The 115,343-nt window shown below is 59.8% G+C and carries 106 protein-coding genes and 9 pseudogenes (1 of these 115 cut by a window edge); 73 read left to right on the forward strand and 42 right to left on the reverse strand.

Annotation, left to right across the window (positions count from 1 at the left end; translation table 11 throughout):
* Positions 1–121: 121 nt before the first annotated feature.
* The 6 genes from NLN62_RS02695 to NLN62_RS02710 all read left to right on the forward strand — a co-directional run bounded on the left by NLN62_RS02695 (position 122) and on the right by NLN62_RS02710 (position 4,379).
* Positions 122–1,846, forward strand: coding sequence for an adenylate/guanylate cyclase domain-containing protein (locus NLN62_RS02695; protein WP_371932897.1), 1,725 nt, complete (start codon positions 122–124; stop codon positions 1,844–1,846).
* A gap of 22 nt (positions 1,847–1,868) precedes the next feature.
* Entirely contained in the window at positions 1,869–2,246 is a 378-nt protein-coding gene (locus NLN62_RS53220) for an adenylate/guanylate cyclase domain-containing protein (protein ID WP_371932898.1), read from the forward strand.
* Between the two features lie 175 nt (positions 2,247–2,421).
* The gene (locus tag NLN62_RS53225) at positions 2,422–2,559 is read left to right on the forward strand and encodes a hypothetical protein (RefSeq protein ID WP_371260590.1); all 138 of its coding nucleotides are present in this window, start codon (positions 2,422–2,424) and stop codon (positions 2,557–2,559) included.
* On the forward strand, positions 2,560–3,102 hold the full coding sequence (locus NLN62_RS53230; RefSeq protein ID WP_371260589.1) for a hypothetical protein: 543 nt from the start codon (positions 2,560–2,562) through the stop codon (positions 3,100–3,102). It begins immediately after the preceding gene.
* A gap of 423 nt (positions 3,103–3,525) precedes the next feature.
* The gene (locus NLN62_RS02705; RefSeq protein ID WP_254107283.1) at positions 3,526–4,038 is read left to right on the forward strand and encodes a hypothetical protein; all 513 of its coding nucleotides are present in this window, start codon (positions 3,526–3,528) and stop codon (positions 4,036–4,038) included.
* 8 nt (positions 4,039–4,046) lie between these two features.
* On the forward strand, positions 4,047–4,379 hold the full coding sequence (locus tag NLN62_RS02710; protein WP_027527787.1) for a hypothetical protein: 333 nt from the start codon (positions 4,047–4,049) through the stop codon (positions 4,377–4,379).
* A gap of 124 nt (positions 4,380–4,503) precedes the next feature.
* On the opposite strand, the gene NLN62_RS02715 is transcribed toward NLN62_RS02710, so the two are convergent.
* Positions 4,504–4,728, reverse strand: a complete 225-nt coding sequence (locus NLN62_RS02715; protein WP_254107285.1) for an alpha/beta fold hydrolase — start codon at positions 4,726–4,728, stop codon at positions 4,504–4,506.
* 327 nt (positions 4,729–5,055) lie between these two features.
* Between NLN62_RS02715 and NLN62_RS02720 the strand changes: the two genes are divergently transcribed.
* Complete coding sequence (locus NLN62_RS02720; RefSeq protein ID WP_254107286.1) at positions 5,056–5,511, forward strand: SRPBCC domain-containing protein; 456 nt, start codon at positions 5,056–5,058, stop codon at positions 5,509–5,511.
* 268 nt (positions 5,512–5,779) lie between these two features.
* Here the strand turns inward: NLN62_RS02720 and NLN62_RS02725 are convergent, their stop codons facing one another.
* A complete protein-coding gene (locus NLN62_RS02725; protein WP_254107287.1) occupies positions 5,780–6,169 on the reverse strand; it encodes a cysteine rich repeat-containing protein in 390 nt (129 codons plus the stop codon).
* A gap of 607 nt (positions 6,170–6,776) precedes the next feature.
* Between NLN62_RS02725 and NLN62_RS02730 the strand changes: the two genes are divergently transcribed.
* Entirely contained in the window at positions 6,777–8,216 is a 1,440-nt protein-coding gene (locus NLN62_RS02730; RefSeq protein WP_254107288.1) for an acetamidase/formamidase family protein, read from the forward strand.
* Between the two features lie 53 nt (positions 8,217–8,269).
* On the opposite strand, the gene NLN62_RS02735 is transcribed toward NLN62_RS02730, so the two are convergent.
* Complete coding sequence (locus NLN62_RS02735) at positions 8,270–8,689, reverse strand: DUF4440 domain-containing protein (RefSeq protein ID WP_254107289.1); 420 nt, start codon at positions 8,687–8,689, stop codon at positions 8,270–8,272.
* A 422-nt stretch (positions 8,690–9,111) separates the two neighbouring features.
* On the opposite strand from NLN62_RS02735, the gene NLN62_RS02740 reads away from it, so the two are divergent.
* The 3 genes from NLN62_RS02740 to NLN62_RS02750 all read left to right on the forward strand — a co-directional run bounded on the left by NLN62_RS02740 (position 9,112) and on the right by NLN62_RS02750 (position 12,430).
* Positions 9,112–10,026 carry an AraC family transcriptional regulator gene (locus NLN62_RS02740; protein ID WP_254113326.1) on the forward strand — a complete coding sequence of 305 codons (915 nt, stop codon included), beginning with the start codon at positions 9,112–9,114 and terminating at the stop codon, positions 10,024–10,026.
* Between the two features lie 132 nt (positions 10,027–10,158).
* On the forward strand, positions 10,159–11,508 hold the full coding sequence (locus NLN62_RS02745; RefSeq protein ID WP_254107290.1) for an NAD(P)/FAD-dependent oxidoreductase: 1,350 nt from the start codon (positions 10,159–10,161) through the stop codon (positions 11,506–11,508).
* 478 nt (positions 11,509–11,986) lie between these two features.
* On the forward strand, positions 11,987–12,430 hold the full coding sequence (locus NLN62_RS02750; protein WP_027527849.1) for a CBS domain-containing protein: 444 nt from the start codon (positions 11,987–11,989) through the stop codon (positions 12,428–12,430).
* A 38-nt stretch (positions 12,431–12,468) separates the two neighbouring features.
* On the opposite strand, the gene NLN62_RS53235 is transcribed toward NLN62_RS02750, so the two are convergent.
* Both NLN62_RS53235 and NLN62_RS02755 read right to left on the reverse strand, forming a co-directional pair.
* Positions 12,469–13,101 carry a group II intron maturase-specific domain-containing protein gene (locus NLN62_RS53235; protein WP_371932899.1) on the reverse strand — a complete coding sequence of 211 codons (633 nt, stop codon included), beginning with the start codon at positions 13,099–13,101 and terminating at the stop codon, positions 12,469–12,471.
* Between the two features lie 16 nt (positions 13,102–13,117).
* Positions 13,118–13,375: a reverse transcriptase domain-containing protein gene (locus NLN62_RS02755; protein WP_254107291.1), complete on the reverse strand. Its 258-nt coding sequence runs from the start codon at positions 13,373–13,375 to the stop codon at positions 13,118–13,120.
* Positions 13,376–14,826: 1,451 nt separating this feature from the next.
* Between NLN62_RS02755 and NLN62_RS02760 the strand changes: the two genes are divergently transcribed.
* Both NLN62_RS02760 and NLN62_RS02765 read left to right on the forward strand, forming a co-directional pair.
* Positions 14,827–15,036, forward strand: coding sequence for a PRC-barrel domain-containing protein (locus NLN62_RS02760; protein WP_027527846.1), 210 nt, complete (start codon positions 14,827–14,829; stop codon positions 15,034–15,036).
* Positions 15,037–15,106: 70 nt separating this feature from the next.
* Positions 15,107–15,274: pseudogene (locus NLN62_RS02765) on the forward strand (amidase); the annotation flags it as partial.
* 3 nt (positions 15,275–15,277) lie between these two features.
* On the opposite strand, the gene NLN62_RS02770 reads toward NLN62_RS02765, so the two are convergent.
* Together NLN62_RS02770 and NLN62_RS02775 are read right to left on the reverse strand one after the other, a co-directional pair.
* Entirely contained in the window at positions 15,278–15,985 is a 708-nt protein-coding gene (locus NLN62_RS02770; protein ID WP_254107292.1) for an ABC transporter ATP-binding protein, read from the reverse strand.
* A complete protein-coding gene (locus NLN62_RS02775; RefSeq protein WP_371932900.1) occupies positions 15,963–16,763 on the reverse strand; it encodes an ATP-binding cassette domain-containing protein in 801 nt (266 codons plus the stop codon). Before NLN62_RS02775 ends, NLN62_RS02770 begins: the two co-directional genes overlap by 23 nt.
* Before the next feature lie 39 nt (positions 16,764–16,802).
* Here NLN62_RS02775 and NLN62_RS02780 point away from each other — a divergent pair, with 39 nt between their 5' ends.
* Genes NLN62_RS02780 through NLN62_RS02790 form a run of 3 tightly spaced genes read left to right on the forward strand, consistent with a single transcriptional unit; the run spans position 16,803 to position 19,946 of the window.
* Positions 16,803–18,038: an ABC transporter substrate-binding protein gene (locus NLN62_RS02780; RefSeq protein ID WP_027527843.1), complete on the forward strand. Its 1,236-nt coding sequence runs from the start codon at positions 16,803–16,805 to the stop codon at positions 18,036–18,038.
* 49 nt (positions 18,039–18,087) lie between these two features.
* Complete coding sequence (locus NLN62_RS02785; RefSeq protein ID WP_254107293.1) at positions 18,088–18,948, forward strand: branched-chain amino acid ABC transporter permease; 861 nt, start codon at positions 18,088–18,090, stop codon at positions 18,946–18,948.
* Positions 18,945–19,946 carry a branched-chain amino acid ABC transporter permease gene (locus NLN62_RS02790; RefSeq protein ID WP_035665002.1) on the forward strand — a complete coding sequence of 334 codons (1,002 nt, stop codon included), beginning with the start codon at positions 18,945–18,947 and terminating at the stop codon, positions 19,944–19,946. Before NLN62_RS02785 ends, NLN62_RS02790 begins: the two co-directional genes overlap by 4 nt.
* A gap of 205 nt (positions 19,947–20,151) precedes the next feature.
* Here NLN62_RS02790 and ltrA read toward each other — a convergent pair whose 3' ends face one another.
* Entirely contained in the window at positions 20,152–21,483 is a 1,332-nt protein-coding gene (gene ltrA / locus NLN62_RS02795; RefSeq protein WP_254107294.1) for a group II intron reverse transcriptase/maturase, read from the reverse strand.
* Between the two features lie 453 nt (positions 21,484–21,936).
* Here ltrA and NLN62_RS02800 point away from each other — a divergent pair, with 453 nt between their 5' ends.
* The 18 genes and pseudogenes from NLN62_RS02800 to NLN62_RS02880 all read left to right on the forward strand — a co-directional run bounded on the left by NLN62_RS02800 (position 21,937) and on the right by NLN62_RS02880 (position 37,958).
* Complete coding sequence (locus NLN62_RS02800) at positions 21,937–22,950, forward strand: IS110 family transposase (protein ID WP_254107295.1); 1,014 nt, start codon at positions 21,937–21,939, stop codon at positions 22,948–22,950.
* Positions 22,951–23,734: 784 nt separating this feature from the next.
* A complete protein-coding gene (locus NLN62_RS02805; RefSeq protein WP_035665171.1) occupies positions 23,735–24,598 on the forward strand; it encodes an aldo/keto reductase in 864 nt (287 codons plus the stop codon).
* A gap of 371 nt (positions 24,599–24,969) precedes the next feature.
* A pseudogene (locus tag NLN62_RS02810) lies at positions 24,970–25,474 on the forward strand (Lrp/AsnC family transcriptional regulator).
* 790 nt (positions 25,475–26,264) lie between these two features.
* Positions 26,265–28,010, forward strand: a complete 1,746-nt coding sequence (locus NLN62_RS02815) for an adenylate/guanylate cyclase domain-containing protein (protein WP_254107297.1) — start codon at positions 26,265–26,267, stop codon at positions 28,008–28,010.
* 581 nt (positions 28,011–28,591) lie between these two features.
* A complete protein-coding gene (locus tag NLN62_RS02820) occupies positions 28,592–28,870 on the forward strand; it encodes a hypothetical protein (RefSeq protein WP_254107299.1) in 279 nt (92 codons plus the stop codon).
* Positions 28,871–29,043: 173 nt separating this feature from the next.
* Positions 29,044–29,253 carry a hypothetical protein gene (locus tag NLN62_RS02825; protein WP_027528039.1) on the forward strand — a complete coding sequence of 70 codons (210 nt, stop codon included), beginning with the start codon at positions 29,044–29,046 and terminating at the stop codon, positions 29,251–29,253.
* A gap of 1,195 nt (positions 29,254–30,448) precedes the next feature.
* Positions 30,449–31,112: pseudogene (locus NLN62_RS02830) on the forward strand (SOS response-associated peptidase).
* Positions 31,109–31,375 (forward strand): hypothetical protein, encoded by a 267-nt coding sequence (locus tag NLN62_RS02835; protein ID WP_254107300.1) that lies wholly within the window; start codon positions 31,109–31,111, stop codon positions 31,373–31,375. Before NLN62_RS02830 ends, NLN62_RS02835 begins: the two are co-directional and overlap by 4 nt.
* 627 nt (positions 31,376–32,002) lie before the next feature.
* Positions 32,003–32,191, forward strand: coding sequence for a hypothetical protein (locus NLN62_RS02840; protein ID WP_254107301.1), 189 nt, complete (start codon positions 32,003–32,005; stop codon positions 32,189–32,191).
* 60 nt (positions 32,192–32,251) lie between these two features.
* Positions 32,252–32,572: a DUF1488 family protein gene (locus tag NLN62_RS02845; protein WP_156944844.1), complete on the forward strand. Its 321-nt coding sequence runs from the start codon at positions 32,252–32,254 to the stop codon at positions 32,570–32,572.
* 34 nt (positions 32,573–32,606) lie between these two features.
* Positions 32,607–32,750, forward strand: coding sequence for an LPXTG cell wall anchor domain-containing protein (locus NLN62_RS02850; RefSeq protein ID WP_156944843.1), 144 nt, complete (start codon positions 32,607–32,609; stop codon positions 32,748–32,750).
* Positions 32,751–32,823: 73 nt separating this feature from the next.
* On the forward strand, positions 32,824–32,946 hold the full coding sequence (locus tag NLN62_RS52875) for a hypothetical protein (protein ID WP_256375339.1): 123 nt from the start codon (positions 32,824–32,826) through the stop codon (positions 32,944–32,946).
* Positions 32,947–33,219: 273 nt separating this feature from the next.
* Positions 33,220–33,492 (forward strand): ribbon-helix-helix domain-containing protein, encoded by a 273-nt coding sequence (locus tag NLN62_RS02855; RefSeq protein ID WP_254107302.1) that lies wholly within the window; start codon positions 33,220–33,222, stop codon positions 33,490–33,492.
* Positions 33,493–33,575: 83 nt separating this feature from the next.
* Entirely contained in the window at positions 33,576–33,818 is a 243-nt protein-coding gene (locus NLN62_RS02860) for a hypothetical protein (protein WP_027527591.1), read from the forward strand.
* 67 nt (positions 33,819–33,885) lie between these two features.
* Entirely contained in the window at positions 33,886–34,032 is a 147-nt protein-coding gene (locus NLN62_RS02865; protein ID WP_198031940.1) for a hypothetical protein, read from the forward strand.
* A 195-nt stretch (positions 34,033–34,227) separates the two neighbouring features.
* The gene (locus NLN62_RS02870) at positions 34,228–35,211 is read left to right on the forward strand and encodes an ABC transporter substrate-binding protein (RefSeq protein WP_027527590.1); all 984 of its coding nucleotides are present in this window, start codon (positions 34,228–34,230) and stop codon (positions 35,209–35,211) included.
* A 307-nt stretch (positions 35,212–35,518) separates the two neighbouring features.
* Entirely contained in the window at positions 35,519–36,661 is a 1,143-nt protein-coding gene (locus NLN62_RS02875) for an SRPBCC family protein (protein WP_254107303.1), read from the forward strand.
* A gap of 292 nt (positions 36,662–36,953) precedes the next feature.
* The gene (locus NLN62_RS02880) at positions 36,954–37,958 is read left to right on the forward strand and encodes an ABC transporter substrate-binding protein (protein WP_254107304.1); all 1,005 of its coding nucleotides are present in this window, start codon (positions 36,954–36,956) and stop codon (positions 37,956–37,958) included.
* A gap of 171 nt (positions 37,959–38,129) precedes the next feature.
* Here NLN62_RS02880 and NLN62_RS02885 read toward each other — a convergent pair whose 3' ends face one another.
* Both NLN62_RS02885 and NLN62_RS02890 read right to left on the reverse strand, forming a co-directional pair.
* Entirely contained in the window at positions 38,130–38,609 is a 480-nt protein-coding gene (locus NLN62_RS02885) for a MaoC/PaaZ C-terminal domain-containing protein (RefSeq protein WP_027527589.1), read from the reverse strand.
* A 623-nt stretch (positions 38,610–39,232) separates the two neighbouring features.
* Positions 39,233–39,424, reverse strand: a complete 192-nt coding sequence (locus NLN62_RS02890) for a hypothetical protein (RefSeq protein ID WP_084801875.1) — start codon at positions 39,422–39,424, stop codon at positions 39,233–39,235.
* Positions 39,425–39,971: 547 nt separating this feature from the next.
* Between NLN62_RS02890 and NLN62_RS02895 the strand changes: the two genes are divergently transcribed.
* Positions 39,972–41,015, forward strand: a complete 1,044-nt coding sequence (locus tag NLN62_RS02895) for an AraC family transcriptional regulator (RefSeq protein ID WP_254107305.1) — start codon at positions 39,972–39,974, stop codon at positions 41,013–41,015.
* 301 nt (positions 41,016–41,316) lie between these two features.
* Positions 41,317–42,669 carry a DUF2254 domain-containing protein gene (locus NLN62_RS02900; RefSeq protein ID WP_254107306.1) on the forward strand — a complete coding sequence of 451 codons (1,353 nt, stop codon included), beginning with the start codon at positions 41,317–41,319 and terminating at the stop codon, positions 42,667–42,669.
* 565 nt (positions 42,670–43,234) lie between these two features.
* On the opposite strand, the gene NLN62_RS02905 is transcribed toward NLN62_RS02900, so the two are convergent.
* The 7 genes from NLN62_RS02905 to NLN62_RS02940 form a co-directional block, all read right to left on the reverse strand.
* Positions 43,235–44,113, reverse strand: a complete 879-nt coding sequence (locus NLN62_RS02905; protein WP_051390204.1) for a L,D-transpeptidase — start codon at positions 44,111–44,113, stop codon at positions 43,235–43,237.
* A gap of 16 nt (positions 44,114–44,129) precedes the next feature.
* A complete protein-coding gene (locus tag NLN62_RS02910) occupies positions 44,130–45,161 on the reverse strand; it encodes an amino acid ABC transporter substrate-binding protein (RefSeq protein WP_254107308.1) in 1,032 nt (343 codons plus the stop codon).
* A 2,469-nt stretch (positions 45,162–47,630) separates the two neighbouring features.
* The gene (locus NLN62_RS02920; RefSeq protein ID WP_254107310.1) at positions 47,631–48,608 is read right to left on the reverse strand and encodes a peptide ABC transporter ATP-binding protein; all 978 of its coding nucleotides are present in this window, start codon (positions 48,606–48,608) and stop codon (positions 47,631–47,633) included.
* Positions 48,605–49,642: an ABC transporter ATP-binding protein gene (locus NLN62_RS02925; protein ID WP_027527584.1), complete on the reverse strand. Its 1,038-nt coding sequence runs from the start codon at positions 49,640–49,642 to the stop codon at positions 48,605–48,607. Before NLN62_RS02925 ends, NLN62_RS02920 begins: the two co-directional genes overlap by 4 nt.
* A 28-nt stretch (positions 49,643–49,670) precedes the next feature.
* Positions 49,671–50,576, reverse strand: a complete 906-nt coding sequence (locus tag NLN62_RS02930; RefSeq protein WP_254107312.1) for an ABC transporter permease subunit — start codon at positions 50,574–50,576, stop codon at positions 49,671–49,673.
* Positions 50,573–51,583 (reverse strand): ABC transporter permease subunit, encoded by a 1,011-nt coding sequence (locus tag NLN62_RS02935; protein WP_027527582.1) that lies wholly within the window; start codon positions 51,581–51,583, stop codon positions 50,573–50,575. The genes NLN62_RS02930 and NLN62_RS02935 overlap by 4 nt, the downstream gene beginning before the upstream one ends.
* A gap of 81 nt (positions 51,584–51,664) precedes the next feature.
* The gene (locus NLN62_RS02940) at positions 51,665–53,266 is read right to left on the reverse strand and encodes an ABC transporter substrate-binding protein (protein ID WP_254107314.1); all 1,602 of its coding nucleotides are present in this window, start codon (positions 53,264–53,266) and stop codon (positions 51,665–51,667) included.
* Positions 53,267–53,407: 141 nt separating this feature from the next.
* Here NLN62_RS02940 and NLN62_RS02945 point away from each other — a divergent pair.
* Both NLN62_RS02945 and NLN62_RS02950 read left to right on the forward strand, forming a co-directional pair.
* Positions 53,408–53,867 (forward strand): annotated as a pseudogene (locus NLN62_RS02945) (DNA polymerase IV); the annotation flags it as partial.
* Positions 53,833–54,465 carry an exonuclease domain-containing protein gene (locus NLN62_RS02950; RefSeq protein ID WP_371932901.1) on the forward strand — a complete coding sequence of 211 codons (633 nt, stop codon included), beginning with the start codon at positions 53,833–53,835 and terminating at the stop codon, positions 54,463–54,465. The pseudogene NLN62_RS02945 and the gene NLN62_RS02950, both read left to right, overlap by 35 nt.
* A gap of 284 nt (positions 54,466–54,749) precedes the next feature.
* On the opposite strand, the gene NLN62_RS53240 is transcribed toward NLN62_RS02950, so the two are convergent.
* The 4 genes from NLN62_RS53240 to NLN62_RS02965 form a co-directional block, all read right to left on the reverse strand.
* Positions 54,750–54,971, reverse strand: coding sequence for a hypothetical protein (locus NLN62_RS53240; protein ID WP_371932902.1), 222 nt, complete (start codon positions 54,969–54,971; stop codon positions 54,750–54,752).
* The gene (locus NLN62_RS02955; RefSeq protein ID WP_254107315.1) at positions 54,968–55,246 is read right to left on the reverse strand and encodes a hypothetical protein; all 279 of its coding nucleotides are present in this window, start codon (positions 55,244–55,246) and stop codon (positions 54,968–54,970) included. Before NLN62_RS02955 ends, NLN62_RS53240 begins: the two co-directional genes overlap by 4 nt.
* A gap of 499 nt (positions 55,247–55,745) precedes the next feature.
* Positions 55,746–55,928, reverse strand: a complete 183-nt coding sequence (locus tag NLN62_RS02960) for a hypothetical protein (protein ID WP_156944770.1) — start codon at positions 55,926–55,928, stop codon at positions 55,746–55,748.
* Between the two features lie 326 nt (positions 55,929–56,254).
* The gene (locus tag NLN62_RS02965) at positions 56,255–56,590 is read right to left on the reverse strand and encodes a hypothetical protein (protein WP_254107316.1); all 336 of its coding nucleotides are present in this window, start codon (positions 56,588–56,590) and stop codon (positions 56,255–56,257) included.
* Between the two features lie 204 nt (positions 56,591–56,794).
* Between NLN62_RS02965 and NLN62_RS02970 the strand changes: the two genes are divergently transcribed.
* Positions 56,795–57,307, forward strand: coding sequence for a hypothetical protein (locus tag NLN62_RS02970; RefSeq protein ID WP_027527162.1), 513 nt, complete (start codon positions 56,795–56,797; stop codon positions 57,305–57,307).
* Between the two features lie 710 nt (positions 57,308–58,017).
* On the opposite strand, the gene NLN62_RS02975 is transcribed toward NLN62_RS02970, so the two are convergent.
* The 9 genes from NLN62_RS02975 to NLN62_RS03015 all read right to left on the reverse strand — a co-directional run bounded on the left by NLN62_RS02975 (position 58,018) and on the right by NLN62_RS03015 (position 66,418).
* Positions 58,018–58,467, reverse strand: coding sequence for a hypothetical protein (locus NLN62_RS02975; RefSeq protein ID WP_245288241.1), 450 nt, complete (start codon positions 58,465–58,467; stop codon positions 58,018–58,020).
* A gap of 15 nt (positions 58,468–58,482) precedes the next feature.
* Positions 58,483–58,683, reverse strand: coding sequence for a hypothetical protein (locus tag NLN62_RS02980; protein ID WP_027527161.1), 201 nt, complete (start codon positions 58,681–58,683; stop codon positions 58,483–58,485).
* A gap of 409 nt (positions 58,684–59,092) precedes the next feature.
* Complete coding sequence (locus NLN62_RS02985; RefSeq protein ID WP_254107317.1) at positions 59,093–59,377, reverse strand: BMC domain-containing protein; 285 nt, start codon at positions 59,375–59,377, stop codon at positions 59,093–59,095.
* A gap of 3 nt (positions 59,378–59,380) precedes the next feature.
* On the reverse strand, positions 59,381–61,876 hold the full coding sequence (locus NLN62_RS02990; RefSeq protein WP_254107318.1) for a pyruvate, phosphate dikinase: 2,496 nt from the start codon (positions 61,874–61,876) through the stop codon (positions 59,381–59,383).
* Positions 61,877–62,440: a hypothetical protein gene (locus NLN62_RS02995; RefSeq protein ID WP_254107319.1), complete on the reverse strand. Its 564-nt coding sequence runs from the start codon at positions 62,438–62,440 to the stop codon at positions 61,877–61,879. It abuts the gene before it with no gap.
* Positions 62,441–62,514: 74 nt separating this feature from the next.
* Positions 62,515–63,924, reverse strand: a complete 1,410-nt coding sequence (locus tag NLN62_RS03000) for a hypothetical protein (RefSeq protein ID WP_027527158.1) — start codon at positions 63,922–63,924, stop codon at positions 62,515–62,517.
* Positions 63,925–63,960: 36 nt separating this feature from the next.
* Positions 63,961–64,377 carry a PEP-utilizing enzyme gene (locus tag NLN62_RS03005; protein WP_027527157.1) on the reverse strand — a complete coding sequence of 139 codons (417 nt, stop codon included), beginning with the start codon at positions 64,375–64,377 and terminating at the stop codon, positions 63,961–63,963.
* A 41-nt stretch (positions 64,378–64,418) separates the two neighbouring features.
* Positions 64,419–65,399, reverse strand: coding sequence for an HAD family hydrolase (locus tag NLN62_RS03010; protein WP_254107320.1), 981 nt, complete (start codon positions 65,397–65,399; stop codon positions 64,419–64,421).
* Positions 65,396–66,418: a hypothetical protein gene (locus tag NLN62_RS03015; RefSeq protein WP_027527155.1), complete on the reverse strand. Its 1,023-nt coding sequence runs from the start codon at positions 66,416–66,418 to the stop codon at positions 65,396–65,398. Before NLN62_RS03015 ends, NLN62_RS03010 begins: the two co-directional genes overlap by 4 nt.
* A 207-nt stretch (positions 66,419–66,625) precedes the next feature.
* Between NLN62_RS03015 and NLN62_RS03020 the strand changes: the two genes are divergently transcribed.
* The 9 genes from NLN62_RS03020 to NLN62_RS03060 all read left to right on the forward strand — a co-directional run bounded on the left by NLN62_RS03020 (position 66,626) and on the right by NLN62_RS03060 (position 75,858).
* The gene (locus NLN62_RS03020; protein WP_027527154.1) at positions 66,626–66,922 is read left to right on the forward strand and encodes a EutN/CcmL family microcompartment protein; all 297 of its coding nucleotides are present in this window, start codon (positions 66,626–66,628) and stop codon (positions 66,920–66,922) included.
* Between the two features lie 55 nt (positions 66,923–66,977).
* A complete protein-coding gene (locus NLN62_RS03025) occupies positions 66,978–67,274 on the forward strand; it encodes a BMC domain-containing protein (protein ID WP_027527153.1) in 297 nt (98 codons plus the stop codon).
* 37 nt (positions 67,275–67,311) lie between these two features.
* Positions 67,312–68,721 carry an aldehyde dehydrogenase family protein gene (locus NLN62_RS03030; protein ID WP_254107322.1) on the forward strand — a complete coding sequence of 470 codons (1,410 nt, stop codon included), beginning with the start codon at positions 67,312–67,314 and terminating at the stop codon, positions 68,719–68,721.
* A gap of 2 nt (positions 68,722–68,723) precedes the next feature.
* Complete coding sequence (gene eutJ, locus NLN62_RS53245; RefSeq protein ID WP_371932903.1) at positions 68,724–69,557, forward strand: ethanolamine utilization protein EutJ; 834 nt, start codon at positions 68,724–68,726, stop codon at positions 69,555–69,557.
* A 4-nt stretch (positions 69,558–69,561) separates the two neighbouring features.
* The gene (locus tag NLN62_RS03040) at positions 69,562–70,179 is read left to right on the forward strand and encodes a BMC domain-containing protein (protein WP_254107326.1); all 618 of its coding nucleotides are present in this window, start codon (positions 69,562–69,564) and stop codon (positions 70,177–70,179) included.
* Positions 70,180–70,469: 290 nt separating this feature from the next.
* Positions 70,470–71,435: a malate dehydrogenase gene (locus NLN62_RS03045; protein WP_051390139.1), complete on the forward strand. Its 966-nt coding sequence runs from the start codon at positions 70,470–70,472 to the stop codon at positions 71,433–71,435.
* 85 nt (positions 71,436–71,520) lie between these two features.
* Entirely contained in the window at positions 71,521–72,480 is a 960-nt protein-coding gene (locus NLN62_RS03050) for an alcohol dehydrogenase catalytic domain-containing protein (protein ID WP_245288239.1), read from the forward strand.
* A 142-nt stretch (positions 72,481–72,622) separates the two neighbouring features.
* Positions 72,623–74,839 (forward strand): GAF domain-containing protein, encoded by a 2,217-nt coding sequence (locus NLN62_RS03055; RefSeq protein WP_156944768.1) that lies wholly within the window; start codon positions 72,623–72,625, stop codon positions 74,837–74,839.
* Positions 74,840–75,663: 824 nt separating this feature from the next.
* Entirely contained in the window at positions 75,664–75,858 is a 195-nt protein-coding gene (locus NLN62_RS03060) for a hypothetical protein (protein ID WP_027527146.1), read from the forward strand.
* 1,128 nt (positions 75,859–76,986) lie between these two features.
* Here the strand turns inward: NLN62_RS03060 and NLN62_RS03065 are convergent.
* Positions 76,987–77,922, reverse strand: a complete 936-nt coding sequence (locus NLN62_RS03065; protein ID WP_256575875.1) for a DUF5996 family protein — start codon at positions 77,920–77,922, stop codon at positions 76,987–76,989.
* A gap of 384 nt (positions 77,923–78,306) precedes the next feature.
* Here NLN62_RS03065 and NLN62_RS03070 point away from each other — a divergent pair, with 384 nt between their 5' ends.
* The 5 genes from NLN62_RS03070 to NLN62_RS03090 all read left to right on the forward strand — a co-directional run bounded on the left by NLN62_RS03070 (position 78,307) and on the right by NLN62_RS03090 (position 85,799).
* Positions 78,307–79,560, forward strand: a complete 1,254-nt coding sequence (locus NLN62_RS03070; protein WP_371932904.1) for an MFS transporter — start codon at positions 78,307–78,309, stop codon at positions 79,558–79,560.
* Positions 79,536–79,916, forward strand: a complete 381-nt coding sequence (locus NLN62_RS03075; RefSeq protein WP_254107329.1) for a hypothetical protein — start codon at positions 79,536–79,538, stop codon at positions 79,914–79,916. The genes NLN62_RS03070 and NLN62_RS03075 overlap by 25 nt, the downstream gene beginning before the upstream one ends.
* Positions 79,917–80,339: 423 nt before the next feature.
* Complete coding sequence (locus NLN62_RS03080) at positions 80,340–81,008, forward strand: DUF2760 domain-containing protein (protein WP_254107330.1); 669 nt, start codon at positions 80,340–80,342, stop codon at positions 81,006–81,008.
* Positions 81,009–81,125: 117 nt separating this feature from the next.
* Entirely contained in the window at positions 81,126–82,958 is a 1,833-nt protein-coding gene (locus tag NLN62_RS03085; RefSeq protein ID WP_027527143.1) for an Hsp70 family protein, read from the forward strand.
* Positions 82,959–82,985: 27 nt separating this feature from the next.
* A complete protein-coding gene (locus NLN62_RS03090; protein WP_254107331.1) occupies positions 82,986–85,799 on the forward strand; it encodes a hsp70 family protein in 2,814 nt (937 codons plus the stop codon).
* A 331-nt stretch (positions 85,800–86,130) separates the two neighbouring features.
* On the opposite strand, the gene NLN62_RS03095 is transcribed toward NLN62_RS03090, so the two are convergent.
* The 3 genes and pseudogenes from NLN62_RS03095 to puuE all read right to left on the reverse strand — a co-directional run.
* The gene (locus tag NLN62_RS03095) at positions 86,131–86,973 is read right to left on the reverse strand and encodes a bifunctional allantoicase/(S)-ureidoglycine aminohydrolase (protein WP_254107332.1); all 843 of its coding nucleotides are present in this window, start codon (positions 86,971–86,973) and stop codon (positions 86,131–86,133) included.
* A gap of 78 nt (positions 86,974–87,051) precedes the next feature.
* Positions 87,052–87,555: an ureidoglycolate lyase gene (locus tag NLN62_RS03100; RefSeq protein WP_027527140.1), complete on the reverse strand. Its 504-nt coding sequence runs from the start codon at positions 87,553–87,555 to the stop codon at positions 87,052–87,054.
* A 42-nt stretch (positions 87,556–87,597) separates the two neighbouring features.
* Positions 87,598–88,608: pseudogene (puuE, locus tag NLN62_RS03105) on the reverse strand (allantoinase PuuE); the annotation flags it as partial.
* 168 nt (positions 88,609–88,776) lie between these two features.
* On the opposite strand from puuE, the gene NLN62_RS03110 reads away from it, so the two are divergent.
* The 13 genes and pseudogenes from NLN62_RS03110 (at position 88,777) to NLN62_RS03175 (ending at position 99,444) form a co-directional block, all read left to right on the forward strand.
* Positions 88,777–89,967 carry an ABC transporter substrate-binding protein gene (locus tag NLN62_RS03110; protein WP_027527139.1) on the forward strand — a complete coding sequence of 397 codons (1,191 nt, stop codon included), beginning with the start codon at positions 88,777–88,779 and terminating at the stop codon, positions 89,965–89,967.
* 123 nt (positions 89,968–90,090) lie between these two features.
* Entirely contained in the window at positions 90,091–90,957 is an 867-nt protein-coding gene (locus NLN62_RS03115) for a branched-chain amino acid ABC transporter permease (protein ID WP_027527138.1), read from the forward strand.
* A gap of 2 nt (positions 90,958–90,959) precedes the next feature.
* Positions 90,960–91,937 (forward strand): branched-chain amino acid ABC transporter permease, encoded by a 978-nt coding sequence (locus NLN62_RS03120; protein WP_027527137.1) that lies wholly within the window; start codon positions 90,960–90,962, stop codon positions 91,935–91,937.
* 3 nt (positions 91,938–91,940) lie between these two features.
* Entirely contained in the window at positions 91,941–92,720 is a 780-nt protein-coding gene (locus NLN62_RS03125) for an ABC transporter ATP-binding protein (protein ID WP_027527136.1), read from the forward strand.
* Positions 92,721–92,723: 3 nt separating this feature from the next.
* Entirely contained in the window at positions 92,724–93,446 is a 723-nt protein-coding gene (locus NLN62_RS03130) for an ABC transporter ATP-binding protein (protein ID WP_027527135.1), read from the forward strand.
* 16 nt (positions 93,447–93,462) lie between these two features.
* Positions 93,463–94,266, forward strand: a complete 804-nt coding sequence (locus tag NLN62_RS03135) for an aspartate/glutamate racemase family protein (protein ID WP_084801759.1) — start codon at positions 93,463–93,465, stop codon at positions 94,264–94,266.
* A 72-nt stretch (positions 94,267–94,338) separates the two neighbouring features.
* Positions 94,339–95,052 (forward strand): GntR family transcriptional regulator, encoded by a 714-nt coding sequence (locus NLN62_RS03140; RefSeq protein WP_035664608.1) that lies wholly within the window; start codon positions 94,339–94,341, stop codon positions 95,050–95,052.
* A gap of 12 nt (positions 95,053–95,064) precedes the next feature.
* Positions 95,065–95,192 (forward strand): annotated as a pseudogene (locus NLN62_RS03145) (SOS response-associated peptidase); the annotation flags it as partial.
* A gap of 231 nt (positions 95,193–95,423) precedes the next feature.
* Positions 95,424–95,618, forward strand: a complete 195-nt coding sequence (locus NLN62_RS03150) for a hypothetical protein (RefSeq protein ID WP_254113329.1) — start codon at positions 95,424–95,426, stop codon at positions 95,616–95,618.
* Between the two features lie 35 nt (positions 95,619–95,653).
* Positions 95,654–96,306, forward strand: a pseudogene (locus NLN62_RS53250) (SOS response-associated peptidase).
* Positions 96,307–97,030: 724 nt separating this feature from the next.
* A complete protein-coding gene (locus NLN62_RS03165; protein WP_254107334.1) occupies positions 97,031–97,228 on the forward strand; it encodes a hypothetical protein in 198 nt (65 codons plus the stop codon).
* A gap of 158 nt (positions 97,229–97,386) precedes the next feature.
* The gene (locus NLN62_RS03170; RefSeq protein ID WP_254107336.1) at positions 97,387–98,556 is read left to right on the forward strand and encodes an IS110 family transposase; all 1,170 of its coding nucleotides are present in this window, start codon (positions 97,387–97,389) and stop codon (positions 98,554–98,556) included.
* 699 nt (positions 98,557–99,255) lie between these two features.
* Positions 99,256–99,444, forward strand: a complete 189-nt coding sequence (locus tag NLN62_RS03175) for a hypothetical protein (protein WP_027527520.1) — start codon at positions 99,256–99,258, stop codon at positions 99,442–99,444.
* Positions 99,445–99,661: 217 nt separating this feature from the next.
* Here NLN62_RS03175 and NLN62_RS03180 read toward each other — a convergent pair.
* A pseudogene (locus NLN62_RS03180) lies at positions 99,662–99,823 on the reverse strand (ABC transporter substrate binding protein); the annotation flags it as partial.
* 92 nt (positions 99,824–99,915) lie between these two features.
* On the opposite strand from NLN62_RS03180, the gene NLN62_RS03185 reads away from it, so the two are divergent.
* Positions 99,916–100,855, forward strand: a protein-coding gene (locus NLN62_RS03185) for an IS630 family transposase (protein ID WP_371932905.1) whose coding sequence is annotated in 2 segments (ribosomal slippage) — positions 99,916–100,251 and positions 100,253–100,855 — 939 coding nt in all. Because the reading frame shifts where the segments join, the coding sequence is not laid out codon by codon here.
* 236 nt (positions 100,856–101,091) lie between these two features.
* On the opposite strand, the gene NLN62_RS53255 is transcribed toward NLN62_RS03185, so the two are convergent.
* Together NLN62_RS53255 and NLN62_RS03190 are read right to left on the reverse strand one after the other, a co-directional pair.
* Positions 101,092–101,319, reverse strand: a complete 228-nt coding sequence (locus NLN62_RS53255; RefSeq protein ID WP_371932906.1) for a helix-turn-helix transcriptional regulator — start codon at positions 101,317–101,319, stop codon at positions 101,092–101,094.
* Positions 101,320–102,044: 725 nt separating this feature from the next.
* On the reverse strand, positions 102,045–102,242 hold the full coding sequence (locus tag NLN62_RS03190) for a hypothetical protein (protein WP_084801853.1): 198 nt from the start codon (positions 102,240–102,242) through the stop codon (positions 102,045–102,047).
* A gap of 401 nt (positions 102,243–102,643) precedes the next feature.
* Between NLN62_RS03190 and NLN62_RS03195 the strand changes: the two genes are divergently transcribed.
* Positions 102,644–103,228 (forward strand): DNA ligase, encoded by a 585-nt coding sequence (locus tag NLN62_RS03195; protein ID WP_254107339.1) that lies wholly within the window; start codon positions 102,644–102,646, stop codon positions 103,226–103,228.
* Between the two features lie 683 nt (positions 103,229–103,911).
* Here NLN62_RS03195 and NLN62_RS03200 read toward each other — a convergent pair.
* Positions 103,912–104,370, reverse strand: a complete 459-nt coding sequence (locus NLN62_RS03200; RefSeq protein ID WP_198031931.1) for a MaoC/PaaZ C-terminal domain-containing protein — start codon at positions 104,368–104,370, stop codon at positions 103,912–103,914.
* Positions 104,371–104,643: 273 nt separating this feature from the next.
* Here NLN62_RS03200 and NLN62_RS03205 point away from each other — a divergent pair.
* Positions 104,644–105,989 (forward strand): annotated as a pseudogene (locus NLN62_RS03205) (transposase).
* A 28-nt stretch (positions 105,990–106,017) separates the two neighbouring features.
* On the opposite strand, the gene NLN62_RS03210 reads toward NLN62_RS03205, so the two are convergent.
* Positions 106,018–106,509 carry a hypothetical protein gene (locus NLN62_RS03210; RefSeq protein ID WP_254107342.1) on the reverse strand — a complete coding sequence of 164 codons (492 nt, stop codon included), beginning with the start codon at positions 106,507–106,509 and terminating at the stop codon, positions 106,018–106,020.
* 160 nt (positions 106,510–106,669) lie between these two features.
* Between NLN62_RS03210 and NLN62_RS03215 the strand changes: the two genes are divergently transcribed.
* The gene (locus tag NLN62_RS03215) at positions 106,670–108,232 is read left to right on the forward strand and encodes an L-fuculokinase (protein ID WP_051390185.1); all 1,563 of its coding nucleotides are present in this window, start codon (positions 106,670–106,672) and stop codon (positions 108,230–108,232) included.
* 9 nt (positions 108,233–108,241) lie between these two features.
* Here NLN62_RS03215 and NLN62_RS03220 read toward each other — a convergent pair whose 3' ends face one another.
* The 3 genes from NLN62_RS03220 to NLN62_RS03230 form a co-directional block, all read right to left on the reverse strand.
* On the reverse strand, positions 108,242–109,264 hold the full coding sequence (locus tag NLN62_RS03220) for a carbohydrate kinase family protein (RefSeq protein ID WP_027527516.1): 1,023 nt from the start codon (positions 109,262–109,264) through the stop codon (positions 108,242–108,244).
* Positions 109,265–110,275 (reverse strand): hypothetical protein, encoded by a 1,011-nt coding sequence (locus NLN62_RS03225; protein WP_254107345.1) that lies wholly within the window; start codon positions 110,273–110,275, stop codon positions 109,265–109,267.
* Positions 110,276–110,355: 80 nt separating this feature from the next.
* Complete coding sequence (locus NLN62_RS03230) at positions 110,356–111,462, reverse strand: ABC transporter ATP-binding protein (RefSeq protein WP_027527514.1); 1,107 nt, start codon at positions 111,460–111,462, stop codon at positions 110,356–110,358.
* 356 nt (positions 111,463–111,818) lie between these two features.
* Here NLN62_RS03230 and NLN62_RS03235 point away from each other — a divergent pair, with 356 nt between their 5' ends.
* The 3 genes from NLN62_RS03235 to NLN62_RS03245 all read left to right on the forward strand — a co-directional run.
* Positions 111,819–113,462, forward strand: a complete 1,644-nt coding sequence (locus NLN62_RS03235) for an ABC transporter substrate-binding protein (RefSeq protein WP_254107348.1) — start codon at positions 111,819–111,821, stop codon at positions 113,460–113,462.
* A gap of 141 nt (positions 113,463–113,603) precedes the next feature.
* Positions 113,604–114,488 carry a carbohydrate ABC transporter permease gene (locus NLN62_RS03240; RefSeq protein WP_254107350.1) on the forward strand — a complete coding sequence of 295 codons (885 nt, stop codon included), beginning with the start codon at positions 113,604–113,606 and terminating at the stop codon, positions 114,486–114,488.
* Positions 114,489–114,520: 32 nt separating this feature from the next.
* Positions 114,521–115,343: the 5' portion of a carbohydrate ABC transporter permease gene (locus tag NLN62_RS03245; protein WP_035664785.1), read on the forward strand. Its footprint extends 32 nt past the window's final position; the window shows 823 of its 855 coding nt (coding positions 1–823); the start codon lies at positions 114,521–114,523; its stop codon lies beyond the right edge, outside the window.

Here is a 115,343-nt window from a genome sequence, read left to right on the forward strand (position 1 = left end):
CGATTGAGACCGCGAGAACACTTGCCTCCGAGTTCCACCTTCGTACAAGATGCGATCAGGAGCGGGCTTTACCATGGAGCCAGCACAACCACCTCGGGTCGGACGTAGGCTGGCGGCAATTGTGGCCGCAGACGTTGCCGGTTACTCGCGGCTCATGGGGCTCGACGAGGTCGGCACCGCCCGAACACTCCTCGAACACCGCAAGGTTACCGATTCCCTCGTGGCGAAGCACGGGGGTCGTCTCGTGAAGACCACGGGGGACGGCGTGCTCCTTGAGTTCCCCTCGGTGGTCGATGCGGTCGAATGCGCCGTGGCGGTGCAAGCCGTGATGGCCGAGCGCAACCAAGGCGTCCCTGAGGACCGGCGTATGCTGCTTCGGATAGGGATCAACCTCGGCGACATTCTGATCGACGGGGAAGACATTCTTGGTGATGGTGTCAACATCGCGGCTCGGCTTGAGGGGATCGCCGAACCGGGCGCTATCTGCATCTCGTCATCCGCTTTTGAACAGGTTCGCGACAAGGTCCCGGTGGATTTCGCCGACCTTGGCGAGCAGGCACTCAAGAACATCGCTCGGCCGATCCGTGCCTATGCGATTGGCCTGAGCGCGAATGCACGTCGGCCCGCCCCGCTGTCGACTTCGGCTCCCCGTCTGTCCATCGTGGTGCTGCCGTTTGCCAACATTGGCGGCGGCCCCGATCAAGATTATTTTGTCGATGGGGTGACGGAGAGCTTGACTACGGACTTGTCGCGCATCAACGGCGCATTCGTAATAGCGCGCAACACCGCGTTCACGTTCAAGGGCAAAGCTGTCAACGTGAAGCAGGTCGGGCGCGAGTTGAACGTTCGCTATGTGCTGGAAGGCTCGGTGCAGCGCGGCCGCGACCGGCTTCGGGTGAACGTGCAACTGATCGACGCCGAAAGCGGCAATCACTTATGGGCCGAGCGTTTCGACAAAACCGTCGTCGATTTGTTCGATATGCAAGACGAAATTGCTGCGCACGTGGCGCGGCAACTCGACACCGCGTTGATTGCCGCTGAGGCCCGCCGCGCCGCGCAATCGACAATACCCGACTCGACAGACCTCTATTTTCAAGGAATGGCGTGGGCAAACAAGGGAATAACTCCTAACCATCTGATGCAAGCCCACGGTTTCTTCGAGCGCGCTCTGGCGCTTGACCCCGATAATGTTGAGGCACTCATCGGTACCGCTGGGGTCGAAATTACCTTGGCGGGCGCGTATACCACCGATGATCGAGCCGCACGCCTTGCGGCGGCCAGTGCAGCTTTGACCAAGGCTCTCTCACTCGCGCCCAATCAAGCGCTGGCGCATCTGTTTTTGGGGCGCCTCCTAATTTTTTCGAACCGCGGACACCAGGCCATCGCCGAATGCGAACGGGCATTGGCTCTGGACAGGAATTTGGCGGCCGCTCACGCTACGATCGGTCTGGCCAAGTTCTTCATCGGTCGCAGCGAGGAAACCGAGGCTCATGTCCGCGAAGCGCTCCGTCTCAGTCCTCGCGACACGTTTGCCTTCAGTTGGATAGCCTCGGCTGGCGTTGCCAAACTCTATCTCGGCGACGACAGGGAGGCGGTCACGTGGCTCCGCCACGCGATCGAAATCAATCGAAATCTTCCCAACGCCTATTTCTATCTCGCCGCCGCCCTATCCAATCTCGGTCAGGTCAATGAAGCGGAAGTCGCGGTGACGAAAGGGCTCGCGATCAACCCTACCTATACAATCAACGGCTTCCGCACTGGCCCGTCGAGCGATAATCCAACGTTTCTTGCTCAGCGCGAACGCATTTACAAGGGTATGCAAATGGCCGGGGTGCCGGAAGGGTGAGGGCTTAGGGATTGGGGCACACATGTCAGACCCTACGAAAGTCAGCCGACGCCTTGTCGCCGTCTTCGCAGCAGATGTGGAAGGCTACAGCCGCCTCATGGGCACCGATGAGGTCGGCACGCTCAAGGGCCTGACCGAACGGCGCGCAATCCTCGACAGGTGCATTGGTGATCACAGGGGCCGCATAGCCAATACGGCTGGCGATAGTGTCCTTGCGGAGTTCGGAAGCGCTGCGGACGTCGTGCACTGCGCGGTAGAGGCGCCGGCTGCCTTGGCCGAAGCGAACTCCAATCTCCCGTTAGACAAGCACATCAACTTTCGCATTGGTATCCACGTCGGTGACGTGATGGTGCGCGCGGGTGATCTGTTCGGAGACGGAGTGACCATCGCGGCGCGGTAGCAGGCTTTGGCGCAGCCGGGTGGCGTTCGCGTTTGTGGGACGACCTATGAGCAGGTCAGGAAGGTTTGCCGGTTGCCTTCACTGACATGGGCCTGCAGCAGGTCAAGAATATCGAGGACCCGATCAGGGCCTACGCCGCTCGCGAGCTCGTAGTGCGCCCGTTGCCGAGGATAGCTTGAGACCACTTCCTCTATCCGACAAGCCTTCCATCGCCGTGCTGCCGTTCGAGAACATGAGCGGCGACCCCGAACAGGAATACTTCGCGGATGGGATGGTTGAGGAGATCATAACGGCGCTGTCGCGGTTCAAATGATTGTTCGTGATCGCTCGAAACTCGAGCTTCACGTTCAAAGGAAAAGCCGTCGATGTGAAGGAGGTCGGACGCAGGCTCGGCGGTCGCTATGTCCTTGAGGGGGCTGTGCGCAAGGCGGCGGGGAAAGTTCGCATCACGGGGCAGTTGATTGATGCGATGACGGGTGTACACATTTGGGCGGATAGGTTCGAGCGTGACCTGACGGACGTTTTCGCTCTTCAGGACGAAGTGACGGTCGCCGTTGTCTCAACCATTCAGCCAAAATTGCTTCAAACAGAAATTGGCATGGCGACGCGGCGGCGTCCAGAAAACCTCACCGCCAACGATTTTTTTCTAAGAGCCATGCAACAGTATCACCTGTCGACGCGCGAAGGGACGATAGTGCTGGCTCATCGAGCTTTGGAGCTGGACCCTCGGTTCGGCTTTGTCGCTGCTCTGGCAGGCGTCTGTCACATGCAAAACGTCCTTTGGGGCTATGCTGTCGATCCTCAATTCCACACGCGAGAACACTCGCGACGCAAAGAAGTTTCCAATCGTATTTAGCTAGAACATCAATTACGGCTTTCACCGCAATCTACTCGGGCTGCGTCTCCCCGGCTTCTACTTGAACGCTTTGACCCTTCTATTTTGCCTCGCAGTGCTATGGTTTCGCTTCCATATCGACCTGACTCGATCAGGCCCTCGCCACTGTCGTCGACATCGCAGTCCTGCATGGGCCTTATCTCGCCTTTTTCGTCAACGAGCAGAACGTATTCCAAGCAGCGCGCCTCTATGCGCGCCAGCTCTTACTCAGCATTGACAAGCTAAACGGGCGAACGGGGCAGACCACCGCGACGCGCTCGCAGTCAAGGGCGAAAGAGGAAGGCTGATGTCGGAGGCGTGGAGGGGTCGGCGGAACATCGCGCCGAACAGTCATGACATGAAGGGGCACGCGGCGCCGTTCTCGCCTCGTCGGAACTCTAGTCGATGGATGAATACAGGCACGAAATCTCTGGGATGTACGGGTGCGCCGTTCATGAGGCTGGCCATGCCTTGGTCGCCTGGGCGCTGGGGGAACGCGTTAGGAAAATTGTCGTCGGGGTGAAAGGGGACGAGACGGCTGGCAAAGCCGAGACGGATCCGTCAAACCATTTGCCACCGTCTGACCAGATCGCGATCTGTGCCGCGGGTAGCGACGCGCAATTCATGTTGGCAGCGCTTACGAACGACAAAGCCGCGATGATGGACATGAATGAGATAAGAGAACTTATCGAGGACTGCAAGGAGGCCGAGGGCGACGCTCTGCGCTATGAAGGTCGAGCATGGGAAGGTTTGTTAATTCGGCTCATGGCCCTTCCCGAATTTACGAATCACGCCGTAGGTCCGCTTTGCCCACAAGCTGCCCTCCACGAGGTCGCATGTTTGATGCATCTCCTGGAAGGAGACCCTGGTCCCGTGATGGCCCGATATGCTTTGATGCGAGGAGCCGGAAACGCGTAGGTGGCCTCATGTATATGGTCATTCGAAAGTACACCAAGGTTCGTTCGGTCGCGGATGCTGCTCGCCGCGCGAAAAGTGGCATCGGTCAGATCCTAAGGGAATCGCACGGCTTCAGATCTTATTATGTATTGGACGGGGGCGAAGGCGTCGGCGCCGCTGTGATGATATTCGACGACCAAGAAAGCGCCATCGCGGCGAACGATAGAGTACTGGCATTTGTTCAAGCAAGCTTGCATGACCTTGATCTTGGAGACTCCGAAATTCTCGCCGGGGAAGTTCTGGTGGATATAGAGACGGATGCGTCATCATTCGTGAAGGCTCATCCAGCGCGTGAACGCTAGGTCGCGCGAGATAACGGATGCAAGTCGTCCCGCGGCCTCCGCCCCTGATGCCTGACGCCTGCGCCGCCGTTCTCCGACGATTGGATGTCGAGGTCACCCGGTGCCGTGCGGATCGGTCGCTAAACTAGCGCAGCGTCTCGACCGTCTCGACCTGCTCACGGATGAGCCTCGCGACATCCGACGCATGGGTCGCGATCATGAAATGACTGGCGCCGGGAACGGTCACCAGCGACGATTTGGAGACTGCGTTAGTCAGCACCTCGGCGACGCGCTGAACGACTGGATGACCGCGCTCGCCTAGCACGAAGAGGCTTGGCGCAGTGATGCCTGCATAGGCGGCAATCGGCATATCGAAACCCCACGGTTGCGACCGCCGCCGCATCGATCGGGAGCGGATTCCTCGTCCGACCAGCGAGCTCGCACATGCCTTCACTATGAAAAGGACCGACTAAGGGCTGGCGAAGTGCGTACCCAATCAGCAGGCGGCGTCGGGCCTCTGGCACTGAGACATTCGTGGGGTCGTTGGCTGCGCAAGCGGTGTCGCGACCATGGCGCGACGGCCCTGGTCTGTCACCGCGCGGATGGTGCAGCCACCTCGCGGGGCCTATCCTGGGAGAAAGGCTTGCCCTACCTTCCCCGCTGCAGGTGGCAGGCATGACAGCTGTGGAGGAAACCGATGCAAGAGGCACTCGTCGTCCGCCGCGAGACGCACATCCCGGCGCCGCGCGCCGCGGTATTCGCGTTCCTCACTGATCCGGAGAAGATCCTCCGGTGGATGGGAACGGAGGCGCAGGTCGATCCTCAGCCCGGCGGGCTCTATCTCGTCAACGTCACCGGCGCTCGCTTTGCCCGTGGGTCCTTCCGCGAGGTGGTGCCAGTGCACCGCCTAGCCTATAGCTTCGGCTGGGACGGCAGCGAGGTGGTACCGCCGGCGTCAAGCCTGGTCGAGATCGACCTGATGGAGCAACCGGACGGAACGCTGCTGCGCCTGACCCATACGGGCCTGCCCAGTGCCGAGCAATGCGCCGGCCACGCAGAAGGTTGGGCCCATTACCTCGACCGGCTGGCCGAGGTCGCAGCGGGACGCGACCCGGGCCCGGACCCCTGGCACGGCCGTACTGGTAACGATTGAACGCGGTCGCACCTCAGCCGATGCGACGCGATCATCGCCGCCTGCCCGTCTTGATGATTAGCGGCTGGCGCAGAAGCTGCCACCTCTGCCCTCCGGCGCGGCGTTGCATCTGGGCGAGATACTGTGGGGCGAAACGGCGAGGTCGGAAGCTTTCCGTCCCGAGCGCTGGATGAGCAATCTTGTTTCTTGGGTAGCTCTGTTCGCTGATGCAGGCCTAACGCAATTTGTCCCCCTTGTAGTGAGGGCTCCGGGTCGCGGACAATGATTTCTAAAGATCCCCTCCCCCCAAGATTTTCTTGCCCGCTGCAGCCTGGGACATCGCATCCCTGCAGGGATCGCTCACCTCTGCCATGTGCGATTTTATGCAGGCTCTGATACCGCCGGTGCCCGGCACAATACCGGCACACAGGTTCGTAACATCGGTCTTGCACACCTTTGCGGTCACCGCCCCCGTGAGCACTCGGTCCTCGCAGGTTGGCGACAGATTGGTCAAGTGCGATTTTATGCAGGCCTTGATCCGGCCTTCGCCGGGCTGAACGCCGGCGCACAGTGTCTTGATATCGCCGGCGCAGGGCTTGCCCGCCTGCTGTGCCACGGCGACAGACCCTGACAGCAGCAGCACTGTCAAAATAACAAGCCCAGATTGCATTCCTGCCATTTTAGATCCCTCTATGAGATGCAAAAGGGCGGATTTGGGGTAATTATCCGATAATATCCGAAGGCCGGCCGCGTCGTTAGAACGACGCTGCCGGGACGCTATAAGCGGTTTGTGAAGATGGCACAAAGCGTAGCGCGCGAAGAGTGGCCCGTACTGCGCATCGCATTTCCGCCTTGGGTCAAGAGCGTTGTTTTGAACATCTCTCGGCCTCTTCCGGTGTTCACCGTTAAGCAGACCACTTCAGAGTGGCGTCGGACTTCGCATTAGCGCCAAGGGCAGACGTCTCAGCCTGCTGCGATCTTGTGCGCCCAATCGGAGATGGTGCCGATCGCAAGCGGCATGCTGCCGACTTGACAGTGCGCTTGGGCCTGCTCCTGCGCGGTCATCTTCGCTCCCAAAGCTGCGACAAGAGAACGTAATGATTCCCGGGCCCCAGGCGTTTGGACAGCGTGGCTGTCGGATTACATCGCTTGCGGTGAAGCAAGTTTGAGCGTTGGATTCCGCGGGTGGGCCAAGCGAGGCTAGTTTGGCTTGATGCGGGCCGCAATTCCTGCGGGTTACCAAGCCACCTCCTGCCCGGCTAATTCGTCAGAGAGGAGTTACCATCATGTGCGCAGGCGATGATCAAGCGTGCCCGCAATTTGAGCTCCATCGACAGAAACTCCTTGAGGACCTCGACCAAGAGCGGCGCGCATTCCTTAAGAGCGCATTCGCCGCGGGCGGTGGCGCGGCCGCGTTGGCTGCGAGCGGCACGCTGGCCACTCCGGCATCGGCGCAGACTAAGCCCGGCCAGCCGACCTACCACTACTTGCCGGCCAACTCGGACACGGTGCATTGGGGCTATTTCAGCAAGCTATTAAAGCCTCAGCTCGAACTGGATTCGGGCGATTACATCACCATCGAGGCCGTGACCCACCACGCCGGCGACGATGTCGAACGTATGGTCAAAGGCGATCCGGGTATTGAGAGCATTTATCTTTGGACCAAGGATAAGAAGGGCGTCAATCGCCGTGGGGCCGGCCCGATCGACGGTAAGCAGCTCGGACGCGGCGCAGGCGAAGGCTTCGGCGTGCATATCTTGACCGGTCCAGTTTTTGTTCGCGGCGCCGAGCCGGGCGATATCATTGAAGTCCGCATCATGGATGTAATGCCCCGGCCTTGCGCTAATCCGGCGTTCCCGGGCAAGTCATTCGGCAGCAACGCGGCGGCCTGGTGGGGCTTCCATTACAATGATCTGCTCACTGAACCGAAGCCGCGCGAGGTGTGCACGATCTACGAAATCGACACCAGCGGGCAGCAAAACTGGGCGCACGCGGTCTATAACTTCCGCTGGGTGCCTCAGACCGATCCGTATGGCGTGGTGCACAAGATCATCGACTATCCCGGCGTGCCGGTCGACCATTCGATTGTGCAAGAGAGCCACAACATCCTCAAAAACGTCCGCATCCCGATCCGACCGCATTTCGGAGTCATGGGCCTGGCGCCAAAAGAAGCCGACGTCGTCGATTCTATTCCGCCGAGCTATTTCGGCGGCAACATCGATAATTGGCGCATCGGCAAAGGCGCGACCCTGTACTATCCGGTCGCAGTGCCAGGCGGCTTACTCTCAGTCGGCGACTCGCACGCCGCGCAAGGCGATTCTGAATTGTGCGGCACCGCCATCGAAATGTCGCTGACCGGGACCTTCCAGCTTATCCTGCATAAGCAGAATTCACTGAGCGGTTCGCTCGCCGGGCTGAATTACCCGCTGCTTGAGACGCAGGACGAATGGGTTCTGCACGGATTCAGCTTCCCCAATTATCTCGCGGAGCTCGGCCCTACGGCGCAGCAGGACATCTACAAGAAATCCTCGATCGATCTCGCGCTAAGGGATGCGTTTCGCAAAATGCGTGGCTTCCTAATGACCACTAAGGGACTGACCGAGGACGAGGCGATTTCGCTCATGTCCATCGGAGTCGACTTCGGCGTCACGCAGGTGGTCGATGGCAATTGGGGCATCCACGCGATCATCAAGAAGAACCTGTTTGCCGGTATAGCGACGGCTTGACGCTCTAGGACCCATGAAGCCGGACGAGAATGTAGTTAACGCAACCAAATTCCTCAGTTCTTCGGAAGAACGTGAGGCGAGGAATGGTGATGTGCAATGCACCGCTCATCTCCGTGCTTGGTGATGAGCATGGTGAAGCGCGACGGAGCTGGCACTGGCTTGCCATCCACTATACGAGTAAACGTGTAGAAGCCGGCGACAACGGCGGCGCTGTCGTTGATTGTTGTTGTGCGCCGCTCTTCAATCGTGTTCGTGTTGCCGCTTCCTTTTATGGGCGCGAAGTATTTTACTATCGCTTGCGTCCCCTCGGAGATGACTGGACTAACAGTTCCGAGAAGGATTGCGGCCGGACAATAGGTCTTAGCAATGGTCTCTGGATCGTTGGTGCCATAAGCGGCTGACCAACGATCTACTGCAGCAATTGCATCTTCCGACGGGCCAGCCAACGCTAGAGTGGATGACACCATCGCCATTGCAAATAGATGCAACCCTAATAACTTGTGCCATTTCTTCCCCCCTTCGAAATGAGTACGATCTTTTGAGAGGGCCTAGGCTGGCTAACACAGTTATCGCAACTGGGTTATACATACACGGCGGTGCCGCTAATGGAATGGTCCGGCCGCGCGTATTCGACGGGAGGCGCCTAACAGGACGGCTATGGACAATGAGCCGACATTTTTAACTCAAATTCTATCGGGGAAACGGATGATGAAGCCGCCGACTCATGCGCACGGCTTAACGATATGTCAGTGCACGAACTGCAAATCACAGATACCGACCGTAATTTGTCGCAGCATCTAATCCCGACGTCTTATCAAGGCTGGAGGTCCCCATGTCTACGGACGCAGCCGAATTCGCATCGCATCGATTCTCGACGCGCGGGCTTCCGGAGCGGATGAGAGTCCCACTATGGCGAGAGAACTTTGGGCGAGGCATAGTCCACGTCGATATAGAGCCCCTATCGGACGTACCGTTTCAAGCTGACGCAACGCTGCAAGCCGTCCGGGGGTTGCGCAGGCTTGCACTGAAAGGCTCCTCCATGCGATTCAAGCGCTTGCAAGCGAGCATCGCTGATGGTGACGACTCGATCGGAGTCATCGTCTGCTCTCCCGGCAGAAGTCTGCTGTCGCAGCGCTTCCAGCAAGTTGAGCTTCGCGCCGGCGACGCAATCGCAATTCTGCATTCGGAGCCCGCCACCGTCACCTATGTCGACGGATTGCTATTCGGTCTGGCCGTGCCCCGCGACGCACTTGCACGGCGCGTGGCGAATGTCGAAAGCCGCGCCATGCGGCCGATTTCTCACCGAAATGAAGCGCTCCGACTCCTCATGGTTTGTCTAAAGTCGGCATTCAAGGAGGGGGCTCTGGCCGCCCCCAGGCTGCGTGATGCGGTCCTGGCTCACATCCATGATCTCGTGGCGCTCGCGATCGGCGAGTGCACTGCCTTAGGCGAGAGCAATGTGAGCGGGGTCGTGGCCGCGCGCCACAGCGCCATCCTCGACTACATCGCGGCGCACTTTCAGGAGCCAGAGCTCAGCGTCGAGACGGTAGCCCACTGCCAAGGCATCTCACCTCGCTATCTGCAGCGCTTGATCGCGTCATCAGGATCATCGTTCACCGGGCACGTGAATGAGTTACGTCTCCAACGGGCGCTCGAGCTGTTAACCGAGCCTCGCGCAAGCACACAGCGAATTTCCGACATCGCGTTAGAAGTCGGCTTCTCGGATGTTTCGCATTTCAATCGATTGTTCCGGGCTCGTTTCGGCGATTCGCCACGTGGCGTGCGTTGCGCCGGAAGCTGTGCCAGGTGACCTCGACCCGCGAGTGGCGCGAGATCTGGGGTCTTGACCGCAATCCGAGCCATCATCACCGGGCCCCGTCCGCTCGGCCGCGCTTCAACCGCTTCGTGTCGATCAAGACATACTTGGGAATGGGAGGTGGCGATGACATCAACTCTGATCGGCAAGCAGGCCGTCGTGATCGGCGCGGGAATGGGTGGGCTCGCGGCCGCAGGGGCGCTTGCCGACCGCTTCGAGCAGGTCGTTGTTCTGGAGCGCGACACTCTGCCCTCGGAGCCCGCGCATCGCGCCGGGACACCGCAGGCGCGGCATGTGCATGGGCTGCTGCTCAGCGGCCAGCGCGCCCTCAGCGAGCTGTTCCCGGGGTTCGAGCAGGATCTCGCAGGGGCGGGAGCCGTGCGGCTCCAGGCCGGTCTCGATCCTCGCCTCGAGCCCCCGGGCTACAATCCCTTCCCGCAACGCGATCTCGGCTGGTGCAGTTACGCGGCGTCACGGCCCACCATCGAGCGCGTCGTACGGCGTCGGGTGGAAGGTCTCGCCAACATCATGCTGCGCCAGCGCTCCCGGGTCACGGAAGTGTTGGCGTCGCCAAATGGAGAGGCGGTCACCGGCGTGCGCTGCGAGAATGACAAGGGCGCGAGCGAGACGATCGCTGCGGATCTTGTCGTCGACGCCTCCGGACGCGGCACGCCCACTCTCGCCCTGCTGCAATCGATCGGCCGACCGCTGCCCGAGGAGACCACAATCGGCATCGATCTCTCCTATTCCACATGCGTCTTTGCCGTCCCCGACGACGCCCCGACCGAGTGGAAAGGCGTCATCACCTTCGCCCAGGCGCCCCACAATCGCCGGGGCGGCATCTTGTTTCCGCTCGAGGGCAACCGGTGGATGGCAACGCTTGGCGGCCGCCTCGGTGAAGTCCCGCCCGGCGATGCGGAGGGGTTCCTGACGTATGCTCAATCGCTTCGGACGCCGACGATCTACAATGCGATCAAGCACGCCAGGCGCCTTGACGGGGTCGCGCGCTACGGCTTCCCGGAGAGCATGCGGCGCCATTTCGAGCGGCTCGATGATTTTCCCCGCGGGCTGTTGCCGATCGGCGACGCAATTTGTCGGTTCAATCCCGTCTACGGGCAAGGCATGAGCGTGGCCGCCCTGGAGGCGCGCCTGCTCCAAGGGCTTCTCGAGAGACTAGCAGGAAACCGCGATCCAATCGCCGGGCTGGCACCTGCTTTCTTCGCCGAAGTGCCGACGCTGATCGAGACGCCGTGGTCGGTGGCCATACTCGACTTCGCGTTTCCCAATACGCGCGGGCAACGTCCGGCGGATTTTGAGATGACGCGCAACTTCGGTATCGCCCTGACCCGACTCGCCGCCGAAGATCCGGCCGTCCACAAGCTAACCGTCGAGGTCCAACATCTATTGAAGCCACGCAACGTCTATCGCGATCCTGCGCTCGTGCAGCGTGTGCTTACGAAAATGGCCGAGGTGTGACTCTTGCGGGGAGGGATTGACGCCGTTTTCAAGCGTGCCGACGGGCACGCCGCCGCAATGGATCAGCCAAGACGTAATTGCTGCGGTGCATGAGTCTCTTCATGGCCCAGGCTGTGTGAAGCCGAACTGCGCTTAAGCCGTTGTGATGTCGGCTGTTGACGGTAAACCGGACGCCGGGGTGTGCTTGCCTTGACCGCTGCTTGTGACCCTGGCTGTGTAAAAACGCGAAGGATTGAAACACGGCTAGAATTACATTCTGCAGTTTGTCATCTAAGTTGAAATCGCTTGCGAGCTTGAGCGCCAGAGCGCCCTTGCGGAAGTCGGGTTGCCAAACTCACTGCGGTGCACAACATCCCGATCGTAGGCGACAGAGGTGGGGTTAGCTTCCAAGGGGCGGTCCATGAGGAGCTCGTTTTGATCTCTGTCAAAACCGCAAGCGGATTTTATGCGATGTTGCGATCCTGCCTCCGGTGCCGCCATGACGACTGTTCGTCATATCCTGGAAGATAAGGGCCGTCGGGTATGGTCTGTGCGTCCTGGCGACAAAGTCTACGACGCAATTAAGATGATGGCCGAAAAGGACGTTGGCTCGCTTGTCGTGCTGGACGGCAGCAGAATAGTCGGCATTGTCACGGAACGACACTACGCCCGCAACGTATTCTTGAAGGGGCGCGCGTCGCCACAGACGCCTGTCGACGATATCATGGAGCGCAACGTCGTATGCGTTGGGCAAGACCAATCAATCGAGGAATGCATGGCGCTCATGACCACGAAGCGCCTACGCCATCTGCCGGTGACCGAAAATGGCGCGCTGCTCGGCATTGTTTCGATTGGTGATCTGGTCAAGAGCATCATCAGCGACCGGGAATTCTTGATCGAGCAGTTGGCGCACTACATCAGCGGCAGTCCCCGACCTGATTGACGTGGAACGAGGCGCTACGGTCGAGCCAATGGGTGAATTTACGCTCGAAGGTATTGGACGTCCTCTGGCAACGTATAACGTGCTCGGTGCCAAACCTGCAAAATTGAACGCCGGTGCATGACGCCGCGCGATGTCGGCGCGTGGCCATCAGAGTCCGGACGCCTCACTGCGGTACATAGCGGACTTGATTTGCTCCCGTTGAGTTCTTCGCATTTTGGTGGAGTCGAGATGTGGCGCGGTGGCTTTAGGCTGCACATATCTGTTGCCGCCTCTTTCGTCTGGCGGTGCCTTAGTGGTGCAGCCGTGACTCGTTTCCACATCCCGCTCGTCGAACCGGACAGGCAGATCTCCTGCATCCGGCCCTCGGACAAGACGCCTTCACCCACGGCAGGTCGCCCAAGCGCGGCTAGACGTACGAGTCCGAAGTGCCCGTAGAGGTGCAAGAGTGGATAGGTCCCGCCCCTGCGTCGCCTGACCCTGTGCTTGCTGCGTAACCACCGGCGCAACCGCACAGCGGTGTGGTTGTCGATCGCCCGGTACACTTTGATGACGGTGCCCACATTGAAGTAGTTCGCCCATCCGCGCGGCGTGCGGTTCAACTTAGCCACCAGCTCTGTGGTGTCTTGCCCTAATCCGGTTCGAGCCGTCAGCGCATGAATGGTTTCCACCATGCCTTGATGCTTTTCTTCAACGGCCGGTATCCCAGGCGCGCCTGGCCGGTCTCGCTGAGTACATCCGCCCGAACGAGTAGCCCAGGAAGTCGAACTCTCCTTCCGGCACCTTACAGATTCGTGTCTTCTCCTCGTTGACCGTCAGCTTCAGCTTTCCCATGATCACGCGCAGTTGTCGCAAGGCTTCTTCAGCTTTGCCCCGCCTGCACAGGATTACGAGGTCATCGGCATAGGTCACGATGCGAGAGCCGAGGCTTCGCTCCAGCCCGAGCATCTTCCATCCCGGGCAAAGTTTCACGCTGGGAACGCCGCCTCGACGATCCACGGGTAGCGCTTGGCCTTGGCGGCCTTGAGGGCTTCATTGTTTCCATAGCTTTAAAAGTTAGGTGGCCGTTGGCTAACCAGCGAACCTTCCGCGCCGTCCAGAAAATAGCCGTGTTCACTCTCGGCTCGGCTGTGCGGATGTGGGCCGTTGGGTGCAACCAACATCACAGCGGTAACCAACTTCCGTTCGTGGTCGTCCTCGTCCACGATACCACCAAGCGTTCGGGCGTAATTCAGGAACGCCGCCTCGTCGAACACGGCAAAGCGCTGGATGAACTCCAGATATTTGATTCCTCATGATTGATCCCCACGCTTCCACGCAATGAGGGTCGGCCCGTGCCGAGACCTCCCGGGTCGGCTGGCGCGCGTGGCGAAAGGCTACACCTCAAGGGGTTTGTGGTGAAGGGCGTTTGTGTCTGGGGGCCCCCCGGGCCCCCGGGGGATTTTTCCGCGCCGGTAAATCCAACCCCCGGGCCGAGGCGAGACGCACTTTAACGGCCGCCCACCGAGCGCGGGCGGATGCGCTGGAGATCGAGGCTGGCGATGAGTAGCTTCTCTAGGTGAGAGAATCTGCCTGATGGATGAACCAGACAGCCACCAGCAACGTTGTGGCAGAAGGCGGGGATAGCACCCCGCGATGCGATCACCGGCCCGAGAAGACTCGAGCAATCGCGCCCCCCGGTGGTCGCGCTCCGCACCAGCGCCGCCTCGAGGGCGGCCCGGCGACCGCGGAGGGCGGGCGCAACGGGGCCGCGGCCAGCGTTGCGCGAAAATGGGAATACAGATCGGGCGTAGATCAAGAGCGATGCGGCTTCGCACCAGCACCGAACGCAAATTCAATTTCGGATGATACGCTGATCATCATAGGCCTCGCGCTTGTTGGCCTCGCGCTCCAGCGCAAATTCTCGGAGGAGCCGCGCAACAAGAGCGGCGAAGATCAAGAGTCTGAAGGTAGCCGCACCACACGACGCTGACACCGCATCAACGCAGGGCCCCGAGGCCGACAACTGAGGCGGCCTTTTTACATCAGCGGCCCGCAGCGTTCCGTAAGCACGCTACGGGCCTAGCCGAAGCGAGGTGAAGGGGAACCAAACCTCGCTGGCTAGCATCACGCTATGTCGGAACGGGAAAAGGAACTTTGACCCATCTCAAGAGGGATAAAACGATTTAGGACACTTCAAGATTCAACTTAGGACACTTGGGGCAAAATACGGACAGTACCACTTCACCGCCTTCATCTCGGCCAGCAACTCACCCGCCCTAATCTCCGCCCGTAGCCACAGCCTTAAATCGGTATCAGATATCGCCGTGCTGGCCGGCGATATCGCTTTGCGTCCCTGTCACGAGTTGTACGCTTTCATATGCGACGGCGCAGCCTATCCCCGAAAGCCTAGCCACGTCATGCCAACCGAACTGCGAGCGTTCACGATCCTTGTCGAATTCGATCAAGCTCAAACCGAGCTTGTCGGCAAAGCCGTCGTCCTGACCGACGGAAAGGCCGGGACCGTCGAGCAGGTCTGGCTCGATGAACGGCACGGCTTGCGCATTTCGGTCAGAGGCCACGACGGCAGGTGGCCGGTCTCAACGATCAAGTTGGCGCAGACGGATTGATGCCCATATATTTGCGCGAGGACGGTTTCACCGACTTCACCGATTTCACCTTGCGCCTTACTCGGACCAGAACACGTGTCCCTTCGACGTGAGCGGCCATCCCGCCTTCACGGTTCCGTGCGGCAGGGTGGGCGGGCTGCCTATCGGCATGATGCTGGTCGGCCCCCACTTTGACGAAGCGACGCTGATCAACGCGGGCCAGGCATTCGAGCAGATCGGGGACTGGCAGAGCCGCTGAACGTCAAAGGCCCATCCGCTCAGAAATAAGCGCCCGATCGCCAAGTGCGGACGGCGCGAGCTCGTCTGTTATCCGACCCTTTTGCATGATCAAGACGCGCTGCGCCAGCGTGGCGACTAGCTTGAGATCTTGCTCCACCAGGAGGATCGTCAAATTCCAGGCGCTGCGCAGCACCTGCAGCCGTTCGGCGATGTCATCGACGATCGATGGCTGCACACCGTCGCTCGGCTCGTCGAGCAACACCAGGTTTGGTCGGCCCGCGAGACAGCGAGCCAGAGCCAGCACTTGACGCTCGCCGCCCGAGAGCATGCGGGCACGACGATCGAGCAGCGGCCTCAGGATCGGGAAGCGCTCCAACAGCTCCGGCACGGCGCTCGGCTCAATGACGCCGAGTTCGCCCATGCGCAGGTTTTCTCGCACAGTCAGGTCAGGGAAGACCCCCTCGCCTTGTGGAACGTAGCCTATTCCGGCGCGCGCCCGATGAGCCGTCCGAACGCGGGTGACGTCCCGCCCCTCATATCGGATGACCCCCGCAGTCGCCTGCAGCTCGCCGATCAAGGTCTTCAGCAACGTCGTCTTGCCCATCCCATTGTGTCCCAGCACGCCGACGAGTTCGCCGCGAGCGATCGAGAACGATACGCCGGCGAGGATGCCAATACGGCCATAGCCCGCGTGCAGATTCTCGACATCAAGTATGGCGCGACCTGCCAAGATACACCTCGCGCACGCGCGGATCGCGTTGCACGTTGTCCATGGCGCCTTCGACGAGGATGCGTCCCTGGTGAAAGACCGTGACGAATGAATTCAGCCTGCGGATGAATTCCATATCGTGCTCGACGACGACGACGCTCGCGTCGCTATTGATAACGCGGATAAGCTCGACCGTTCGGTCGATCTCTTCTGCCGCCATCCCCGCCGTGGGCTCGTCAAGCAGCATCAGCTTCGGGCGTTGGGCCATGACCATACCGATGTCGACCCATTGGCGCATGCCGTGCGCAAGTGTCCCGACGGTCTGCTTGGCCACGTTCCCCAGATTGAGGCGATAGATCATCTCATGGACGGCGACTCGGGCACCGGTCGTCGAATGCCGAAGGCGCGCCGCAAGCCACAGATTCTCCGCGACACTGAGACCCTCGAACACGCTGGGGACCTGGTTCTTGATCCCGATTCCGAGGCGCCCGATTGTGTGTGGCGCGCGGCCAGTGATCTCCTGCCCATCGAAGATGATGTGTCCACCGCTGGCACGAAGCTGACCGGTGACGAGCTTGAAGAAGGTGCTTTTGCCCGCGCCGTTCGGGCCGATCAAGCAGCGCAACTCCCCGCGTCGCATCTTGAAATCCACGCCGGCGACCGCCTGGACGCCGCCGAACCACTTCTCGAGGCTTTGCGTCTCGAGCACCGACTCTTGGCTCATTGAGGCGCTCGGCGCCCTCATGAGGACTTGATCTGCATCGCGGTCCGGTGGGATAATGCAGCTTGCGCGCGTCATAACGCATTATAGCTGAAGCATAGGCAATGGAGGAAGCCCATGTTGACTCGCAGGACAGCGCTTTTTCAACTCAGTGCAGCGTCGCTCGGTTTGGCCCTGGCGAATATGCCGCAACGCCGCGCCGAGGCGGCGGACGAGATTGTCGTCGGCAACCTGCTCGATTCCACCGGACCGATTAACATCTACGGCCTGCCGATGGTCGATGCCACGAAATTCGCGATCGACGACATCAATTCCTCGGGCGGGGTCTTAGGAAAAAAACTTCATCTCGTGCAGTTCGATACGCAATCCAACAATCAATTGTACACACAATACGCTACGCAACTGTTGCTCGAAAGCAAGGTCGCGGTCCTCATGGGAGGCATCACCAGCGCTTCGCGCGAAGCCGTCCGGCCGGTCGTCAACAAATATGGCGCCCTGTACTTCTACAACGAGCAGTATGAAGGCGGCGTATGCGACAAGAACGTCTTCTGCACGGGCGTGACGCCGGCTCAGCAGATCGGCAACCTGGCGCCGTGGGCGGTGCAGGAGCACGGCCCCAAGTTTTATACGCTGGCGGCCGACTACAACTACGGCCATATTTCCGCGGACTGGGTGAAGGTTTACCTCCAGCAGGCGAAGGGCGAGCTCGCAGCGCAAGAATTCATTCCGCTCGACGTGGTCGATTTCGGCTCGGTCATTCAGCGCATCGAGAATGCGCGGCCGAACGTCGTGTTTTCCTTGCTGGTCGGTGGCAACCACATCGCCTTCTACCGGCAGTTCGCCGCCGCGGGTCTGAACAAGAAAATCCCGATCGTCTCGCCGACTTTCGGTCTCGGCAACGAGCAGATCGTTCTGAAGCCGGAGGAGGTCGAGGGATTGACCGTAATTTATCCGTACTTCCAGGAGCTCGACAACGAGACCAACAAGAAGTGGGTAGCCGCTTGGCGTCAACGGTACGGCGCCGACTATCCCTACATCACCGACTCGGCCAATACCGTGTGGAACGGCTGGCATCTCTGGGCCATGGCCGCCAACAAGGCGGGATCGCTCGAGCCGGCCAAGGTCATTGCCGCGCTGGAGAGCGGACTGTCCTTCGACGCGCCGGAAGGCAAGATCAGGCTCGACCCGCAGAGTCATCACGTTGTGCATACGGTGCATCTTGCGAAGGTCAACGACAAGAAGGGCTTCACGATCTTCAAATCGATCGAGAACGTCGAACCCTCGGACACTAAACAGGTCTGCGACCTGATCGGGAAGCCCGACCAACACACGCAGTACACGCCGAAGTTCTGATGACAGACGGCGGCGACGGCTGATCCGTGGCCCGGAGGGTTGCAGCGGAATGGACCAGGCAGTGGTAACGGCGGTAGGCGTCCTTTTCTCGATCTCTACCCTTGTGCTGCTCGCCCTAGGCCTCGCCATCATCTTCGGCATGATGGGCGTGCTGAACCTGGCCCAGGGGGAATTCCTCACGCTCGGCGCCTACACCGTGCTCGTCGCCACCTCTCACGGGCTCTCGATCTGGGCGGGGATTCTGCTCGCTCCGTTCGTCGTCGGTTCTATCGGAGTGATCCTCGAAAGATCGATCATCCGCTTTCTGTATGGTCGTCCGCTCGACACGATGCTGGCCACGTGGGGCCTGAGCCTGGCGCTCGTCGGCGTCATGACTCTCGTCATGGGGCCGACGACCGAAGGTATTGCGACGCCCCTCGGCAGTTTCGAAGTCGGCCGCTACGGCGTCTCCTTCTACCGGCTCGTGGTGATTGCGATCTCCGCCGGCGCGGCTCTGGCGACCTATTTGGCGCTTCGCCACACGCGCTCTGGGCTGATCGCGCGGGCGACGATGCAGTCGCCTCATCTCGTGGCGGTCTCGGGCGTCGAGCCGCAGCTCGTCTATATGGCTACGTTCGGCGCAGGAGCGGCGCTCGCCGGGCTGGCCGGCGCGGTGATGGCCCCCCTGACCGGCGTGGTCCCCACCATGGGACTTGCCTTCATCGCCAAGATTTTCATCACCGTCATGGTGGGTGGCTCGACGGTGCTGGTCGGCACCGTAAGCTCCGCCGGCGTCCTCGGGCTGGTCGAGAGCGCCATTTCCTACGCCTCGACGCCGATCTACGGCCAGGTCGCGATGCTGGCTCTGGCGATGGTGTTACTGCGTCTCCTGCCGAACGGAATGTCCGGCCTGTTTCGGGGCGGCCTATGAAGCGGGGTGAGCTGATCGGCTGGGCCGCGGCGGCGGTTGTCCTAGCCGGCGTGCCCCAGCTGTTGTCGCTGTTCCAGACGGTCCAGCTCACGGTCTTCGTCATCTTTGCAATGCTGGCGCTTAGCCTCGACTTCCTGTGGGGGATCGCCGGCATTCTGTCCTTTGGCCAGGCGGCGCTGTTCGGCGTCGGCGGATACGTTTATGGCATCGTCGGCATCGCCTTGGGGACGACCCCGCTCGGATTGATTGCGGGAATGCTGAGTCCCGCAGTCGTCGCCGCGCTCATCGGCTACGTCGCCTTCTACGGACGGGTCGGATCGATGTATCTCGCCGTAGTTACCTTGACGCTGACGCTGATCCTTTACCAGGTCATGGGCAGCACGGCGGATCCGAAATACGCGATCGGCGATGCGCGCCTTGGCGGTTACAACGGGATGACCAACATACCTTCTCTGTCCCTCGCCGGTCGTGGCGGCCCGCCGCTGGGTCCGGTGGAATACTTCTATGTCGTCGGGGGACTGCTCTTTCTCGCCTTGATATTTTGCGTCACTCTCTCCCGCGCTTCTTTCGGACGCATTCTTCAGGGCATCCGGGAGAACGAGTCGCGCATGGAGTTGCTCGGGTATGACGTTCGCTGGCGGAAGCTCCTCGCCTTTGTCATTTCTGCGGCCATCGCCGGTCTCGCGGGAGCGCTGTTCGCGAGCTGGGGCAACTTCATAAACCCGGAGGTCTTCAGTCTGCCGCAGGCCGCAGTGGTGGTCATTTGGGTTCTGGTGGGCGGACGTGGCACACTGTGGGGCGCCATCCTCGGGACTGTCGTCGTACAATATTTAACAAGTCTCGTGGGCGAAGTCGGAGCAATCTATACCACGATCGTGCTTGGGAGCATTCTGGTCGCGATCGTGCTCTTGTTCCGCCGCGGCCTAGCACCGGCTCTAATGGACGGCGTTGTCCGGGTCGTTCGTCGTCGGTCCGGCGAGGTTGCCGCGGGTCGTTGAACTGCACGTCCGATCAACCCATGTCCGCTCTTGCCCCCGCTGTGGGTAGAGTCGAGATGTGGCGCGGTGGCGGTAGGCTGAACATATCTGTTTGCCGCCCTTTTCGTCTGGCGGTGCCTTACTGGTTCACCCTTGGCTCCGTTTCCACATCCCGCTCATCGAACCGGACGGGCGCAGCTAACGCATCCGGCTCTCGGACATGACTTCACGCCTTCGCCCACGGCACGTCGCGGCCAAGCGCGGTTAGGCGTACGAGCCCGAAGTGCCCGTAGAGGTGCGAGAGTGGATAAGTCCCGCCCTTGCGTCGCCTTACCTTGTGCTTGATGCGCAACCACCGGCGCAACCGCACAGCGGTGTAGTTGTCGATCGCCCGGTACGCCTTGTTGACGGTGCCTACGTTGAAGTAGTTCGCCCATCCGCGCAGCGTGCGGTTCAACCTCGCCACCAGCTCTGTGGTGTCTTGCCAAGTTCCCGTTCGGGTCGTCAGTGCATGGATTTGCTCAACCATACGCTTGATGCTCTTCTTCGAGGGCCGGTACCCGAGGTACGCCTTTCCGGTCTTCGCCGAATACATCAACCCGAATGAGTATCCCAGGAAGTCGAACTTTTCTTCCGGGACCTTGCAGATTCGTGTCTTCTCCTCGTTGACCGTCAGCTTCAGCTTTCCCATGATCTCGCGCAGTCGCGACGAGGCCTCTTCGGCTTTGCCCCTTCGGCACAGGATCACGAGATCGTCGGCGTAGGTCACGATGCGAGAGCCGAGGCTTTGCTCCAGCCCGAGCATCTTCCATCCCAGCACAAACCGGCGCATGTAGATATTCGCCAGCAATGGTGAGAGGGGTGAACCTTGCGGAATGCCGCGCCGGTTGTCCCGGGCTTCGGTCGTGCGTGTCTTCCGTCCTCGATCGTCGGTTTCTTCCACGGGACACTCCAGCCACATCTTGATCAGATGCAGCACGCGCCGATCAACAATCCGGCGCGCTACCGACTTGAGAAGGTCGGCATGCGGAATGCTTCCGAAGTAGTCCGCGAGGTCGGCGTCAACGACTTCCGGGTGGCCACGGAACAGCTGCGCTTCCACCTCGACCACCGCCTGTTGGGCATTTCGCCCGGGACGGTACGCGTACTGTTCGGGTGGAAGGTCGGCTTCGAAGATCGGTTCTAGCACTAGCATCGCTGCCGTCATGCAGACTCGATCGCGCAAGGTCGAGATGCCTAATGGCCTGAGTTTGCCATTGGCCTTCGGTATGTACACTCTTCTGATAGGGTCCGGTCGATACGTCTCCTGCCTGAGCGCAAGCGCCAGTTCGCCAAGCCACCGCTGCACCCCGTACGCCTCGATGTCCGCGAAGTCCTGACCGTCCACGCCCGGTGCGCCCTTGTTGGAGCGGCATTGAGCATAGGCATGGGCCAAGATGTCTTCCCGGCTGATCTTGTCGTACAGGGCGTAGAAGCGGTAGCCGGCTTCTGCCTTCGCTTTCGCGTGCAACGCCGTCTGCAGTTTCTGAACACTCTTCGGAGTTGATAGGTTGCCCAATCCCCAGGTCCCTCGCTACGTCTTGCGTTCGTCTTGAACTGAGGTCCCTTCCCTCCCTCGGCGTTACCCGGCTTCAGCGGTACTACGAACCCCTCCGCATCCCCACGGTGCCCGGCCTGTCCCTCGCGGGCGTCCGGTTGATCATCCCTGACCACGCCGTGGGGCCTCCCGTGTTGCGTACGCTTTCCTTGTGTGCATGCTGTCGCCACTACCCCGGCACAGCGATTGGAGCCTTACTTCGCTCTCTTCCTCCCCAATCGTGTCAGCCTTCCCTGATATGGCTGTCAGGTCGGCCTGTGCTTCGTCCTTTTCGAGGCTTGCTCAGCGTTCACTTGCGTTACGGCCTGCACACTCGCGCTGAAGATCATCTAGCCGGCCTTCGCTAGCAAGAAGGCGGTGGAGCTAAAGTGAGTTCGCAATCATCGATTCACTTTAGGCCACGAGGAGGCGAAGATGATGTACGGCGGGATTGATCTGCATTCCAACAACAGCGTTGTCGCTGTTATCGACGATGCCGACCGGGTCGTGGCGCAGAAGCGCTTGGCAAACGACATCACGAAGATCGTCGGCTTTCTGGCCCGATGGCAAGACCAGTTGGCCGGCGTCGTCGTCGAATCGACCTACAACTGGTATTGGCTGGTCGATGGCTTGCAAGACGCAGGGATGCACGTGTATCTCGCCAACACCGCTGCGATCAAGCAATACGAAGGCCTCAAGCACAGCGGCGACGAGACCGATGCGCAGCATCTGGCCCATCTCTTGCGACTGGGCATCCTGCCGACGGGAACGATTCTACCGAGGGGACACCGCGCGCTGCGCGATCTGGCACGCAAGCGCATGCAGCTGGTGCAATCGTGCACGACACATATCCTCGCGGTCGAAAACATCATGGCCAGGCAGTTCGGTGGGCGGATGACCAGCAATCAGATCAAACGGCTGACCGACGATACGATCGACAGCTTGCCACTGGCGGCGGACGTAAGCTTGGCAATCAAGGCGAACGTCGCGGTGATCGCGACATTGCAGTCACAGATCGATGTTCTGGAGAAGCGCCTGCAAGAACGCGTCAGGCCCCGGCCGCAATACCGCTTATTGACCAGCGTGCCAGGGATCGGCCAGACGCTTGCCACCGTCATTCTTCTGGAAGCAGGTCCGATCGACCGGTTCGCCGACGTCGGCAACTTCGCGTCCTACGCTCGCTGCGTCGACAGCGTGCATACCAGCAACCGGAAGAAGAAAGGCGAAGGCAACGTCAAGAACGGCAACAAGTATCTTGCCTGGGCATTCGTCGAGGCGGCGAACTTTGCCAGGCGCTTTTGCCCCGAAGCCAAACGCTTCCATGAACGCAAGAAGGCCAGGACCAACAACGTCGTCGCCACCAAGGCGTTGGCACACAAGCTGGCGCGCGCCAGCTATCATATCCTGAAGGAGGGCAAGCCGTTCGAGGTAACGCGCTGCTTTGCCTGACGGACGACGACGATCCGGCGAGCCACGTACGGTGACTGGGGCGACAACCAGCAGCACTGAATTGGACGCCGGATCGCCGTCACCAGCCGCGGTGACAGCGGATCGCCCGAACCGTAAGCCATCCGGAGATTGGCGCCGGCTCGCCGGCAGCCACGGTTCTGTGAAACTCTTTTGGATACGGGGCGGTACCAACGTTCTTCTGGGGCGGCCATGCCGCCAGGGCGCAGGCCTCATTTTGGGCCCGATGCTTGATCCCGATGGGTGTCTGGCGCGATCCGCGATACGGACGCAGCCATCAATCGAAGAAACGGGTGCGGTTCGAGCACCGCAGCTGAAAGCGACGAATGAAGAAATTGGCAGCTAGCGCTGCCAAAAAAAATGCGCTGCGCCCTTGACGACCGACCGGCTAATGGGTGTCACCGTATATCGTGACACGCTATCCGAAGGCTTCAGCCACTTCGTCACCTCCATAGCTGCTCCGGTTGCTTCCGGCTGGAGCGTTTCGCCGGGTGGGGCTTGCACCCACTGGAAAGCGCCGCCTTCTCACGGCGCACGCCGACAAGCGGACATCAATTCTGCCTCATCTGACCGCCTCGGTCTGCTCGGCATTCCCGTTCACCCCGCGAGCCTGATCCGGCTTGCCGCAACGTTCACGACCCGGGCGTCTCCCTGATACGGACAGTAGCCGCAGAAGATGATGCGGCCGCAGTCGCTAAGGCGTAACCTTGAAACGCCAACGTGATCACACCGACCAGCCCACGGCGCTTTCATGAGAGGTCCAGCGATGCCCGCAGAGCATGATACGCGCCCTCTGGGTCGAACCAGCATCCATGTGCTGCCCTTGGGCATCGGCACGAACAAATGGCGGCGTGCCGATCGTGGGGCCGTGTTGGAAACATACAGGACCATTCATGATGCCGGCCCGTGCATGATCGACACGGCTGAGATCTATTTCTCGGAGCGCGTCGTGGGTGACTGCTTGCGCGCCGGTCCCACCCGCGCGGTGATAGCATCGAAATTCCTTCCCTTTCCGGGCCGAACCTCTCCGCGCCGCCTGATGAGCGCGCTTGACGGTTCGCTCGCGCGCCTTGGCCTCGAGACAATCGATCTCTACTATGTCCATTATCCGCTGCCCTTGATTGACGTGGGAGTGTTCGCCGAGGGCCTCGCCGAAGCGGTGAACTCTGGCAAGGCACGCGCGGTCGGCGTGGCAAATTTCAATGCGGACCAGATGCGCCGCATCGCCGATCACCTCGCAAGGACCGGAGTTCCGCTCGCCGCCAATCAGGTCAATTACAGCCTGCTCCGACGGGCAGCGGAAACAAGTGGCGTACTCGAAGCCTGCCGTGAGCTCGATGTAGCACTGGTCGCGTATTTTCCCCTTGCGTCCGGCCGCCTCACGCAGCCATCGGACAGCATTGGCACGAAAGCCCTGCTGACGTGTCTCGCCGATATTGCCCGCGCGCACGAGGCCAGCATCAGCCAGGTCGCCCTAAACTGGCTGTTGGCGCGCGACAGGCACGTGATTCCCATCCCCGGCGCGACGAAGCCTCATCACGCAAGGGCCAATCTCGATGCACTCGGTTGGCGCTTGAGTGAGACCGAGTTTGACGCGATCGACCGAGCCTCAGCAAAGATTGGAACATGAATCCGGAGCCCATCAAATCTCTCATCTCGACCTCGGACATCAACAAGATTGAGCGCAGAACCGCAGGATCGCGGCACGGGGCGACATCGATGTCGAAGTCGATGGCTGCCCCTCCTTCCGCATCGACCGTCATACGGAATTCGACCATCTGCAGGCCGAACCGCTGCACATCGGCCAGAAGCTGAGACGCCGCAGCGAGCGAGTCCGTGGCGAAGGCCCTGAAGACGACAGATGAAGCGCGACGCGCCGAAGCTGGCATTGGCTGGTCTCCTCGCCAAGACTGTACTCCCGGGCCATCAGGTGCTTTTCCCGATCTTTTGCGCGAGAATGCCAATTCGAAGAAGATTCATCCGCGGACATGGAGATTTTTGATGAAATCATCTTCTCATGCGAAGGCGCGAACCAAGGCGCAGCTCTACCTGATCGATCGAAAGATCCTTTCAATTCTTCGCAACGAGGGCCGCCTTACGATCAACGAACTGGCCGATCGCGTAGGGCTGTCATCTTCGCCCTGCTGGTCGCGGGTCAGGCGCCTGGAGGAGATCGGCGTCATCAAGCACTACGCGGCCGTCATCGATCACACCGCCCTCGGCCTGAAGGATATCGTTTTCATCGAAGTCACGCTCGACAAGCACGGCGACAAGGTGCTCACACGTTTTGGCGATGCTCTCGCCAAGATTCCGGAAGTGATCGAAGCCAACCTCGTCACCGGCGACTATGACGGTCGCGGTCGTCGACACGACGCACTACGAGCGGTTTCTGCGCGAGAAGCTCTACAGGATTCAGGGCATCAGGCACACCCGATCGACGTTTTCGCTGCGAAGCCTGAAGCTCGTCATGTCCGCCGATCCGCTGCTCGTCAGCCCAGGTGGCTAGACGAGGCAGCAATTCACCGCGGGACGACAAGAACGGGAGGAGACAAGCAATCCATCCAGAGGCGCGACACTCACGGCACGGCCCAATAATTCGCCTCGGCATCCTATTCTACGATGCGCCGATTTTCGATCTGTACCAAATTCACCGACGCATGCTTCGTGCCGAGAATAAAGGCGCAGAGACAACGCTCGGCTCTGGATAGGATCGAGAATGAAAGATCGGCCATATAGCGGCTGACGGCTTGTCGGAATGGCCGTCTCGCAAGGTAACTAAGCCACTGAAAGGCTTGGTGGGCGCACCAGGGCTCGAACCTGGGATCCGCTGATTAGGAGACGTATGATTTGCTAGAAAGATCAACGCTAATTCCGGCAACTGAGCCGCCAAACCTGCGTTGAACCCGCAATGGGTTTTCTCCTTGTCGGAATGACTGATCTCGGTTCACTAGCGTGCGGGGACGAGATCGTGAACGTCGGGGGTTTGAGTCGGCGGAGCGCTACCTACGTTCCCCCCGACAGTTTTCTGCTGAGTTTACGGTCTCTGTGGCTTAGCCCTGCCCTGAAGCCCACCTTCTCCCCTTGCGGGGGACGTAGAATGGTAAAGTTCTCAATGAAAACAACGGTGTTTGCTTCGTGTGTCCTCCGTTGTGTCCCGATCAGCCAAGGCTCCTGGGAAGACCGCTGATGCGCCCGAACCCGCCCCTGACGCCTTTGCGCCGCCGCTCCCGGTGTGCGGTGTGCTAGGCTCCTCCGTGTCCCAGCGGCGTGGTTAGTCTGGCCGGTCGGAGGGCGCTGTGGCGGAGCAGCGGGTCCAAAGGCGATTAGCGGCGATCTTGGCTGCCGACGTGGTCGGTTACTCTGCGTTGATGCAACGCGCCGAGGAAGCCACCTACGCCGAGTTCGAGCGGCTGAAGCGCGAGGTAATCGAGCCAAGCCTCTCCCGCCACGAAGGCCGACTTATCAAGACAATGGGCGATGGCGCACTTGCCGAGTTCGCCAGTCCATTAGCCGCTGTGGGATGCGCGGTTGAGATACAGGAAGGTCTCGCTTCGGGCAGCCATGGCTTCAAGTTGCGTATCGGGATCAATCTTGGTGACGTAATCGTTGGAACCGGCGGCGATCTTTTTGGCGACGGGATCAACATTGCTGTCCGGCTGGAAGGGACAGCCGATCCAGGCGGCATCCTGATTTCCGAAAAGGTGTACAGCGAGGTCGAGGGTAAGCTGGACGTAGACTTCGAGGACCGGGGCGAACAGCAGCTCAAGAACATCACCAAGCCGGTTCGCGCCTATGCTGTCCGCGCGGGCGAGCATAGCGCGCTGATCGAGAAGATAAGTGCCGCACCTCCGCTACCCGACAAGCCATCCATCGCCGTGCTGCCGTTCGAGAACATGAGCGGCGACCCCGAACAGGAGTATTTTGCGGACGGAATGGTTGAGGAAATCATTACGGCGCTCAGCCGGTTTCATTGGCTGTTCGTAATCGCGCGAAATTCGAGCTTCACCTTCAAGGGCAGAGCCGTCGATATCAAGGAAGTCGGGCGCAGGCTTGGCGTGCGCTATGTCCTTGAGGGGTCTGTGCGCAAGGCGTTAGGGAAAGTTCGGATTACAGGGCAGTTGATTGATGCGACTACGGGCGCGCACATTTGGGTGGACAGGTTCGAGCGTGACCTGACCGACGTTTTCGCTCTCCAGGATGAAGTCACCGTCGCCGTTGTCTCAGCTATTCAGCCGAAACTGCTTCAAACAGAAATCGCAATAGCGACGCGGCGGCGACCGGAGAACCTTACCGCCTATGATTTTTATCTCCGAGCTATGCCGCAGTTTTACCTAGCGACCCACGAAGGGGTGGCCGAGGCGATCACGCTGGCGCATCGTGCCTTGGAACTGGACCCTCGGTTCGGCCTTGTCGCGGCTCTGGCAGGTGTCCTCCACATGAACAACGTCGTTTTTGGCTTTGCTGCCGATCCGCAATTCGAACGCAAGGAAGCAATTCGGCTTTGTCGCTTGGCCTTGAGCCTCGACGATGGTGATCCGGAAACGTTGGCTTTTGCTGCCCTGATCTCAGCGTTCTTGGTCCGCGATTATGAAGGTGCAATCGAAATGGCTGACCGGGCCGTCGCGCTCAACCCAAATTCGCTTACCGGATGGGGCTGCAGAGGCTGGGTCTATCGAAGTGCGGGGCTGCCGGAGGAAGCGATCCGCAGCTTTGAACGTGCCATTCGCGCGAGCCCGGTAGACCCGCTGTTACACCGGCCGCTTACCGGCATGGGGTTTGCCTTAGTTGAACTGGGTCGCTTTGACGAGGCCGTCGTCGCCGCGAGGAAGGCCCTGCGTCAGAACCCATTCTTTTCGCTAACTTATTGTTGTCTTGCGTCCGCTTTCGCCCATCTCGGACGCGACGCAGAAGCGCGTGAAGGGGCGGCGCGTGTGCTCGAGACCGATCCCGCCTTCACAATCTCTGGGTTCATCGCTCGCGGCGGGCGATCAAACGCGAAGCTGCTGATCGAGGGTCTTCGGAAAGCGGGGTTGCCCGAATGAGCCCAGTGCTTGTAGCGACGAGGTGATCGAATGACGGCTTTGCTCTCGCGCCGCTGGCCGCTGACAACTTGCGCCACCGCTCCCGGCGCGCGGACGATGGATGTGGACATCATGACGTGCTGCGATGCCGCGCGCGCGGCGTGCTCTATTCCGTTGCCGCGTAGTCGATGCCTGCTGGTGCCGCCTCGTGGTGACTGAGCTTTATCTCCTTCACAACCAGACCAAGCACGATAGCTGCCATCACTATAACGAGCGGTCGAAGTTCTTCCCGACAACGCATACGAGATCAACGTGCGCTGCTTCCATTCAGTTCCCCTAGCCGGTGATGCCGAATAATAGCGCTTTACGAGGAATTCCTGTGCCCGCACCACGAGGCTAGTTGCGTCGCGGAACTTGGAACCATGGCAAGGAACGGTTTCGTCGGTCGGCCTTTATCCTAGCGAGGCAGGCCGACACATCGCGAGGTGGACGATGTCTCCTCCCACCGGACGTTCCGTGAAGGATTGCCGCGTTCTGATCATTGAGAGCGAGTACTTGCTCGGAATGATCTAGCGAAGGCGCTCCGTGCGCTCGGCGCTCACGTGATCGGGCCAGTCATCGACGCGATGTCTGTCCAGCACGATGGTTTCGATGTCGCCGCGGTCGATATCAATCTGCGCGGACGCTCAGCCTTTCCAATCGCGGACGAACTCATGCGTGTCGGAAAGCCCTTCATTTTCACGACTGGCTACGGTGCCGAGAATATCCCCGACCGCTTCCAGCATGTGCGGCGATGGGAGATTCCTTACGATCTTGAGGAATTCACGGCCGACGTTGCCGAGTTGTGTCGCTCACAGCTTCATCCCTTGCTCGCGGTGTGAAGGAAGACGGGCACCGCCCTGGGAATTCACGCAAGGGCAGCGACGCCTTTTGGCGCGACCCCGACGTGGATCTTCCCACTCCATGGAACCATCGACGACGTTTGAGGAACGCGAAACAATTTCTCACTCTGTAACTTAAGTTAATCGTGGGGCCCGATCAAAGAAGTCGCGTCATGGAACCGATCAGCCGAATATCGGACCACATCGACCATAAGACCGCGCGGTCGATCTGTGACGAGGTGGGTGACAGGTTGCAACAGGACTTATCTCGCGAAACTTCGCCCCTGCCGCCATACCTCGAGCGTCTAATCGATGAGTTGCGCAAACAGGAGCGTCATCTAAATGATGGCGTCGAAAGCTGGCGCGCCGCGCGCGCCAGCTGACTAGCGGCGGCCATCTGAGCGTGAAGAAAAGGCGGCGCCGCACTCGCTCACTCGGTGGCGCTATCCGCCGATCTCGCCGTTCAGTACATGTTGCCTCTCGGCGGTCCCGAATTGTCTGCTCTCGCGCCGCAATTGGCGGCCAAGCAGACGTGCACGGCGGTGGGCTCGATGCTGGCACGGTTCACATCGAGGGGCGCGAGAAGGTTGCAGATCATTCGATAGATGATTGAGCGCGCCTTGGTCGTCGGGTCGCCTCACTGCGGCCAATCCTTGCAGAGCGTGATGCCGATCATGATCAGCGAGCCGATTGCGACCGCCACCCGGGCAGATAAACGGCAACTCTTCCAGCACGCCGATAACGACCGCCCGGACGCGGAGAGTTCTCGTCATATGCGCAAAGCGCCAGCCTGCCACACCCATCGGACATCTCCGTTTGGCCCCCAGCAGCGGCGGTCTCACTCTTCAGCGCGAAGCGATCTCCGGCTATAGCCCATTCGGATGTATCCCTGGCTCAAGGTGAAGGAACCCTTGCAAGATCTTAGGGGGCATTGCCAAGGCAGGCTGCGGGCTCTTTGGGGTGCCGCCGCGAGCGGGGTACGCGCGACCGCTCCTATTGAGAATATCTGCCGCGAGAAAATTCCTGGTTGCAGTTGCGGGGACGATGCCGCGCGACAAAGTCCGGTCTGTCCCGATAGCGACCGAATTCCGCATCGCCGCGAAATGACGCGATGAACCAACAGGCGACATTGCAGGTGTGGCGTGACATCAAAGAGGCCGCCACTCTTCGCAGCGCTACTCTGGCCGGACGCGAAGCATTCGGTAGGCTGGCTCGCGCTCTAGCAAGTCCGTGCGGACGGCAACGGTGCGCCAGTGGTGAGCGGCGTCGCGAAGCGCCCACGCGGTGTGTGGGTTACGAGCTTTGTCGGCCAGCTCTTCACACATTTCCGCTCGTTCAAGCATTCCGTTGATCCGCGTCATGAGCGCCAACATGACCCGGGATCCCATCGTTCCAAAATTACTTAGGCTAATTGCAGAGACCCTAGCGCCGGAATTTACAATGCGGGCGCGGGGCGTTTGGTTCTGTTCACTAGTGAACACCAAATCGAATAAGGGCACTAGTTCCTTCGAACTAGAATACGGGCCTCGAATACGGACAGAACCTACACCGGCAAAAAAGAACTGATTTGGAAGCCGAATGTGCAATCTCTACAGCGTCACCACGAACCAGGAAGCGATCCGCAACCTGTTTCGCGTGATCAACCGGTACGTCGGCAACCTGCCTCCGATGCCGGGTGTATTTCCAGACTACCCGGCTCCGGTGGTGCGCAACGCCGACGGCGAGCGCGAGATGGTACTGATGCGATGGGCATGCCGCCGCCACCGCCACGAACGGGCGGGCCGCCGGTCACCAACATCCGCAACACGTCTTCGCCGCACTGGCGAGGCTGGCTCAAGCCCGAGAGCCGCTGCCTGGTCCCGGCCAACAGCTTTGCCGAGTACGCGCCGGAGCCGAACCCTGAGACGAAGAAGAAGGATGTCGTTTGGTTCGCTCTCAATGAGACCCGGCCACTGTTCGGCTCCGCTGGCATCTGGACAACGTTCAACGGTGATCGAGGCACGAAGTCTAAGCCGGCGCCGGGGCCGCATCAGGTCTACGGCTTCCTGACGACCGCGCCGAACTCGGTGGTCGCGCCGATCCACCCGAAGGCGATGCCGGTGATCCTGACGACCGACGAGGAGCGCGATGTTTGGATGCGCGCGCATGGGAGGAGGCGAAGGCGTTGCAGCGACCACTACTCGATGACGTGATTGCGATCGTCGCGCGTGGTGAATCGAAGGAAGATCAGGCCGCCGCATGAAGCTCACCGCCGACCGCCCCTACGCAGACCCCGAAGCTGCCGCCCGCAAGCCGATTGAGATCGCCACTAGCATCGAGCCCGTGCAAGACGGCCGCATTCATATCGAGAAGATCAACGCGCCGTTCCTCTACACGCTGAAGGGCAGTGGCCCTAAGTTCGGCGCCGGCATCAAGATGGCGATCGAGCGCGGCCGGCTCGAGCTGCACGAGAGCGGGACATATGTGCGGCTCTTGAAGACAGACGCTCCGCCTTCGGGGCTTTGACCGAAAGACGGCCCCGGCCGGGGGGATTGCGTGGGCAGGCCGGGGCCGTTGGAGGTGCTTGGCCTCAGCCAAGCGAATGATCATAGACCGACGCAGGGTCAGCGATCTGTTCGCCTCCATACACTCGCGGTACCACGATGACGCGGCTTTCAGCCGCAGACCTTTGCGCTCTTCTGGCACAAACTACATAGCTGCCCGACACCATCCGTGTGACGGTACGCCCATGGGGAATGACCGGTTATTTCAGTCGATGGTAATTGCTGCTGGCGTGGGGTCGGTCGTGGCCTTTGTCGCGCTGGTGCTGGCTTTTTGATTTAGCTCAAGCCACCCACTCTCTTAGGCGCACCCACTGCGAGGATGACGCATGCGCGGCATTGGCTACTGCATTTGTTGGCGTGGAGTCTGGCCCTAGTAGGCTTGATGGCGCTCTTCTCACTGCTTCTGTAAGGCTGCCTCAGTTGTCGGCCCGCCAGCGTCAACCGGCGGCCTTTGTCGTCACGGCGTCAACCGGCGGTCGTGCGCTGCCAGCCGCCACCGATTGCGCTTCCTGTGAGATCGGCGCATGCGCTTAATAGCGACACCTGCCCACGGACATCATTCGCTGATTTGCGTTCCGAAGGGGTAACTGTGGACCTGACCGAGATCGAGCGCGCGTTCTTAAAGCAGCTGTCCTCAGAACCGTGGATCAGCGCCCCGCTCTTCGATCATGAACTGGTCGCCCGGCTTGTCGAGTTAGGCCTCGTCGTGGCTAACCCGCTTGCGTCAGGAGAAGTCGAGTACAACATCACTGCCGCCGGGCGCGCGGCGCTTTCCTAAAACCGTCCCCGGTGTCCGCTGATCTGCGTTAAGAAATCCATCCCCGTCTTGGGGAAATCGTTGCGCAACTTCGCTCGTTGCGGTTGGCCGCTGGCTACCGACGGGAAAGGCAAGGCCGTAGCTCACAGCGAACTGCGGTCCTGGATGACGGTAAAGGGAACCGTTCCTGTCCAGCCGGTTCGCGTCTTCGTCAGTTACGAGGCCCTCGCCCAACTTGATCCGTTCGACATTCGAGACTTCGCTGCTGCCTTCGAGCATTTCGAGAGGTTTCGTACCCGCATCGAAGCCGCTGCCAGTGACAAATTTGATCGAGACGGTCCCGATGCCGACAAGCACGAGGGGATGCTTGCGATCCGGTTGACTACCAATGATCCGATCTAGCTTATCGAGATCTGGCTGAAGAAGAGGCCCCTAGATGCTCGACAAAGCGATGCAGCTTCAGCTTCCTCATTGGCTGATCATCGCCGGCGTTGCGCTGGTGATATTCGGGACTCTTGGCATGCTCTTTCGAAGGCGGAAGGACCTGTCGTCGGAGCAATCAGCAGAGACCAATCGCTAGGCCCTCGCCGGAAAACGTTCGCTGATGCCGAGAACGCCTGCGAGTCCTTCTCGACTCATCTGACGAGATTCTGGTGGCGGAGCGCGGCGGCCCGACGATGTTCGCCGCGATCGGCATCCGGCGCGCGATCAACGCGGGCAAGCCGGGGCATCAACTCGAGCCGCGGCGCAAGCGGACGAAGCTTACCGGCTCGTGAGGTGAATGCTGCGGCCTCAATTCGGCTTCCTGCGGAGCTTCATGATGATCTCCCGCAGATCCTCCACGTACTGCTCGATGATCCGCCGCACCTCCTCCATGTGCGAAGGCTTTGGCTTCGGCGCGTCCTTTCCCGGGCGAGGCTCGTCAGACGGTGTCATGCCCCATGGTGTCATAAGCTGGGAACACCCGTTGACCTATGTCAACGTTCGGCCCGGCCGCGGGGCCCATTAGAAATTCGTGATCGTCTCCGGATTGAGCGCGAGGAATAGCCATGAAATCCCCGGTCGTGAAACGATCCATCGTCGTCGCCAGCCACAAGACCAGCGTCAGCCTGGAAGAAGCCTTCTGGAACGGCATGAAGGAGATCTCCGGCCTGCGCAACATGACGCTGTCGGAGCTGGTCGGCGAGATCGATCGCAACCGCAAGCAGGGTAATCTGTCGTCCGCGCTACGCCTGTTCGTTCTCGACTATTTCAAGAACGGCGCGGCGACCCCGCCTCAGCAGAAAGTGCCGGCGCCGCAGCCATCCAGCGATGGACCGTGAGATCTAAGGAACGTCCGCTCGTCAATCCGGTTGGCAAGTACGAGGTCTCGCGATCGACTCTTGCCGGACCTGGAGGGACATCGTTGGCAAAAGAATTGGCCTCGAGGACTGAGCTTGAGCTCATTGCTCTTCAGGAAATTCGAAGCTTTCCTGGTGCCGAATTGGTTATCTCCGTCGAGATCGAATCCGACTTTGGTCAGTCTGCCGGCATAAATTGGACTCTCCATGTCGTCGCGAAGGAAGGGGCCGATCTTGATCGTATCCACTATGCTGCCAAGACGACCAGTGACCGGCTGAAGCGCAGATACGATCTCCGATCAGGCTAATTCCGGATGCACCGCGGAGACGACCGCGTGGCAGGCAACGAAGCGATCGAACAACAAGGATGGAACAATGACCGTCCTAGTTTACGTCAACACCAGCAAACGGGTTGGCGATCCAGAGAACGTCAAAGTCTTCGCCACGGTCGACGCGGCGGAACGGTGGTTTGAGGAGAACGATCCGGAGGGTGTGGCGTTCGAATATGAAGTTCTGAAGTAGTGCCGCTCACGGGACGATCCGGCCAGCACTCTAGCGCGCGAAAATTGGGCATTAGCGAGGGCGAAGTCCGCTTCGCGCCGAGAGCTGACCTTCCAGCGAGGTCGCATTTTGACCCGGTTCGGACAATGGACTCTGCGTAGCGGCTGCAATGATATAGACTGCGATCACAGAAAATTTCCGCCGATGCGTGATTGAATGAGATCGTTTGCCACTCCTCTCGCGATTCTCATGGTGCTGCTCGTGTTAGCGGCGCCGGCAGGCGCCCAAGCCGCTGCGGCGGTGCCACGCGTCGCGGTCCTCTGCGTCCCCTCGTGCAGCGGTGTCACTTTCGACGCTCTGATAGACGAGCTTCGTAGCCTCGGCTGGGTCGAGAGTGCCACGGTCAAGCTGGAACGTAAGGAATCGGGTTCCCGGCTCGACCAGCTTCCTGCGTTGGCCGCCGACCTCGTGCGATCGAAACCCGATCTCATTGTTGCCTTCACGCCTCAGGCGGTGCGCGCCGTAAAGGACGCGACCTCGGACATACCAATCGTCATGCTCTTCGTCGCTGATCCGGTCGGTGTAGGGCTCGCATCAAGCCTTGCTCATCCTGGGGGAAACCTGACGGGTGTCGCCACGCTCGTTCCAGGCGCTTTCATAGGGAAGATGCTTGAAGTGCTCCGAGAGCTTCTCCCTCGCGTGAAACGCGTTGCAGCTTTTCTCAACCCCTCAAGCGAGACTTTGCGCCTGCTATTTCCTAGGGAGGCACCACCGGCGGCCGCTAAGCTCGGTTTTCAGCTTGAGGTCGTTAACGTGGAGGAAGCGGGGGAAATTCCAGGCGCAGTTGCCGCCGCCAAGGCCGGAGGGGCGGAAGCCTTGTGGATAGTCGGCGATCCCATCTTTCACAGCCCGCCGAACCGGGTACCCGACCTCGCGGCGCAGGCGGGCCTACCGTCGATTTACCTCGTCCGCAACCTTGTGCAGGCCGGCGGATTGATCTCGTATGGACCGGACTTTCCGGGTGAGGCTCGGCGGGGGGCTCACTATGTCGATCGAATACTGAAAGGCGCCAAACCGGGCGACCTACCTATTGAACAGCCCAGCAAGTATCTGCTCGCTGTTAATCTCAAGACAGCTAAATCGCTCGGTGTCGAAATCCCGCCGGCTCTTCTCGCTCGCGCGGATGAAGTCTTTGAGTAGGATCGCATAATTTCCGTGACTGGCCCATCCGCGAAGTGGTCGCGCGCCTCGTTGAGGTCCGGACACGGGAGTAAAGCGGATTAGCTCTGCGCACACTGAGTTTTCGCATTTTGACCAAGGCAGACATCGGCCCTGATTTGACAATCGCCATGATGAAGGCAGCCTGCTAATCTCCCCGACGTGTGTGGCCTATAGCGACTGTAACCATCAGCGCTGAGGTACAACTATGATTCCTAACAGGGCGCCTCTTGCCGCGATTGCGGTTCTTGTCGCTTCAACGGTCTCTGTATCCGCATTGGAATCAACCGTGACGGCGAGGTCGTCGCTGTCGCTGGAAGCGCTCTGGCAAACAGTTGGCGATTTCTGCGCGACGGCCCTATGGAATCCGGTCGTTGAGGACTGCGTCCTCAGTACAGATGGGAAGGTGCGTACCCTTTCGCTATTTGAGGGTCGCAAGGTTGAACAAGTGCTGGAGAATTGGGACGGCGCTAACCACAGTTATGCATTTTCAGGCGAGCTAGGGCTATCCGAAGTGAATGTTCATTCTAAAGTCAGTGTGATTGCGGTGGGGAAGGGATCGGCGCTGCAATTAACCGTCACCTATGAGGCCAAGGGCGTGTCCGATGCCGATGCCAAGAGGGCCGTCGACGGGTTAATCTTTCGGGCTCTGTGCGTCAGTGGTCCACTTCGATGCTCCAATGAGCAACAACTGGTCTCGGCCGAAATCGTAGCGATCCCGGATAGCCGATGGTCACCGCTAGCTTTGCAGGGATACCTTCGAAGATCCAATAGCCCAGCCCCTGCGCCTGCGGTTATTTTGGTGCATGGGTGCGCAGGCTTCGCAGACCTAATCGACCAAAACTGGGGCCAAAAAATCAACTCATGGGGCTATGTCACGTTAACAATTGATAGCTTCGGTCGGCGTGGAGTTAAAAACACCTGCCGAGGTGGCCCTCTTTTCGATAGCGATCAAGATCCCTATCGCGGGTTAAACTACCTCATTCAGCAAAAGCTGGTTGATCCCACGCGTGTTGCACTTGTGGGCTTTGACGGCTCGCCCGCTCTCTCGGCCGTCGCCCGCGGCCCTGTTGAGAATGCGTCTAAGGGGAAGTTTCGTGGGGCGGCCGCGCTCTATCCAAATTGTGCTGCCATCAAAGGGCCTATGACGGTCCCAACGCTGATCCTGACGGGCGAGCTTGATGATACGGCTCCGCCCGAAGTCTGTCGCAGATTGGCAAACGGCGCCGACGATTTTGGTATCTCCCGGCAGAAGAGTGACGGCGCAGGAGTCCGACTCATTGTCTATCCCGGCGCGTATGCGGGATTTGACCTTTCATTTCTCCGAGCACCCGTTCTCTACATGGGACACCGCCTCGAATTCAGTAAGTCGGCCTTGGAACAGTCGAGTGACGCTCTCCGCGAATTTCTCGCCTCAATAACAAAACTCTAGACCGTTTCTGGCCAGCTGGACTTTATCTATGTCCGGCCAAGAGATTACTCTCACGAGCCGACAAGGTGATCGAATACGACGCAATTGCTGCAACGTACGCGTCTGTTGTTGGTGCGACGCAGACCTTGTGCAATTTCAGCTCATATGTCGGCTGAGTGGGGTAAAGCGGACTCGTTATCCGCGGCGCGAGTTATTCGAGTCCCGACATTGGATCGAAATCTGCCGCATCGCCAGCTGCTGACATAGTCCTCCCGAATGACTATGCTGTCGGAGATCATTGGGGCTGCTGCGGATGCAACTTGGTCGGCTAAAACGGCGCCAGTTCATATCGCTGCTTGCTGCTACGGGCATTGCGGCCACAATGCCGCTTACGACAAATGCCGCGGAGCAGAAGATTTGGCGTGTCGGTCTTTTGAGCAACAGCCCGCCGCCTTCCGGTGTCGCGGCGACGCGCTGGCGCGACGAGATAATGCAGGTCCTCGTTCAGAATGGCTTTGTCGCCGGCCGAAACCTCGAAATGGTAGAGCGATACTCCGAAGGCGATGCGGACCGGTTGCCGCTGCTTGCACGAGAGATCTACGCCTTGGAAGTTGATGCAATCGTTGCTATTTCCACGCCATCGGTACGGGCTGCGCTCGCCGCCACCCGTTCGACACCAGTGGTCATGGTTGTCGGAGAGGACCCGGTCAAGACCGGCATAGTTGCCAAGTTGGCTCATCCCGGAGGACGGGTCACTGGAATCGCGTTCCGCACATCAGAGGGTGACGTAAAGCGCCTTGAGCTGGTGCGGCAAGCGATACCGGGTGGACGACGCTTCGGTTATTTGGGGATGTCATACGAATCCGGTCCCAAGACCAAGGAGATCGCAGAGGCGGCTGCTCGGCTCGGCATCGATGTGACGACGTATTGGGTCAACGGTCCGAGCGAGTATGGGGCGGCCTTCGCCCGCATGAGAAAGGAAGGAATCGCGGGTGTCGTGGTCGGAGCAACCCAGCCGCTGGCCGCAAATGCTTCGCACGTGGCCGCGAGCGCAGCCGAGAACAGACTGCCCACGATATGCGAATGGGACTATATGGCGCGTGTTGGCTGTGTCCTCGGCTTCGGTCACGATCTTACCTATGGACAGCGCCGCATCGGAGAATACGTGGCTCGTATCCTGAAGGGCACCGCTCCATCCGCACTACCAGTAGAAGAGTCTGATGCTTGGAAGTTAACCGTCAACTTACGGGTCGCGGCGCAGTTGGGCATTACCCTATCACCATCGATTCTCGCGCGTGCCGATGAAGTGATTGAATGAGACTTGCTACGGTGCATGTTTCCGGAAGCGGCCCATCAGCGACGTGGCCGCAGCTCTCGTTGAGGTCTGCTCAGTGGCGCATAGCGGGAAGCTCTTCGCCTGCTTACCCAGAGCCGAATTCGATCCCTCACTGGTCGCCGGACACCCGTAAATAAGCAGCCGTCGGGCAAATCAGTCGGTCCGCGCGTTCGCGACCCCTCGCCGCGCGACGAGAATATTTCTGGTACACTGCAACACCGTCTCGCGTTTTTGATTTCGCAAGAGGACTTGGTTTCGGACAATCCCCCGATCGGATTTGGACTTCGACGCGCGTTTTTCCAGAACCGTGATTTCCAGATCGAGCGCATCGTCCGGGCGTACAGCATTCGGCAGCCTCAGCTCATCCCAGCCCAACCCCGCAAGGACATGGAGCCGTGGCTGAAGCCGGGTCGTCAACAAAATGAAGATGGAAAAGGTATGGGCACTGGTTGCGGTTAGCCCCCCAAAAACTGAACGCGCCGCAGCCTCCTCGTCGATGTGGCGGGGTATCGGATCGTATTGTTTTGCGAATTGAATGATTTCGCTCTTGGTTACCAGATAAGGGCCGGACCGGAGGCTAGTGCCGACTTCCGCGTCTTCAAAGTACAAGTTTTCAGGGTACAAATTGCTCATCGAATTATCCCTCCGAGAATCGGCCCACAGGGCCAAGGGATCTGCAAAGGTACCTACTTTGATGGTCTTCCACACCGAAGCTTCGGCGGCAAATCTGATTGGACTTCTTGGCGTACTCGTTAATGGGGTCTTCTCGGACCTCAGTCGGTTCGACAGGACGTCTCGCGCCGTGCATTGCGCGCGAGCTTCGCTTGCGAACAAAACTATCCACGCGGTGAAGAGCGTCGCAATAATGAGAGTGCTAAGGCGCCATCCTATCGAACAACGCACAACAAATGTTGTGACTAGAAAGAGACCCGCCTCCGAGTCATTGGGAAGAACGGAGGGTAGTGTGTGTCAACGCAACCATGCCCAACGTACTTTGGAATGTGTCCGAGCGCGGCACTAGGGCTCAAGTATTCCAATTTCAGTATTTCAATCTCCAAATCAACGGGCGGCAGTCCGTAAGCCCACCGTCCACGTCGGATCCCCAAGAGGATCAGCGCAATTCTACTCTAGCATCGTTGAGACCACCGAGCCAAAGGTCGGGAAAAAGTGGTAATGCAGTCCGGCACGAGCGATAAACAGTGTGAATTCTGGCTGCTCTATTTCGGCGTGCGAGCACGCATTCGGTCGGGCACCGGCTACCGGATGGTTGGCACTTCTTTCGTCGCGATGCCATCGCTACCCCGATCACCAGGGCCGGCAGGATTGCCGGCGTCCCGATTCGCTTCTGGGATTTCATCGCCAACAACCGGGACCAGAAGCTGCTTTCGCATTTCGGCGAGGCGGGCACGGCAGTATTCACGGTAAAGCATGTCGACCAGGGTGGACATGATCGAACCCTCGCTTGATCATCACCGTTGACGTCCTAAGCGGCAAATTTCGACCATTTCAATCGGCTGCAAACACACAGTGCCGGAGGTAAGTTTGTGTCCGACGAACTCCGATGATGATGCGCCGGCCAAGGCGCGACACGAAATCGGTATCAGAGAACTGTCGGTTCTACAGAACAGGTCGTTGATTTCGACCAATCGCGAATGACGCTAGAAACTGGATTCGCGCTGACACCCGCCAGAGATCTCTAAACTGGATCCGATGGCAGCAATTAGAAATAGAGCCATCACCACCGTCACCTCTTAATGGCGATTTTTGGCGCCACGCTTTCACAATCACTATAGGCGTAATTTTCTGGCCGCCACGTGAACCAGTTCACATCAGCATCGATCACAGGTGAATGACACTAGCACGTCAATGGTGCAACTTCTTGGACTCATGCGCACGGCCTAAGAGTATGTCAGTGCACGAACTGCAAATCACAGATACTGACCGTAATTTGTCGCAGCATCTAATCCCGACGTCTTATCAAGGCTGGAGGTCCCCATGTCTACGGACGCAGCCGAATTCGCATCGCATCGATTCTCGACGCGCGAGCTTCCGGAGCGGATGAGAGTCCCACTATGGCGAGAGAACTTTGGGCGAGGCATAGTCCACGTCGATATCGAGCCCCTATCGGATGTTCCGTTTCAGGCTGACGCAACGCTGCAAGCCGTCCGGGGGTTGCGCAGGCTCGCACTGAAAGGCTCTTCCATGCGATTCAAGCGCCTGCGAGCGAGCATTACTGATGGTGACGACTCGATCGGAGTCATCGTCTGCTCTCCCGGCAGAAGTCTGCTGTCGCAGCGCTGCCAGCAAGTTGAGCTTCGCGCCGGCGACGCAATCGCAATTCTGCATTCGGAGCCCGCCACCGTCACCTATGTCGACGGATTGCTATTCGGTCTGGCCGTGCCCCGCGACGCACTTGCACGGCGCGTGGCGAATGTCGAAAGCCGCGCCATGCGGCCGATTTCTCACCGAAATGAAGCGCTCCGACTGCTCATGACTTATCTAAAGTCGGCATTTAAGGATGGAGCACTGGCCGCACCCAGTCTGCGTGATGCGGTCCTGGCTCACATCCATGACCTCGTGGCGCTCGCGATCGGCGAGCGCACTCCCTTAGGCGAGAGCAGTGTGAGCGCGGTCGGGGCTGCGCGCTACAGCGCCGCCCTCGATTACATCGCGGCACACTTTCAGCAGCCAGAGCTTAGCGTCGAGACGGTAGCCCACTGCCAAGGCATCTCACCTCGCTATCTACAGCGCTTGATCGCGTCATCAGGATCATCGTTCACCGGGCACGTGAATGAGTTACGTCTCCAACGGGCGTTCGAGCTGCTAACTGAGTCTCACGCAAGCACACAGCGAATTTCCGACATCGCGTTAGAAGTCGGCTTCTCGGATGTTTCGCATTTCAATCGATTGTTCCGGGCTCGCTTTGGCGATTCGCCACGTGGCGTGCGTTGCTCTCGCGGGGAGGGATTAACGCCGTTTTGTGCCGACATGCACGCCACCGTAATGGATCAGCCAAGACGTAATTGCTGCTGTGCATAAGTCTCAGCGAAGCGGCGGCAGCCCTCATTGAAGTCCGCTCCGTGGGGCATTGCGGACTTGACTTGCTCGGATTGAGTTCTTCGCATTTTGCCGTAGACGGTTGCGGATGTCCGCTTCGCCCCGGAACGCGATCTCGTCGGCGTCCTTCTGGCCGTAGCTTCGACCGTCAACTATCCCACAGCTGGAAGCAAAATTTGGTTCGCGCCGTTGGCCTATGGAACGGGTCCATGCTCTACAAAATTTGCGAGAACGCACTCCAGCGCTTCGGAGCGGAATATCGGCGCTAAAGTCGGCCCTCTTGATGCATGTCAACGCCTTTGGGCTTTTCGACCTGAACATCACACCGATGAGATGGAATCAGCGATATGTGTTCGAGAGCTATCTCAGGTCCTCCCTTTGGGTGGTTCCATTTTTTGCGATTCCACTTGCCCTCATCGCAGTGAGGATGCTGCATCGACTGGACATTTGGCTCGGTTGGAGCCTTCTGGGCCTCGATACGGCTGGAGCGAAAACTCTGCTTGAGGCTTTCGTCTCCGCGACGTTGGCATTCGTCGTCTTCACGTTTGGCTCGCTGCTGGTTGCGATTCAGGTCGCCAGCGCGCAATTGACGCCTCGGATCATCGCCACGATATTGCTGCGGAACGACGTCGTCAAATACACTGTCGCATTATTAATATTTACGCTGATGTTTGCGCTAGCGGCGCAAAATAGACTGGATGAAGGGCCCTACCAGCTACTGGTATTGACGGCCACGCTGCTTGGCATAATTTCGTTCGCGGCCTTCTTTTATTTGATCGATTACGCCTCACGACTATTGCGGCCCATCAGCGTTCTGTCGAGTGTCGGCAACAATGGAATCACGGTCATTGAAAACGTGTATCCTAGGCTGAGCTCGGATCCGGTCACCGAGAATGGATTTCTCAAACCTGCCACTCCCGATCGCATCATCAGACATCGGGGGCCCTCGGGCATTGTTCTCGCAGTCAATATCGGAAGGCTACTGGCTTTGGCCGAAAATTCGGATTGCGTCATCGAATTCGCACCTCAGGTCGGCGATTTTGTCGCAACGGGCGATCCCCTGTTTGATCTTTTCGGCGGCGTTCGTTCGATCGATGAGGAACCCTTGCTCACCTCAGTGGCGTTCGGCTCCGAACGCACCATGGACCAGGACCCTACCTTCGCGTTTCGCATCGTCGTCGATATCGCGCTGAGGGCATTGTCACCGGCGATCAATGATCCGACCACAGCGGTGCTCGCAATCGATCAGCTGCACCGCATGCTGCGCACAGTTGGTGAGCGCGATCTGCGCACCGACCAGATCCTGAACAAGTCCGGAAAGCTGCGCGTGATTTTCCGTACCCCAAACTGGGAGGATTTCATACATCTGGCATTCAGTGAAATCCGCGCGTGCGGTTCGAATAATCTGCAGATTGTGAGACGGCTGCGAGCGATGATCGAAAATCTAGTCCCGACGCTTCCGGATCATCGTCATGCTGCATTGGTTCAAGAACTCAGCCTGCTCGATCGCGAGATCACAAGGAATTTCACTTACCCCGAGGAGCTGGCGCTCGCTCGTATTGGGGATACCCAGGGTCTGGGCGGGCATTCCGCGCAGGTCCGCGCTGATAAGGTGAGCCGCACTTTCCCCCAGTGATCTTCGATTGGCGCTTTTGAAAGCGCTATCCCGTGAACGTCCGTCCGGTACAAGAACTCGACCGCCGCTTCATTCCAAGCTCCAGCCCAGGTAACAAGGTTGCGCGCGTTGATCGACTGATGTTCGGATCGGTGCGCAGCGCATCTCAGCGCGTCCAATGGCTCTCGCGAAGACATGTCCGCTTTGCTTTAACATCAACCATTTCTTGATGTCGCCTGTTGGCCTTGGCCGTGTAAAAACGGCTTCAAAGGGTGTCCGCCCAGAAAGCCAGGAAAGCGCGCCTGTCTCAGAGCGCGATCGCAGCAATCAGTGGCTTGGTTCCGACGATGTTCATGACCCGTGTCAGATTATAGGCCAGAACCGTGAGCGCCATCTCGGCCGTAGCGTTTTCACACAGCCAGGGTCACCAGCTGCATTCCGGATTGGTCCTCTACTTGGTCTGCTCAGACCCTGAAAGCAGACCATGGCTTTGCCAGGCCTGTTCCTGTGCCAACCAATGTGCCAGCGATCAAAAGGATGAAAGCCTCGCGGGAAAGAATTCGCGCAGCTTCCGAAATTCTCAAGTCTAGCTGACAAACACTACTCGCGTCTCCAGAGAAACGCGTCTGTATAGGTCCTCGACATCTTCGTTAACCAGCCGGATGCATCCGGAAGCGACGAGATGGCCAATGGTTTTCGGCGAATTCGTGCCGTGGATGAGCACGCCGGGTTTGTCGAGCAACAGGGCACGTGCCCCCAGCGGACTGCCGGGTTGGCCGGCCGACGCAAGAGGCGCGTCTGTGCTCGCGCCTGAAGTCTTCCAGTCAGGCCATTCCATCTTGTTGATGATATGGAAGAAGCTGCCTCCCCTGAGACATTCCTGCGCGACTCCGATGCCGTAGCGGCGCGCCGAGTTGTTCGAATCGATCAGATAAAGGAAGCGGTTTTCGCGGTCGATCACGATCGAACCTGGAACGACAGTAGTTCGATAGAAAACCACTTGCCGCTGAAGAGCAAACGGAAGACCTTCGCCCGTCGAGCCGCCATCGACGCCGGGCTTCAGGTCGGCCACGACGACGTCATCGCCCACGCGCACCGCCTTCGATGATGCCGTCACTCCGGTTCTGGCCACGCCAGGGACCTTGCTTGGGACATATCCATACAACGAGGCCGCCGCTGCGATGACGGCGACGAGAGCGGCGGTGCCGTAGGCTATCGGCTTCCAGCTTCTGTTCGTCGATAACACCTCGTTGATTTCAGCCGCAGATCTCGCTCCGTCGGCGACGAACTGGTCCTCAATCCGCCGGATGGCGTCCTCAAGTGCAGCCGCGTGCGATGCAGCAGCCTCGCGCGTCAGCCGCGACTTCCTAATGAGGCCGTAGGCATCCCTGTAGATCTCGTCGCGCGCCGAAGCATCCTTGCCTTCCACCGCCTTGGTCAGCAACGAATAATAATCCACGTCCATGGGGCAGCCTCTGAAACTATCTAACCGGAGGCGCGTACTGGATTCCGCCCTTCGTCCAAAGTGCATTCAGCCCGCGCGGGATGCTGAGCGGGGACTGAGTCCCAACGTTTCTCTCATAAATTTCTCCGTAGTTGCCTGTCGCGCGAAGGGCGCGTACGGCCCAGTCGTTCGAAAGGCCTAGTTGCTGGCCAAATTCACCCTCAATTCCGACTAGGCGTCGGACGTTAGGATCAGAAGATTTCAACGCGTCGTCGATATTTGCCGACTTGACGCCGAGTTCCTCGGCGTTGATCAACGCATAAAGCGTCCACTTGACCAAGTTGAACCACTGGTCGTCACCCTGCCGCACGGCCGGTCCCAGCGGCTCCTTCGAAATTACTTCCGGTAGGATAACGTGGCTGTTGGGTGTCGCGAGCTTGAGCCGCTCGGCATAAAGCTGCGAAACGTCGCTGGTCAGCACGTCGCATTTGCGGTCTTCGTAAGCTTTCCGACTTTCTTCCGCAGTACCAACAGCTAGGGTTTTGAGCGACATATCGTTGGCACGGAAATAGTCCACGAGGTTGAGTTCGCTCGTTGTGCCGGTCTGCGTGCAAACCGTCTTACCGCTAAGCTGAAGGGCCGTATCGACACCGTTCTCCCGACGCACCAGAAAGCCCTGTCCGTCGTAGTAGGCGACGCCAGCGAACATCAGGCCGAGCGACGTTTCGCGCGACATCGTCCAGGTCGAATTGCGCGACAGCACGTCGATCTTGCCAGACTGCAGCGCAGGGAAGCGGGTCGCAGCGTCGAGTGGCGTGAACGTTACCTTGGCCGGGTCGCCAATGACTGAAGCTGCGATTGCCCGGCAGATATCGACATCTAGGCCAGTCCAATTGTTCTGGTCGTCTTGGCTCGAAAAGCCAAGCAATCCCTGCCCGACGCCGCAATTGAGCGTGCCGCGCTCTTGGATGGCCTTCAACGTCTGAGCGTTCCCGGGCGGGGTGTTTGTAATCAGTACGGCGATGATTGCCGCGGCGAGGACGACGGATCGGCTTGTGAATTTCAGCATTCCGGTTTTGCGATCTGGTAGGGGCGCGAGTATCTTGATGCTCGTGAAGCGGACGGATCTCTGAGGGTCATCGCTCAGTCTTTGCCGCGAACGAACGCAAGTCTTGATCTAGATCAAAGACGGCGCAAACGACGATCACTGCCCGTCCGTCGCGCGATCGGATGTCCCTGATAGGCCGAGTCCGCACCTACCTATCCCTCCCGTTATCAAACCATATCGACGAGGTTCCGGCCTCGCTACCGGGACGGAAAAAACAGCCATGACGGCTTCGGGCCACTACAGACCTTCTGCCATAACCTGAACCACGTCTCGTCTACTTCCGGAAACCGACATGGCAGCGGCGGTCTCCGTACGCGTTGGGAGCATCGCCGACGTTAACCCTGTCGGCAAATGGTCCGTACGCGGGTCGGCAGCCGCCGACAAGTTGCCTCATTGGTACGGAGATTTTTCACCGGCACTAACTTAGGTTAGAGGCGCATCATGCTGAGAATGGCGTCGTTGGGGCTCCTTATCCTGCTGGGTGTAGGAGTACTGTCAGCAATGGAGCTCAGAACTCCACCGCGTAGCGCAGTAGCGGTCGTCCAGCCCATTGCCAAGCCAGCCATAGACATTTCCGATTCCCATAGTGCGTTGGCAAAAGCTGATCGGCTTGAAGTTGCCGCTGTGAGCAGCGAGAGGCCAGCACAGGCTGCTTTGGTCGATGAACGCATCGCTCCGCCGGAAGACCTCCGTATCGGTTCCTCGGAGCCTCCGAGGCCGATCGCCCGTCGGCGACACAATCCCAAATCGAAGAAGGTCACAACCGCTGCACGACCCAAGTCGAAGCCAAAGGCAACCGTTGTCACGCGAACTGCCATTTTCCAGCGTTCAAAGGCCGCCAGCGATACCGAGCCCTGTCGACTCAACGCGTTTGGTGGCTTGCGTAAGGCTTTGAATTCAGCCGACTGCGAAATCTGATTCAGCGACTCATAAATCCTCGTTGAACGCCTTACTTCCGCGCTGGCTAAGAAGCATCTGCGTCGTCTTGATTATGTCCACGCTGCGTCTGGTTTGCCCCCGATAGCGGCATCAAAAGCGGACATCCCAGTTCGGCCTCATCCTTGCTACAGGGCCACGAGCCGTTCGATGTCGGGTTTGGGAGCGAGCTCTTTTTTTGGGCCGCTCAAGATACACAACTTCCACAAAGGAGCAGATCGGCCGGCCGGCAGGCCCTTTTATTTGGTCCAGCGCCGGCTTGAGGCCTTGCAAGGGCAAATCCTCGCGCGCCTGGACAGGCGCCGAGCGCGACGCCTGACGTCAGCCGAGATAGCTAATCGAACCGTCCAACGATAGCCATGAACGCCGGCGAACTTAGGCGGGCGAACCAACCAGACCACCATGTCCTCTAGCTCCAACGCCAGTATCGCCAGGAAAGCCCGAACGAAGGCTGAGGCGGATTTTGCCACTTGGCTCATGATGGCCAAGCTCGGTGGTTTCGATGACCTGCCGTCAAACGCCCAGAGCTTTCTGACTAGCTATCGAACCCGACTCGGGACGATGAGCGAGGCCGAGTCCACGGCGCTGGCTGTTCGCGAGGTCTACAGCGCATATTACAGCGCAATGGGAGGCGTAGGTACGGCGCCCGAACCAAAGGCTCGGACGCAAACGACAGAGGGCAAAGTCGTGGGGTCCCAGAGACCGACTAAACCTCGGCCTGGCCTATCGGCTGCGCATCACTCGACGAGGCCGATGACCCGAAAGTCCTTCCTGACGCTGCTGGTTCTCGCGAGCCTGGTGGCACTGATTGTCGTATTCAGATTGCTGGCGCAGTAGCACCACCCGCGAGAGTTCCCGGACCGCCGCTTTTGCGGGCACGAGCGGAAATGCTCTGATGAACGGAAGATTTCTGCTTAGCCACCAACAACCGACGTCTGCTCCCTTGTGAGTACCCGCCCTGGAAGGTGCAATCCTTGCGCCAGGGGTCGAAGCCGAAGGCCGAGACCGCGATGCGGGCGAGAGCCTGGCCCGCGGGCAGGCAAGCCCGTGGGAGGCGTAATCTAAGCCAGCAACTCCTGTATGTTTCGGCTCACCGCGCGGTCCCCGAGAGCGACCGCCCATTCCAGCATGGCTTGGAGGATCGTGGTTGCAACTGAGGCCGAGAAGATCGAGGCTGCTCAAGCTTGGTCCGCATCGGCTGCCCTCCCCGCCAACTCGCAACTCGAACCGGACCGCGATACAGATCCTTCTCATCTCCGCTACGCGGTGAGTTCGGCCCTCTCGCTCCACGCGTGTTGAAAAACTTGCGCGCTATGCCGCGTTGGCAGAAACGGAAATGAGAAGAGAGCCAAATCGCGTTACCAAAAGATGGTTCTCACACGCTTCTCTTCCCTAAGAATAAGTCAGGGTCGGGAGCACCTATGCGTCTAAGTATTTCACCCGACGAACCTAATACCGACCACGGTTTGGTGAGATGCCTTTGCGGACCAATCGTTAAGCCGCGTGAGCTTCCAGGAAGCGCTCGGCGTAATGGCAGGCGACGAGGCGGCCGTCGAGCGGGCGCAAGGGTGGACGCTGCGAGCGGCAGAGGTCGGTCGCATGGGGACAGCGGGTCGAGAAGACGCAGCCCTTTGGTGGATCGAGCGGCGAAGGCACCTCGCCCTTCGGCACGACACGCTGGCGTTTGCGGCCAAGGCCTGGCGTCGCGTCGAGCAAGGCCTGAGCATAGGGGTGCAGCGGCCGCGCAAAGATGCGCTCTTTCGGTCCGTGCTCGACTGCGATTCCCAGATACATGATCATCACGTCATCCGCGATGTGACGCACCACGCCGAGATCGTGCGAGATGAAAAGGTAAGCCAGCCCCAGTTCGCGCTGGAGATCGACCAGGAGGTTAATGACCTGCGCCTGCACCGACATGTCGAGCGCGGAGACCGGCTCGTCGGCAACTAGCAACTTCGGCCGCAACATCAAGGCGCGCGCGATCGCGATGCGCTGGCGCTGGCCGCCCGAGAACATGTGCGGATAGCGGCCATATTGCTCCGGCCGCAGCCCTACCCTCGCCATCATGTCGAGCGCCTGCGCCCGCCGCTCCTGCTTCGAGAGCCTGGTGTTGATGATCAGCGGCTCTTCCAGTATCGCGCCGACGCGCTTACGCGGGTTGAGCGACCCATAGGGGTTTTGAAACACGATCTGCACGGCCCGGCGCAACGTCTTTGCGGCGCTGGCCGAGGGATCGATCGCATCCACCCCATCGAGCATCAGTGTGCCGGCGCTCGGTTTCTCGATGAGCGTCACGAGCCTTGCGAGCGTCGACTTGCCGCAACCGGACTCGCCGACGATCGCCAACGTCTTGCCGGCCTCGAGCGCGAACGATACCCCGCCCACGGCCTGCAGATGCGCGCGGGGGCGGAACCAGCCCCGCTTCATCTCGTAGCTGCGCTTGAGATCGGTGGCGGTGACAAGCGCCGTCATGACACGGTCTCGCGCTTGAGGATCGATGCCCCTCCGGCTTCGGCCCGATCGGCCGCGATGCGCTCATCCCGTGTCGGATCGCCGAGCGGATAGTGACAACGGATCAGGCCGTCCATCCAGGGGCGCAGGTCGGGACGCGCCTTGTCGGCCAGCGGCGTTGCATAGGTGCAACGCGGATTGAACAGGCACCCCCGCGGCCGATCGTAAACCCCGGGCACAACGCCCGGAATGGTAGCGAGCCGTCCGCCGTCGCTCGCCTCCGGGCGCGCCGCCAGCAAAGCCGCCGTATAAGGATGCTGCGGCGAGGCGAACAGGTTTGTGGTCGGGCGCTGTTCCATGATCTGACCCGCATACATCACGGCGACGCGCTCGGTCGTGTCCGAGACCACGCCCATGTTGTGCGTGATGAGGATCAGCGCCATGCCGCGATCGCGTTGCAGGGACAGCAGAAGATCGAGGATCTGCGCCTGGATGGTGACATCGAGCGCTGTCGTCGGCTCGTCAGCGATCAGGAGCTTCGGATTGCAGGCGATCGCCATCGCGATCATGACGCGCTGGTTCATGCCGCCCGAGAGTTGGTGCGGATAGGCCGACAGCCGCTTCTCGGGAGACGGAATGCCGACTTGCTCGAGAAGTTCGACCACGCGCCGCCGCGCGGCCTTGCGATCCATCCCTTCGTGGATGTGCAATGTCTCGGCCAACTGATAGCCGATCGTAAAGGACGGATTGAGGGACGTCGTCGGCTCCTGGAAGATCATCGCGACGTCCTTGCCGGTGAGCGCGCGCCGCTCGCGATCGCTCAAAGTCAGCAGGTCCCGCCCCTCGAACCGCAGCTTGGCAGCCTCGACGCGCCCCGGGTATGGCACAAGTCCCATCAGGGCCAACATGGTGACACTCTTGCCGGATCCGGATTCTCCGACGATCCCCAGCACCTCGCCTCTTTCGAGCTTGATATCGATGCCATCCACAGCGCGCACCATCCCGCTTTGCGATGGAAACGAGACCGATAGATTTTCAATCTCGAGGAGCGGCATCAGATCGCCTTTCAACTGTCATCATGCGCTATCGCTTGAGCTTGGGATCGAGCGCATCACGCAGTCCGTCGCCGAGAAGGTTGAAGGCCAGCACAGTTACGAGGATCGCCGAGCCTGGAAGCGTGACGACCCACCAGGCCCGCAACACAAATTCGCGCGCATCCGCCAGCATGGTCCCCCATTCGGGCAAGGGCGGCTGCGCACCGAGACCGAGAAAGCCGAGCGCGGCCGCGTCCAGGATCGCCGTCGAAATGCCGAGCGTTGCCTGGACAATCAGCGGCGCGGTGCAGTTCGGCAAAATCTCCTTGAACATCAAGCGGAGCCGGCCGGCACCCGCGACTTTGGCCGCGGTGATGTAATCCTTCGAGACTTCGCTGATCACGGCGGCACGCGCGATCCGCACATAGTGCGGCAGGAGCACGATCGCGACCGCCAGCATGGCATTCATCAGGCCGGGCCCAAGGATCGCAACGATCACGATCGCGAGCAAGAGGCTTGGCAGCGTCAACGTGATGTCCATCAGCCGCATGATCGCGATCTCGATGACGCCGCGAAAAAAACCCGCCACCAGCCCAAGGATCGTCCCGGCAACCACCGAGAGCGTGACCACCGCGATTCCGATCAGAAGCGAAAGCCTTGCTCCGTGAATAAGACGGGAAAGGATATCGCGGCCGATCGCGTCGGTGCCGAGCGGATAGGCGATCGATCCACCCTGCTGCCAGAACGGAGGTTTCAGAAAGGCCGCATTGTTGGTGACGATCGGAGAATGCGGTGCAACGAAATCGGCGAACAGCGCAAGGAGGATCAGAACCACGATCACGGCGAGACCCGTCACGGCGCCGAAATTTGCCTTGAAATCGAACCAGAATTCCAACAGCGGATGCGGCGGAGCACCGGCTGCGACGTCGGGATTTTCGAAGGCGCCGGCGGTCATCTCGTGTACCGGATGCGGGGATTGATCAGCCCGTAGGTGACATCGACCAGAAGATTGACGATCATGACGATCGCGCCGATCAACAGCGTGCCGCCCTGCAACACCGGATAGTCGCGGCGGTTGATACCCTCGATCAGCCATTTGCCCACGCCGGGCCATGAGAAGATGGTCTCCGTGAGGATCGCGCCCGTAAACAGGACACCGACCTGCAGCCCGATCACCGTCACGACCGGAATCAGCGCATTGCGCAGCGCATGGATCGCGATCACCCGGAAACGCGGCAGCCCCTTGGCGCGGGCGGTGCGGATGTAATCTTCGCCCAGGACCTCCAGCATGGCGGACCGCGTCATGCGGGCGATCACGGCGAGCGGCACGGTGCCGAGAACGATCGTTGGCAGCACGAGATGTGACAAGGCCGAACGAAACGCACCGAAATCGCCGTCCAGCAGCGTATCGATCAGCAGGAATCCGGTCACTGGTTCGATGAAGTACTGCACTGCGATCCGGCCCGACACGGGAGTCCATCCGAGCTGCACCGAAAAAAGCAGGATCAACAGCAATCCCCACCAGAAAATCGGCATCGAATACCCGGTGAGCGATATCCCCATCACGCCATGATCGAAGATGGAGTTGCGGCGAACCGCGGCGATGATGCCGGCCGGCAATCCGAGGCACAATGCAAACAGGATCGCGCAAACAGACAACTCGATCGTCGCCGGGAACAGCATCCGAAATTCAGAGATCACCGGCTCATGGGTGACGATCGAGCGGCCGAGGTCGCCATGCGCCATCCGTGACAGATAGAGGCCGTACTGGACCAGCACGGGCTGATCGAAGCCGTAATCAGCGCGCAATTGCGCGAGCCGGGCCGGATCGATGCCGTGTTCGCCCGCCATGGTCTCGATGGGGTCGCCGGGTATCAAGCGGATCAGCACGAACACAAGCAACGTGATCCCGATGAAGGTCGGAACCACGAGACTCAGCCGGGTAAGAGCGAACCGGAGCATGCCGTCCTCAGTCATCTCGAAGGAAGGAGAAGGGCAAGAAATGCGGCGGAGCGGCGAAGGCCACTCCCCTGCTCTCGTCTTCTACTCCTTGACGTCGACGCCATAGAAGTTGTGGCGTCCGAACGGCGACAGTTTGAAGTCGATGACCCTCTTACTGACGGGCTTCAACTGCACTGCGTGCGCGATCGTGAACCACGGAGCCTGTTCCTTGAAGATCACCTGGGCCTGCGCATACAACTTGGCCCGCTCGGCCTGATCGCTGACGGTCTTGGCCTTGACGACCAGATCGTCGAACGGCTTGTAGCAGAACTTGGCGATATTCGAACCAGATGCCGATTGCGCCGAGTCGCAGCCCAGCAATGTGTGCAGGAAGTTGTCAGGATCGCCGTTGTCGCCGGTCCAGCCCAGCATACCCATCTGGTGCTCGCCGGCCTGCATCCGCTTGCGGTACTCGCCCCATTCAAATGACTTGATTTCGGCCTTGACGCCGATCTTGGCGAGGTCGGCCTGCATCAGCTCGGCTATGCGCCTGGCGTTCGGATTGTAGGGGCGCTGCACCGGCATGGCCCATAGATCAGTTTCGAAACCATTGGGAAATCCTGCGTCGGCAAGAAGCTTCTTGGCCGCCGCCGGATCATAGGGATCATCCTTGACGTCGTCGTTATACGACCACATCGAGGGCGGAATGGGATTTTTGGCCGCAATGCCGGTCGACAGATAGACGGCGTCGATGATCGCCTTCTTGTCGATCGCCATGCTGACGGCCTTGCGCACGCGCACGTCGTCGAAGGGCTTCTTTTGTGTCTGGAAGGCCAGATAACCGACGTTGAGGCCCGGCTGTTCCAGGATGGTGATGTTCGGGTCTTTCTTTATCGCATCGATGTCGGCCGGGTTCGGATAAGGCATCACGTCGCATTCGCCCTTCTGGAGCTTGGCCCAGCGAACGGATGCGTCCGGCGTGATCGCGTAGACGAGGTCGTCGATCTTCGCCTTTCCGCCCCAATATCCAGGGAACGCCTTGTACCGGATCACTGCGTCCTTCTGATACTGCACCAGATAAAACGGTCCGGTGCCGATCGGATCCTGGTCGATCTTCTCGGGCGTGCCGGCCTTCAGCATTGCATCCGCATATTCTTTCGACTGGATGGCCGCGAAAGGCATCGCGAGGTCGGCGAGAAATGGGGCTTCCGGCTGATTGAGCGTCACCTTGATGGTGTAATCGTCGACCTTCTCGACCGACTTCAACAATTTCGGCATCCCCATGTCACCGAAATAGGAATGGTTCGGACTCGTCACCTTGAAATACGGATTGTCCTCCTTCCATTGCCGCTCGATCGAAAATATGACGTCGTCGGCGTTGAAGTCGCGCGTCGGCTTGAACGACTTGGACGTCGAATGCCACTTCACGCCCTTGCGCAACTCGAAGGTATAGGTGGTGCCGTCCGGCGAGATCGTCCATTTTTCTGCGAGGGCCGGCACTACTTGCGTGCCGCCGCGCTCGAACTCGACGATGCGATTGTAGATCGGCTCATTGCCGTCGAACGACGTGCCGGTGGTGTTGACGCCAGGGTAGAAGTTCTCCGGGCTGCCCTCCGAGCAGAAAACCAGGGTTTTGGCAGAAGCAGCCGAAGCAAACACAAGCGCCGAAGCGCAAACGGCGGCGAGCAGAATTGATCTGTCCACTGTTGGAACTCCAGGTGAATTCTTGGGCGCGGTCGATTCAGGCACGCCAAAGACGCCGAACGAGCTTGCTATCGGGTACTGCCGCTGTCAATGCGTCCCGAGGTGGGGATAGACCCGGCAACGCGAAGATGAATGCCCCGGGGCATCTTCACGGGTCTCGACATGCGCAACCAGACGCTGGAGTTCATGAACGCAAACTTCGGCAAGTCGGGCGCCTACTACTACTGGATCTCACGCGGCGTCGACGATCGGCCTGTTCGAGCCAACGCATTCGGGAGTCGGTCGGCGCGGAGAATACGTTCTCGACCGACCTGACCGACTTCGACGCAATGGTCGCGGAGCTCGAGCCGCTGATCGACAAGGTTTGGCGACGCTGTGACTCGGCGAGCACTCGACAAGTGAAGTTCGCCGACTTCGAGATCATCACGCGCAGCCGGTCCGCCTCTTCGACTGTCACGAGCCGCCACCGTCTCGCAGATTTGGCGATCGCTCTGCTGGAGGATAACATGCTCTGCCGAAGCCGGTGCGCCTCCTGGGGGTGTCGCTGTCTTCCCTCCACGTCGGGGTTGATGCGGAGCCGCAACTGGATTTCGGGCTTTGACCCGGACTCGATTTGTGGCTTGAACAGCCGCAATGCGGCGGAAACCGTAACCCGAGGACCGCAACATCCAATGCTTGAGAACGATCTGACACTGGCCGCCATGGCGGAGGCATTGGCCAAATCCGCCGACTACCGCGTCCTTCGGCGCCTGGTTCGTCGGGAGACTTTCACTCCATCCCACAGTCGAAGCAGCAAGATAGGAATCCCGCTCGACGTGGAGACCACCGGCTTGGATCAGCAGAAGGACGAGGTCATCGAGCTTGGAATGGTCAAGTTCGACTACCTGCCCGACGGGCGCATCGCAGGTCTCAGGGATGTCTTCTCATCGTTCAACGAACCGTCCGCGCCCATCCCGCAGGAGGTGATCGCGCTCACTGGGATCACGAACGAAATGGTCGCTGGGCAGCGGATCGACGAGGCAGCCGTCTCATCGTTCGCGGACGAGGCCGTGATCGTTATTGCCCACAACGCGAGCTTTGACCGCAAATTCGCGGAGCGTTGCTGGCGATATTCCAACGGAAGGCCTGGGGCTGTTCGGCGACGGAGGTCGACTGGCGGAAACATGGCTTCGAAGGCTCTCGCCTGGCCTACCTCCTGAACGGCGCAGGTTTCTTTCACCAGGCCCACAGGGCCGTCGACGATTGCCACGCGCTGCTTGAGATTCTCGCGTTTGAGTTGCCGACGACCGGCACATCGGCACTCGCAGTCCTCCTCGAGCAGGCCCGCAAGAGGACGATGCGAGTTTGGGCCGAGCAATCGCCGTTCGATCTCAAAGACTCGCTCAAACGCCTTCGCGTCCCGTCTCCGCCACGAGGCCGAACTCGGCAAGGTGGGCTCGGAGCGCATTGATCAGCTGCGTGCGCTGGCTGTGCCTACCGTAAATCACATCCGGCCATATTGATGGTGCAGTCCGCCTAGGATCGGTCGGCATACGATATTCCCGACTCGCTCAACACCGCGAGGAACCGGGGCATCCTTGTTCAATGACAAATGAGTGCGCGTGGCGTTGTAGTAATCTTTGTACGATAGCAGAACGTGGCGCAGATGTCGTTCGCCGAAGACTACGACATGATCAATGCATTCCCTCCGGATTGAACCGATCAACCGTTCTGCGTAGGCGTTTTGCCAGGGTGAGCGGAAAGACGTCGGGCGGTCTCGAATGCCGATCGACGAACCCTGCGGACAAAGATCTCGCCATAAACTCGATCGCGGTCCCTGATTAAGTAACGAGGGATTTGCTCCCAGCCACAGGCTTCAGTGAGCTGATTGGCGAGCCATTCGGCCGTCGGGTGCGCGGTCACCCCAAACCACAGGATCTGCCGCCGGCCATGGCCTATGATCAGCAAACCATAGAGCAGTCGGAACGAGATCGTCGGCACGACGAGCGATCCAGATTTTCGGCAATTTCCTTATCAGTGGATTCAGGATCTTCGTTTTGTTCGGATGTCGGAGCCCTGATGCGCTGGATGATGAGACCGACAAACCCGAGTGCGACCAAAGCGCTGCCGGCGATGATCAGCCGGTGGGGCAAGTGCAATTCAGAGAGTTATCTGAAGCACAGGGCTCATTTCCCCTTCGCCTTTAGCCAGATCTCAACCAGCCTGCGGATGTAACCTTAATTGACCTTGTCATATTTCTGTATAACCGAAAAGCAGAGAGGAAGGGAGGTGTTGCTTCCGGCTCGGCTCTAACCCACAGCATGGCGTGACCCACGATGCAGGCTGATCAAAGATCTACCACCCGACGCCAATTCTCCAAATGGTTAGCCGCGGCTACGACCGGTGCTGATCTGAGATTGGGTTGTCTCATAGCCGAAAAGCCCGCTGCCAATTTCGCAGCGGGCTCTCGTCGCCTGTCGCGTTCGAGATTTAACGTGACTTAAAGCTGCGACTTCGGACTGTACGCCGGCTGAGGATAAACACCAGGGCCGTTACCAGGTTTATCCCCGATGGCAGCGCTGATAGCGTCACCAACCGCCTTTGTGATGTACTTGCCGAGGTCGGAGATCCCGCCACAAACCGACTCGACTTCCGTGTCAGTCAGTTCACGCATTTCATTCATTACTTGCCTCCTTGGAGCTGCATGTGAACAACATCTGGCTCAAAGCAAGCCCAGTGCCTCACTCGGGTTTGTCACCCGGATAGTGTTTTTCTATCTGTGAAACAAATCACGGTAGAGAGCGCTCCCGCATCAGAGCGATGCACCGTTTGTCACTCTCTTCGAGTTCAATATTCCATTCTTCTACGGGAAGAGCGGAGATCATTTTTTGGCCTTCAGCGCGATCTCAACCAATGTGGTCGATTCCGGCGCACACGGGGGCCGGCAGAAAAGCCAAAACGTAGGCACGATCATCCCGGCCCGCTCTTGCGGTGTCCCGCTCAGAAACCTCACCTGTGACCGGCTGAACACTGAAGAAGGCCATTCCTCTTCGGACGCTCAGCGAAGACCTGCAATCGTTGCTGGAAGGCCGACACCCGGTTTTCGTGCTTGCGATGAAAGGCATGTTCGATGCCGGGATATAGCGCCAGCATCGCGTAGGCGACGACGACCAGACCGAACAACAGTCTCGGTCGTCCTCCCGAACCAGCGCTCCTTGACCACCGGATAGAGGAACGACACGCCAAAAACACGAAATATGTGGCGAGCGCCAGCGGTGTGCTGATCTCCCAGACTGTGATGATGACGGCGATGATAAAAACGAAAGCCGCTGCCCAGACGGCCACGACTCCAGCCAGCGACAACGATGATTAAATCGGCTCCCAAGTTCCCCCTCATCGGCTCGGACGACCCAGGCGGGCAGATCGGGACGTACGTCTATGGCGCGCGCCTTGAGCCGGATGGACTGTGTCCGAGCGCACATACGCACTGGAGCGCTCAGGGCAAATATTGCCGCTAGCAGCAGAAAATATTGCCGCTAGGAGAGAGGTATGACCAATCCGACGCTATCGCTGTCTGCGCTGCTCACGGCAGCGCTTTTGCTTGCAAGCGTAGGGGCAGGCAATGCAGCGGTTCGGATTGCGGACGACCCAGGTGGGCAGATCGGGACGTACGTCGATAAGTACAGCAAACTCCGCGCTTCAGGCCAAACGGTGATGATTGATGGCCTTTGCGCTTCGGCCTGCACCATCCTCCTCTCGGCAATCCCTCACAACAAGATTTGTGTCACCTCGAACGCGACACTCGGGTTTCACGCGGCCTTTGATTTCGCTGGCAATGGCCGAATTGTCACTAATCCTGAAGCAACCCAGATACTCTATTCGGGGTATCCGTCCCAAGTACGGCGATGGATCACAAATCGCGGCGGTCTTACCCGCAGAATGATCTTCCTTCGCGGCAAACAGCTACAAGCCATGTATCGCCCTTGCTACGCCGAGCCTGCTGTCGCGGCGATGCCAGCAGGATCTCCGTTTGCTGCCGACGCTGGGATCAACGGCGACTAAAGGGCGGGCACAGTTTGGGCCACGGGCATGGTTAACGTCACGGCGACGGCTACCGCCTGATGGAGCCGCGGCAGGAAGGTGGGCTGGCGCGGCTATGGCTGCCCGCCCGGTCACTGGAAAAAAAGCTGGCGGGGAGAAATCCGATTGGGCTCGCAGGTCAGGCGGGTGCGCGCCTTTTGAGACAGCCCCGGGTTGAGAACAATCAATGACTTCCTGGTCGCACCACTGGGCTTATCCGACCGAAAGTGGGCATTCGTCGCACGATCGTAGTCATTGCACTGCCTGATATCTGAACACGCGCTATTCTGACTTTACGGGATCAACTGCGACTACAAGGCCATCGATTAGTAGGTTCAGCGCAACCACCGATACCGCCACTCGGTTCAAGTGGCGATCTGATCCCTGCGTCCCGAACGCAGTGAACATGTTCCAAGTTGTTGATTTTTCTCGCCGTGGCCTCTGTTTCCGTCCCGTTTTGTTCACGGTCATATCACCCAATTCGTTGCGATATCGTTGCGCGCCCCCGCTGCGAGAACAGCTTTGCTTCGGCACCGATGGCATTGACGAAGTGAGGCTTGTGCTAGAGCGCCTCGGCTTCCTTGCGTCGTCTTTGAGAGAGGCCCGACAGCTTCACCTGGCGAACTTTCGGTCATCACGCCTTTGACCCGGAGGCCCAGCCGTGGCCCACCTCAGAGAGATCCAAAGTTGACCTAGCATTTGGCGAAGATCCCGACGCCTGAAGAGGCGTCCCAGTTAGGAAGCATTCGCCCGTACTCGCTGCCGGGCGGCGCGCCGTCGCTCGCGGCGTTCGCGATCGCGCCGGCTCCTCTCGACCGGGAATTGCAGGGCCCCCCTGACGAACGGGACTGGCCCCGCGTAATTTCTGCGTTTACCTCGTCTGCAGCGGCAGGGCGTGCTTCCATGAGCGCCAATACAGCGCGCCCTTTATCGGTGATCCGCCACCCACCGTTCAGGCGATCGACTAGACCTTGAGAAAAGATACCTAGATCCGGCACACGCGATACTGGGCGTTTGGTACGCTCGCTCCAGTCGCTGCCGCTGGTGGCTAAAATCGCCATATCGCGCTTGAGATCGGCCATCACGGCGAAACCGCCGGGATGGCTCACCAAAATCTTCAGGACGGTGACCTGAAAATTCATCTCGGCCTCACGCGACTACCGCCACGTGGTCGGAGCCTCGGACAAAGCTGCTCGACCAGCGTGCTTAAGACCGTCTGGCGACGTCTCGCCTCTGGTAGCGGCTTCCAAAATTTTAGAGGCAACATAGGCGCGGGCGCCGGTCTCATGACGGGCGACGTTCTCGCAGACCTCGTCTAGGACCGCGCGCAATAGCGTGGTGGTCGCGGTATCGAGCATGGGTACCCCCAAAGGAAAAGCTTATCTAAAGGCAATCGGTTCGGTGTCGGATGCAAGAGTGTTAAAGATCGTCGGAAAATACTGGCAAGTTTACATTCCCAGCGGCGCTTTGCAACGGCTGGGCGCATGCGTGGCGGGAGACTATGTGGCTGCCATTAGTAGAGGCGCACTAAGGGGTGCGTCGGAGGTTCGAGCACTGGTCCTCTACATTGCTAAACCCACTCTAGAATCACCGTCTTCTTATCGTTGGGCAGTCGAATTTCAGACCTCGCGTCTTGGTAGACCGCCAGAAGCGCCGTCATTCGGCCACGCACGCTCGTGTGGCGACGTAAGATTCACGAATCTGACAGAGCCGCTGATTAAGAGTCTCAAGCGCGACGCGAACTCGAGATAGACCGGCCACACACAACTATCGAACCGCCGGTCGCTCCAGAATCTCTTCCATGCCATCGTGCGGCCTCGGAATTACATGCGCCGATACGACTTGGCCGATCTGATTTGCAGCCGCCACTCCCGCGTCGACGGCAGCTTTTACCGTTCCAACGTCACCTTGAACGATGATGGAAATGAGCCCACCACCTGGCTGCTGCTTGGTGACAAGTTTCACGTTTGCGGCCTTCACCATGGCATCGGCAGCCTGGATCGCGGCTACCAATCCCTTCGTCTCAACCAATCCAAGTGCTTGCAACGCCATGCCTTACTCCTTCTGCGAACGCCCGAGCAAAAAGCGGAGTTCATCTCGCCGCCCAATCGAAACGGAAAAACGTCGAAATCCTATTCGATGAAGCTCGACGAGAAGTTCCGGCGGGACCGCACTGCCTTCAATTCCAACAGATACGCTTTTCTCTGCCGCGGCGGCTGCCGCCGCCAGCAAATTGGTCACATAAGTTGGAAGCCGCCGAAATGGACTAGCGCGAACAAGATCATCCTTCACATATTGGTCGAGCACTTCCAGCGATTGCTGCACTTCGATAGGAAAGCCGTACATCGTGCGCACGATATCTCCGATATCTACCCAGATCGGCGTGGCCGACTCGGCTATCTGCACGACATCATCAAGGGCCATCGCATTCTGTATCATTGCCCCTGCGCCTAGCCCCATCTGTCGAGCCTCCCGCTGAAACGCAACGAATTCGGAAGAACTTGAGATGCCTCCGATGAGGGCGGTAGCGTCTCGGTATCGAGCGCTCTCTGCGGCGGCTGATATCCCGAGCAATATTGCCCGAAGATAAGTCAAAGAACCGAGAGGCAAAAAGAAGCCCGGCGGCAGTTCCTGCCAGTTCTCTATTAAGCGGCGGGCCCGATCCGAACTCACCCGCGGCAACCGAAACTGGACCGAACCACGCGGGGGTCCCGAAAAAGCGGAAGCACAAGCTTCGCACACTATCGAACGAATCTCATCCGCAATGGCTCGCGGCCCGTTCGGAAGTCCCGCCGCGGACGTCAATTCGACGAACCGGCTGACGGTGCCTTTCGCGATGATGAGGTCGGTGACGCTGACGACGCTACCCGCCGGCACAGCCGCGCTCGCTGCTTCGAGAAACTCGTCGCCGGATTTTGGCGATATCCAGACCGAGGTTTCGGACCTGCGATCTGCCCATTCCAGAATGCGCCGCAGTGAAGGCATGCCAACGCCTGCCGCCTTAAGCTTGATGGCTCCCGAAAAAACCTTTCCGCTTCCTCCGTCCATCGAGATTTTATCGCCTTCGCGGTAGGTCTTGCCGGCGATCGAGAACGTCTTGCGGCTTGCGTCGATGGCAATTGCATCGCAGCCGACAATGCAGGGCCTGTCGAGCGCTCGAGAAACGACGGCGGCGTGGCTGAGCGCTCCGCCTCGCGCGGTAATCACCCCGTTTGCGGCGAGCATTCCTCTGATATCCTGCGGACTGGTCGTCGGACGCAGGAGAATGACGGCCTCGCCGGCCAGAGCCCGATCAGCGGCTCGGTCTGCATCGAGAATCGCGGCGCCGCAGGCGTGGCCTGGCGACGATCCAAGTCCCTGCGCCACCACAAGCGCCATCGCAAGCTCATTTTCGTCGAAAGACGGCCGCGATACCTTTCTGACTTGCTCGGAAGTGATTCGCGCCAGCGCAGTCCGCTCGTCGATAAGTCCCTCCGCGACCAGGTCTTCCGCTATCTTGATGGCGGCCGCCGCCGTTCGTTTGGCTGGCCTCACTTGCAACAGATACAGCTTCCCGGATTCAACGGTGAATTCGATATCGACTGCATCCGCGTAGAGCCCTTCGAGGGTCTGACTATGCTTTTCGAAGGCCTGTCGAAGGCCAGGATCGAGCGCACTGGGGTCGGATAAATCGATCGGTGTGTGTGTCCCGGAAACGAGATCTTCGCCTTGGCGGCCGATCAGATATTCGCCGTAGAGAGTCTTGCTCCCATCATTCGGATTCCGGGTGAACGCCACGCCCGATCCCGAATTGTCATCCGCATTGCCGAAAACCATAGCCTGAATAGTGACGGCTGTTCCAAGGTCGTTGGAAATTCCGTGATGTTTTCGGTATGCCTTCGCTCGTGCGCTGTCCCAGGACCGGAACACAGCTTCAACTGCTTGTTCAAGTTGCCAGAACGGATCGGCGCTGGCGGCATCACATGCCGCTTCAATATGATCGAGGATCGATCGCTCGAGATTTTGGAAAGCGGACGCCGTGATCTCGTTCCTTGCGGTCGATTCCGCGTCCTTCACAGAATGGGCCAGATCGGATGGGTCAATCCCCAAAACGATGTCGGCGAACATACGCCAGAAGCGCAGCCATGTGTCGAGCGCAAAGTCACTCCCGCCGGGGCCGCGTGCGAGGGAGAGGGCCGATGCCGACGTTAGTCCGAGGTTGAGGATCGTATCCATCATGCCGGGCATGCTGACAGGGGCGCCCGAGCGCACCGATACGAGCAAGGGCCTATCCTGGTCCCCGAACGATCGCTGAGATTGCTTCTCCAGAGTGCCTATCGCATCGTGGATCTGCGACAACAACCGCTCCCCGATTTTTCCTCCACTAGTCTTGAATTCACGGAAACCATCGACCCCTATGACGAAGGCGGGAGGGATGGGTATTCCAGCGCGCGCCATCTTGGCGAGGCCGCTCGCCTTGCCACCGAAACGCAGCGCGTCTTCTACAACGCTATCTGTCACATCCCGAACGAAATTGTCATCCATCACGCCAGTCGCCACGCGCAGTTGCATTCAAGTATCCCTCGGACGCCCGATGACCGTGAGAATATCCTCGTGAAACTCGAACCAGATGTTGTGAACGGAATCGATCGTAGGCTTGCACACAAAGTCCTTCTCCCCCTGGTCGATCCGGGCGACGCTGCCGCCGAACCGGTCGACGTAAGTCTCATAGCGAGGAACGATCGGAGTAAGCTCCCGGAGGTTCTTGGTCAGCCGTTCGACTGTCTTGATGAGGCGCGACTGAACTCGCTCGTCTCCATCAGTTGATTGCCACTCGCTGACCTGCTTGATGAACTGCTCGTTAACGGTCTCGAAGCGCTCGTACCACGCAAGTACGAGGTCGTTGGAGCGCATCGCTTCGTAGGCGGTCCGGTAATATTCATGTACTGCGCTCGTCCCCTCGGGCAGAAGCAGGTGCCTTCCTTCGGCGGCCATCAAGAGGCCACTACCGGCCGCCGCATTGAGCACAGGCTCGACCACTGCAACATCGAGACCGACAGCGCTCGCCAATTCCGCGGCGGTAGCCATCTTCTTCAGATGGGCGCCGTTAAGCACACGAAACTCTTGTTCGCTCAAAACTGTCATCTTCCATCCAATCGACGCCCGAACCGAGCGCGACGCAGTGCCGCGCTCGGCAAGACACTTGAGTGCTATTTCCAGTAATACTTCGACCTGGTGAGGCTCACATTATCCGGGAAAGGAAGATATCCCTCGCCCGAGAAGATTTTTTGCGGCACCGTCGCCTGCGCGAAGCCGCGCTTGACGATGTCGTAATAGTAGTTCGACACGCGCTGGTCGATCTCCCAGAATTCGTAATCCTTGCAAGCCTTTTCATAGGTGCCGGCCAAGCGCAGATGCGGCAGGATCATGTCGATATAGTACACGTACATGCCGTTGGTGATAAGCGTGCGGCGCGACATGCGAGAGAACTTCGTATAGAGCTTGAAAGTTGCCTGTTGAATTCCCTCCAAGCGCTTGTCCAATTCCGAAATCTTCAGGGGATACACCTCGCCCATCGGTGTATTCCACTTCTCGCGCACAAGAACGGCACCACCGACGATGTGCTCGATGTAGTTTTTTGGACGGGTGAACGTCGTCGAGATGTCGTTTACTCGGATTTCATCCAACCCCATCTTGCTCGGATCGATCACGAGGCAGATCGTATAGCAGTGAGGCACGTTCTCGTGGTCGCACACGTCGCTCCAATCGTAAACCTCTTCATTCGTGAACAGGTCACGGATGATCATGATCTTCCCATCCGGAAGCTCATAGGGCCCCGTATCACCCAATCCGAGCCGGCAATCGTAGTGATCAAGGAACGATAGCAACTCCGCGGCGGCGTTGAACCGCACCAAAGTGTCGTGCTTGTCGCTGGCCGGCTCGAAATATTCGACCTGACCGATCAGCTTGTCGAGAATATCCTTCTCATGGATCTTGCAGCGATAGCGGTCCTGGGAGTTCAGGATATAGCCGTCCTGGCGTTTGCCCCAGAGAACGCGCTGCATGAACTTCAGGATGATATTGCTTTCCCGGACATAGTCTTGCGGCTGGATGGCTTCGAGCGCCAGAAGGCCGCAACGGCCCATGCCGAAGCCGACGGCCCCGATGCACCAGTCATGAACGCAGTTCACCTTGGTGCCGATCTCTCGCCTCGCCGACGCGCCGATGTCTACGATGCCTTGCGCTCCGACCTCGTTGGTCGTCATCTCCAAAATCTCGGGCCAGCGATAGAACTCGTGCATAAAGGCGAGGATCTCGTACTCCTGGCGAGGGATCATGCCCGAAACGCCCTCCGTGGCGCGCATCACGAGCACGTCCCAGATATTCCAAGCGAGATAGTTGTTGAGATCGTTGAGCTCGTCGACCGTGAACTGATCTCTGAGGACGTCTTCCTTGCTCACCTTTTCCAGCACCTTGCTCTTGGCGCGCTGCCGCAGAACTTTGTCGCCCAGAATGCCGTCAGGCACGGGGTCCATCCCCTTGAAATTGCCTTGATAAACCAGATCCTGAAAACGTAGACCGTTGTCAGCGGACTTGTAGCGGTCCTTGTAGGTAGACATCTGTTTCCTCCTCGGCTCGGATTTTGTTTGCGTGGATCAGCTCAGAACAGCGACGCGGCCCGTCTCTCTGTCTTCGCAGTGCAACTGCACTTTCTTGCCGTCGAGTGCTTTGATGATCGCCGCGAAATGGGCGTCGTTATTCGCGCCCGTGAGATAGCGAGATTCACTGCCGGTGAGGTAGGCCGTCATGACGCAAGGCATCTGGAATTCGCGAGAAAGGATTCCGAGATGGGACTCCGGCGCACCGGACATGGTGATCACGCCGATGGCGCCCATGCTCAGCGCCGGCGCAAGGAATGTCGTCGTTCCGCCCTGGACAAGGAGGATGTGCTCTTTCAGCTTGCCGCTCTGGATCAGAGCAATAACGGACTTCGGATCTGGAAGATACCTAACGATTCCCGATGGGGTCTTCTTGGTCTCGAAACTATTGTATCCTTCCGCGACATAGCTCATCTAAACTCCTCCCTGTCTGTTTGCTGTGGTTGGAAGATCAATCATCGTAACGCTGGCGGGTCGTTGTTTTTCAGGCGCCGAAGGCTCGCCAAGAGAAGCGTATCAAAGGTGCCGTCGCTCGCTGGAGGCGCGGCCGTCGGTGCGAAAGAGCTCTCGACGCCGCAGCTTGTGCGCTGATCGAGTGATGCGGCTGCCGCCATCCTTCGACGTCTACGCATGGCTGCGGCGTCGGCTAAGTCGTTATCTTGACAGCCGCAAGCACAGCCGGACCGACTAACCGCGGAATTCGATCCCCCTTCGGCGAAGGGCTCTACCGAGCAGCTTGTGGCAAAGCCACCCGGCAGCAGGCGCGCCACGAGTTCCTGGGGCCAAACAGCTACGAATTCCGCACCGGCCACAAGCAGTTGTTGCTCGGTATGCATGCCCCAGGCCACGCCGATGGCCCGGACGCCACACTCCACCGCGTGTTTGACGTCTCCGACCGTATCCGTAATCAGCGCAATCTGATCGGCGCGGGGGGCCTCCGGCTCATGACCTTCGCGATAAGCCGGCGAGCAATTTCTGCTGACCAGATACGACCGATCCGCCAGGAAGCGCCTCACACACGCCCGCTTGTCCTGTTCGACGTCACCACCGAAGACATGCGAGAAGCAGTGTGTAAGACCTTCGCGGTCCAGCACACGTCTGATGGTTCCCACGGAATTAGACGAGATGACGGCGAGCGAGCAGCTTCCAGCGAAGGCCCGCACGACATCAGCCATCCCCGGCACGAACTCCGGATTGTACTCGCGCTGCAACAGGTCAAGAAAATGCTTGGCGGCCGCGCCAGCTTTGCGATCATCGCCGCAGTGTTTCTGCAAACCATGAAACATGTTGTCTTCGAGCAGACGAAAGAACTCGGCCTGGCTGTTGATACCAAGCCCCAGGGCAGCGTTCGTCTTGGAAAAGATGCGCCACGACGCCTCCCTGGTCTGCACCAGCGTCCCGTCGAGGTCGAAGAGAACAGCGCGGACCGGATTCATGGCGATCCCAATGCTCCGGCGCGGATCCGCGTTTCCGGTTTCGAGTTCAACGCGGTGAGCTGTGGCATCTCGAAGAAATCTTGTACTTCTCCGTAACCGGTGAGAGTCTCGCAGGTCCAGCGTGCAAGCGCGTTGAAGGACACCATGTTGGGCCAGCACTGCCAAGGAAAGGTCGTCAGTCCCTTGCCGCGCAGCTTCCATTCTCGATCGCTGCTGTCGATGAGTACAAGCTCGACTTCGTCCGCGTAACGATCCCGCGACCTTTTTGTCGTGCCATGGGCGGCCTTCAATCCAAAAATCTTGCCCTTTTCAACGACGTAGCCGTGGGCAAGCGACAGATCACGACCGTTGGTCTTGGAATCAAAGCTGAAGATGGAATGAAAGGCCAGATCCTTCGAGAAGTGTGCGTGCAGCCAGCTCATGTTGGGAGCGCCGCGTTCAGGCCGCGGGCCCCAACTGTGATCCATGGTCGAAATGCAGTCGATCGGGAAGGTCTTCCCGCGGATCGCAACCTTCCCCAAGAAGTGGCCCGTCTGGTCGAAATGCCCGTTGTAAGCCGTGCCCCAGGCGAATTTGCCACCCTGTTCAGCCTCTTTCAGCGCCTTCGCCTTCATAGGATCCATGTCCGGATCATGGATATCGAACGGGAGCATGATCGAGCGGTACTCCACGTCGATCAGCGTCCCCTCACCGTCGTCATAACCGATGTGCCAGTCCATGTTCGGGCGATGGCACTCGATGCTCAGAGAATTCTCGAGAGTGAACCTGCTCAGGTCGCGCGGCTCGGGGATCGGCATCGATGCCCGAAGATCACAGAAGTCCGCCTCCCAGGGGGCGTTGGCGAACCCGGAGTTCATGCAGATCGTAGAACTGACGATGCCCAGGTTGGGGCGGAACAGGGCGTAAACGCCGACGTTCAACTTGGCCTCGGCATTGAAGAACCCAAAAAAATTGGTCTCCGCCCAGTTCGGGGTGCCCGAGTCCGCCTTATGAAAATGGACGTCTTCGTCTTGAATCATTCTGTTTCTCCCTAGCGGCGCTCTTGGCGGCACCCTTTGCGAGCACAGCCATCATCCGCATTTAGGATGTCCTCGCTATGGGTGCGCAAGATAAATCGGGCAGATGCTTTTTATCCGGCCGAGAGAATGACGCTCGGCACGATGGGCTCCTAGAGTTCAAGAAATGGCTTCTGTCGAACGCCTACAATCGCGTCTAGGGAGTGCGCTATGGAGATCGGGCGTGTGGTCGGTACCGTCGTTTCGACGGTTAAGTCGTCCGGCCTGAACTCTTTCAAACTGCTCGTCGTAACGCCCCTGTCAGTTGCCGAGGAACTGACAGCCGCTAATGGTCCCAGCAGCTATGTGGCCATCGATCTCGTCGGCGTCGGCGAAGGCGAAGTCGTGCTTGTGACCAAGGGAAGCGCAGCGCGGGTTTCCGACCCAACAGTCCCGACCGACGCCGCGATCGTTGCTGTCGTCGATTCCGTTCAGATCGGCACTCAAAATGCCTACTCGAAAACCTGACCGGCGGCGACGCCTGTCGAAGTCTCAATCTCAACCCAAGCAAGGAGCAATGCATATGAACACCCCGACGACGGGTCAGCCCAGAGGCGCACTTGGTCTGATCGAAACGAAAGGCCTTGTAGGCGCTATCGAAGCGGCCGACGCCATGGTGAAGGCCGCCAATGTGCGGCTCATCGGCCGCGAACAGATTGGTGGCGGCCTGGTAACCGTCATGGTCCGGGGCGACGTCGGCGCCGTGAAAGCCGCAACGGATGCGGGTGCGGCGGCGGCGGGAAAGGTCGGCGAAGTCGTCTCAGTGCATGTCATTCCCAGGCCTCACGAGGACGTCGAGGGAATTCTCGGCAAGGGTTGATCGCGATCCTTCCCTTTGATTCTTGAAATGAGAAGGTGTGAGCAAGTCCATGGGCGTGGCATTGGATCTTGATTCCGACTTGGCAGGTTTGGCGGACGCGCGGAGCAAGGCGCGTGAAGCACGCTTGGCCTTCCAGGCATTTTCTGGCGCGGACCAGGAAAAAGTCGACAACATCGTTCGGGCGATGGCGGATGCGGGCACCGCGGCCGCCAAAGAGCTCGCCCGAATGGCTGTCGATGAGACCGGGTTTGGGGTTTACGAGGATAAGATTCTCAAGAACCTCTACAATACCAAGTTCGTCGCCGCATCGATGCTGCCGATGCGGACCGTCGGAGTATTGTGGGTGGACGAAGTCAACCGTATGACCGCCGTCGGTTCTCCGATGGGGGTGATCGCGGCCATTATTCCGGTCACCAACCCAACTTCGACCGTCCTTTTCAAGTGTCTGGCCGCCGTCAAGTCAGGAAACGCGATTATTTGCGCTCCACATCCTCGCGCCGTCAAGTGCTGCATCCGTACCGCGGAAATCATGGCCGAAGCCGCAGTCAAGGCCGGCGCGCCTACGGGTCTGATCTCCTGTCTTTCCCTTCCAACGATCCAGTCTACCGGCGAATTGATGCGGCACCCGGATGTTTCGGTGGTGCTGGCGACCGGGGGGCCGGGAATGGTGCGCGCCGCGTATTCGAGCGGCAAACCGACATTCGCCGTCGGCGCCGGCAATGTGCCGGTCTACATTCATCGCTCAGTGAAGGACGTGAAGGAAGCCGCCCTGATGGCGATCACGTCAAAGTCCTTCGATAACGGCACGGCGTGCGTCGCCGAGCAATCGATCGTGCTCGACGAACCGATTGCCGAAGCCGGCATCGCCGCGTTCGCGGCCCAGGGAACATTTTTCCTGAGTGGACCAGATCAGAAACGGCTCGCCGATATCATCTTTACCGACAAGGGCGAGCTTAGACCTGAGGCGGTAGGTCTTTCCGCGCAAGAACTGGCTCGGCGGATCAATCTCAGCGTACCCGGTGACTGCAAGGTGCTTGGCGCCCATTTGACCGAAGTAGGCCCACAGGCGCGCCTCTCCCGCGAGATTCTAGGACCTGTGCTGTCGTTTTACCGGACCGCGGACCTTCCGGCCGGCTTCGAGCGGTGCCGGCAGATTCTTGCGTTTGGCGGAGAGGGCCACACCCTTGGTCTTCATTGCGAGGACGATCGGGTCATCGCCACTCTGGCGGCCCTCCCGGCCGGTCGCATCGTAATCAACACGCCAACGCTGTTCGGCGGAATGGGCTATAGCTGCGCGACCGACCCGTCTTTCATGCTCGGAACGGGTACCTGGAGCGGCTCGATCGTCTCTGACAACGTGACCCCGCTCCATCTCATCAACATCAAGCGTATCGCTCACGAAGTGCGACCCTGGCGCTCGCTCTATCAAGCGAACATGGGGCTGTGAGCATGCTCGCGCGCACGAGATCACCTAAGTCAACTGTCAGTCAGGAAGTGACTGCGTTTCTCGAAACGGCGGCTGCGACATTTCGCAGTTCGACTTGCTCGTCAGAGTTGCCCCTGTCGTTTGGTGTTGATCTCGGAACGGCGACGATCGTTCTGACGGCTGTAGACGGGCAAGGGCGCCCCGTCTACTGGGACTGCCTCCCCTGCCAGGCCGTGCGCGATGGCGTTGTCGTCAATTTCGCGGACGCGGTCACTGCTGTCAGGCAGCTCAAAGCTACGGCAACGTCCGTTCTGGAACGAGAAATTGCTGCAGCGGCGACCGCGTTTCCTCCAGGAGTACCTCAGGCCGAAGCGAGAGCCTGTCGCTACGTCCTGGAAAATGCGGGCATTAGGTGCCGCCAGTTGGTCGATGAGGTCACTGCGGCCCAGGCTTTGCTTCGACTGCACGACGGCGTGATCGTCGATGTCGGTGGCGGTTCGACGGGCGTCGGCGTCGTATCGAACGGCATCATCATTGCGCTCGATGACGAGCCCGGCGGCGGCCATCATCTGGATCTGATCCTGGCGGGCGCCTTGAGGATTCCCGTGGAGGAAGCCGAGGAACGAAAGCGCCGAGGCGATCAGGATTACTCTCACATCCTCCGTCCCGGTATCGAGCGGATCGCAAGCTCCATCGTTCGCCAGATCAGAAACCATGCCGTTGAATCCATCCACCTCGTCGGGGGTGCCGTCCGGGTTTCTCACGCGGCCGCAATCGTCGCCGGCTTCAGTGGAATTCAGACCTGGGCCTACCCGCACTCGGAACTCGTAACCCCCTTCGGAATCGCAATGAGCTGACCCCATGGATTTCCAACTCCGCACCTATGCTTTCATCGACAGCATGCAGCCTCAAGCTGCCGCGCATGTCGCCTCCACGTGTCAGGGAGACGTCCCGGTCGCTGGTATGTCCGAACTTTTTATTGAAGTGGCTCCCGGAAACGAGATCTTTCGCTGCGCGGACATCGCGTTGAAGGCGGCGGATGTCCGGCCGGCCCTTCAGATCATCGAACGCGAATTTGGTCTTCTGGAAATCCACTCCCGCACACAATCAGAGGTGCTGGCCGCTGGCCAAGCCGTCCTGGACTATCTTGGCCTCAAGGAAGAAGACCGTGTGCGACCGACGATCGCCTCATCGCAATTCGTCACCAATGTAAATCCGTATCAGGCGCAGCTCATCAATAAGTGGCGCAAGGGCAATCTGCTGCTGCCGAGGTCCAGCCTGTTCGTGCTCGAAGCAACGCCAGCGGCTTACGTGACACTCGCAGGCAACGAAGCGGAAAAGGCTGCCAATATCAGCTTAATCGAAGTTCGTGCGGTCGGCCGGTTTGGCCGACTATTCATCTCTGGCACCGAGAGCGAAGTCGAAGCTGCTGCGAAGGCTGCTGTCGCGTCGCTCGAGGAGTTGGGAGGCAAGGCATGAGCGTCGTCTCCGTTGCGGACGTCCAAAATGCGAATGGAGTCCTCGTCATCGGGGCGAGAGACATTCTGACGCCGCTCGCGGCCGATCGCGCCAAGGAGTTGAACGTCCGGATCGAACGGTCCGGATCGACGAAGGAAACGGCACCGCCTGCTGCACCCGCTTTGCGAGCGATAGTTCAAGCACCAGCCAAGCCCACGCCCGGAAGAAAATTGTCGGCTGGCGCCAGCTCGGTTCAACCCGGAGCGCTGTCGGGCGCCCTCTACCGTCGTGGCGCACCGGTCCCTCCGAAGATGCGGGTTCTAGGAGAGTCGGAAACCAAAACTCGTGATGATCGACCGCGGGCAGCGGTCATCGGCGCGGGTCACGTCGGCGCCATGACGGCTCTCCGTCTCGCTGAAACGTCGCTTTTCTCGCGGGTCACGCTTGTCGACATCATTCCCGGACTTGCTGCCGGGCTTGCGCTCGACATGTGGCACAGCGCTTCGCTCCGCGGATTTACGACCAAGATCGAAGGAAGCACCGACCTGTCGGCGCTTGAGGGCGCAAGCTACATCATCATGACGGCCGGCCGGCCGCGCCAGCCGGGCATGAGCCGAACCGACCTGACCGGCGTGAACGCGGAAATCGTCAGCGGCGTTGCCGACGGGATCCGCCGCTATGCCCCCAATTCGGTGGCAATCGTCGTGACCAACCCGCTTGAGGAGATGACCCATCTGATGGCGAGGCGAACGGGGTTTCCCTCCAACCGGATTATTGGAATGGCGGGCGTGCTCGACAGCGCTCGCTTCTGCTCGCTGATCGCACTGGAAGGTATCGCCCGACCACAGGATGTCAGCGCGATCGCACTCGGGAGCCATGGCACGGAGATGGTGATCCCATTGAGTCTCGCAACCGTCCGCGGTCGGCCACTGGAGGAATTGATCGCAAAAGACCGCCTCGCCGCGATCGTGGAACGTGCGCGCGACTCCGGAGCCGAAGTCGTCAAACTCCTTCAAAAGGGAAGCGCATATTTTTCGCCAGCTGAATCGGCGGCGTCCATGGTGGCGGCCATGGTGAAAGGCGGCAGTGACCTGATCGCCGCGTGCGTGCAATCGGCAGGCGCCTACGGTGTCGAGGACACGCGAATAGGTCTGCCGGTCCGGCTAGCCACGGATGGCGTGAAGGAAATCGTAAAACTGCCGCTGCGGCCCGACGAGCAGGCCGCGCTCGCGGAAGCCGCCCGAAGCATCGCCAAACGCATTTCTGAGCTGGGATGACATGCGCGCAGTCGTCTACCAGGGATCTGGCACTGTTGCGGTAGAGGACGTACCCCCGCCCCGACTCGAGCTGCCCGGGGATGCCTTGGTTCGCGTCGAATTAGCCGGCATTTGCGGCACCGATCTGCATGTCATCGCGGGCGATTTCGCAGGCATCCGGCCGGGCGCCGTTATCGGCCACGAATTCGTGGGCGAGGTCGTGACTATCGGGAGTGCTGTGACCCGGTTCAAGGTTGGTGACAGGGTCATGGCGTCTGACTTCGCCGCCTGTGGCCATTGTCGATGTTGCGACCGAGGCGACCATTGGGAGTGCTCGGAGAGAGCCTTTTTCGGGACTGGCACTTCCTTCGGGCCGGCCTTGGCGGGGGCGCAGGCCGAGCTTGTACGGGTCCCGTACGCCGACACGACGCTCGGATTAATACCAAAAGGCTGTTCCGACGAGGCTGCGATCCTGCTCGGCGACAATTTAGCGACGGGCTGGGCCGCCGTAGAACGCAGCGCCCTCTCACCCGGTGAAATCGTTGCGGTCATCGGCGGCGGAACGGTCGGTCAGCTTGCCAGCCTGTCGGCCCAGGCTGCCGGAGCAGGCGCAGTCATCGTGGTAGAGCCGAGCGAAGCGCGGCGCGAATTCGCCCGCTCCAACGGCAGCCTCGCTGCATCACCACAAGAGGCTCGCGCCTTGATCACCCGCCTGACCGACGGAGAAGGCGCCGATGTTATCATTGAGGCCGTAGGGAGTGCCTCCGCCCTGACGGCCGCATTTGACCTGGTGCGAAAGCGTGGCCGGATCATCTCCGTAGGCGCCCATGCGGCTGAGACTTGGCCGTTTCCCTTGGCGAGAGGCTTTGCGAACGAACTCACGCTAGGGTTCGCAATTGGTGATTCCATCCGCCTCCGCTCCCGGCTCCTGTCACTCATCACAACCGGCGCTCTCGATCCAACGGTGGTAGTCGATCGCAGAATTGGGTTTGGCGACGCCTCGCAAGCCTATGCGGATCTTAAGGCTCAGAGGATCATGAAGGCCGTCATCGACCCCCGGGTCTGATTGAGATCCTCGTCCGCCATTGCCAAATTAGGCCAAGCAGAGCAAGCTCTTAGTCGATCGGCGACAATATTGCATCGCACAAGAAACGTTCGTGCCCATAAGAACAAAAGCGGTGTACCTCGTGCCGGCGGGAGAAAGCTCGATGAGTAGGACCGCACTGCTGGCGCAGAAAGGAATGCTTGAGGGACATCCGGACTTTGCGCCCGAGCTATTGAGAGAATCGATTGTCACGCTCGCCAATGCGGCTGATCGCGGACCACAGACGCTCTTTGCCGAAGCTCGCATCTTGTTTCGCAAATTTCTTTCTGCTCGCGAGGTTCGGCTGCTCGTTCGTTCGGCAGGTGCTTGGCGCGAATGGGAAAAGCTCAACGATGGCGCCGATGAAGCCCTGATCGAAAGTCTTCCAGATGCGTTGGCTGACATAATCCAGTTCGATGACTCGATCTTCGTTCCGGTCCAGGTCGGCAGCGTCGCCCTTCTCGTCGAAGGAGTGACCGATTCTGGCCCACTGCGCGACAATGTCGCGACCTTATCCCAAGTGTTCAGGCTCGCGATTGCGTCGAGCGAGACCCACTGCGGCAATCCTGACAAACTTGAAGCTATCCGCGTCTTTCAGCGCGTAGCGAACAAGATCCTAAAGAGCCGCAATCTTCAGGAGATTTTTCTTCAGATAACCCACGAAGCAAAGGCACGACTTTCCGCCGACATCTGCGGCATCATGCTTCTCGAGGAAGATGCATTGGTGATGAAGCGCTGTACCGGCAATCTGGCAGCCGAGACGGCCAGCCTTCGCATGAAGTCCGGACAGGGCGTCGGCGGCCGCGTCCTCGAAACACGCAAGCCATGCTCGATAGAAGACTACGTTCAAAGCGAGATCATCAGCCGTGACTTCATGAGCCTAGCGCGGGCCGAACGCGTCCGTTCCGCTCTAGCGGTACCGCTTATGTCCCAGGAACAGGTGATTGGCGTCCTCGAGGTTTGGCGGCGCAAGCCGTCGACGTTTACACCTCAACACATGGCGGAACTCGCTACACTCGCCAATCTAGCGTCTCTTGCGATCGAGAACGCTGCCCTGCTTGACGCGCGCGAATTGGCCGCTCAGAAGCTGGAAGACGCCCATACCAAACTCCAGCAGCGGTATAACGTCATCCGCAATTCCGCAGCTCTGCAGGAAAGCCTTATCTCCACCCTTCTAGATGGCGGCGGGCTGTCCGAAATTGCGCAATGCGCACACCAACATCTTCGAACTGCTGTTATTGTTCTGGACAAACACTTGGATGTGCAGGCTTGCCATCCCAGAACGGCAGCCACAGACGGAGTTCTCCACACCATTCGGATCGGGATTTCGCAAAATCGGGGTTCTGAAACCCGATATAGAACGATATCTGCCGGGAAACTGCGCTTCGCCTTTCAGAGCATAACGGCAGGATCGGAACAGCTGGGCTGGGCGATCATGCTCGATCCGGAAATCGAGAACGAGAGCGCACAGCTCGCTATTACAGAACTGTGCGTTACCGCCGCGCTTCATCAAACCAAGGAAAGAGCGGCGGCACGTGCACTTAGCGACAAGCTTGCGACGTTGACTTGGGATCTCTTGGAAGGAGCCGACCACCTTCGGCAGCTGGCTCTTCAACGGGCCATAGAACTGGATGCTGAAATTCCCGCTGAATATTGTGTAGCCGTCTGTCGTATCGACGGTCTCGACAAACCTGACAACTCAAATGTCCTAACCGGCGGAGAGATCGAAAGCCGCCGCCGCTCCGTCGCCGAAGCGCCAAATCACTTACCGATGCGCAACATCGCTAAGCTGTCGGGATTGCGCGGAAACGAACTCGCTATCGTTATTTCGACTTGCGACGGCGCGCGGCCTAGAGATTTCGTCCAGAGCCTCGTGGCCGAAATCATGCGACGTGTTCCCGGCTCACTCGTGTACGTGGGTTTAAGCCGACCTTGCTCCGATCCGATGCTCATGCCTGCAGCATGGAAGGATTCTCATATTGCGTTGGATGTCGCTCGTCAGAGTCGGAGGACCAGCGTTGTCGGTTTCGATGAAGTCGGAGTCGCCGGGCTTCTAATGGGCATCCGTGACGGCACCGACTTTCGCGAGTTCGCAAAAGAGACTTTGGGAAAACTCTTGGAGGAGAGGAGTCCACAACGCGAAATCCTTTTGCAGACTTTGCGGGCTTTCTTTTCGTGCAATTGTTCCCAGCAAGCTGCGGCAAAAGAACTTCGCACCCACCAGAAAACCGTCGCTTACCGGCTCGACAAGATCGAGCGAATGACGGGCCTTCGGCTTGCCGCAAACGAGCAGCGCGTTCTTCTCTATCTTGCTCTGCAAATGAACGATCTGATCGCGTAGTCCGGACAGATCTTCAGCATACACATCCGATACCCGGCGCGCCGGCAATGACCGGCGGATCCGCAGAGAGATCGTGCGCGCGACGCTTCCTGTTCCCGGCATGCGCATGTTTTATCACGTTCAATCGCAATAAGATCTGCCGCCACTCTCAGAATGCGCTCCACTTTGTCCATTGTGTTGAAATGGGCGGTTCACACGCGCCACTCCGCGCAAACAGTGAGCCCCTTCGGCAACTAAAAGCCGGCCTCTACTCTGCCTAGGGCTTCCGAGTGCGCAGGCCCTTGCCGTTTCGGCTCCATCGCTAGAACTTACTGGTGAGTAAAGCGCGCAAGGCGCCAAATCCTCACGCATAGATTACAAGTGCAGCCCGCGCGCCGGCTACCCAAGCGCAAATCCGCATGCCATGTGACACAGCAAGCCTGTTGTTGACTTGACCAACGCGCGCGCTCGCCTTCTGCGATCAGATGCGCGCAGAATGGAGAAGGTCTTGATAACGTCGAATTATCGGAGCACTGCTGATTTTTGCGAGCATTGTGGCACTGATTGCCGCATACAGATTTCTGACGCGTAACACCGCCCGCGGATTGCGTGCGACGTCCGCTTTTCTCCCGATAGCGACCAAAAAGCGGACATTGCGCACCTCGCATTTGGGCCGAAGGCGGGAAGTGATCCCAACTCGCGGCGCCGCGAAACGGCGATCGTGTGACACATCGAGAATGGCTCAGTTAAGCCACTTCCCTGCTTGAGGGGAGTGGCCGCGGCGCCGGTCCCTCCCCATTTTGGCTGCAGGGGACGAGCACGTCCTCTGCCATCGGAGACGGGCAATGACCATAAGAACCTTTTGCACACTTGCCGCCGCCATCTTTGCCCTAATCGCACTTCTACAGTTGATCCGTATTGTGATGGGGTGGTCCGTCACCTTGAATGGCGTCGATGTGCCGTTCTGGGCGAGCTGGATTACCGTCATCGTGGCGGGCGCCTTGAGCTTCGTCGGCTTCCGCGCAGCCGTGCGCAGCTAAAGGCTGGCAGAGCCCGAGCCACTTCCCTACACGCGGGCGTCGAGCCGTCGTGCTCTACCGCGACGGCGGTTTAGTGTGATATGTTTTTGTGCCGACGCGTGTCGATCTCGACCGCCAGCTTCGGCTGCGCAAGCTTCTTGGGAAAGCCCCACAGCTGACCGCCGGTCACTCGTTTAATCCGGGTGATCGGCGGTGAGCGTTGGTAGTCAGCCAGAGGCCCCGACCGGATTGTTTGCCCTCACCCAACGGCAGCCGGCCAGTAACTGATAAGATTTCAACGAAATCCTTATCAGTCCACCGACTGACTCCGTTTCGTATGAAACCTTATCAGTTCGCGAACTGACTCCGTTTCGCATGTTAGCTTCGCAATTGGACTGCCAGATCTTCGAGACAGTGCTTCAGCAGGATTCATTGAACCATTCTCGCTGGAGGGAGAGAATCTGTAGAAAAACTTGCTCGACCCGCTGCATCTCAGGTTGTCTCGGTAGAGAGATCGCGCTGGACTTCTTCGGTCATCCCCGGCACGTTGAGCCGGAGCGGGATCGAGCCGAAAGGCGACCTCGGCATAAGTGGTTTAGGCTCAATGCCGAGGCGAGGTGCTCGGCGGTAATGAGCGCGCCAAACGAATCGAGTCTAACGACCACTGCTTACACCATTGCCGTGGCACCGCTGAGGGGTTTGGCCCCGCAAAATTCCACGGCCGACCTATGGAGTACTGCGAGACGTCGAACTCGAACGAGTGCCTCCAAGTGGCGGATCCCGAGGGTGCCCCGCCAAAACCCAGACCAGTGCGACGATCGTCACTATCGCGGCGAGCACCGCGAGCGAATGGCGCACGAACTTCGAGGCTGCGATCGCCATCACCAACAGTAAGATAAAGGCCGTCCAGGTCATGCCACTTGGTTTATTGGCGCTATAGGTGCTTTCGCGAGCGCGCCTTTTTCAACACAATCACCTCAAAACCAGACAGCGAAGCCATCTGGTTGCAGGTCAGCGAACCAGAAGCCGACATGGCGACCAAGCTATTCAACCACCTCGTCGACGCGAGCGATCAAGTTTGCCGGTAATTCAGAGTTTATCGATTTCGCTGTCTTCAAGTTGAACATCAGCTGTGGGACCTTGGGCCCCTCAACTCAATGGCCGCGGTCGGCGGGCTACGCCGGTGGGACAATCGAGGGCCCTACGATCCCAATGCCCGAGGTCGGCTGCGGCCAGATATGTGCTCTCCAGGAAGGCCATCAGCGCTACCTCCGGGTCAGCTGATTGTCTCACCACATCGTAAGGCAGGAGAAATTCCCCGAGCTTCCGGTCGAAGTAGGCTCCATCGGGCATCACTTTCGCGTCCGCAAGATCTGCAGGAGCGGGATAGGCATAGGAGTAAAAGGCCGCAAAGTCCGTGCCGCCGCCGCCCGGCCAAAAACCTGCCGACGAGACTTCATGACTGTATGCCTCGCGGGTCACCTCGTCCGGCAAAGAAGGAATGCCACCCGGATGGAGGGGCGCGGGGCGTCCGGAGAAGCGCGTGACCGCTAGATCAAAGCTGCCCCAAAAGAGATGAACGGGACTAGCCTTTCCGATGAAACCGGTTCGAAATCGGGTGAATACATTGTTGGCGAGCACGAGCGCCTCGAAGAACCTTGTCACGGCTGCAGCATCGTAGGGCCTCGTTTGCCGATCATCGCGAAATGAGATGGGGGCTGGCACCTCGCTGGGTCGGTCGTGAAGCTCCGGCGTGCCCCCAATACGCCGAACGAGTTCGAGAAAATATGCATAGAAGTCAGCCACAGACATCGGTCCTAACGGAAGCTCAGTCGTGCGCCCGTCTGCTGCTTCTCCGATGACGGCATGTTTCCGGAGATCGAGGGTGATCTCAATGCCAGCCCCGTCCGGTACCAACGAAGTCGTCAACCCACGTGCGTTAACGTAGAGGGTCGCGTGCCAGGAATGGTTGAGCCAAGGCGTTCGTGCAAGTCGGTACTTACCCACAACCTGCGAATACATATGGAGCGCGGAACATGTCTCGCGCCAGTTCTCGAACGGGATGTCTGGCCAATTTGCGTTCACAGTGCTTCCTCCAACTAAGCTTCATCCGGGTGGTCACAGCACGGAGATGATGTTAGGCGAGGTCCATTCGGCGCTCAAAGCTAGACGATGAAACGCGAGTAGATCTAGTCTGCCATTGTGACGCCATAATGCGCAACTTCGCACCGAAGACAGAGCCTGGTTTTGGGCCTACCCGACGTGCTCAGCATATCCATCGGACCGAGAGCGGGCGCTTGTGGCGCAAAGCGGTCATTCGCCAAAGTCCCATTGTCGGCTTTGGACTTGGGACGCGCCTAGTCGTCGGGCGCGTCCCTAGCCATAGCGCACTGCCAGGCTTGGAACTAACGGGTTGGCGCGAGCCTATTCCGGTTTGTCACTAGATCAAGACGCGGCGACGGGCGAGTATTGCTAACTGTATACGCAAGGCGCACCCCCACCGGCGGCAACCGTCTTTCTCGAGCATCCAATGGTTGGATTCACACGGCCGCCTGCGACGCGGGGATCATCCAGGCGACAACCTGTTTTGACCGGGCTCTGTCGCAAAGATGCAAGTGGCTGACGCTGGCGGCGACCATAGTCGGGTCGAGCATGGCGTTCCTCGACGGGTCGGTAGTGAACATCGCGCTACCCGCAATCCAACAGGCGTTACATTCGGATGCGGCAGCAACACAGTGGATCGTCAACGCCTATATGCTGTTGCTGGGTGCGCTCGTGCTGATCGGTGGCTCCGCCGCCGACCTCTATGGTCGACGCCGGATTTTTGTTCTGGGCGTTACGGTCTTCACCGCTGCCTCCGTCGCCTGCGGGCTCTCGCCAAACATTGCGGCCCTCACCGTCAGCCGCGCGGTTCAAGGGTTTGGCGCCGCCCTGTTAACGCCGGCCAGTCTGGCAATGTTAGGAGCGAGCTTCGACGAGCACGAGCGGAGCCAGGCAATCGGGATATGGGCAGGCGCAGGTGCACTGATGTTGGCAGCAGGCCCGCCGCTGGGTGGCTGGCTGGTCGATCAGGTCTCATGGCGGGCGATCTTCCTGCTAAACGTCCCGCTCGCGATTGCCGCGGCCGGACTTGCGCTTCGCTTCGCCAGCGAGAGCAGCGATCCGCACGCGAAGCAACTCGACTGGAGCGGCGACGTCACAGTCGCGATTGGCCTCGCTACGATCACGTTGGGTCTCAGTGCCATTCCGACGGCGGGATTTCGCGACAAAACAGTGCTGGCCGCCCTCGGAATGGGAACTGCATTCCTTGCTTTATTCGTCGCGATCGAAGCCCGACTCCATGAATGGGCGATGATGCCGCTGTCGCTCTACCGATCACGGAGCTTTTCCGCAACGAATGCGCTGACGCTGTTACTCTACTTCGCGCTCGGTGGCGCTCTCTATTATCTACCGTTCGGCTTGATCCGGCTCGGCGGCTACTCCGCGACACAAGCTGGAGCGGCATTGCTGCCTTTTGCCCTGATCATGAGTTTCGGCGCATCCTTCGCAGGCACTCTGACCGACCGTTTGGGGCCGCGGTCGCTGCTCACGATGGGCCCATCATCGCGGCCTGCGGCTTGGCGATGCTTGCCGTTGTCGATCTCAGGCAACCTTTTTGGGTCGGAGTGTTTCCGTCGATCTTCCTGCTGGGCACCGGCATGTCGATCACGGTTCCGCCGCTAACGTCAACAGTGATGGCTGCCGCCGGCAACGTCCACGCCGGTATTGCTTCCGGCGTCAACAACGCGGTCGCGCGAATAGCCGGCCTGCTCGCGGTCGCAGCGCTCGGGGCAACGTTGTTTGCAAGCTTTTCATATCATCTTGTCGGACCAACGCCCCCGCAAGCGAACGAAGCCCTGAATGCCGTTATGTCCGGACAGTCCGGCATTCATGAAGAGGTGGTTGCCGCATTTGAACGCGCGCTGCGCACGATCATGCTTGTGACCGCGAGTTGCAGCGCACTTGCCGGCCTCGTTGGCTGGCTGTGGACCGAGCCGAACGGGACCGCCACTTCAGGAATAGCCCGGCAACATTCATAAGGATGCCGATCGTCGGGACGTTCCATACGAGCGAACGAGCTAACGGCAAGTCCGCCATATGAAGGATTGCATGGACGACGCGCCCCCGGCGCGTGCACATCCGGGTGGTTTGCCCGACAGGCAAGGTTCGCAGAGTGGCTTGGGGCGCGTACTCATAAAAGGCCCTTACCGGACGCTCGATAAGGCGGTGTCCGCTTTGCCACCAAAATCGGCATTGGCGGAGGACGAAGGCACGTCAGCGCAGGGCCAAATCCCGACTCATGCACCGCAGCAAAGTGTGATTTGCTTACCTCTCGATGGTTGTGGAAACCTAACCGGGTCCGCGCCCGCGCTTTACAGCGGGCAAGGTTTGCCCGCTCTGCTGACGCGGCGAGATCGGGCCTGACCTGTTCCAGGCGGCGTGCCGCATAGGCCTTGAGGGACATGCGTCAATCAACGCTGATGCGGGTCAAAAGGGAGCTGCGGCTAAACATGCATGCGATGAAAGCGATCGCCATTATAGTGGTCCTGCTCCTGGTCGTGGTGAACGCTCTGGAATTGCTGCCGGCAGCGAGCGCATTCCAAAGGTATCTATCGGGTGGGGCGGTGGCGCTAAGCCTTGTCGCGCTGATAGCGATCCTGGTCGGGCGCGGCCCGTCACGGGATAACCGAAGTGCTGGCGCTGAGGCGGCCCGACCGATGCCTGTTACGACTCGCGCAAACCAGGCAGACGCCGAGATCGTCAGCTTTTTGGCGACGCTGCAGGCAAGGGGCCGGCTGGTTGATTTCCTGATGGAGGACATCAACGCGCATGATGACGCACAGGTTGGGGCAGCCGCGCGCGTGGTCCATGCCGGATGCAAGACCGCCCTGCTGGAGCACTTCCGAATCTCCCCCGTGCGCGCAGAGAGCGAGGGATCGACGGTGCAGGTCGCCGCTGGCTATTCGCCGGACGAGTACCGACTGCTGGGCAAGATCAGCGGCCCGGCGCCGTTCTCGGGAGTGCTTGTCCACCACGGCTGGAAAACGGATGCGGTGAATCTACCGCGCGTTTTGTGGAGTTCGACTGATCGACTTCCAGCAATCGCTCCGGCGGAGGTGGAACTGAGATAAGCGGGCTCGCATCGGCCGGCTGCCGGGCGCCCGAGTCGGATCACGTACAACCGGTGCTTTCCATCACGCGCGGCTATTGACGCGAATTGACAGCACGACAACCAGGACACCCCCTTCATGAGCGCTCGTTTCAGTCTTGCTATCGACCTCGGCACGAGCAACAGCGCAATCGCGATCGCCGATCTCGAGAGTGGTGAGACCAGGATTATCGAAATCGCGCAGACCGTAGGGCCGAATCAAATCGGCGAGATGCTTACACTGCCGTCCGCCGTTTATATTCCGCACTCCGAGGAGTTCCCGGAGAGTTCTTTTCCTCTGCCCTGGAATGATGCCGGGGAGCGCGTGATCATTGGCCAGTTCGCGCGCGAGCGGGGGGCGCTCGTGCCTGATCGCGTTGTGACCTCCGCCAAATCCTGGCTGTCCAACCCGCATATCGACCCGAAGCAGCAGATTCTGCCCTGGCGATCCGACATCGCGGAAGAGAAGCTCTCGCCACTCGAATGCTCGCGCCATTACCTCCAACATCTCAGGGAGGCGGTCCTACATACCGAGCGGGCGCAGGGCCGGGATTGGGACCTCGCGGAAGGCGAGATCGTTGTAACCGTTCCTGCCTCGTTCGATGAGGTCGCAAGAAGCCTCACTGCCGAGGCTGCCAAGGCTGCGGGCCTTGAGGACGTCACATTGCTGGAGGAGCCGCAGGCTGCATTCTACGCCTGGATGGCGCAGACGGGCAGAGATTGGCGAAAACTGATTGCTGATGGCGACATCGTGCTGGTCTGCGATGTGGGTGGTGGGACAGCGGATTTTAGCTTGATCGCGGTCACAGATGTCGAAGGGCGGCTGGAGCTTGAGCGTGTCAGCGTCGGCGAGCACATTCTGCTAGGTGGCGACAATATGGATTTGGCGCTCGCGTATGCGCTGAACGCTAAGCTTGAGGCCGCGGGCAAACGGCTGGATTCCTGGCAGCTCCTGGCGCTCGTGCATGCCGCCTCCAAAGCCAAGATCGTGCTGTTTGATGATGCCGGGCTGGCGCAGGCGCCGATCGCGGTCCCGTCGCGCGGCTCCAGCCTGCTTGCCAAAACTGTCTCAACGACTCTCGATCGCGAGACACTGGAGCAAGTTGTCGTCGACGGTTTTTTCGCTAGAACCAGTGTCGACGACCTGCCGCGCGAGAGCCGCATGACAGGGCTGCAGGAATTCGGTTTGCCCTATGCTTCCGACCCCGTCGTCAGCAAGCATATCGCCCAGTTTCTCGCTCGGAGTCTGCAGAACGTGAAGGCAAGCGAAAAGCTTGCCGCTCTGGTGGAGGTTTCGGCTGGCGCGCAGGTGCTGATGCCGACCGCGGTCTTGTTCAATGGGGGCGTTTTCAAGGCCGCGCCAATCCGTACCCGGGTGCTTGAGCTGCTGGCGTCCTGGAATGGGGGCCGGCCAGTCCGCGAATTGGAGGGTTTCGAACCAGACCTCGCCGTCGCACGCGGCGGCGCGATCTACGGACGCCACCGCGCCACTGGCAAGGGCGTGCGCATTAAGGCCGGCGCGGCGCGTTCCTATTACATCGGCCTGGAAACGTCGATGCCCGCTGTTCCGGGCTACAAGCCGCCGCTGAAGGCATTGTGTGTTGTCCCGCAGGGGATGCAGGAAGGCACGGAACTGCTGATCGAAGGACGCGAGTTCGGCCTTGTCACCGGCCGCACGGCGGAGTTTCGGTTTTTCTCCTCCTCGGTACGAAGCGGCGATACGCCGGGACAGATACTCCCCGACGCCGAGCGTGACCTTGATGACGCTGGCCTACTCGAAGTCGCGATCCCGCCCCTGGACGTCCCGATGGGGCAGGTGGTGCCGGTCCGCGTCAGTCCCGTCGTCACCGAACTTGGTATCCTTGAGCTTTGGATGAGGCACACGAACTCCGATCGCCGATGGAAGGTTGAGTTCCAGGTCCGCACGGAATAGGGGCCGAACCGCCTCTGGAGGTAATTCTTGACGAAAGACCGCGCCCGCTTCGCCATCGGTATTGATCTCGGCACGACCAACTCCGCACTCGCATTCGCTCCGCTGGTCGGCGAGGGGACGCCAGAAGTCCTTCTCGTCCCGCAATGGGAAGGCCTGGCGAGTCTGACCGAGAAGCCAACGCTACCTTCTTTCCTGTACCTGCCAGAGGAAGCGGTCGCAGCACACTTCCGCGGCGAGGAGGTCGGAGCCGGACAATGGATCGTCGGCCTTTTTGCACGCATAAAGGCAAGCGAAGCGCCCGGACGGGTCGTCCATTCCGCGAAGTCGTGGCTTTGTCATCACGCCGCCGACCGGTTGGCACCCTTTCTGCCATGGGGATCAACGGTTCTGGCACGTGAGCAGAAAATCTCGCCGGTACGGGCCTCGGCACTGATTCTGAACTATCTGCGGGGGATCTGGAACAGCCGGTTTGCCCAGGCCGGCTTTGCGTTCGATGATCAAGACATCACGGTTACCGTCCCGGCTTCCTTCGATGCGGCGGCGCAGCGACTGACGATTACTGCCGCAGAGGAAGCGGGCTTCCCCGGTGATGTGCGACTGCTCGAAGAGCCACAGGCTGCGTTCTATTGCTGGCTGGAAAGCCACGACCCAGCGCTCGAATTATGGCAGCGGCCCGACAACGGCGATGCCGGGCTGCGACACGTGTTGGTTATCGATATCGGCGGCGGAACGTCGGATTTCAGCATTTTTGAAGTTCGCGTGAACGAGCAAACGCCGGACCCTGACATCAGGCGTGTCGCGGTGAGCGAGCATACGCTGCTCGGCGGCGACAATATCGACCTTGCCGTCGCCCATTTCCTGGAGCCGCGGCTTGCTGAGGCGGGCGGCCGGCTTTCCGGCCCGCAATGGGATCAGCTCGTGGCCGCCTGCCGTCATCTGAAAGAGCTCGCGCTCGCCGCTACGGGACCGCCGGATGAGCGGTTCGTTGTTGCACTGGCCGGTCGCGGGTCGGGGATGGTCGGCGGCTCGCAGACAGCGACGGTGATGCGGGCGGAAATCGAGAGCCTATTGCTGGACGGATTTTTTCCCTTCTGCGACGCGGCGGCGCGGCCGTACCGGACACACGCGGCACTGAGGGAATGGGGGCTTCCTTATCCTCCCGACAGCGCGATAACCCGACACCTTGCCGAATTCCTCAACGATCGCCCGCGCATTGATGCCGTCCTGTTCAACGGCGGATCCGTCCGACCGCCGCTCCTGCGACAAAGACTCCGCGAGCAGATCAGAGGTTGGCAGGACGGCTTCGTACCCCGCGTTCTGGAGAACGAGGAGCCGGATCTGGCGGTGGCGCGCGGAGCCGCGCGATTTGGTGCCCTTCTCCACCACTGTTCGGGTCGCATCGCCGCGGGGGCCGCTGCTGCGATCTTTCTCGAAGTGGAGGGGATACAGGCAACGGATCGCCAGACTGTGCACCCGCCCCTTGTGTGCGTTCTTCCTCAGGGTGCAGCGCCGTCGCAGCTTTTTGAGATCACTGATCTTGGGCTTAAGCTCCGCACCGATCAGCTGGTGCGCTTCCAGGCTTATTCCTCAACCCGGAAGAGCGTCAGCCGGGCCGGAGACATCGTTTCCTGGTCCGAAGGCGAATTTCACGCGTTGCCCCCGCTCCAGACCATCGTCAGGACGGCTGAGCTATCCGGTCCGGAAGCGGGCGGGATGTTGTCCGTCGGTCTGACGGCGCGGATGAACGCATTGGGGTTGCTCCACATCTCGTGCGTCAGCGCCGATCCCGCCGTCCAGCAGTCCTGGCCGCTGGAATTCAACATGCGCGAGCACGTCCAAGGCGTCGCGGGCGCGCCCGGTGCGGGGCGGGCGCGGGAGGCAAACGCTCCGATTGAACCGAACGCTTCAGCGGACGCGCTGGAAACGGCACGCAGGCAGATCGGGATCGTGTTCACCCAGCCTGCCAATAACAACAAAAAGAACAAGATTACTGCTGCCACGATCCTCAAGGGTATGGAGCGCATCCTCGCGTCTGCCAGAGGTGAATGGAACGGGCCCCTGCTGCGCGCCCTTTGGCCTGCGCTTGAGGAGCGGCGGGACGACAGACGACGTTCCGCGGACCACGAAGAGGCTTGGCTCATCATGGCTGGATTCCTGCTGCGCCCGGGCTTCGGCGTTGTCCGGGACGACCTTCGTATCGATGCCCTGTGGCGGGTGCACGATGATGGCCCGTGTTTTCCTGGTCGGCGCATCAAGAGCCAAGAATACATCCTCTGGCGCCGGGTGGCGGGCGGGCTCACGCGCGAACGCCAGACCAGGCTTATGGCCGGAGAGATCGAGAGGATCCGCAGCGGCAGGGCGCCCGACGAACTCGTGCGTCTGGCTGGATCCCTGGAACTGATCCATCACGACACCAAGGCGGAACTGGTGCGTTGCCTCTGCGATATCGCGGTGACGCTTGTACGGGCTAAGCGGCACTGCGCTCCTTATCTTGCGGCGCTCGGGCTCCTGCTCAACCGCACTCCGCTCTACGCAGGGCCGGAGACTGTCGTCTCGCCCGATCTCGTCGAGCACGCGTATCAGGCTTTCCAGCGCTTCGATTGGACTACGCCGGAGTTGCTCGACCTGCAGATTCTGTTCCTCCGGGCCGCGCGCGTTGTCGACGATCGGAGTCTGGATCTACCCATGTCTTTGCGCGGCCTGATTGCAAGCAAACTGGAAAAATCCGGCGTTCCTGCGCTGCAGACCGCAAAAATCAAAGGTTTCGTTCCGATCGGACGATCCGATCGGGCCAGTCTATACGACGATTCACTCCCCCCTGGTCTGATCCTGATCGAATAGACACTTAGAACAGGAGTCGCGGCACAAGTCGGTCATCCCAATCAACGCTCTTATTAAGAACGAACTAGGCCGCGATCCGCAAGCCATCGGCGTTGTGAACCGAATGGGCGTGGTGATCATAGACCCGTTCGCCGGCCGAGACATTTCGAAAAGACAGATCGAGATCTATTGTCAAGCCGCGTCCTCAGACCTTGACTGCCTTCGATCGATTTTCGATCAGGGCGTAGGTTGAACCCCTCGGATGAAACGCCGGTCTCAGCGTCCCGAGCGCTTCAGCCCAACCTCAATCCATCCCATGAACTCCCGGTGCATACGCCGTTGCGATCGCCCCTTACGGCGCTATTGGTCGCAAGGCCCGCAGATCCATATGCCGATTCACGTCCTTGTAGAGGAGATAGCGGAATCGTCCGGGGCCACCGGCGTAGCACGCCTGGGGACAAAAAGCACGGAGCCACATGTAGTCTCCGGCTTCGACCTCGACCCAGTCCTGGTTGAGCCGATAGACCGCCTTGCCTTCGAGAACATAGAGCCCGTGCTCCATAACATGCGTCTCTTCAAATGGGATCGACGCGCCAGGCTCGAAAGTGACGATGGTGATGTGCATGTCATGCCTGACATCCGAAGGCTCGACGAAGCGCGTAGTCGCCCACCGCCCTTCCGTGTCCGGCATGGGCGTTGGCGCGATCGAGCTTTCGTTGGTGACGATCGCCTCCGGCGCCGCGAGGCCTGGCACGCTCTGATATAGCTTCCGGATCCAGTGAAATTGCACCGAATTGGAGCTGCGATTCTTCACGCTCCAGCGGCACTTGGGAGGAAGATATACAAAGCCTCCGGGCTCCAAAACATGCTCTGCCCCGTCGAGTGTCAAAGTCAACTTGCCTCCAACGACGAACAGCGCGCCTTCCGCTTCCTTATCTGGCTCCGGACGTTCACTTCCTCCACCCGACGCTACATCGATCAAGTAGTGGGAGAAGGTTTCTGCAAAACCGGACAAAGGCCGAGCCAGCACCCAAACGCGGGCATTATCCCAGTAAGGAAGGTAGCTGGCGACGATGTCGCGTATTACGCCTTTGGGTATCACCGCATAGGCGTCCGTAAACACCGCGCGACCGGTCAAAAGCTTGGTCTGGGCTGGATGTCCTCCTGCTTGCACGTGATAGATTTGAGACCGCATTCTTATGCCTCTTAAAGATGATTGGTGCGGACGTTCGCCGAGGTGTTAGCCCTGCTTCGTCGTGTTGCCCAAACGTGTTTACGCTGCTCTATCGGGCACGACACGCAGCCAGCTTGCTTCTTCAAGCCACATTTCTTCGAGGTTAGCCTCCGGCCCCTTTCTATCGACAACAACGAACGGGCTGGCGTCCCGGGCGACCAGCAGAGGATGGTGCCAGCAGTTGCGCGCGTAGTTCACGCCCTGCCGTCCCGACGCAACAAACGCCCGATAGCTCGAAAGATCGTGCGGATCTGTGCACACGACCACGAACCAAGGCATATCGTTCAATGGGATGAACAACTGGCTGCCGAGGGGATGACGCTCCATGAGCCTGATGACGATCGGAGTTGGTCTTGTTGCACCGATGAACAGGCTTACGTTGACGTCCCCGCCTTCCGAGGCAACATCAATCCTGGCCAGATCGTCGTAGCGCCGGGCAAATCCCTCGTTGATCAGCTTCGGTGTCACGTCGTCTGTCTCGATGACTTCACCGAAGGGCGCAAATTCTGCCTTTGTCAGCGCCACGACCGGAAGAGTTAACATCGTTCGACTCCGGTGACTACGTTATGGCAATTCGCTTGCGCCATTGCCGAACACCTCGGCAACAAGAGCGGGGCCCATGCGCCCGCGCACGTAGCCACCCTCGGGTGGATGATGGCGGATCCAATGGCGCGCAATGTCGAGCCGCGTCGCCACCCAGACATCGGTGTGGCCCTGCACATAGTCCAGAAAACGCGCAAGCGCCGCGGCGCGGCCGGGTCGGCCGACCAGGCGACAGTGCAGCCCCACCGACATCATGCCGGCATCGCCTGCACCGCCTTCGGCGTAGAGCACGTCGAACGAATCCTTGAGGTAGCTGAAGAACTGATCGCCGCTGTTGAAACCCTGCGGCGTCGCAAAGCGCATGTCGTTGGCGTCTAACGTATACGGAACAATCAGTTGCTGACGACCTGCAATGAGTTGCCAATAGGGCAGCTCATCCGCGTAGGCATCGGCAAGATAAAGAAAGCCGCCTTCCAGCGCGCCAAGGGCCAGCGTGTTCACCGAGGTACGCCCCTGGTAGAGACCAAGCGGACGTACGCCAGCCACCGCCGTGTGAATCCGCACCGCCTCGTCGAGATCTGCACGTTCCGCTTCCAGCGTATGGTTGCGATAGTCGATCCATTTTAGGCCATGGCTAGCGATCTCCCAGCCGGCCTCGTTCATCGCCGCCACCGCCCGCGGATTGCGTGCCATGGCGGAGGCAACGCCATAGACCGTGACCGACATGTTACGTTCAGTGAACATCCGCCACAGCCGCCAAAATCCCACGCGTGAGCCGTATTCGTAGATCGACTCCATGTTGACGTGCCGTTGCCCTGGCCACGGCTGCGCGCCGACGATCTCCGAGAGAAAAGCTTCCGATGCAGCATCGCCATGCAGGACGCAGTTCTCACCGCCTTCCTCATAATTGATGACAAATTGCAGCGCGACGCGAGCCTCGCGAGGCCACGCTGGCTGAGGCCGGCTGCAGCCATAGCCGATGAGATCGCGCGGATAATCCTGCTCAATGTCAAACAAGCGGCTCAGCTCCCAACGTTGAACGAGACGCTTCATCCATGGCGCCCCTCGCGAGCATTGTATACTACAGCTGGCCTAAATTGTTCACAAAATATATTTAGATTGTTGACAATCGTGAGGCGGACGCGTTTGATCAGCCCAAGACCTGCGACGGGGTGGTCCCGTAATGTCGGGCGTTGACTCATTCAGCGGAGGAGACGTGTGATGATCAGGAAGTATTCTGCTGTGCAATCGGCTCTGATTGGAGCCTCACTGCTGGGCTTGATGGCGACCGGCGCGCAGGCGGCAAACACCGAATTGAAGATCGGCTTCGTCGGCGTGACCAGCGGTCCCGCCGCGGCCTGGGGCACCTCGAACGTACGCTCGATGCAGACGCTTGCGGCGCAATGGAACGAGGCCGGTGGCGTCAAGATTGGCGATCGCACCTACGACATCAAGATCGTCACCTTCGATGACCAGAAAGATCCCAAGCGCGCCATTGCCGGCATGGAGAAGATGGCCCAGGAAGGCATCCACTATGTGGTGGGGCCGAATGTCGACGACGGCGCTGCCGCGGTACGCCCCGTCGCGGAAGCTAAGGGCATAATCTATTTCCCTTACGCCTTCCCGAAGGCGCTCTACACAAAGCCCGCCGCTAATGCGGTGCTCGGCATGGTCGCAAACTATCAATCGGGCCCGGCGATCTACAAATATCTGCACGACAAAAGGAACGTGAAGACGATCGCCTTCGTCGCAGCTAATGAATCCGATCCGCTCAGTCAACGCGACGGCGGCGTCGCGGCGGCCAACGCGCTTGGCCTCCAAGTGGTCGCCGACAAGGACACCTACCAGAACGACACACGCGACTTCACACCGGTGCTGACGCCGATCGTCAAGCTGAAGCCCGATCTCTTGGTGCTGTCCGGCGTCTCCCCGGCCAACGCGCCACTCTTGATCCGCGCCGCGCGCGAACTCGGCTATCAGGGCCTGCTCTCAACCGAAACTGCGCAGGATGCCAAGGTGCTCGAGGAAGGCGCGGGCGAACTTGCCAACGGCTTCATCTCGGTCGGCGGCGCTTCGACCCCAGAGATCCGCTCCAAGGCGATGGACGACTTCATCGCCCGCTATACGAAAATGTTCGGCGAATACAACGATGAGTCGAACACCAAGGTATACGCCCTCCAATACATCATCGATACTCTGAAGGCGAACCCCAAAGCGATCGACGATATCGCCGAGTACAAGAAAACCATTGACGGATTTTCGGCACCCAACCCCTACGTCAAGGGCGACAAGATGCTTCACTACGTCGGCACCACCTCTTTCGGCCAGAAGCGTCAACTCGCCGTGCCACTCGTCGTCACGGAATACAAGAACGGAAAGTTCGAAACGCTGTTCGTCGCCGACGTCGATTGACACCTCTGACCGGGTGCGGGCGACGGCAGCCTAAGGCTGGCGTCGTTCGCCCCTCCCCTTGCCGCGGCGGACGCGAGCCGCAGCGCGCAACGGATTGCGCGCGCTCCTCGAACGGGACTGCACATGACACAGGTCATCGTGAACGGCCTTTACCTCGGCGCACAATACGCCCTGATCGCGCTCGGCCTGACGCTGATCTTCGCGCTGATGAACGTGCTGAACTTTGCGCATGGCCAGATGTACGTGTTCGGCGGCTTCATCACCTATACGGTCTACGGCCAACTGCACCTGCCGTTCGTGGTGGCGCTTGCCTGTTCGGGCGTGACGCTGGCGATCATCGGCGCCCTGTTCGAGCGGTTTCTATTCCGCACCGTGATCCGGCGTAGCGTGCGCGACGAGAGCACTATGCTGCTCGCCGCCGGTACAGCCTTTTTCCTCGATGCAGTAATCCTGCTGCTGTTTGGCGAGAAGCAGCGCGGCGTGCCGAAGATCGTCAACGGTGTGCTCAACGTCGACTGGCTGATCATCCCTTATGATAAGATCATCGTCGGCGTCATTGCTCTGGTGTTGATCGCGAGCTTTATGGCTTACATGCAGTTCAGCCGTCCCGGACGGGCGATGCGGGCGCTGGCCCAGGACCGCGTCGCGGCGCAGCTAATGGGCGTCAATGTCGATCGCTATTCCATGATCGGATTCGCGCTTGGCGCGATGCTGGCCGGCGTGGTCGGCGGCTTGCTGGTCGCTATTACCGGCGTCAACTCCGGCATCGGCGGGCCGATCTCGATCAAGGCCTTCCTGATGGTGATGATCGGCGGCGCCGGCGTGGTCGGCGGCGCCATCGCCGGCGGCTTCATTCTCGGCATGCTGGAGTCGGTGGGTCTGTCGGTATTGCATGCCTACGGCGACGTCACTTATCTGGTGATCTTCGCCGCCTTGATGGTGTTCCTGAGTATCCGTCCCAACGGGCTCATGGGCAAACCATGGGGCTGACAATGACGAGCACCGCATCCAAAGTCTCGGCCCTGGCGCTGTTTTTGGTCGTCGCCTTCGTCCTCGTGCCCTGGCTCATCGCGGTCAGTGGCCGCAGCGACCTCTATTATACCCTGACCTCTGTCGCGCTTCTGAGCATCGCCAGCGCAGGCGTGTGGCTAACCTTCTTCATCGGCCGCATCAACATCGGCCAGGGCGCCTATGCGCTGCTCGGCGGCTACGTTTCGGCGATCCTCGTCACGGCCGGTGGCGTCTCGTTCTGGCTTAGCTTACCGCTTGCCGGACTGCTTTGCGCTGGCATCAGCGTCCTGATCGGGTTGCCGATCCTGCGGCTGCGCGGCGTTTATTTCGCGATGGTGACGCTTGTCCTGACGGAGGTGGCGCGGCTCGCGGCGCTGGCCGTGCCGCTGACCAACGGCGCCAAAGGCATCACCGACATCCCGCCTCCAGGCGCAATCCGCCTGTTCGGCCTCACGCTACTGCCGGATTTTGCAACACTGGCCAACCCGCGTCAGGCGTTCTATTTCGTAACGGTGGCGCTGATGGTACTGGTATTCGCAGGCGTCTATCGTCTGGTACATTCTCGCATCGGGCAACTCTGCCTGTCGCTTCAGCAAAATGAAGAGCTGGCCTCCTCAATCGGCGTCAACGTCGCCGCGTTGCGTATCATTGCCTATGCGATTTCCTCGTTCCTCGGCGGCATTGGCGGCGCTATGTTTGTCGCCATCGCGCAATCGATCTATCCGTCGAGCTTCGCCGTCGCCGACTCCGTAAATTTCATGCTGAACTGTTTCCTCGGCGGTTTGGGGTACGTGATGGGCCCCTTGGTCGGCACCTTCGTGTTGTATTTCGGTTGGGATTTCCTGTTCAGGACGGGTGAGTTCCAGTTGCTGATCTATTCCATGGTGCTGATCGCGCTGATGCTGGTGCTACCCAACGGCATTCTCAGCCTATTTGCGCCGCGGCGGAAGGAGAGCTGAGCCGTGGCCGAGTTGCTTGAGGTCAAATCTCTAACCAAACGCTTCGGCGGCCTCGTCGCCGTGAATGGAATCTCCTTCTCCGTGCGCGAGGGCGAGATCCTTTCGGTGATTGGGCCGAACGGCGCCGGCAAGTCGACCCTGTTCAAGCTGATCGCCTCGTTCATGCGACCGAGCGATGGCGAAGTGCTTTTGCGCGGCAACCGCATCTCCGGTCTGGCCCCTCACGTCGTGGCGCGTGCCGGCGTCGTACGCACCTTCCAGGAAACCACCATATTCAAGACTATGAGCGTGCGCGACAACGTCATCATCGCCCACCATTTGCGTTCGCGCGCCAGCTTGCTCGGGTTCTACACCGGTTCGACAAGCGCGCGCGCCGACGAGCGCGAGTTTGCCCGCTCTGCCGATGAGATCCTGGATTTTCTCGGTCTGCGCGCGATCGCGGGACAGTTAGCCAACACCCTGCCGCAAGGCCATCTACGTGCGCTAGGCATAGCCATCGGACTTGCCACTAACCCTAAAATCCTACTGCTCGACGAGCCCTTTGCCGGCATGAACCATGATGAAACGCGACGTGCCGTCCAGCTGGTGCGCGCGGTACGCGATCGCGACGTTACCATCCTCTTGGTGGAGCATGATATGCCCGCCGTCATGAAGATTTCCGACCGCATTGTCGTGCTGAATTTCGGCGAGAAGATCGCGGAAGGAACGCCAACGGAGATCCAGCAAAACCCGCGTGTGATCGAGGCCTATCTCGGCAGCGCCGACGAATCGATCGGGATGTAGTCGATGGAGCCGCTTCTCACCTTCTCCGGGGTCGAACTTTATTACGATCAGGTTTACGCCTTGCGAAACGTCTCGCTCGAGGTCAACGAGGGCGAGACCGTGGCGCTGATCGGCGCCAACGGCGCGGGAAAGACCTCGATTTTGCGAGCCATCACCGGCCTTCGCAAGATCCGCAAGGGCGAAATTCGGTTTCGCGGCCAACGCATCGATGGCCGCCCGCCCGACGAGCTAGTGAAGATGGGTATCGCGATGGTTCCGGAGGGCCGCCGATCGTTTCCGCTGATGTCAGTGAAGGACAATCTCCTGATGGGGGCTTTCACCCGCCACGACAAGGCCGAAGTCGCCAACACGCTCGAGGCGGTACTCACGCGCTTTCCGCGGCTACGCGAACGCTATAGCCAGGCGGCGGGAACTATGAGCGGCGGCGAGCAGCAGATGCTAGTAATCGGCCGCGCACTAATGAGCCGGCCGACGCTGCTGCTGCTCGACGAGCCCTCACTCGGCATTGCCCCGAAACTGGTGCAGGACATTGCGCGATCGATCGTCGCCATCAATCGCGACGAGCAGGTCAGCGTGCTGCTAGTCGAGCAGAATTCGCGCATCGCGCTCAAGATATCCGCCCGCGCCTATGCGCTCTCGACCGGAGCCGTCGCGCTCTCCGGGCCTTCGGCTGAGCTACTCAACGATGAACGCATCAAAACCCTCTATCTTGGCGGAGAATTGTGAGCCCAGGTAAACACTTATGCGCATTCTGGTCATCAATCCCAACACTACCGCATCAATGACGCAAAAGATCGGCGTGGCGGCGCAAGCGGCCGCCGCTTCCGGCACCGCGATCCAGGCTATCAATCCGACATACGGTCCGCCGAGCATCGAAGGTTACTATGACGAAGTATTCTCGATTCCAGGCCTGCTAGCGCAGATACACGCCGCGCCAGATGTGGATGCCTATGTAATCGCCTGTTTCGACGACACTGGGCTGGATGCGGCGCGCTGCCTCACCGCCGCACCGGTCATCGGCATCGGCGAGGCCGCTTTCCACATCGCCAGCCTGCTGGCAGGTCGTTTCAGCGTTGTGACGACGTTGTCGCGCTCGGTCTCAGCAATCGAGCACAACCTCACCAAATACGGCTTGGCCGGCCGCTGCGCGCGGGTACGAGCATCGGAAATACCAGTGCTCGATCTCGAGATTCCCGGCTCGGACGCACGCCAACGGATCTCGGCCGAGATCGCCAAGGCCGTGGTCGAGGACCGAGCCGAAGCGATCGTGCTGGGCTGCGCCGGCATGGCCGATCTCGCTGCCGAGCTATCGCGCGAGCACAGCCTTCCCGTCGTCGACGGCGTCGGCGCGGCGGTGAAACTCGCTGAAGGCCTGGTGAGCCTCGGCCACAAGACATCAAAGCGTGGCGGCTATGCCGCGCCGCGGGTCAAGCCTTATGATGGCCTGTTTGCCGCGTTCGCGCCGGAAGCTCCGCAGCCACAGCATGCGCCGGACATGACGTCCCGCCCGCTCGCCACTTCACCTGCAGGTAAGCACGCGATATGATGACGGTGAAAACGCGTGCACAAATCCAATCGCACCTTGCACCGTCGCTATCTCCGTCCAGCTTCTGAGGCCATGCACACGACCGAAGACCGACAGACCTACTCCTTGAAACCAGCGGCGCGGTGGTCCGCGACCTACACCCGTCTGCGGGATGCGATCTTTGCCCATCGGCTGGCGCCCGGCACCAAGTTGCCCGAAGACGAACTGGCCTCGATCTACGCGGTGAGCCGTACTGTGATCCGGTCCGCGCTGCAGGCGCTCGCGCACGATCGCCTCGTGCGCCTGGAGCCGAACCGCGGCGCCTTCGTGGCACAACCCTCGCAGACCGAAGCCCGCGAGATCTTCGAAATGCGCATGCTGGTCGAGGCGCGCGCGGCAGCGCTTGCCGCCGCGCGCGCTACGGCCGACGACGTGGCGCGGCTGCGCGCCCATCTCGATCAGGAGCACGAAGCGGTGCGTGAAGGACGCGACAGTGACGCGCTGATGCTGTCAGCCAATTTTCATGTTGAGGTCTCGAAGATCGCGTCGCAGTCGATCCTGTGCGAGATCGTCGCCGACCTCGTCACGCGCTCATCGCTAATAATCGCATTGTACTGGATCCGGCGCGACACCATCTGTGCAAGCCATGCCCATCATCATCTGGTCGACGCCATCGCCCGCCACGACACCGACGTCGCAGCCGAGCTGATGACAAGTCATCTAGCCGATCTGCTGACAGGACTGGATCTGACGCCGCGACAGCGCGACGAAAAGAGCCTGACCGACATTCTGATTCAGGATGCTTAGCGTCCGTTCCACGTGGTCAATGGCTACGTCGGCAATTTGCAGCCGATGCCGGGCGTCTTTCCCGACTATCCGGCTCCCGTGATCCGCAACACGGTTGCCGGAAGCAGATGACGCTGATGCGCTGGGGCATGCCGCCGTCGCGGCACACTGGCGGCCCGCCGGTCACGATATCCGCGGCCTCGTTGCATCGCCTAGGCCGACCAATCTGTCCGGAAGCGTATCAGCTCGATCCCAATCCGGAACGCGGTGAAGCAGAAAGCGGCGAGCGTTGCAGAATTACAACCCGCGCGGCCCTTATAGATATTAGTCTGGTCCGTCTAGGACCGAAACTTATTTCATGTCTATTCCAATGTAATCAGCGGGGGCGAAAGGTGTTTGATGTCTATCGCAATGATAAGCGCGAGTTGCTCGTTCTAAGCAAAGGCTCTGCGATACCGACGCTCAGCTCCAGACATAAGTGGCGGAAGAGCAGAAAAAGAGTTTTCAGAGTTAGCGACGAGATCAGGTCGGCCGTTCAGGGACAAGGGTATTACGTCCGTAGTTTGCGGACTACCAGGAAGGGATGACCTAGGTCGAGTACGTCGGCGGGCCGCTGACCTACATGTGCAACCTCTACAGCATCACCACCAACCAAGCCGCCATCCTCGCGCTCTTCCGCGTGGTCAATCGCTACGTCGGCAACTTGCAGCCGATGCCCGGCGTCTTCCCGGACTACCCGGCCTCTGTGATCCGCAACAGGGAGGCTGGCACCGAGATGACGCTGATGCGCTGGGGCATGCCACCGCCGCCGCGCACAGGCGGCCCTCCAGTCACCAACATCCGCAACACGTCATCTCCTCATTGGCGCGGCTGGTTGAAGCCAGAGAACCGCTGCCTCGTCCCCTTCGACAGCTTCGCCGAGTACGCGCCTGAGGCGAACCCTGAGACAAAGAAGAAGGATGTCGTCTGGTTTGCCTGAACGATGACCGACCGCTTACGGCCTTCGCAGGCATCTGGACTGAGTTCAAGGGACGAAGTCCAAGCCGATCCCCGGGGCCGCACCTCGTGTATGGCTTCCTGACGACTACGCCAAATGCGGTGATTGAGCCGATCCATCCGAAGGCCATGCCGGTAATCCTGACGACTGATGAAGAGCGCGATGTCTGGATGCGCGCGCCGTGGGATGAGGCGAAGGCGCTGCAACGGTCGTTGCCGGATGAGACGCTCAGGATCGTGATGCGCGGGGCGGATAAGGAAGATCGGGCGGCGGCGTAGGCACGACTGAACGAGGTTGCCTACAGCATTGTTCGATGAACGCGAAAGCGGTCGCCCTGGGCTGATCGGCAACTCGATTCTGCTCGCCGACATCACCCGGCGGCCAATGCATTTCGAGTTACGCCGCCTATTAGCCACCAGACCGCATCAAAAACGGATCTACGGACAGAGCTAATCGGTCCGCCACTTGCGTGACGGCCGGCGTGGACTGCTTTCCGGGCGGCAGCGAGCCGAGAGTGGTCAGCCCGGTACAAGCGGCAAGAACAGCTATCGCAATCGCAGCGAGATATTCGGTCCTCATAGCGATAGTCCCCTTCATCGCCCCATGAATTAACCGGGCACTCTCAGAAACAGTTCCCGAGTACTGTTCGTGTATCAGTTGGCCCCGAGTGCATGGCTGCGATCGCTTAGCGGTCTAGCGGATGCGTCGACGCCGCATTCCGGGTTCCTCGTCCGAAGGAACATCGTGTCACGATCAGAGAGATCAAAGGAACGAAAAGCGCCTGCCAGGCTTTAGAAAAACATGAGACCGTCGCTCGCCGGTACTAACACGGCGCATGTCGCGGATAGCCAAAGGTCGTTGCCAGCGACCCGCTGCTCTGAATACAAGCGCTCGCGCAGATAGCCAAAAGCGGCGGTCTCCAGTTCCTCTGAAGGGCCAGCCTGCCCCGGTTGGGTGCGGGGGCGGGGCGGAGGCGGTGCCGTTATTGCCAAAGGCTCCGCTATGCGCAACCGCATCGACATTGACTACGTGCACAGCCGGGCCATCGTTCGAGAGATCGGCGAGAGACTACGCGCGTCGCTGAAACCAGAGCCGAAATTGCCAGCGCGCCTCAAAACGCAGATCGACCGGCTCTGCGAATTGGAGCGCTCACCGTCAATCGCTCCGGAAGCGGAGCATTGGAAAACACCTCGCCGTTGAGCCGCCGCCTTTAAGGCAAAACTCAGGGGGCGCTCAGGTAATCAAGCGTGGAGCAGTGGGCGGCAAAAGCATTGGATCAAGATGCTATGGGGCGGGGCGGACGGCGAGGGTTTGTGGCACGCTCGGCGCTCTGTCCAAAGACACCAAAGGAGCGCCACATGTCGCAACCTTTTGAGGCGAGCAGATCCCTCACCGCCCTCGAGCAGGATAGCACGATCATCGCCGTAATCGAGATGGCTCAATCGAAGTGGTTGGCAGCCGCGGTTGTTCCTGGCATCAAACGCCAGCCGCTCAAAAGGCTCGATGCGGATGCGGAGTCGCTGTTGAAGCTCTTGCATCGTTGGCGCAAGGAGGCTGACCAGGCCGGGCATCCGATAAGGCGCGTCGTTGTCGCCTATGAGGCCGGACGCGATGGCTTTTGGCTGGCCCGCTGGCTGCGCATCCGCAGTGTTGAGGCTCATGTGATCCACCCTAATAGCATTGCGGTGCCACGCGAACATCGACGCGCAAAGACAGATCGCCTCGATACGGAACTGCTGCTGCGCGCCTTACTTGGATGGCTGCGCGGAGAGAAGCGTCACTGCAGCATGGTCGCGATCCCAACGATCGAAGAGGAGGATGCCAAACGGCCGAACCGTGAGCGAGACAGCCTCGTCACTGAGCAGACGCGGATCGGAAACCAAATCAAGGCGATCCTCACCCGCTTTGGCATTCGTAGGTTTCGGCTGAAATTGCGCAAAGCCGAGCAACAACTCAAAGAGCTGCACTCGGCGGAAGGATCACTTTTGCCGGAAAACACCCGTGCAGAGCTGTTTCGTCACCTCGCACGTCTGCACATGGTGCGTGAGCAAATCCGAGCGATCGAGAAAGCACGCCTGCAGAAGCTCGAAGCTGACCGCGATAAAAAGAAAAGCCCACACGCAATGGTCCATCTTATCGCACGGGTCGTCGGCATCGGCGTTGAGACCGCAGACATGCTGGTTAACGAGGTCTTCTCGCGCCAGTTCCGCGACCGTAAGGCGGTCGCTCGCTACGCCGGTCTTACCGGCTCCCCGGACGAGAGCGGCAAACGCCGGCGTGAGAAGGGTCTTGCCCGCGCCGGTAACGCTCGCGTCCGCACCGGTATGATTCGATTGGCGTGGCGTTGTCTGAGGTTCCAAGAGGGCAGCGCCCTGGCTCAATGGTTTCAAACCCGAACGGCCGACGGGCGCGGTAACACGCGCAAGACCATGATCGTTGCGTTGGCGCGCAAGCTGCTCATTGCACTCTGGCGTCTCGTTACAACAGGCGAAATGTCGGACGGCATTGTCCTGCGTCCTGCGTCATAACCGATAACTTCGAAGGGGAAAGGAGATCAGATAACAGCACGACAGTTTTGGCGGGCCGTGGAGGTGTGGTCTGCCGATGACGATCCGAGGCGGTGGTGATTCGCTTTTCACAATGGCTTTCAAGCCGCGATCAAGGATGGACCCGCCGCCCCGGAGCTCGCCGCCGATGCGCATGATTGCATCATGGTGCGATCCTCGAAGGGTCGACCGAATACAAGGCTGCGGCGCGATCAGCGCCTGATAACGAGCTCGCCTCGGATTTTGTCGCCGGTGCCAATGCCGCTGTACACGTGACGTCATGCTTACGGGTAAGACGACGCCAACGGCGTGTGAAGATGAAGATCGTGAACTTCGCCGCCAGGCCATTCTTGGAATGGCGCATTATCGCTCGGCACGCGCTTTCGCCGTCAATCCCGCGCGCCAAAAGGCGTGCCCCTTGCGGGCTGCGGGGATTGACCGCTCAGCGCGGCCAAGCAAAGGGGGGCCCTTCATGCCGAGAATGGAAGGAAGCGCCTTGCTGACACCCAAGCAACCGGAGGGACTCGACAAGTGGATAGAGAGCAGCGTGTGAGGAAGTTTACCCTTGACAAGGAAAGCCCCATACAAGGTGAAGAACCGGGGCATCCGGCGTGGAGTGAGTGCTTGACGCATTCGCATGATCACTTTAACCCGGCGACCGATCACGCCGGAGAACATCAAGTGGCAAAAAAGACAAAAAAGACGAAGAGCAAGCGCAAAGAGTACACCAAGGACGATATCAAGCTGCTCAAGGCACATTCCAAGGCTCGCACCCCAGTGGCCAAACTCTCGAAGCTGATGAAGCGCTCCGAGGGCTCGTTGAGACAGAAGGCTGGCAGCCTTGGAATTGGACTAGGCCATCAGCGTTAAGCGAAAAGGCCCCGGCGTGCTCACTCGCCGGGGACTTTCTCCATCAAAGGCCGGGTACATCCGCCGAACCATCCGATCTGTCCCTGATTACGGCATCTAATCTGGGACGTGATGTGGCAGCGGTGCGGCGAACTCGGCCCCAACTCCATGGCACCCGCGTGCCGGGCGGAGGAGCCGTCCACAGCATCAGAAGCAGACTATGCAGTGCAACACGCAGCTACTCGATCACTTCGTCTGCAAGGGCGAGCAACGAGGGCGGTACGGTGAGACCGAGCGCATTCGCGGTCTTACGATTGATGACGAGGTCGAACTTTGTCGGCAGCTCGACGGGTAGGTCAGACGGCCTTGCGCCTTTGAGGATCTTATCGACGTAGCCGCCTAAAGCGGGATGGGGTTAGGTTGAATCGATTTGGGATTCCCAAATCAGGCTGTTTCTGATTCACCATGCTGGCTGGGCGGAGGCCAGCATGGATGGGCAAGCCTTATTCTCTGGATCTTCGCAAGCGTGTCGTGGCCGCGATCGAGGGCGGGATGTCCCGCAATCAGGCAGCCAAGCAGTTTGGGGTCGCGATCAGCACGGCAATTGGCTGGATGAAGCGGGTCGATGAGACCGGCAGCGTTGCTCCGGGCCAGATGGGCGGTCACAAGCCGAAGGCGGTTTCGGGAGACCACGCGGTCTGGCTGTCGCAACGGATCAAGGACGGCGATTTCACCATACGCGGGCTCGTTGCCGAGCTTGCCGGACGCGGTCTGAAGATCGACTACCACTCGGTGTGGGACTTCGTGCATGCCGAGAAGCTCAGCTTCAAAAAAAAGCGTGGCGGCTGGCGAACGCGATCGTCCCGAGGTCGCGCGGCGGCGAGCCCAGTGGGCAAAGTATCAAGGTCGCGTCGAAGCTGAGCGGCTGGTCTTTATCGACGAGACCTGGACCAGGACCGACATGGCTCCGCTGCGGGGATGGGCCCCACGCGGGCACAGACTTCCGGCCAAGGTTCCTCACGGACGCTGGAAGACCATGACCTTCCTGGCCGCCTTGCGCCATGACCGGATCGATGCGCCATGGTTCATCGAGGGACCAATCGATGGCGTAAGCTTTCGGACTTATGTCGAGAAGGTTCTTCTGCCGACCCTTCGCCCTGGCGATATCGTGGTCATGGACAATCTCGGCAGCCACAAAAGCAAGCTCGTGCGCCAGCTCATTCGCTCCGCCGGCGCCAAACTGTTCTTCCTGCCAAAATACTCGCCCGACCTGAACCCGATCGAACAGGTCTTTGCCAAGCTCAAACATCTGCTCCGAAAGGCCGCCGCCCGAACCGTCGATACGGTCTGCGCCGCCATCGGTGAAGTTCTGACGGCATTCACCCCTGGAGAATGCGCGAACTACCTCGAAAATTCAGGCTATCGAACCTAATGCCATCACGCTTTAGACGAAGAAAGGTATCCGCTATATCGGGGCCGTATGAAATCAATCCGCCATTGGTGGCGAATAGGCGGAATAGATAAATCGCGGGTAAACGGTGCTCCGCCGCCCCGGTCCTCGTGTCGTTGGCGGCGCTGGGCTTCCTTGTGCTTGTCGCCAGCGTGGTTGCGTTCGCAATCCTTTAGACTGCGCGTCTGCCCGCCACTGCAGCGCTCGCGGCACCGGCCTCAGGTCACGCCGCGATAGGTGCTCCAACTCGCCAGCCGCTCGGTTGCATCGGCGATCTCAGCTGGCGCGCTGACGCCCAACTTGGTGAGCAAGCGGGCACGCTGTTCTGAGATTTGCTTCGCGGTGCCACCAAGTCGCTCGGCAATCTGAGCATCCGTTTTCCCGGCGGCCAAGCGCCTCAGGAGTTGCTTCTCGCGTGGACTGAGCGGCAGGTTCCTCATGGCCATTTGTCTGGATCGAGGCCCGCACAGTATGTCGCGCCAGCGTCCGGCGCAAACTGCACGTCGCGCCTTGTCCCAATGGCCCCTCCCAATGGCCCCGCGCTCCCGGCGCGCTGTTTCCTACGGCTTTGTCCCCTGACGCCATATGACTCACGCGCCGCCGCTCCCGGTGCGCTGACGATGGATGTGAACATCATGACGTGCTGCGATGCCGCGCGCGAGGCGTGTTCTATTCCGTTGCCGCGAAGTCGATGCCTGCTGGTGTCTCGGCTGCGTGGTGACTGAGCTTTATCTCCTTCACAACCACACCAAGCACGATAGCTGCCATCACTATAACCAGCGGTCGAAGTTCTTCTCGACAAAGCATGCGGGATTAACGTGCGTCGCTTTCATTCAGTTCCCCTAATCTGGCTCGCTCGGCCAGCATTGCCTTAACGAAATTCGGTCGTCCCGTCGAAAACACTGGTGCGTTCCGCTCGTACCAATGATCGCAACTGTGGGCGCTCGTGCCTCACGATACTCCACGTAAAGCTGACCAGTGACCAGCATCACGCCAGCCCAGACCAGAGCAAGCATTGCAAGTACCAACTGCTGGGTGTCGTTCACGAGCGCCACAAGTCCCCTGCGTCATCAAGGTGAGCGCGGTTATGCTAAAGGCCCGACGCTGCACGAGAGCGGCACCTATGTGCGGCTCTTGAAGGCAGAGGGCGCCAACTGAGGCGGCCTTGCTTTTAGATGGGCGGCTTAAGGCCTGGCGAATTTAACCATTCATCGATACGGGCGGTGATGTCGGCCTCGTGGGCTTTCTTCAAAAGGTCCTCACGCTCCCTACCCGATGGAAGTTGTTCTGCCTTTTCTCTTGCTAGCCGGGCTTCCTTGATTAGTCGTTCTCCCAGCGCTTTGTCTGGTTTGAACCGCAGGCGTTTCACGATCTCCTCCCGTCATGAAAATCGCACCACTCTAAAACACTTTGGAAGCGCAGACGTTCGGCGGGGAACATTCTAGGCATTCGCTCCACTTTTGGATTTCGGTTCCATGGCAAAACCGGAATTGGGGCAGAATTGCTAACGGTATTCATCCGGAGTCTACTTGGCATTTAGATACCGATAGTTTGGTGCCGCCGGGGCTGGCATTTCATCCCGAACAAGATTGCAACCGGCAAAGGGGTCGCTAAAGAGCGGCCCCTTTCGATTCGTAAAATCCGCCGTCGATACCTATTTTCGGCCAATTCGTATGGCGTACGAGCTCTGCCTGACGACCGGCAAGCAGGTCCCCTCGGACTGGAATCACGAGGTGAAGTACGACGGCTACGGGATGTTGGTCATCCGGGATGACAAGCGCGTGCGTCCGCTGTCACCGCAACGGCGGCGACTGGACCAAGCGCTATCCGGCCGCACTGAACCGGCAAAAGCATTTCGTCATTGACGGCGAGGCCATGATCCTCGGTGTCGATGGCATCTCCGATTTCAACGCGCTGCACTTCCGCAAGCACGATCACGAAGTCCAGCTTTACGCGTTCGACAACGGCAGCGACTGGACCAAGCGCTATCCATGGATTGCAGAGGCCGCGCTGAAGAACCGGCAAACGCCATTCGTCATCGATGGCGAGGCTGTGGTGCTCGGTGTCAACGGAATCTCCGATTTCAATGCGTTCCACTCCCGCAAGCACGATCACGAAGTTCAGCTCTACGCCTTCGCCATTCTCGCCATGGGCGGTGACGACCTACGGGAGTTGCCGCTGCACTACAAGTCGAACCTGGAGCGGTTTCTGGCGAGGCGACCGGACGGGATCACTGTTGCACCCTTCGAGCGCGGCGAGATCGGGCCAGACCTATTCCGGGCGGCCTGCCGCATTGGGCTGGAAGGATTGGTCTCGAAGCACCGGGACAGGCCGGACGGTCGATGTATTGGGTGAAGGTCAAGAACCGCACCCACCCGGCGATGCACCGGGTGATGGACGCGGCGCCGGGCGAACGCGGCTTACGCCGCGATCGGTGATGAAGTTCAGTTGAGTGGCCGAGCGCGCCCTAGCCTCATATTGCGGGCGACAATCCTGTCATACACTTCGAGGGCTGCTGCAGTGGCTAACTCGACCATCTCTCGGCGATCTGATCTGCTTACTCGCGTAAGGTGATCGCGGATGACCCTGTCAAATTCGTCGTTGGTCACGCTCTGAGGCGGTGTTCGGCCCGTAAGCTGGTGAATAAGTTAAGTCGGTAGGCATCATTCGCGATTTCCATGCCCAATCTTCGAGTTTCATCATGTGCCCACCCAGTCGAAGTGTGGCACCGCGCCACCAAAAATGAGCTGATCATCGTCGATTGTCAAATGATGCCGCCTGCCCGGTGGACGTCTACACACAGCGACAGGTCCGGCGAGTCCTCTGGAATTGGCGGACGCGCGGGGTATGCGTGACCGCCTCTGTTGAGGATATCTGCTGCAAGAGAATCCGTGGTTGCAGTTGCAGGGCGGAGGCTCGCCAGAAAGTCCGCTATGCGATCAACTTCCGCATCGCAGCGAAATGACGCGATGGAGAAACGACATCAGCACGGCTAGAACCAGATTAGTGGGCACCACATGGCCCTAAGCAAATTCCGCCTACCCGCCCCGTGAGCGAGTGGCCAGCAACACAATGGCCTCGATTGATAGCACCACACCTTTTCGATCGTTGATCACTTCGACGCGGTTCTTGATGACGCCTCGTCCCGGCTTGCTCGATGGGCGCTTTTCAATAATTGTGATGCGTTCGTGCAACCGGTCACCTGCACGCACGGGTGCCGGAAATTTGACCTGCCAGTCAAAGCCCCCCAAGAAAGCCCACTTCCGATCCGGCTGGTTCACGACTTCGTGGAACAACCGATACATCAAGCTGATTGTGTAACCCCCGCTTGCGATCAGTCCACCGAACGGCGATTTGCTGGCGGCCTCTGCATCAACGTGAAAAGGCCACGGGTCGTATGCGCGATTATAGGCCAGCATTTCTTCTCGATCCACGAGGTGTTCCGTCGTCGTCCAACTATCTCCGACGTTCAGATCCTCGAAGTATATCACCTTCATGAGCATCCCCCATCTATTGGGTTTTCGAAGGCGGAAAGCGGCGAGGACGGTCGAAGACATTACGGTTAAATTCTCGTCGAGTGCAATCACAGAGGCCCTTTAGGATCGTAGCAACTGCCAGCAGCGAATGTCCGCGCCGGGTCATTCGCGAGCGGCTGAGCAAGCGGCAAGTCCGGCCATGGTCCGCTATGCGCCGATTCCGTTGAAAAAGGCGGCTGTTGCGACTCAGAGATACCGGTGATTCAGTCTGCTTAGTTGGCAGGACTGAAGATCATGATGGGGCATCGGCAAGTCGAACAGGCTGTGTTGTCCTATGAGTTCTCGCTCGAGAAGCATATTCCCGCCGACCACCTGCTTCGGTCGATCGACAGGTTTGTCGACCTCGAAGAGGTCCGGCTGGGCCTGGCGCCTTTCTACAGTAGCATCGGTCGGCCTTCGATCGATCCGGAGCTCATGATCCGGATGCTCCTGATCGGTTACTGCTGCGGCATCAGATCGGAGCGGCGCCTGTGCGATGAGGTCCACCTCAATTTGGCCTACCGGTGGTTCTGCCGGCTCGGCCTGGACGGTTCGGTGCCGGATCACTCGACTTTTTCCAAGAACAGGCATGGTCGCTTCCGGGAGAGCGATCTCTTCCGTCGAGTGTTCGAGAGCCTCTTGCGCCGCTGCATCGAGGAACGACTTGTCGGTGGTGAAGGATTTGCGGTCGATGCGAGCTTGATCAAGGCCGATGCCAATCGGCAGAAGGGGATCGAAGGCGACAAGGGTCTTCCACCGGAGGCCGCCGGCCGAGCGATCGATGAGTATCTGGCCGTCCTCGACGATGCCGCTTTCGGAGCAGCGACCGAGGTCACGCCGAAGTTCGTGTCGCCCTCCGACCCAGCGGCGCGCTGGACGGGAGCGCACGGCGGCCAAGCCTTCTTCGCCTACTCGACGAATTACCTGGTCGACGTCGAGAACGCGATCATCGTCGATGTCGAGGCAACCACGGCAATCCGACAGGCGGAGGTGTTGGCCGCCAAGCGCATGATTGAGCGCTCGCTCGACCGGTTCGATCTCTATCCGAGCCGGCTCCTCGGCGACAGCGGCTATGGCTCGGCCGAGATGCTCGGATGGTTGGTCTACGAGCACGGCATCGAGCCACACGTCACGGTGTTCGACAAGTCGGTCCGCACAGACGGGATATTCTCGCGCGAGGACTTCACCTATGACCACGCAGGTGACGTGTATCGCTGTCCTGGCGGCAAGGTACTCACCACGACCGGAGCGCTGGTGAACGATGGCGCCACGATGCTTTACATGGCCAGCAAGCGCGATTGCGATCGGTGCGCACTGAAGTCCCGGTGTTGCCCCAAGCAGCCCTCACGGAGGGTGCCGCGCTCAATCTATGAGGGCGCTCGCGACATGGCCCGCCAGATCGCAAGGTCGTGGGTACCTCGCGTCGGCTCCGCAAAAAGATCGAGATGCTGTTCGCGCACCTCAAGCGCATTCTCAAGCTCGACCGTCTACGTTTACGAGGTCCAAACGGTGCTCGTGATGAGTTCACCCTCGCAGCCACTGCCCAGAACCTTCGCAAGATGGCCAAGCTGATCCCGACGCAATCCCTCAAACCCGCATAACGGCCGTTGGGCCCCATCGGCGCTGGCGTCAATACATCAGGACTACTGCCGCCTTTTTCAACGGAATCGGCCGGAAGCAGAAGTGCGGGCGTTTGACCATGTACTTGGCGACGCTCGACTGCGCGACCTCAAACCCGAGCTTGAGCAGTTCGCCGTGTATGCGTGGCGCGTCCCAAAGCGGATTTTCGACGCTCCGGATCAAGACGCGCAGCTCCGTCTCGGCTGGCGGTCGCTCTCCCCGTGGGCGCCACTTCCAACGCCAGTAGCAGCGAAATCCGGCTCTGTGCCAACGCACAAGCGTCTCAGGCCGGATGATCGTGAGAACCTTCAGGATTGCTGGAAACCAGCGATACAGCCCGATAAAGAACCAGCGATCAAGGTTCGTCCGAAGGCGACTACGCCGCCTGCGTCTCAAGACAATCAACTGATGTCGCAGCACCGCGTTCTCAGCTTCAAGCCGCAACTTCGACCTGAATGGCGAGGCCAGGGCGGCCAGAGCGAAGCAGAACAGCCCGATCATCGCGCCAGCTTAGGCGATTCCAACGCGGTATCACACTCGGATGCGGTTTTCGGTACACACAACGGTCTGGACTCAAGACGTTTATGTGAGCCCGGAGTTGCTGGACAGGCGAGCTGAAAGCGTTCAGTCTTATCAACACCCTACCCGACCAGGCCTTGCCATGACATTGAAGCCAAAGCCGGTCACATCTACGGCGCCACTGATCGTGGGTATCGATGTCGGGACGCAGTCGATCCGCGCGATCGCCTTCGATCTGCGCGGCAGCGAGGTTGTCGCGACCCACCGCCCGACCCCGGCGCACATGATAGACGGCCGCAGCGGCGAATATGATCCGGACGCGCTCTTTGCCAGTGTGTGCGATTGCTTGTCGGAGGTCGGACGGCAGCTGCGGGACCGGCCTGTGGCTGGACTTGCCGTGGCGAGCGTCGGGGAAAGTTGCGTGCTGGTCGATGAACGCGGTCGCGCGCTCGCGCCTGCGCCTGTCTGGTTCGATGGCCGCAGCGAGATCGCCGCGAAGGCTCTTGCCGAGCAAATAGGCAAGGAACGCATCTTTGAGATCACCGGCCTACCGATCGATCCGACGCTGACGCTCTGCAAGCTCCTGTGGATGAAAGACCGCTGGCCCGAGGCGCTGAAGCGTGCAAGGCAGGTGCTCTGCATTGCCGACTGGATCGCCTTCCGCCTTTCGGGCGAGGCGGCGACCGACTTCACGCTTGCCTCGCGCACACTCTGTCTTGATCTGAAAGGAGGGCGCTGGGCCGAGGGGCTGGTCGCGGATGCGGGCATCGAGCCGACCTTGCTGCCACCTCTCAAGGCAAGTGGTTCTCCGCTTGGGCCCGTTCGTCGTGAAATCCTCGACCGGACCGGGCTTGCCGGAAAGCCGATCGTCGCGGTCGGCGGTCATGACCATCTCGTCGGCTCCTATGCGGCAGGTCTCACGCGCCCAGGCATGGTCCTCGACAGCCTCGGCACGGCTGAGGCCCTGCTCATGCTGACTGAACGCCCGTTGAAGGATCAGGAGATTGTGCGACGAGGCTATGTTCAGGGCGCGGTGGACGCACATCGGCCACTCTCCTATCTCGGCGGAACGATGAACAGTTCCGGTGGCGCCGTGGAGTGGCTGCGAGCTCTTCTCGGCGCTGTGTCCCATGAGATACTCATCGATGAGGCTCGCGCAGAACGGCCGGGCAGCGCGGGTGTCGTTTTCCTGCCGCATCTTGCGTATGCGCCGCCGCCCGCACCCGACATCGCTGCGCGCGGCGCCTTTATCGGGCTTGCCGCGAGCAGCGGCCGCGGCGTGGTTTACCGCGCGGTACTCGAGGGGATCGCCCTGCAGGTAGGCTGCGTGGTGGACGGGCTTGCGGCACTTCCCGGGGTGGGACGTCCGCGCGAGTATCGCCTGATCGGCGGCAGTTCGCGCAATCCGCTGCTCGTTGCGATCAAAGCAGCCGTATTCGGCGCTCCGATTGTCGTCATCGACCAGCCAGAGGCGACGGCCATGGGCGCGGCCCTCCTCGGTGGCATCGCGGCCGGGCTTTGGCCGGACCTGGATGCGGCACTCGCCGGCATCGAACGGGGCGAACATGTCGTTGAGCCGGATCCGGAGTGGATAGCTATCTATGCCGAGATTCGTCGGCGCGTATTCGATCCGCTGCAGAACGCGCTGAAGCCCTTCAACGAGGCGATCGCGGAATTGATGGCAAGGGCGCGCGAAACGGCCTGAGGTCCCTTCTCAGCCGATCTCCTCCCGCCAGCCCCAGCGATCGGCAAGCGCCAGGCACTCCCGCCAGTGCAGGACGCCGTCAGTCGTGCCAACCCTGCGCAGTGACGCAGCAGCCACAGCATGGGCGAGCGCCAGCGCTTCGGCAAGCGTCCAGCCCTCCAGAACGGCATAAAGAATGCCTGCGGCAAAGGCATCGCCAGCCCCGTTTGCGCCTTCAATCTCCTCGGCCGGTACACGTAACGAGGGCTTCGCGAGTACGTCGCCAGAGCGGGTGAGCGCAATTGCGCCAGCGGGGAAGTGGACGACGACGAGATCCATGGCTCCCGCCTCCAACACTTTGCGCGCCGCGTGGCGGCATGCAGCGATGTTTGTGCTGCCCTCGCTTTCCGTTGTCATACCGGCGAGCGCACCGATCTCCACATCGTTGATGATGAGAAAGTCGAGGAGCGGCAAGCAGGGCCGGACGAGGCGGGCAATCGTGTCCGGCGCAACAGAGGCGAGCTCCATGTTGGTACGGAGACCCGCGGCCCGCGCCTTCTTCAGGACAGCCACCCAGCCGTTCGGTTCGGCGGCGAAAGGCGCATCCATGCCGGGGTAGAGCCCCGGAAGACCGAGATGGAGGTGGGAAGCCCGGGTCCCCGAGAAGTCGAAGAGACCGGGCGTCAGCAGATCATTGGTACCAGGAAAGAAGAGGTGCGTGCGTCGCCCCGTCGCGCGCGATGCGAAGGCGTCAGTGTAGTTCGTGCGCCCGCCAGGGACAACGCGCAGGCTGCTACGCTCGATGCCGTGGGTATCGGCCTCGGCAAGAAGCAGCTGGCCATCCTCGTCGTCGCCTATGATGCCGATTGTTTCAACGAGGAAATCGGGATCCAACTTCTTAAGGTTGACGGCCATATTGCAGGCTGAGCCGCCGCCGTGCCGCTCCTCGGCAATGATCGTGGCAAGGCCGTCTTCCGATGGCCAATGGTCGACGAGCTTGTTATGGTCGCAGCACCAGCTGCCGGCTGTCACCACGCCTTTTTGCGCCGCCACTCAGCATGCTCCGGCTTTGAGGATGGGATCGGTGACTTCGTTGTCCTGATCGAGTGGTCGCCTTGCGCGAATGCCGGCTTTTGCGAGGACATCGTGATAGAGCCGCACCGCCTCGCTCGGCGAGGCCTCGCGCTCGATGACCCGGCGCATCAGGCGCACGATCTCCGTCGGCGATTCGGCATACCAGATCTTGCGTCCGAAGAGCGCGACCCGCGCGCCGTGGCGCTCTGCCTGTGCGACCAGCTCCATCGTGTCGCGCGTGGTCCCTGCCGCACCGCCGAGAATGCCGACGACGAGGTTCTGCGGGTCGAAGGAGGCGAGTTCTTCCATAGCGCTCGGTCCGTTATAGCTCATTTTCAGGAAGAGAGGCCGTTCGGCCAAAGCAACGCCGGCAAGAGCGCGAGCGATCGCATCGTTCACGTAGAAGCCGAGATCGACGCCGCCCGTGTCGATTGCGAAGGTGGGATTGAAGACTTCAAGGAAATGCCGCATTCCGACCGCTTCTGCCTCCTCCCGAAAGACGGCATAAGCTTCGAGGGTGGCAACGTCTCGGTCGATGTCGTTATAGAAGGTGACGGAATAAAGCCCGAGATCTGCGACAGTGCGCGCGTGCTTGAGCCGGGCCGTACGAAAGGGCCGGGCTTGCAGCGTTCTGTATGCGCCGCCGCGCAGGCTCCAGATGTCGGTGGTGTCATTCAGCCGCACGGCTGGCGTAACAGGGGTATCGGCATAGGTGCCATTCGCGCGCAGCGCCTCCGCCGATGAAACGGAAGTCAGCATGATGTCGACGAGACCCGATCTGACCATGTCGCGCATGCCGGCACGGTAGTCGGCAAGGGTGCACATGCGGTCCGTCGGCTGATTGTCTTGATCATAGACCGGCCCCGGCGCACCCGCGCCGAAGCCCATATCACCGTCCTTAGCATCCGCGATGATGAAATCGGACGGCACATATTGCCCCGCACGGATCTGGGCGAGCTTGCGGTCCAGTGTCTTCTCAGTCACGGGCATGGATCGCTTTCTCCTTCTTTGTCGGTTTGATTGTGTTGAGCGTTGTGAGTGGAAGCGGCGGATCCGTAGACTTCTATCGCTCAGCCGGGAAGACCACACAGGAGCCGGTCGGCAGGCCTGTCGAACAGGTACATGTGCTCCGGGCGCATGACCAGGTACACCTTGTCGCCTTCGCGCCAGGAGATCTTTCCGGTCACGAGCACGTTGAGAACCTGCTGCGAGGGCAGCCGCGTTCTCACCAGAATGGTGTGGCCGAGCGGCTCGACGGTATCGACGGTTGCGTCCAGATTATAGACTCCGTCGCTGGCCGGGCGGTCGGAAAGCGAGACGTGTTCTGGTCGTATGCCCAGCAGGAGGTCGCGGGCGCTTGATCGCTGCGTTGCAGCGAATAGCCGACCGGCAAGCTCAACCGTCGCACTCAGCGTTGTGAGCGTTATCCCGTTGCCGTTTGCGACCGCCTCGAGGAAATTCATGGGCGGACTGCCGATGAAGCCAGCCACGTAAGAATTTGCCGGCTGCTCGTAGAGCTCCATCGGCGTTCCGACCTGCTGCAGCTTGCCGCCGCGCATCACAACGATCCGATCACCCATGCTCAATGCTTCGACCTGATCATGGGTGACATAGAAGGTCGTGATGCCGAGACGCTCCTGCAACTTGATGATTTCGGCGCGCATCTCCATGCGCAGGGCCGCATCCAGATTCGAGAGCGGTTCATCCATCAGGAATACCCTCGGCTCGCGCATGATGGCGCGACCGAGTGCCACGCGCTGGCGCTGCCCGCCGGAAAGTTCCCTGGGACGACGTTCGAGAAGCTCCTGGATGCCGAGCAGGCGCGAGACATCCTTCACTCGGGTCTCGATCTCCGTTTTCGGCACCTTGCGAAGCTGCAGTCCGAAAGCGAGGTTGGAGAAGACGTTGAGATGCGGGAAAAGCGCGTAATTCTGGAAGACCATGGCGACGTCCCGATCGCGCGGAAGCTGATCGGTAACGTCCCTATCATCGAACAGGATATGCCCCTCGCTGACGGCTTCGAGGCCGGCGATCATGCGCATGGTGGACGTCTTTCCGCATCCGGAAGGCCCGACAAGGACGATAAACTCACCATCCGAGGTGCCGAGCGAGAAATCCTCCACCGCGGAGATGTCGCCGAAGCGCTTCGATACGCGTCTGAGCTCCACCCTTGCCATTGTTCCCCGTGTGCCTTTCTGCAGGGCGGTCGGAGGCCGCGGGAGCACATTAGAACCGGCTGTTGAGACGATTTGATACACATAGCCGCCGCGACTGTCCATGACGCTCTCCCGCGCAAGGAAAGCCTCGTTACTGCGCCACTTTCCCGTGTTGACCCCTCCGGGATGCCGGGACTAAATTGAATGCCGAAGGTTGCGCTCCGGTCGTCTCGCTTACGACCGCCTGACCCTTTGCGTTGATCGCGGATCGGAGGTCTTGGCCAAGTCTTCATTTCCATTTTTTGCCAGCAGCATAAGACCCGCGTCCGCGCCTTGGATCGCATGTTTGACGCCCGCAATGGCAAGAGGAGGAGAAAATGCCGAGTGGAGGAGACGTCGAGAAGCTTGAACATCTAGTTCATGGGTATTTGAAAGGAAAAATCGGCCGACGCGAGTTCGTCCTGGGTGGATTGCAGCTTGGCCTTTCGCTTGCGGTGCTGACAAGGCTGACAGCCCCGGCGCGGGCGGCGAACCTGGTGGAGTCGGCGCCCGAGGTGCCATATGAGTCGCCGATCACGAAGGAGCGTATCGATTTCCTCAAAACCAAGCCCTTCAAAGGGACGACCATCAATGTGATGGTGCTCAAAGCGACGGTAGGCGACGGCCTGAAATATCACGTGCCGCACTGGGAGGAGGAAACCGGCGGCAAGGTAAATGTCGCTGAAGTGCCGATCGAGACGCTTCACCAGCAGATTTTCTCGGATCTTGCGAGCGGCCTTGGCCGCTATGACACCTATATGACCGGCGCGTGGTTCTATGGCGACTTCTTCGTACCTGAGACACCGTATATCATCGAGATCGACAGCTTCCTGGCCGATCCGCGTTATCCATATTGGGATCCCGACCATTGGTTGCCGTCCATGCGCAAGCTCTATGAATGGAACGGCAAGCTCTACGGCGTGCTCTTCGATGGGGACGCGCAGGCGCTGTACTTCCGCAAGGATATTTTCGCCGACGGCCAGAACAACGAAAAGTTCAAGGCCAAGTACGGTTATGAGCTACCGAGCCCGCCCAAGACGATGAAGGAGTTGCACGACGCCGCCGAATTCTTCACCGGCTGGGACTGGAACAAGGATGGCGGCAATGACTGGGGCCTGGCGCTACACGCCAAGGTAAACGAGCAGGGATTTTTTCATTTCCTGTCCCTGTCGGCACCATATGTCATCTCGCCTGACAACAAGTATTATTTCTTCAATCCGCAGAACATGAAGCCCCTCATCAATTCGGAAGGGCACCTCAGAGCGCTAGAGGATTACATCAAGCTTGCCGGCGCCGGTCCGCGTGAAGAGATAAGCTGGACACTTGGGCAGGGTTGGAATCTTTTCCTCGCCGGTCATTCGGCGATGGAGCCGACCTGGGGTGACCTGCCGACGCTTGCCCAGGATCCCAAGACATCGAAGGTGAAAGGCAAGGTAGGTGCGGCCGGTATCCCCGGCACGACCGAGGCCTTCAACCCGATCACCGGTCAATGGAAAAAATACGAGTTCAACCAGGTCGGCAACTCCAATGGCGGCTCTTGGCATTGCGTCATCTCCCGCAATTCCAAGAAGCGCGAGGCGACCTACGATTTCCTGGCCTTTATGGCCAACAAGAAGAATGCCTTCTTCAATTCCGCAAACGGCTGGACCGGCGTGCAGCCGGGCATGAAGTTCGAGTATCTGCCACCTGTTGGTACCGCGAGTCTGGACGAGTTCAAGGCGCAGAACTGGGATCCCGATGACGTCGTCGAATATCTGAAGGGCTACTATTCGGTCCTGAGCGCGCCGGTGCAGGAGGAATATCTGCGCATTCCGGGAACAGCCGAATATTGGCACGAGCTCGATGTCAACATCTCGGCGGTCCTGGGTGGCCAGATGCAGCCGAAGGCGGCACTCGATGCTACTGCTGCTGCCTGGGAGAAGATTACGGAGCGCTACGGACGCGAAAAGCAGAAGGCGCTCTACCAGGCCTCGTTCGCGTGATAGATACCGTCGGAAGCCGCTGCCGGCTACCGTGAGGAGTCAGATTTCGCGGCGCCGCTCGCGCCGACCCGGAAACGCGGCGCGCCGCTGATCCTTTGCGCACCGGAGAGCGCGGGCTACGTTCGGCGACTGGGGCATTCGATGAAAGCGATGCATGGAAGGCCGGCCGAGTACGGCGCGGTCTTCAAATATGTTCTTCTCCTCCCTGCAGTGCTGTGGGTCGTCGCGTTCACGTTCGCGCCGCTCATATTCGTCATCCGCTACAGCTTCGCGAATTATGTGCTCGGGATGGGGATCACCGGCTATATCGGCTTGCAGAACTATGCCGACGTGCTCGCCTCTGACCGCTTCTGGCATAGCATCATCGTCACCGCCATTTACGTAGCGGTCTCGGTGCCGGTCGAAGTTGTCCTAGGCTTTATTGCAGCATGGCTGGTCAATCTCGGTGCGCCCTGGGCGCGCGGCTTTCGTACCATCATTGGCATGCCTCTCTTCACGATGGAGGTGGCCATCGGCTATCTCGGCGTGACGCTTTTCAGTTCCCAGGGGGGACTGGTCACGGCCGTGCTGGAACTCGCGGGCATCGAAGTACCCTGGCTTTCGACGCCATCCGGCGGAATTGCTGCGGCTATACTGCTCGATATCTGGCGCTGGACATCCTTCGTGTTCATCATCGTGCTGGCGGGGCTGAGCAGCATTTCGAGCGATCTCTATGATGCCGCGATCCTCGATGCCCGGAATCATTGGCAGGTCATGTGGCGACTCGGGATCCCGCTTGCATGGCCGGTGACGACGATCGCCATCCTGCTTCGGATCATCGAAGGCCTGAAGGTGTTCGCGATCCCCTATGCGCTGACCACGGGCGGTCCGGGCACGAGCACGGAGGTCTTCAGTGCGATGGACTATCTGACCACAGTCCAGTTTTTCAACTTCGGCCAAGGCTCGGCGATGGGCATCATCTTCCTCATCATGGTGGCGGCACTCATCACTGTGTTCTTCAAACAAATGCGCAAGCGGCTAGGCTGAAAGGCAATGAGTTTCCCACGGAGGGCAAGAGCATGACCAAAATTCTGTGGCTCAGGGCAAGCCTGATTTCCAAGGTGGTCGTCTATACGCTTCTGGCGCTTGCGGCCGTAATCACGCTGCTGCCCTTCCTGTGGGCTTCTATCAACTCAATCAAAACGAGCACCGCAACCTTCGAGCCCCATGCCTTCATTCCTTTCCTCAATTTTGAGCCGACACTCGATTCCTGGCGCAATGTCCTTTCCGACCCGCAGGCAATCAATGCCTTCATCAGCAGTGTCGTTGTTAGCGTCGGCACTACCGTCTTTGCCCTGATCCTCGGCGTACCGGCCGCCTATGCGCTTGCCCGCTTTCAGTTTCCGATTCGGTCGGGCGACATTGCACTATGGTTCCTCTCGCAGCGCGTGCTGCCGCCCGCTGTGGTGCTCGTACCGTTCTACCTGCTCATGGTCTCTCTCAGGCTGGTAGATACGTGGATCGGGCTGATCCTCTGCTATTCCGCCTTCAATCTCGCCTTCGCCGTCGTCATCATGCGTGACATATTCCGCGACGTCAGCACCGAGATCGAGGACGCGGCAAAGGTCGAAGGCGCCACGCCCTGGCAGATATTCTGGAAAATCTCGCTGCCACTTTCCGTGGACGGCCTTATCGTTACCGCCGTGCTGGTTTTTGCCTTCACATGGAACGAAGCGCTTTTTGCGTCGGCGCTCACGTCTCAAAGCGCGACGACCTTCTCGGCGCTGGTGCTTGCCTCGCGTTCGACCCGGGGCGTCGATTTCAACATAGCGGCAGTCAATACGCTGATCGGAATCGTTCCACCGGTGATCCTCTATTTCTTTGTGCAACGCTATCTCGCGC

This window comes from Bradyrhizobium sp. CCGUVB23, from assembly GCF_024199885.1.
Taxonomy (GTDB): domain Bacteria; phylum Pseudomonadota; class Alphaproteobacteria; order Rhizobiales; family Xanthobacteraceae; genus Bradyrhizobium.

Excerpts from the sequence above, each read along its gene's own strand:
- NLN62_RS03100 (WP_027527140.1), bottom strand. The coding sequence starts at position 87,555 with ATGTTAACTCTTCCGGTCGTGGCGCTGACAAAGGCAGAATTTGCGCCC.
- NLN62_RS03225 (WP_254107345.1), bottom strand. The coding sequence starts at position 110,275 with ATGCCCGTGACTGAGAAGACACTGGACCGCAAGCTCGCCCAGATCCGT.
- NLN62_RS02790 (WP_035665002.1), top strand. The coding sequence starts at position 18,945 with ATGAAGCGGGGTGAGCTGATCGGCTGGGCCGCGGCGGCGGTTGTCCTA.
- NLN62_RS02985 (WP_254107317.1), bottom strand. The coding sequence starts at position 59,377 with ATGGCGTTGCAAGCACTTGGATTGGTTGAGACGAAGGGATTGGTAGCC.
- NLN62_RS02725 (WP_254107287.1), bottom strand. The coding sequence starts at position 6,169 with ATGGCAGGAATGCAATCTGGGCTTGTTATTTTGACAGTGCTGCTGCTG.
- NLN62_RS02760 (WP_027527846.1), top strand. The coding sequence starts at position 14,827 with ATGCCAACCGAACTGCGAGCGTTCACGATCCTTGTCGAATTCGATCAA.
- NLN62_RS03005 (WP_027527157.1), bottom strand. The coding sequence starts at position 64,377 with ATGAGCTATGTCGCGGAAGGATACAATAGTTTCGAGACCAAGAAGACC.
- NLN62_RS02785 (WP_254107293.1), top strand. The coding sequence starts at position 18,088 with ATGGACCAGGCAGTGGTAACGGCGGTAGGCGTCCTTTTCTCGATCTCT.
- NLN62_RS53255 (WP_371932906.1), bottom strand. The coding sequence starts at position 101,319 with ATGGCCATGAGGAACCTGCCGCTCAGTCCACGCGAGAAGCAACTCCTG.
- NLN62_RS03040 (WP_254107326.1), top strand. The coding sequence starts at position 69,562 with ATGGATTTCCAACTCCGCACCTATGCTTTCATCGACAGCATGCAGCCT.
- NLN62_RS03140 (WP_035664608.1), top strand. The coding sequence starts at position 94,339 with ATGCACACGACCGAAGACCGACAGACCTACTCCTTGAAACCAGCGGCG.
- NLN62_RS02910 (WP_254107308.1), bottom strand. The coding sequence starts at position 45,161 with ATGCTGAAATTCACAAGCCGATCCGTCGTCCTCGCCGCGGCAATCATC.
- NLN62_RS03060 (WP_027527146.1), top strand. The coding sequence starts at position 75,664 with ATGACCATAAGAACCTTTTGCACACTTGCCGCCGCCATCTTTGCCCTA.
- NLN62_RS02735 (WP_254107289.1), bottom strand. The coding sequence starts at position 8,689 with ATGGCGATGGTGTCATCCACTCTAGCGTTGGCTGGCCCGTCGGAAGAT.
- NLN62_RS03200 (WP_198031931.1), bottom strand. The coding sequence starts at position 104,370 with ATGAAGGTGATATACTTCGAGGATCTGAACGTCGGAGATAGTTGGACG.
- NLN62_RS03095 (WP_254107332.1), bottom strand. The coding sequence starts at position 86,973 with ATGCGGTCTCAAATCTATCACGTGCAAGCAGGAGGACATCCAGCCCAG.
- NLN62_RS03115 (WP_027527138.1), top strand. The coding sequence starts at position 90,091 with ATGACACAGGTCATCGTGAACGGCCTTTACCTCGGCGCACAATACGCC.
- NLN62_RS02990 (WP_254107318.1), bottom strand. The coding sequence starts at position 61,876 with ATGCAACTGCGCGTGGCGACTGGCGTGATGGATGACAATTTCGTTCGG.
- NLN62_RS02750 (WP_027527849.1), top strand. The coding sequence starts at position 11,987 with ATGACGACTGTTCGTCATATCCTGGAAGATAAGGGCCGTCGGGTATGG.
- NLN62_RS03240 (WP_254107350.1), top strand. The coding sequence starts at position 113,604 with ATGAAAGCGATGCATGGAAGGCCGGCCGAGTACGGCGCGGTCTTCAAA.
- NLN62_RS02710 (WP_027527787.1), top strand. The coding sequence starts at position 4,047 with ATGTATATGGTCATTCGAAAGTACACCAAGGTTCGTTCGGTCGCGGAT.
- NLN62_RS02885 (WP_027527589.1), bottom strand. The coding sequence starts at position 38,609 with ATGAGCAATTTGTACCCTGAAAACTTGTACTTTGAAGACGCGGAAGTC.
- NLN62_RS02775 (WP_371932900.1), bottom strand. The coding sequence starts at position 16,763 with ATGACGCGCGCAAGCTGCATTATCCCACCGGACCGCGATGCAGATCAA.
- NLN62_RS02980 (WP_027527161.1), bottom strand. The coding sequence starts at position 58,683 with ATGCTCGATACCGCGACCACCACGCTATTGCGCGCGGTCCTAGACGAG.
- NLN62_RS02870 (WP_027527590.1), top strand. The coding sequence starts at position 34,228 with ATGAGATCGTTTGCCACTCCTCTCGCGATTCTCATGGTGCTGCTCGTG.
- NLN62_RS03135 (WP_084801759.1), top strand. The coding sequence starts at position 93,463 with ATGCGCATTCTGGTCATCAATCCCAACACTACCGCATCAATGACGCAA.
- NLN62_RS02715 (WP_254107285.1), bottom strand. The coding sequence starts at position 4,728 with ATGCCGATTGCCGCCTATGCAGGCATCACTGCGCCAAGCCTCTTCGTG.
- NLN62_RS02855 (WP_254107302.1), top strand. The coding sequence starts at position 33,220 with ATGAAATCCCCGGTCGTGAAACGATCCATCGTCGTCGCCAGCCACAAG.
- NLN62_RS03055 (WP_156944768.1), top strand. The coding sequence starts at position 72,623 with ATGAGTAGGACCGCACTGCTGGCGCAGAAAGGAATGCTTGAGGGACAT.
- NLN62_RS02900 (WP_254107306.1), top strand. The coding sequence starts at position 41,317 with ATGCATGTCAACGCCTTTGGGCTTTTCGACCTGAACATCACACCGATG.
- NLN62_RS03045 (WP_051390139.1), top strand. The coding sequence starts at position 70,470 with ATGCGGGTTCTAGGAGAGTCGGAAACCAAAACTCGTGATGATCGACCG.
- NLN62_RS02730 (WP_254107288.1), top strand. The coding sequence starts at position 6,777 with ATGTGCGCAGGCGATGATCAAGCGTGCCCGCAATTTGAGCTCCATCGA.
- NLN62_RS02805 (WP_035665171.1), top strand. The coding sequence starts at position 23,735 with ATGCCCGCAGAGCATGATACGCGCCCTCTGGGTCGAACCAGCATCCAT.
- NLN62_RS03085 (WP_027527143.1), top strand. The coding sequence starts at position 81,126 with ATGAGCGCTCGTTTCAGTCTTGCTATCGACCTCGGCACGAGCAACAGC.
- NLN62_RS03025 (WP_027527153.1), top strand. The coding sequence starts at position 66,978 with ATGAACACCCCGACGACGGGTCAGCCCAGAGGCGCACTTGGTCTGATC.
- NLN62_RS03130 (WP_027527135.1), top strand. The coding sequence starts at position 92,724 with ATGGAGCCGCTTCTCACCTTCTCCGGGGTCGAACTTTATTACGATCAG.
- NLN62_RS02720 (WP_254107286.1), top strand. The coding sequence starts at position 5,056 with ATGCAAGAGGCACTCGTCGTCCGCCGCGAGACGCACATCCCGGCGCCG.
- NLN62_RS53220 (WP_371932898.1), top strand. The coding sequence starts at position 1,869 with ATGTCAGACCCTACGAAAGTCAGCCGACGCCTTGTCGCCGTCTTCGCA.
- NLN62_RS02975 (WP_245288241.1), bottom strand. The coding sequence starts at position 58,467 with ATGAATTTTCAGGTCACCGTCCTGAAGATTTTGGTGAGCCATCCCGGC.
- NLN62_RS02850 (WP_156944843.1), top strand. The coding sequence starts at position 32,607 with ATGCTCGACAAAGCGATGCAGCTTCAGCTTCCTCATTGGCTGATCATC.
- NLN62_RS02930 (WP_254107312.1), bottom strand. The coding sequence starts at position 50,576 with ATGACCGCCGGCGCCTTCGAAAATCCCGACGTCGCAGCCGGTGCTCCG.
- NLN62_RS02745 (WP_254107290.1), top strand. The coding sequence starts at position 10,159 with ATGACATCAACTCTGATCGGCAAGCAGGCCGTCGTGATCGGCGCGGGA.
- NLN62_RS02890 (WP_084801875.1), bottom strand. The coding sequence starts at position 39,424 with ATGTCCACCCTGGTCGACATGCTTTACCGTGAATACTGCCGTGCCCGC.
- NLN62_RS02960 (WP_156944770.1), bottom strand. The coding sequence starts at position 55,928 with ATGAATGAAATGCGTGAACTGACTGACACGGAAGTCGAGTCGGTTTGT.
- NLN62_RS53235 (WP_371932899.1), bottom strand. The coding sequence starts at position 13,101 with ATGGTGGAAACCATTCATGCGCTGACGGCTCGAACCGGATTAGGGCAA.
- NLN62_RS02835 (WP_254107300.1), top strand. The coding sequence starts at position 31,109 with ATGAAGCTCACCGCCGACCGCCCCTACGCAGACCCCGAAGCTGCCGCC.
- NLN62_RS03015 (WP_027527155.1), bottom strand. The coding sequence starts at position 66,418 with ATGATTCAAGACGAAGACGTCCATTTTCATAAGGCGGACTCGGGCACC.
- NLN62_RS02895 (WP_254107305.1), top strand. The coding sequence starts at position 39,972 with ATGTCTACGGACGCAGCCGAATTCGCATCGCATCGATTCTCGACGCGC.
- NLN62_RS02780 (WP_027527843.1), top strand. The coding sequence starts at position 16,803 with ATGTTGACTCGCAGGACAGCGCTTTTTCAACTCAGTGCAGCGTCGCTC.
- NLN62_RS02920 (WP_254107310.1), bottom strand. The coding sequence starts at position 48,608 with ATGACGGCGCTTGTCACCGCCACCGATCTCAAGCGCAGCTACGAGATG.
- NLN62_RS03165 (WP_254107334.1), top strand. The coding sequence starts at position 97,031 with ATGCGCAACCGCATCGACATTGACTACGTGCACAGCCGGGCCATCGTT.
- NLN62_RS03020 (WP_027527154.1), top strand. The coding sequence starts at position 66,626 with ATGGAGATCGGGCGTGTGGTCGGTACCGTCGTTTCGACGGTTAAGTCG.
- NLN62_RS03010 (WP_254107320.1), bottom strand. The coding sequence starts at position 65,399 with ATGAATCCGGTCCGCGCTGTTCTCTTCGACCTCGACGGGACGCTGGTG.
- eutJ (WP_371932903.1), top strand. The coding sequence starts at position 68,724 with ATGCTCGCGCGCACGAGATCACCTAAGTCAACTGTCAGTCAGGAAGTG.
- NLN62_RS03075 (WP_254107329.1), top strand. The coding sequence starts at position 79,536 with ATGTCGATCACGGTTCCGCCGCTAACGTCAACAGTGATGGCTGCCGCC.
- NLN62_RS02740 (WP_254113326.1), top strand. The coding sequence starts at position 9,112 with ATGAGAGTCCCACTATGGCGAGAGAACTTTGGGCGAGGCATAGTCCAC.
- NLN62_RS02825 (WP_027528039.1), top strand. The coding sequence starts at position 29,044 with ATGGAACCGATCAGCCGAATATCGGACCACATCGACCATAAGACCGCG.
- NLN62_RS02905 (WP_051390204.1), bottom strand. The coding sequence starts at position 44,113 with ATGGACGTGGATTATTATTCGTTGCTGACCAAGGCGGTGGAAGGCAAG.
- NLN62_RS03000 (WP_027527158.1), bottom strand. The coding sequence starts at position 63,924 with ATGTCTACCTACAAGGACCGCTACAAGTCCGCTGACAACGGTCTACGT.
- NLN62_RS03215 (WP_051390185.1), top strand. The coding sequence starts at position 106,670 with ATGACATTGAAGCCAAAGCCGGTCACATCTACGGCGCCACTGATCGTG.
- NLN62_RS03120 (WP_027527137.1), top strand. The coding sequence starts at position 90,960 with ATGACGAGCACCGCATCCAAAGTCTCGGCCCTGGCGCTGTTTTTGGTC.
- NLN62_RS02865 (WP_198031940.1), top strand. The coding sequence starts at position 33,886 with ATGACCGTCCTAGTTTACGTCAACACCAGCAAACGGGTTGGCGATCCA.
- NLN62_RS03210 (WP_254107342.1), bottom strand. The coding sequence starts at position 106,509 with ATGATCGGGCTGTTCTGCTTCGCTCTGGCCGCCCTGGCCTCGCCATTC.
- NLN62_RS02970 (WP_027527162.1), top strand. The coding sequence starts at position 56,795 with ATGACCAATCCGACGCTATCGCTGTCTGCGCTGCTCACGGCAGCGCTT.
- NLN62_RS02925 (WP_027527584.1), bottom strand. The coding sequence starts at position 49,642 with ATGCCGCTCCTCGAGATTGAAAATCTATCGGTCTCGTTTCCATCGCAA.
- NLN62_RS03170 (WP_254107336.1), top strand. The coding sequence starts at position 97,387 with ATGTCGCAACCTTTTGAGGCGAGCAGATCCCTCACCGCCCTCGAGCAG.
- NLN62_RS02755 (WP_254107291.1), bottom strand. The coding sequence starts at position 13,375 with ATGCTCGGGCTGGAGCGAAGCCTCGGCTCTCGCATCGTGACCTATGCC.
- NLN62_RS03235 (WP_254107348.1), top strand. The coding sequence starts at position 111,819 with ATGCCGAGTGGAGGAGACGTCGAGAAGCTTGAACATCTAGTTCATGGG.
- NLN62_RS02880 (WP_254107304.1), top strand. The coding sequence starts at position 36,954 with ATGCAACTTGGTCGGCTAAAACGGCGCCAGTTCATATCGCTGCTTGCT.
- NLN62_RS03110 (WP_027527139.1), top strand. The coding sequence starts at position 88,777 with ATGATCAGGAAGTATTCTGCTGTGCAATCGGCTCTGATTGGAGCCTCA.
- NLN62_RS02705 (WP_254107283.1), top strand. The coding sequence starts at position 3,526 with ATGGATGAATACAGGCACGAAATCTCTGGGATGTACGGGTGCGCCGTT.
- NLN62_RS02800 (WP_254107295.1), top strand. The coding sequence starts at position 21,937 with ATGATGTACGGCGGGATTGATCTGCATTCCAACAACAGCGTTGTCGCT.
- NLN62_RS02935 (WP_027527582.1), bottom strand. The coding sequence starts at position 51,583 with ATGCTCCGGTTCGCTCTTACCCGGCTGAGTCTCGTGGTTCCGACCTTC.
- NLN62_RS03230 (WP_027527514.1), bottom strand. The coding sequence starts at position 111,462 with ATGGCAAGGGTGGAGCTCAGACGCGTATCGAAGCGCTTCGGCGACATC.
- NLN62_RS03080 (WP_254107330.1), top strand. The coding sequence starts at position 80,340 with ATGCGTCAATCAACGCTGATGCGGGTCAAAAGGGAGCTGCGGCTAAAC.
- NLN62_RS03195 (WP_254107339.1), top strand. The coding sequence starts at position 102,644 with ATGACAAGCGCGTGCGTCCGCTGTCACCGCAACGGCGGCGACTGGACC.